Here is a 113728-nt window from a genome sequence, read left to right as displayed (position 1 = left end):
GCCGCCTTCGCCGGATCCCGCAATCCGGTGAAGGCGGCTGCCCGGCCGTCCCAGCATCCACCCCCGGGGGGATGGCCGGGCAACTTCAGCTGAGAACAAGGACGTTGGAAGGAAAGTGGTCGTCATGAGTGCCTGGGCCGCGCCGTATCTGCCGGGCAGGTACTGGCTCGCGGGCGTGAGCAGCAACCCGCAGACGATCGCCGACGAGTGGCGGGGCACCGGTCTCGCGAAGGTGCAGCTGTCCTGCCGCTTCGACGCGATCCAGGTGGCCGGAGCCGCCCGGACCAGCGCGGTGGTCGCGGAACTGCACACCAGCGGGGTGCCGCTCGGACCGGTGCTGTACGACCACGGCGAACAGGTCAGTTTCTGGCTGGTGCCGGTGCGGCCGGGCCTGACCTGGCAGATGAACGACACGGCGCTGCTCATCGAACCTGCCGACGATGGCGAGCCGCCCTCGCTGCTGATGCCGCCGCCGGGCCCACGGCGAATGGGACAGCGGCAGTGGCTGGTTTCCCCCGACGGCAGCGGCAGGCTCACCCGCCACGAGGACCTGGCCGTCGCCCTGCGCAGGGTGCGTCGTGGTCACCCGAATCCCGTGGCCGGCTGACGGACCAGCCTGTGAACCTCCCGCCGCCGACCGCTGCACGGTCGCGTGGCCGGCGGCGGGACACCACCGGGGCCGGCCATCGAGCCACCGATCCCCTTCCCCTCACTGACCCTGGGAGAGCACCAACGATGACCGACGGTCCGTGCTTCGAGGTCCTTCGGCTGTGGGCCGGACCGAAGTTGCGAGGCGTCCCGTTCGCGGACGGTGTGCCGCTTCTGCCCCTGGACGATGCGCTCGACCGCATCGCGGCCGAACTGCCGCGCCTGGGCGGTCCGTGCCCGGGAGACCCGTCGGTGGAACGGCTGGTGGAGGTCATGGAGAACACCGCGCGCCGGCTGCGCCGTACGGACGGCAACGGACCGCGCCCGGTGCTGCTGGCCGTACTGGCCGGCAAGCTTGAGGAAGCCGACCACGCACTGGGGCGCGGTCAACACCGCGCGGCGCTCGACCTCGTGCGCCGGGTGTGCGTGATGATCGTGTGCCTGGACGAGATCGCCACCCACACCGCAGGGGTGGCCGACTGCGCCCCAGGCGGCGGTCGCCCCTGGGAGTCCTTGGGGTGATCAGCAACTCGATCGACGGAGGCACCGTACTCGGGGCGGCCGTGCAGGCCCACACCATCCACGGCGGCGTCACCCTGCACACTCCGCCTCCGCCTCCGCCTCCGGTGCCGCGCCAACTCCCGCGCCGGCGGCCCTTGGTCGACCGCCACGACCACACCGCCGCCCTCGCCAAGATCCTGGGCCGTGACGACCCGATCCCGGTCCTGCTGACCGGTCCGGCGGGCATCGGCAAAACCACCCTCGCTCTGCACGCCCTCCACGAACGCGGCCATCCGCCCGGCGGGCAGCTCTTCGCGGACCTGGGCGCCCACACCACCGCCAGCCCCGCGCATCCTGGTGACGTCACCGCCCGCTGGCTGCGAGCCCTGGGCATCACCCAGCCGCCCACCGACCCGGAGGAAGCCGCCGCTCTGCTGCGCACGCTCACCGCCTCCCGGCCGGTGGCGGTTCTGCTGGACAACGCGGCCGACGACGACCAGGTGCGGGCGCTGCTGCCCGCCGACGGGTCGCTCGTCGTCATCACCTCCCGCCGTCCGCTGGCCGGCCTGCTCGCCGACGGCGCCCTTCACCAAGCCCTCGGCCCGCTACCACCGGATGCCGCCCACCAGCTCCTCGCGGACACCGCCGGAGCAGCGGGTGCCACGTCCGACCTCGCGACCCTCGCCGACGCCTGCCGCGGTGTGCCGCTCGCGCTCGCCCTGACCGGCGCCCACCTTGCTGCCGGGCATCCCCTCACCCTCCGGACCACACCGGCCGCACCGTTGGAGACCATCGTGACCGCAGCCCTCGCCCAGACCTACCAGGCCCTTGCCCCGGAGACCAGCCGCGTCTACCGGGCCCTCGGGGCGTTGCCGCTGCCCGGCGCCCGGATCGACGGCGGCATGGCGGGCGCGGCCGCTGGCGTCGACCCGTCGGCCACCATCGGCCACCTGGCCTCCCTCACGGAGGCCGGGCTGATCCGCCCGTCCGACGACGGCGAGCACTACGCCTTCACCACCGCAGGCGGGCGCCGCCACGCCGCCGCCCTGGGCCGCCAGGTGGAGGGCGTCGACCAGGTCGGCACGATCCGTCGCCGCGCCCTGGACTGGCTGCTGGCCGAATCCCACGCGGCCTCCCGCTCCCTGCACCCCTTCCGCCGAGCCGTCGAGCCGCACCTGCGCCACCCGCCGGCCCATCGAGCTGCCCTTGCCGACAAGCAGGCGGCGCTGGCCTGGTTCTCGCGATGCGACTCCTACTTGCGCACTGCGTTGGAGACAGCCGACGCCCACGGGCTCGACGACGTCACCGCGCACCTTGCCCAAGCCTGGTGGCCCTGGCTGCTGCGCCAGCGCCCGTATGCGTTGTGGCTGTGGACGTACGAGATCGCAATCCCCGCCGCTCAGCGCGTCGTACAGGCCGCACCCAGCCCCGGCGACCGATTCGTGCTGCGTGAGCTCTTCGGTGCCCGCGCCACCGTGCGACGCTCCACGGGCGACTACGGCGGCGCCATCGAGGACTGTGGCGCAGCCTTCGCGCTCGCCGACGAGGACGAGGACGCAGTCGGCCTGGCGCAACACCTGCACGGCCTTGGCGTCGCGACCCACGATTCCGGCGACCCGGGAATCGCGCACGGCTACCTGACCGAGGCGTTGAACCGGCGCTCCCGGCTGGACAACGTTCGTGACACCGGCGTCACCAGGGTGGCCCTCGCAGTCTCCGTTCATGCGCTCGGCGATGATGACACCGCGCTCGGCCACCTGCGCGACGCCTACCAGGAACTGAGCGCCGCCGGTGACGGCCTGAACGCTGGCAGGGCCCGTGCGTGGGAGGGCCGCATCCTCGCCCTTCGGGGATCGTTCGGTCCCGCCGACACCGCGCTCGGCCAGGCGATGAACCACTTCGTCACCGAGAAGGCCCACCTGTGGCAGGGGCGAGTGCTGCTGTGGTCAGCCGAACTCGCCGGCGCACAGGGCCAGCTGGAGCAGGCCGCCGAGCTGCTGCGCTTCTCCCGTCGGATGTACGGGGGAAGCCCGTCCGATCTGAGTCACGTCGTCGACGTCGCCGAGCGGCTCGGAGTCACGCTCTGACCCCAGCAGTTCAGCCGGCGAAGACGCCGCCGACCCCCAACCACGAATTCGCCATCCACCCGTGTCAGAAGGTGCATGTTGACCCCCGCAGAAAGCTGTACTGCCGTCGTCACGACCGCTTGGCGTCAAGGCCTCGATCCGCGAGAAGCCGTTCTCCTCCAGGAGGGCCCGCACCATACCTGGCGCCTGCCCAAGAGCGGTGCCGTCGCGAAGGTCTGGCGTCCGGGTACCGAGTCCGCGACGGCCTTCCGCGACGCGCGGATCGCGTTGTGGTTGCGGCGCAACGGCATCCTGGCCCCGCGGGCGGTCGGCAACTCGGCTTTCCCGGCCCCGTACTCCGGAGGCCGCTACTACCTCCACGTGACGTACACCGAGGACCTCGGCGACCGTCGGCCGAGCATGGCCGTCCTCGCTGACGTCATGAGGCGACTGCACCGCCTGGACGTGCCGCTCCGTCTGGGCCTTCCGAGGTTCGACCCGGTGACGAGGCTGGCCCGCCGCGTCATGGAGCTGCCGCCGAACACGCTGTCCCACGACCAGGAGGTCCACGTGCGGGGACTGCTGGCCGACGCCCGTGTGGCCTGGCGGTCCGTGCCCTGGCCCGACCCCAGCGTGATCCACGGCGACCCCGGGTTCACGAACTGCCTCTTGACCCAGCGCGGCCCCGCGTTGATCGACTTCGAGCTGACGGAGGTCGGACCCGCGCTGTGGGACCAGGCCGTGTTCGCCTGGAGGCGCGATGCCTTCGGCATGCCCGGCAGCGAGTTCGAGGAGTTCGTCGCCGGCTACGGTGCCGACGTCACCGAGCACGACGACGGCCGCACCTACCGCATACTCACGCCGATCTTCGCGATCAGCGCGTGGCTGTACTTGGCGGAGGCTGCTCGCTCCGAGCCCGAGCTCCAGTCCGAGGCCGATCGGCGGCTCGCCACCGTGCTCACCCTGCCGGCTTTCCCGTGGGGCTGGGAGTCCGCGACCGACGTCAAGGCGGCTGCACGATGACCACCGAACCCTTGGCGGCCGTGGGCGATCTCGCCTGGACCCTGGTGACCCGTACCGGGCTCCCCGTGCTCTTGCTGGCCGACCTCGCGGACCGGCCGACCCTGACCGCCGAAACCGGCGGCGACCCGCGGTGCTACGTCTCCACCACCGCGCTGTACGAGGGAGGCTGGCGCACGGAGGTGCACGCTCCAGGCGGCCCGAACCCGGCCCAGCTCGTGCGTGCCGCCTTGCCCGGTGGATCGAAGCTCACCACCGCCTATTTGGCCACCCCCTGGGAGATGGCGAACGCGGTGGAGCTGGGGCACAACGGTCTGCTCGCCCGCGCCGCTGTCTGGCGTGAGTGGACCCTCCTCCAGCTCACCGAAGCGGGCGGGCGCCGGCTCCCGGCCCTGCGGCTGATCGGGGTCGACTCGCTGCCCACCGGCCGCCCCGGGCGCCCTGCCGACCCGGCCCCCGGCCGAGAGGTTGATCACGAAGGCCGACGTCCGGCTTCGTAGCGGAGTGCACCGCCTGCCGACTGATTTCGACCGGTACGCCAGCGTGGCTCGAGGGGGCCGTCCCGCATGTGGCGGCCCCCTCCGGCTTCGCCCTGCACAGCCGGGTCGTCGTCTGCTGTCCGCGCCGGTCAGGTGCAGCATGCTGGACGGCCCGAACTGCTCCCGCTATGTCAGGCGGCCCGGGCGGCGTTCACATCCGACAGGAGTTCCTCGACGCCGTTCACGGCCAGGTGGCCGCGCAGCCTGTCGCTGATCTGGGCGACTTGGTCGATGCACCTCGTCGCGCCGATCTGTCGTGCTGTCCCGAGCGCGCTGGACAGCACAGCTGCGGCTTCCTCTACCTGGCCTTCGTGTACCAGGGCTTCGGCCCGGTAGGTCTGGAAGATGGCGTACGTCTTCGAGCGCGGCTTGGTGAGCAGAGACAGGCCGCGGTCGATGCGTTTCATGCCCGGTGCCTGCTCGCCGAGGTCGATCAGGCACCGGCCGCCGTCGATCTCGACGTCCGCTTCGCTCATCCACGCTGCCCAGTTCGGAGGCTCCCCGACGCTGGTGCGGGCGAGTTCGGTTTCGGACTTGGCCAGGTGGTGCCGGCTGGAAGCGGCTTCGCCGAGGGCTGCGTGGGCCCGGGCCTTGCGCAGGTGCAGGAGGGAGCGCACCGTCGCGTGCAGGGGCCGGGCGAGCGCACCTTCGAGCAGGCGCACGGATTCCCCGGCGTTGTCGGTCCAGAGCCCCTGGTAGGCGAAGTCGGCGATGACGCTGCTGATCATGTCGCGGTCACCGGCAGCCTTGGCGTGGGCGAGTGCCTGGTTCCACAGAGCGCCGGCCTGCTCCTGCTGCCCGATGTCGAAGCGAGTCCAGCCGCATGTCTGCGCCAGCTGTGCGGCGAGCTGGTTCAGCCTCACGCCGGTACGGGTGTCGTAGCGGGCGTTCTGCAGCAGACCGGTGACGGTGGCGAGGCTGGAGTCGAGCAGCGGAACCACGTGCTGACGTTCGACGGTCGGCATGGTGGTCAGAGGCAGTACAGCGGTCTGCAGGTATTGCACGGTCTCAGTGCCGACCAGCGCGGGGCGTCCGGTGGCGGAGGCCGGAGTGGCAGCTAGCGCCGGCAGGGCGGCGGCCATCCCGGTGACAATGAAGTTCCGTCGGTTGAGTGACACGCTCGCCTCTTCCGCATCGGGGTCGGGCAGCCAGGTCGGCCATGGGTGCGTCACCAACATAGCCTCGGGGACGTCGAACGCATCCGCCAGCAGGATCTGGGACTCCCAATTGGGTCGCTTCTTGTCCAATTCCCAGTCAGATATGAGCTGTCGAGTGGTTCCTGACCTCCGATCATGTCGGATGGCTGCTTCTCTCATCCGGCTCGCCAGGTCCGCACCGCTCCAGCTGTACATCTCTCGGGCCGCCCGCAGGCGTTCCCCTCCTGGATCAGCCATCCGACCATGAGAGCACTTCACCGAACGACATCACAACCAGTAGACCGTATGACAGCAGAGTGACACCAAACGTCTTTTCGATGAGGGAAGTTGACGGCAATCTCGTTCTCAGCCGGCCACCGAGCCGGACACGGCAATCCCCTGGAGGCAGAGATGGACATCGTGATCGAGAACGCTGTCGAGTACGTCGCCCCGGCCCTGGACGAGCTGGGCACCGTCGTCGAGGTCACCCTCGGCTCGGCCAGCTTCAACCAGGCCGACGACACCCAGTACTTCCAGTAACACCTGCGGCGGGGGCCCGCACCTGCCGCGCGCTATGCGGCGGGTGCGGGCCCCCGCTCGTTTCATACCCACCAAGCCGAGGGAGGGCACGGCATGGCCGTGATGCGCTACGTGACGGGGGCCTTCGACACCGGGCAACAGGACCCCGCGCAGGTTGGCTGGAAGCCGCGCGGCAGCCTCCAGCTCCCCGTTACCCGTGCACTGGGGGCGGTGTGGGCGGTGGGCTACGAGGGGTGGGAGACCTCCGCCGATACCGCCCCGGACGGTCGGGTCGAGCTGGTGACCGCCGGCTGCTGCCTGGCCACCGACGCCGAGCGCAGCGAGGCCCTGGAGCAGGCCGCTGCCGGCCGCTGGCACCGCGCGGCCTGCCTGCCCGGCAGCTACCTGACCGTGGTCCGCGACGGTGAGCGGGTCCACATCGCCGGCGACCGGGCCGCCACGGTGGTGGTGCACTGGGTGCTGGACGGCGGCACCGTGCTGTGGTCCACCTCGGCGCTCGCGCTGGCGGCCTACCGGCAGGCCGAACCGGACTTCGCGCGGCTGCTGGCCGCATTCACCGTCCGCGGCGCCGACCTGCTCGGCGAGCACTCCTGCTTCACCGGTGTGCACCGGGTGCCGCCAGGCCGGGCGCTCGTCCTGGAGCCCGGCCGGGCGCCGCGCACCGAGCCGCTGCCCGCCCCGGGGCCGCTGGACTTCCCCGCCGGCGCCGGGCTTCTGGAGGAGCGCCTGACTGCGGCGGTCGAGCGCCGTGCCGCGCTGCCCGGCCGGCTGACGGCCGACCTGTCGGGAGGGATCGACTCCTCGACCTTGACGGCGCTGGCCGCGCAGTTCACCGACCTGCTCGCCGTCACCTACACCGACCGGCACATGCAGGACGAGGACGACGGCGTGTACGCCCGCCGACTCGCCGCCGAATACCCCTCGATCACCCACCGGATCGTCCACGGCGACACCGCGCGGGTCCGCCAGTTCGACGGCCTGGCCGGACCGCTGCCGGTCACCGACAGCCCGTCGCTGACGCTGGGCCTGCTGGCCGTCAAGGGCGCCCAGCTCGCCCCGGTCCGCGCCTGGGAGAGCGGCACGCACCTGACCGGCCGCGGCGGGGACGACGTTCTGGACGCCGTCCCCGCCTCCCTGCTCGATCTCTACCGCACCGGCCACCGCGTCGAGGCCGGCCGCCGCCTCGCCGACTTCGCCCGAGACCGCCGCTGCTCCCTCGCCCCTGTGCTGCGCCAGGCCCGCACCACGCTGCGCACCCCGTACGGCCGGGCGCTCGACCAACTCGCCACGACGATCGCCGGTCGGGAACCGCTGGACCGCAGTCAGCTCCTGGCGCCGTGGGAGTCGCTGTCCTGGTGCGGCACACTGCCGGCCGCCGGGTGGCTGACCCGCGAGGGCCGCGCCCAGGTCGCCGGACTGCTCACCGTGCCCACCGGCACCAGCCCGACCCCGGCGCAGCTGCACGAGCGGCTGTTCCTGGAGCGGATGGGCGAGGAGCACGCCACCTACGACCAGATCGCCCGCCAGCTGTGGCAGGTGCCCATCCACGCCCCCTTCCTCGACACCCTGGTGGTGGATGCCTGCCACGGCGTGCCCGGCTGGCAGCGGCGCATCCCGCGCGACTTCAAGCCGCTCGCGCGGGCCGCGTTCACCGGCCGCGTCCCCGGCTACCTGCTGGGACGCCGCACCAAGACCGCGATGACCCGCACGGTGGCCACCGGGATGCGCGCCAACGCCCCGGTCATTCGTGCGCTGGTGGGCACCTCGCTGCTGGCCGGGGCCGGGCTGATCGACCCGCGCCAGGCTCGCACCGCGTTGGAGGCCGCGCTGCGCGGGGAGCCGGCCGCGCTGGCTTGCCTGCACTACCTCATCGCCACAGAGCTGTGGCTCGCCACCGTCCCGACTTCCCGCGACACCTGGTGGGAGCCGAACGAGGAGTACGAGGAGATCACGTCATGGTGACACCGGCCGGCGCGGTCCACGCCTGCACCAGCGCCTGGGGCGTCGCGCTGATGGACACCCGCCGCGGCGCCGGCCGTTGGCGCTTCCTCGATCCGATCGGCGCCGAGCTGTGGCGGGCCGTCACCGATGGGGTGCCAGCCGAGCAGGCTATCGACCAGCTCACCGACCACTGGCAGCGGCGCGGCGCGGACCCCGAGCAGGTGCGGGCCGACCTCTCGGCAGTGCTGGCAGCCCTCGGGCAGGCGGACCTCCTCGGCCCGGCGCAGCGCCCCACCGAGGCGGGCGACGCCGTGCCGACGGTGCACTTCGCTTCCCCGACCCGCACCGGTGCGGGCCTGCGCCTGGCCGCGCCGCTCGCGCTGGCGGCCGCGCTGGTGCTGCTGCGTCTGCCGATCCGCTACAGCGTCGCCGCCGCCCGGTGTGCCTCCGCACTGCCCGCCCGGCCGGCCACCGTCGCCCAGGCGCAGGCCGCGCACCACGCGGTGCGTCGGGCGGCCCGCTGGTGGCCGGGCCGGGTGGCCTGTCTGGAGGAGTCGCTGGCTGCGTTCCTGACCGGGGCGCTCACCGGCCGCCGGGTGCGCTGGGTCCTCGGCGCCACCGGCTTGCCTCGCGGTGCCCACGCCTGGACCGAAGCGCATGGCGAGATCATCGGCCAGGACCCGGCCGACCGCGTCTGGCGCTACCTGCCGGTCCTCCAAGTCGGTCCGGCGACCTGAGGAGGATTCGCCACCCCAGAGACCCGTTACACCCGTTCGGGTGAATCGTTGGCCTCGGCGTGACGACAACTCAGCAGCCCTCGGCCGCCGCTGGCCACCGGCGTTCCCTGTTCCGTGCCCGCCGCCCCGATCCCGCCGACGGGGTGCTCCCGCAGTACACCGTCAGCGCCGAGCGGCACGACAGCGCCGGCTCCGACACCTTCGCCACCGTCCTGCGGCGCCTGCCCCACCTGTGCGCCATCGTGATCCGGCTCGCCTGGCAGGCCGACCGCCGCGCGGTCAAGGTGCTGGCTGCCCTGCTGGTCCTCGGCGGGATCCTCACCGCCACCACCCTCTACGCCACCCGCGGTGCCCTCGGCCCGCTGTTCACCAGCGGCGCGCTGGACGAGCGGCTGCGCAACGCGGCCCCGGCCCTCGCACTGATCGCCGTTGTCGGCATCACCCGCTCAGTGGCCGCCGCAGGCACCACCGCCGTCACCGCCCGGATTGGGCCGCGCGTCGACGGCTTGGCCGAGGTGCAATATCTGGACGCGGCGACCCGCGTCCCGCTGGCCAGCTACGACGACCCGCAGTGGTGCAACCACTCCGAGGCCGCCAACCGCGCCAGCAAGGACACCCGGCTGATGGTCGACTCGATCGCCGCCACCGCCACCGGCCTGCTCGGGCTGCTGGCCGCCGTCGGGATCCTCGCCGCCCTCCACCCGCTGCTCGTCCCGCTGCTGCTCCTCGCGGTCCTGCCGCGCGGCGCAGCCGCGATCCGGGCCGCCCGCGCCGAGCACCTGGCCGAGCGGCACACGCTGGCCGACCGGCGCCTGCGGCACACGCTGATGTACCACACCGCCGGGCGGCCGACCGCGCTGGACGTGCGCGCCAGCACTATGCGCCCGTGGCTGCTGCGCGAGTTCTCCACCCTCGTGGACCGGCTGGACCAGCACGCCCGCCGCGTCGGCACCACCACCGCCCGCTACCAGCTCGCCGGGGACGCGCTCGCCGGCGGCGCGATGCTCCTGGTGTACGGGGCGCTGCTGTGGCTGGTCGTCGAAGGGCAGGTCCCGCTCGCGGCCGCCGGGACGGCGGTGGTGGCCGTCCAGACCAGTCGCGTGCTGCTGGCCAATCTCGTCACCGGTCTCAACACCACCTACAAGGTCGGCCTGTACGTGGGCGACTGGGAGAGCTTCATCGCCGACGCCGAGCATCGGGGGCGCCCCTTGCTGGAGCCGGTCGACGTCCCGGCGAACCCGCGCGTGATTCGCGCCGAAGGCGTGACCTTCTCCTACAACGGTGCCGCCAACCCGGCGCTGCGCAACGTCAACGTGACGGTCCGCCAGGGCGAGGTGCTGGCGGTCGTCGGCACCAACGGCTCCGGGAAGTCCACGCTCGCCAAGATCCTGGTCGGTCTCTACCACCCTGCTGAGGGCACTGTGACCTGGGACGGTGTCGATCTGGCCGCCGCGCCGCCCGAGCAGATCTGGGACCGGCTGGCGATCCTGCCGCAGGACATCGCACGGTGGCAGACCGATGCCCGGCAGAACATCACGCTCGGTGCCGACCACACCGACGACGTGATCATGGCCGCCGCGGCGCAGGCCGGCGCGGACGACGTTCTCGCCGGCCTGCCGGACGGTCTGGACACCAACCTGGCCCCGTCGTTCTGGGGCGGCCGGGACCTGTCCGGCGGCCAGTGGCAGCGGCTGGCCGCCGCGCGCGCGTTCCTGCGCGCCGACGCCCCGGTGCTGGTCTGCGACGAGCCGACCTCAGCCCTCGACCCGATCGCCGAGGAGGCGATGTACGAGCGGATCCGGCGCCTGGCCCGAGGCCGAACCGTCATCCTGATCACTCACCGGCTCGGCTCCACCCGCTCGGCCGACCGGATCATCGTTATGGACAGGGGCACCGTCGCCGAGGAAGGAACGCACGAGTCGCTGATCGCGGCCGACGGCGGCTACGCGGCGATGTGGCGCACCCAAGCACAGACGTACGGCAACCGCTGATCTGCGCTGCCCTTGTAGCGAAGCGGGGGTGTCTGCCAGCCGCTCTAGGGTCGATTCATGAGCACACCGCCGCCCCCGGGCCTTCTCCCAGCCGGCCTGCCCGCGCGCGTCGAACGCCTGATTCTGCAGGACGAGGTGGTGCGGATCAGTGAGCCTGGCCCCCAGGTTCTCGATCCCGCCACCGGCCAGTACGTGCCCGGTGCGGACGTCGTGCGCTACGAGGGCCCTGGCCTTCATCGCGCGTCCGACGGCCCGGGGGTGGTGGTTCGACCGGAGGGCCTGCCGTACGTGAGGGTCGGCGACGGGCGCTACCTGCTGCTCACGCCCCTGAGCGCGCCGGTGGCGGTTGAGGGCAACCGCGTCACCGTCGTGAAGAGCCGGGACCCTGCGGCGGTCGGCCGCACGTTCCGGGTCCTCGACCCGGGCGAGACCGGCGCCATGTCGGTGGTGCGGACGACGTGGATGCAGATCGAGTAGACGCCCGAGACGACGCCCGGACACCGGGCCCCGAAGCCCGGCGTCGCCCCTCCCGGATCGCCGAAGGTGCGCTGACCTGCTGTCTTGCCCACCTCCTAGGGTCGGAGCATGGACCACACCAGCACGAGCCGCGTTCGAATCCGCCCGGAGGGCGTGGTCGCCCGAATCGAGGTCGACGGCGTCGACGTCAGCCGCGACGTCCGGGCCTACAGCCTCCAGCAGCAGGCCGGCGAGCTGCCCGAGCTCGCGCTCCTGATCGCGCCGCACCGCATCGACGACTGGGAGGGTGCCGCGAGGGTCGTGATCGGCGAGGAACCCGATCCGGGTCCGGCGGCTGCCGCCTTCCTCGCGGCTCTGGACGCGGGCGAGCTGGAGCGCGCGGTCCTGAACCGCCACGACCTGATGACGGGGGGCGAGCACGAGTTCACTGCGGCGCTCCTGATTCAGCTCACCGAGTGGGCGTTCGGGAAGCGGAACGCGAGCGAGGTGACGGACTGATGGTGCCGCCGCTCAACCCGCACCCGAACGCCCACCCGAGCGCCGGCGCGTACAGCAACGGTGCGCAGATCGCGGCCGAGCTGGATGCCCGAGCCCTGGCCCTGCTGCCGAGGGCGACGGCCGTGGTCCGCCATCACGCCATGCTGCTGGAGACGGCGATCAAGGCGAACGCCTCGGGCCGTCCAGGTCCGAACGCTCCGACCGGCGACTACCGCCGCTCCTGGACGCACGAGGTGCAGCAGACGGCGGCCGGGGTGGAGGCGGTGGTGGGCACCAACAAGCCGCAGGGCCGCAGGTTGGAGTTCGGCTTCGTCGGCCGGGACATCCTCGGCCGGGTGTTCAACCAGCGGCCGTACCCGCACGTCGGCCCGGCGGTCGAGCGCATCCGGCCGGCCTTCCTGGCAGCGATGGGCGACCTCGCGGACGGTGCCCAGTGAGCGGATCCCGCAGCCAGTTCGTCGCGGACCTCCACGAGGCGGTGGCCGGGGTCCTGCGCGTGCACGGCGCCGGGCTGCTCTCGCGCGCGGTGCTGCTGGTTGAGGTCTTCGACGAAGCCACCGGCGAGATCGGCCTGTTCGTGGAGACGTCGCCGTCGGACATGTCCGCCTGGGACCGGGAGGGCATGGTGCGCTACGCGGCGCTGGACCTCGCCGGAGCGATCACCGCTTCCCGGGTCGCCGACGTGCAGCAGGACGAGGAGGAGTAGTGGCTGTCGCCGGGCGGGTGGTGTCGCTCGCCGTCCAGGCCGCGCTGGTGACCGGGACCGGGCGCAGCTGCGGGTACGGAGTCGTACCCGCCGCGGGTGCGCTGCCGACCGGGGCGGCGTTCCCTTACTGCGTGCTCTACCCGCTCGGCGGCACGAGCGACGGGCCCCCCTTCGGAGACGCTGACGCGGACGCGAGGCTGCTGTACCAGGTGACCAGCATCGGCCAGAGCGCGGAGCAGGCCGAGTGGATGGGCGACAAGGTGCGATCGACGCTGCTCGGGAGGGCCGGCGCGGGCGCCTTCGCCGTGCCGATCACTGCTGTCGGCCACATAGTGATCGGCCGGTCCCTCGACAACGCGGAAGGGGTCACCGCCGAGGCAGGTGTATACAGTTACGTGGAACGGTTCGTGCTGCACGTCACCACACCAGGCAGCTGACCGGCATCACCTCACCGTGGAGACCTGCACGGACGCCCGACCGACGGTACGGGCTGACTCCCACACCACCCTTTGCTGGGTGGCTGGTTGGGGCAGGTCTCCGGTGCCCGGGGCTGTCCCCGGAAGGCGAGAGTCGTGTCCTCCACGCAGCAGCGGTTCATGCGCCGCGGAACCACCCGGATTCTGTTCCTGAAGGCCATCGCGGCCCCCACCAACATCCCGATCCGCGCGGAGCTGAGCGGCGCGGGCGCCACCGACCTGTCGAAGATCGTGAGTGACGTCGAAGGCTGGGCGTTGGAGAACTCGCCGATCGAGACGCCCGATCTCGGGAACGCGTTCGTGTCGACCATCCCGGGCGAGGACAAGCCAGCGACCTCCAGCCTGACGTTCTACGAGGACTTGGAGAGCGAGGTCGTGGAGACCCTGCTCGCCAAGGGGATCACCGGCTTTGTCGTGATCCAGAGGAAGGGCGACGTGCCGACGTCGCGGTCCATGGACATCTTCCCGGTGCGCGTGGCCTCCCGTGCGGCCAGCTATTCGACGGGAACGGAGCCGGCGAAGTTCAGGGTCGTGTTCGCGATCACCGACGTGCCGACCCTGGACGCGGCGATCCCGGCCGCCGGTGGCGCGTGATGGCGGGCCAGCAGCAGCCTCCCGTCGACGCGGTGGCGAAGGATCCGCACTGGGCACGGAAGATGGAGCGGCTGCGCGCGCGCCGACTCGCGGAGCGCCCCGTGGTGTTCTGCGACGACGACGACGCGAAGGCCCGGGTCACGGCCGCGACGATCGAGCTGGTGACCGCCCGTGCTGCCGCCCGGACGGCAGCGGACGACCAGCAGGTTCCGGACGACGACCGGGACCGGTGGGTCGAGGAGCACGCCCTGGTGGTCATCGCGAAGTCGGCCCTTGCCGCGGCCACGGCCGCACTTGAGGTCGTGACGATCAGCCTCGTGTTCCGTGCTTTGCCGAGGCCGGCGTGGGCGGCGCTGCTCGAAGCGCACGCTCCGTCCGAGGAGCAGGCCGGGCTGGGGATGGAGTACGACGTCGACAGCTTCCCTGCCGCACTCGTGGCCGCCTGCCACGTCGAGCGGGACGAACACGGCGTCGAGGTGGACGGCATGAGCGTGGAGGACGCGCAGAGTCTCCTGGACGAGTGGTCCGAGGCTGATGCCCGGTTGCTGTTCACCGCCGCCCTCACCGTGAACCAGACGCTCCGGGGCGACCTGGGAAAAGGCTGAGGACGGACCGGCGACTGCGGCTGGAGCTGGAGCTGTGCGCGTCGTACGGCATTCCGCACAGCCAGTTCCTCGGCGTCGGCCACGGCCGGTGGACGTCCTTGGACCGGGAGAAGGCTTTGGCCTACCTGGAGTTGAGCCGGGCCGTCTGCGACGGGTGCGGCACGCGGGCCGATGAGTGGGACGAGCAGCACGGCGACCGGTTCGCCTACGTCGCTGAGACGTACCGCTGCCCGGGGTGCGAGCTGATCGCGATGGAGCAGGACCAGGTCCCCGAGGGACCGGACGGACGCGGGGTCAAGATCGGGCTTCGGCCCAGACAGGGATGATCGGTCGTGGGCGGCGCCTACAACCTCTACGTGGCGCTCCAGGCGTCGCTCGGTGGCCTGGTCACCGGGCTTCGAGGTGGAGCGCAGGAGCTCCGCGCCTTCGACGGCCAGCTGAGCGGCACCCGTGCTGCCCTGGAGCGGGTCGAGGCTGCGGCGCAGGCACTCGGCCGGGCCCAGGTCGCCGCCGCAGCGGAGGCCACCCGTGCGCAGACGGTGGTCCGCGAGTCCGTCGAGCGGTCGGCGGCGGCCCAGAACGCCGCTGCGGTTGCCGCCGAGCGGGCCGGCCGCGCGCAAGCGGTCGCCGCCCAGAGTGCGGCGCGCGCCCAGGCGGAGCAGACGGCGGCGGTCGAGGCGACGGCCCGGGCCTCACGGGCGCAGGAGATCGCGCAGACGATGGCCGCTCGCGCGCAGGCGACGACCGGAGCCGGCGCAGCGGCGGCACAGAACACGGCAGCTGCGGCTACGGCGGCCGCGACCCGGGCCCTGGAAGCGCAGACCGTTCAGGCGGCCCGTGCCGCTGCCGCGCAGGAGGCGGCGGGCCGTGCGGCTGTCGTTGCCCAGAGGTTCAGCGCCGCCGCGGCCGAGGCCGAGACGGCCGCCGCTGCCGCAGTTGCCAGCCGGGCAGCGGCCGAGGAAGCGGCAGCGCGGCGTACGGCGGCGTCGCTGGCGGCTGTCGGCCGGGCCGAGGCGGAGGTCGCGGCGGCCGGCGCGGCTGCGGCCAGCGCGCGCGCCGAACGGCTGGCGAAGGGGGCTCTGCTTCTCACCGCGATCCTGGCGGCGGGCAGCGGAGCGGCGATCGAGCTCGAACGGCACATGGCGAATGTGCTGACGATCTCGCAGCAGATCGACAGCAGTAACGTTTCTGCCTTTACCGACCAGATCGTCAGGCTCTCCACCCGCCTGCCGCAGACCGCTTCTCAGCTCGCCGAGGGCCTGTACCAGGTGGTGAGTACCGGGTACGACGGGGCTCAGGCCATGTCGATCCTGGAGGTCGCCGCCACCGGCGCGTCCGCGGGCATGACGACGACAGAGGTGGCTGCCCGGGCGCTGCTCGGTGTGATGAAGGCCTACGGCCTGCCGGTGTCGAAGGCGTCGGACGTCATGGACGTCATGTTCAAAACGGTGGACCTGGGCGTGATCTCCTTTGAGGAGCTGGCCCAGCAGCTCGGTGATGTGGTGCCGATGGCGGCGGCGGCCGACGTTGAGTTCGACGACCTCAGCTCGGCACTCGCCGCGATCACCCTGGCGGGCATCCCGGCTGCTGAGTCCGCGACGGCGCTGAACATGCTCATGACCAGAATGATGAAGCCCACGAATGAGCTGCGGGACGCCATTCGCGGACTCGGGTACGAGACGACAGCAAACGCCATCCAGCAGGACGGTCTGTTCGTCGTTCTCAACCGCCTCAACGGCGTCACCAAGGGCAACGCCGAGGCGATCACCGTCATGTTCAAGGACATCCGGGCCGTACGGGCGTTCCTCGCTCTGGCGGCGGCCGATGGAGAGAACTACGCACAAACGTACTCGGCCATCTCGAACGAGGTCGAGCGGGCCGGGGCAACCCAGCGTGCCTACGCCATCCAGACCCAGACCGTCTCCGGGCAGTGGGCCCTTTTCCGCAACGAGTCGGTCGCGCTCGGGATGGACCTGTCGCAGGCCCTCCTGCCGACCCTGCAAGCTCTGGGCAGCATCCTGCACGTGGTGGTCGGGTCGGTCAACGACCTGCCGGGGCCCGTGAAGGCTCTCGCCGAGGTCCTCATCGGCCTGTCCGCCGCCGGTCTCCTCGCACGGGCCGCCTTCCTCAAGGCGGCCCCGGCCGTCACGGCCTTCCGCATCGCATTGGCCGAAGCCCGAGCGGGCGGCGCGGTCTTCCCCGCCGTGCTCCGCGGCGCCGGCCTCGCCGTCGGTGGTCTCACCGCCCTCCTGGCGGTGGGCATCGGCGTGTACGCGGCTTACAGCGCCAGCAAGCAGAAGGCGAAGGATGCGACGGAGGAACTGGTCGCCGCCCTCAAGGCGGAACGCTCCGAGGGCGAGAAGGGCAGCGGCATCCGGCGGCTGGCCGAGCAGCTGACGAAGGGCGACGACGCGGCGAAGCTCAAGCGCGCCGGGCTCGACCTCGCGGAGGCCGTCGATGCCGTGGCGTCCGGCGGCGCGAAGCTGGAGGCGCTGAAGAAGCAGCTCGAACAGAGCGAGACGGCCCTGTCGAAGGACATCCTCGATCGCAAGGCCGGGGGCAACGAGGCGGGCAAGTACGACACCGCGAAGAAGGTCCTGACCGAGAAGCGGAAGGTCTGGGAGGACGCCGTCCAGAAGGAGGCCGAGCTGGCCGAGACGATGAACATCGTCAACAGCAAGATCAGCAAGGCGGTCCAGGGCAACGCGAAGGCGTGGTCACTGGAGGACATGGCCCCGCTCGACAAGAACGGCGTGCCCACCTACACCGACCAGATGAAGGCGCTCGCAAAGGCTGTCGGTGAGGTGGTCGAGCCGACGGAGGCGTGGAAGGCCGCGCAGGAGCGGGCAGGGGCGGCCGCGAAGTTGAGCGGCCAGCAGATCGACCTCACCAAGGCGTCCGTCAGCGACTACACCACCGCGCTCGGCAAGCAGGTGAAGACGTACCAGGAGTTCCAGGGCGACCTGGACGAGCTCGCGCGCCGCGGCTACGGTCCGCTCGCCGACCACCTGCGGGGACTCGGCGATGCCTCCGCCGGCATGACCCACTCCCTGGTGGAGAACCTGAGGGCCGGGAAGCAGGGCGCCGCCGACCAGCTGACCGGCCTCGTGCAGGTGACGAAGGCGAAGCTGGACGACTACATGGCGGAGTTGCGCCGCCAGCTGGAGGCGCAACGCAGCTTCCAGGCGAACCTGTCCGAGCTGGCTCTGTCCGGGTACGGCGACCTCACCAGCCACTTCGCCGAACTCGGTGTCAGCGCGGCGCCCATGCTCGACGAGCTGGTGAAGCAGCTCAAGGAGGGGAAGACCAAGGTCGCCGATGAGCTCCAGGCGATCCTGGTGGAGGACGCCGCCCGGTCGCAGGCCACGTTCCAGTCCGGTCTGGAGCAGCTGCCGGCCATCGCCGCGCGCTACGGCCAGGACGTCGCGCGCGCCTGGGCGAAGGCCTCGGAGACCAACGACGTCGTCGCATTCGGCAAGGTCATGCAGACCATGGCAGTGCAGGACATGACGAAGGCGGTGAAGGACGCCACGGCGGCGGGCGCCGAGCAGATGACGATCGGCCTCGACCTCGTCACCAAGATCGCGCAGCTCAAGGGCACCGACGCGGCCGGAGCGTTCGCCAACGCGCTGCTGGCCGGCGACATTGACCGGGCCATGAACAGCTTGAAGGCCACCTGGGGAGCCAACCAGCCGATCTCCCCGCCCGACCTGACCGCCGTCGTCGGCGCGTTCAAGAGCGCAGGCCAGCAGGCGAACGGCGAGTGGACGAGCATGCTGGACCTGATCGCCCAGGTCTCCAAGACCAAGGGGACCGCCGCCGCCCAGGCGCTGACGCAGGCGCTGATGAGCGGCGACATGACCAAGGTCCAGGCGGCCCTCGACTCGATCGGGGCGTCGGTGCGCGCCATCCCGGGCTCCAAGACGATCAGCATCGACGTCAACAAGCCGGCGAGCGTCAACATCCCGGTGAAGTTCAGCTACGACGGCTACAACAGCGACGGCAGCCCGCACATCCCCGGCATGGGCCGGTGGGCGAACGGCGGAGTCGTCGACTACTTCGCGAACGGGGCGCTGCGCCCCGCGAGCGGGGAGCGGCACATCGCGCACATCGCTCCGGCGGGGTCGTGGAGGGTCTTCGGCGAGCCGGAGACCGGCGGGGAGGCGTACCTGCCGCTCAGCCCCGCCAAGCGGGAACGCTCGAAGCTCATCCTGAACGAGGTCGCGGGGCGCTTCGGGGCCACCGTGCTGTACGGCGCTGGGCGACTGAGCCCCGGCGGCTACGGGGGCGACACCGCCTGGAGCGGCCGGTCGTCCGGGCCGACGGCGGTCAAACTCGTTCCGGCCCGTCCGGAGACCACGAACGTCGTCGTGCGCGACAACGCCTCGGGACCGCTGGTCGGTTCGATATCGGTCACCGTCACCGGCGGCAGCAACCTCAGTGGTGAGCAGGTCGCCGAAGCCGTGATGCGCAAGGTCCGCCACCTCCAGAGGGGAGGGCGTGTCTGATGACCGGAGACACCGGGCACCTGGCCGACTGGCAGATCGACCTCGGCGGCATCCTGATCGGACGCGGCACCAACGTGCCCCTGCGGGACATCGAGGGCCTCGGCACGCCGGACCGGCGCTCCGGGGACCGGCCCATCCCCGGCGAGGACGGCAACTACCCCGGGAAGGACACCTACGCGCCGCGCGTCCTGCGGATCTCGGCCGGCATCCGCACGCCCGGCGATCCTGCGGCGGCGCTCGACCAGTTCGCCGCGCTGGAGCAGGCCGCCGACACCGAGGTGCGTCTCACCCCGGGCGCCGTGGACGTGCTGCGCATCCGCAGGCCCGGCGGGCCGGTGCGCCGCCTCTACGGAAGGCTGGCCGGCGTCGAGGCGGTCAGCCTCGCCGACGCCCCGTTCGGCTGGATCCCCATCCAGATCAGCTTCCTGGGCCTCGACCCGGCCTGGTGCGCGGACACCCTCTCGGGGCTCAACCTGCCGCTGGACATCTCCAACCAGGACAAGCAGGGCTTCACCGCACCGTTGCGCGCGCCGATCACGACCGGTACCGCCGACCCGGCTTCCCGGCCCGGGTGGGCTCTCAACTCGGGCAACCGGCCGGCGTGGCCGACGGTTCGCATCGTTGGCCCGGTGGTCAACCCGCGGGTGTGGATCGCCGGACTTCCGGACGCCGTCCTGGCCTTCTCGGTCGTCCTCGGCGACGGCGAGTCGCTCGACGTCGAGACGCGCCCCGGGACCCGCACTGTGATGCGCAACGGTCAGGGTTCCGCAGCGGGAACCCTTGTCCGGCCCTCCCGACTGGACCGGTTCTTCGTCCCGCCCGGCCGCTCCGAGGTCCGGTGGAGCGCGCAGGACGCCACCGGGACCTCCCGCCTGGTGCTCACGTGGCGTGACGCCGCCTCCTCCATCTGAACCCGCCTCCCACACGGAAGAAGCCCACGATGCTGATCCAGCCGCCCTTGATGGTCACCGGTGGCACGCACCCCGCCCGCGCGCTGCGCATGATGATCAGGGACCTGTCCCGCGGTTCCCAGGGGGTCACTGAGGGAGGCGACCTGCGGGTCCGCTCCACTGCCACCCCCGGTCCCGGGGTGCGGGTCGGCAACGGCTCCGCGATCGTGCGGGGCTGGACGTGGGGCCAGGGCTCCTACACGCAGTACAACAGCGGCGACCAGGTGGTGCCGATCGCCCCGACCGGCGGGACGGGCCGGACCGACCTGCTGTGCCTACGGGTTGAGGATCCCGAGTACGAGGGTTCGCGCAACCCAGCCTCCGAGGATATCGGGTACTTCCACGTCCTCCCGGGCGTGTCCGCCAACGCCTCGTCGCCGCCGCCGGGGATGACCGCGATCGCGCTGGCCCGGATCACCCAGCCGCCGAACTGCGCCACCATCACCGGCGCGATGATCACCGACCTGCGCCAGGTCGCCAACCCGCGCAGGGAACGCCGCGTTCGCACCATCGGGGGGTTCGGCTACTCGTCGATCCCCGAGGGGGCGACGTGGCAGGACTGGCCGGCGTCCGTCGGCGCGCAGGTCGGCATCGACATCCCCGACTGGGCCACGGAGGCAGACGTCGTCACCGCCCTCCACGGCCTGCGGGTGAGCGCCTCGGTCAACGTGGCCTTCCGGAACGTGCTCGGCGGAGGCCCGGGCAACGACGCCTACCTGGACACCGACGCGATGACGTTCATGTCCCGGGCGGACATCACCATCGTGGACCACTACCCGTTCCGCCCTGAGCAGCGCGGCACCACCCAGACTCTCGCGGTACAGAGCATCCGGCTCGACCCGGACGGCAACGTCGACGTCAACGGCTCAACGAGCATGCACGTGGACGTCGACTTCGTGGAGGGCACGTTCTGATGCCCGCCGCTGCCTACCGCTACTTCACGACGGACGCGCTCACCGGGGAGATCCTGGCCCACGACCTTCCGCTCTCCGGAGTCGAGTTCGGGCCCGAGCTCAACGGGCCGGGCGCGATGCGCGGGCTGCTCGCCCCGCGGTACGCCCACCTCGGACCGTCCCAGGCCGAGGCCGGCACGGTGCTGCTGTGGGCCGAGCGGGACCAGCGCCTTTCGTGGGGCGGCCTGATCTGGCGCGCGAAGCCGGAGGGCGACGAACTTCCCCTGGAGGCAGCCGGGTTCAGTTCCTACCCGGGCAGCCGACACGACCTGCACGGCAACCTCAACGGCCGCGGGCCCTACGCGGGTGTCGACCCGTGCCGCATCATCGCTGACACCTGGGCCTACCTCCAGGAGCAGCCGGACGGTGACCTCGGAGTGAGCGTCGACCTGCCGCCGGACGGTTGCCCGGCGCGGCTGGGCGACGCCGAGCACCCCTACGCCATCAAGGAGTGGGAGACGACGCCGTTGTCAGGACCGATCCGGGACGCGACCGCGCTGGAAAACGGCCCGGAGTGGACGGAGACCGTCGCCTGGGTCGGCCAGCGGCCCGACCGGCGTATCACCGTGGCCTGGCCGCGTCTGGGGACCCGCCGTGAGGACCTCCTGTTCGCCTCCGGCATCAACATCGCCAGGACCACGCCGATCACCAGCAGCGCCGACGACTACGCGCAGGTGATTCTCGCTCTCGGGGCCGGCGAGGGCTCCGCGCGGGTGCGCAGCGTCGACGCGGTCCGCAACGGTCGGCTGCGTCTGGAGCACGTCCTCGACCGGCCCTCCGTCACCGACCCCACGACTCTCGCCCAGCTGGCTCGCGCGGAGCGGGCCAGCCGCCAACAGATCAGCCAGGTCGACGAGATCACCGTCGTCGACCACCCGGCCGCGCCCATCGGCTCCTGGGCCGTCGGCGACGACGTGCAGGTGTCCGTCCACGACCAGTGGACCTCCTTCGACGGTTGGTGCCGTGTCGTTGGCTGGACTCTGCGCCCGGCCGAGGGGGACCGACCCGAGACCGCGACCCTGCGCCTCACCCGCGCCTACACCACAGGAGCCTGACCATGCCCAACGCCCTGGACGAACTCGCCGCCCGCATCGCGGCGCTGGAAGAGGCCGCGCGCGAGCAGCGCCGATCCTCCACCCTGGCCTACAGCTCCATCGACGACGGCGCGCTCACCGTCACCTCCGCGGGGAAGTTGCGTGCGGTGATCGGACAGCAGCCGGACGGTACGACCGGCGTGAACCTCGTCAACGGGCCCGTGCCGGCCATCCCGTCCAAGCCGACCGCAGCACCGACCCTCGGCGGCGTCCGCGTCACCTGGGACGGCAAGTTCGCCGACGGCTCGCCCGGCCCGATGGACCTGGTCCGGGTCGAGGTCCACGCCGCCCGGGCGCCGGGCACCGGGCCCTCGCCCGCCACCTTGATCACGACCATCGACACTCCGCAGGGCGGCACCGTCACCGTCCCGGCCAACGCCCCGGTGTGGGTCGCCCTTGTGGCGCGCACCACCTCAGGTCGGGCCTCGGCGCCGTCGGCGACTGCGACCGCCGGGCCCGCCGTGGTTGTCGCCCAGGAAGTCATGGCGGGCATTATCGGCGACCTCCAGCTCGCCGCCGGCTCGGTGACCGCCGCGAAGGTTGCCGCCGGGGCCATCGACGACCGCGCCATCGCCGAAGCCGCCGTGACCGCCGCCAAGATCGGCTTGGCCGCCGTCACCGCGGGGAAGATCGCGCAGAACGCAGTCACGGCCGGCGCTGTTGCGGCGGATGCCATCACCGCGCGAGAGATCGTTGCCGGTGCGATCACTGCGGCGGAACTCGCCGCCGGAGCGGTGACCACCGCGAGCCTGGCGGCCGGGTCCGTCACGGCCTCGCAGATCGCCGCCAACTCCGTCACCGCCTCGAAGCTGGCCGCGAACGCCGTCACGGCTTCCTCCATCGCGGCGGACGCCGTGGCCGCCGGCGCCATCGCCGCCGCGTCGGTCACTGGCCGAGAGATTCGCGCCCAGTCCATCACCACGGACAAGCTCGCCGTGAACTCGGTCACGGCCTCGCAGATCGCCGCCGGAGCCGTCACCGCCGCCGCGCTGACCGCCGACGCGATCGACGGCCGGACGATCCGGGGCGTCACCATCACGGGCGGCACCGTGACCGGCGGGACTGTCCAGACCGGTGCGTCCGGCGCCCGGGTCGTGATCCTGCCGGACATCAGCTGGCTTCCCAACGTGAAGATGCCTGCGATCCAGCTCTCCACCGGTCTCGGTACCGAGACCCAGCCGGCGATGCTCCGGGCCGACCCCCTCGCCGGCCGCCTGCTGATGAGCAGCCCCGAGTTCTCCGACGGCGGATGGGCCTACGTGGACCTCAACTCCGCGACCGCACCGGATGAACAGGGCCACATCGAGATGGGCGTAGGCAGCCCCCGGGGCCCACGGATCTGGATCGGCGGCGACAAGCGCGATGTCCAGATCCGGGTGTACTCGGCGGAGGGGGCTCAGCTCGCCTACTTCCTCACCGATCAGGGCCTCGAAGTCCAGGAGGACGACCTCGTACGGGGATGGCGGCCTGTGACCTTCGCCAACGGATGCACTCAGCTGGAGAGTTGGCGAACGGTCGGCTACCGGATGCGGCCGGACGGCCGGGTGGCTCTCCGCGGAATCGTGGCCGTGCCGGACGGGATGGCCGACGGTCTGATCGGAACCATCGACACGGCGCAGCACCGTCCCCGGGAGGGAGAAGTGTTCGCGGCCGCCACAGCCGCCGACGTGGGGGCCAAGATCTACATCCAGCCGAGCGGGGCGATCGAGGTCTGGGGCGGGAGCGGCCCGATCGGCGGATGGCTCTCTTTCGGGAACATCGAGTGGTCGGTCGACTGACCGTCTGCCGACCGTGCCATAGGATGATCGGCGGCGCGGGGGCGTCACCATGTTGGAGCATGCCGTGAGTGTTCCGCCGGCCGCAGAGCCCACGCTGTGGGAACTCCAACGCGCGTTGACGCAACTCCGTGAGGATCAGCGCGACGGAATCGCGGGGCTCCGGGATGACCTGAGGGCCGACCTCCAGGTGCTGGTGACCCGGATCGACCAAGCCGTTACCAAGGACGTCTACGCGGCGGACCAGCGTGCCCTGAACCAGCGGGTCGAAGTCACCGAGCGGGATCTTCGGGCGGAGGCGAGGGCGCGCGAGGAGACAGAGGCGCGGGCGGTCGCGACCAGGCGCTGGCTGGTCGGTGCCTTCGTCGCACCGGTCGTCGTCGCGATCATCGAGTTCTACCTGCTGTCCAAGGGCGGCGGCCCGTAGGGCACCGTGGCGTCGGCAACTCGGCCGGCGCCGACAGCAGCACAAGTCACCTGGTGCGCGGGGGAGAAGCGGACCATGACATGGCAACACCCCTCAGTGCGCAGCAGTTTCTCGACTCGCTGCGCGCCGAAGGCGTCACCGTCACCGAGGTCGGTGCCTGGCGCAACCACAACCGTGATCACAAGGGCGCGTGGGGCCCGGTCCACGGCGTGATGATCCACCACACGGCCACCCGGGGCACCGACGCGTCGGTGCAGATCTGCCGGGATGGCTACACGAGCCTGCCCGGTCCGCTCTGCCACGGCGTGATCTCGCAGGACGGCGGAGTCCACCTGGTGGGCTACGGCCGGTGCAACCACGCCGGGCTCGGCGACGGCACCGTGCTCAAGGCGGTGATCGCCGAGGGCCCGCTGCCTCCGGACCGCGTCGCGGACACCGACGGCAACGCCAGGTTCTACGGCTTCGAGTGCGTCAACGACGGGCACAACGAGCCGTGGCCGGAGGTCCAGGTCGAGGCCATGGTCCGGGCCGCCGCGGCGATCTGCCGGGCGCACGGCTGGAGCGCACGATCCGTCATCGCCCACCGCGAGTGGCAGCCGGGCAAGCCCGACCCGGCCGGCATCGACATGGACCAGTTCCGGGCCCGCGTCGCGGCCGTTCTGGGAGGCGGCCCGAAGCCGGCCCCCACGGCGCCTCCGTTCCCGGGCCGGGGCGCCTTCGGGCCCGGGCAGGTGAACGACTCGGTGCTCGCCCTCGGTGAGCAGCTGGTCCGCCGTGGCTTCGGCGGCGCCTACAGGGTCGGGCCGTCCCGCGACTGGGGCGAGGCCGACCGCCGGAACGTGGAGGCCTTCCAGAGGTCCCAGGGCTGGTCCGGTGCCGACGCGGACGGCCTCCCCGGGCCCGAGACCTGGAAGCGCCTGTGGTCCTGACGGCATTCACCACGAAGGAGGCAACACCGTGAACGTGTACCTGTCGCTGGTGCGAACCGGCGTGCCCGCGCTGGTGGGCTGGCTCGTGGCGCTCGCCGGCCGCTACGGTCTCGACCTTGACCCGGGCGCCGTGGCCGACGTCCTCGCCCCGGTCGCGGGCTTCCTGTACTACGCGCTCTTCCGCTTCGCGGAGGAACGCATCAGCCCGAAGTTCGGCTGGCTCCTCGGGTATGCCCGCCCCCCGCAGTACGAAGCGGGGAAGGCGACGCTGCCCGGCGTCCACTGAGATGGCGTGAAAGTGTGAGGCCCCCGTCCCTGCACAGGATGGGGGCCTCACGGGCCTCTTGGAAGACCGGTGATCACGATAGCAGCGGGTGCTCGGCTGTCAGACGCCTAAAGTGGTCCTCTCGGCAGGAGACTCGGAGGGCAACGGTGGTGGGACGCGGCAAGCCGTACCTGGTGGGAACCCAGGAGTTCGCGGCGCTGTACGGCGTGAAGGAGCAGATGCCCCGCCAGTGGGTGCACCGCGGCTCGCTCGCCCCGGAGACGGCGGTCGTGGTCTCGGGCCAGATGTACTGGCCGCTCGGGTTCGCCGTCGAGTTCGGCAAGACCGGGCGGGGGAAGACGCTCGACGAGGAGGTCCTGGTCCGACTGGAGCGGGAGCAGGGCCCGGGCTGGATGCCGGCGGCGCGGGAGGAGTTGCCGCCGATCCTCGGCCAGCAGGAGATCGTGGAACTCTTCCACCTGCCGTCGCAGCCGACGTTGGTCGCAGCGATCGAGAGCGGCCGGTTCGCCGCGCCGGACTGGCGTCTGGGTGGGTCCGGTGGGCTGTGGCTGCTGGACACCGTCCTCGGCGCCGTCGCCGAGCTGCAGGAGAAGGCGCGGACACTGCCGTGGGAGCCGGACCCCGAGGTGGTGACGGCCCTGCGCGAGGGCCGGTACGCCGGCCCCGGAGCCGTAGTCCTCCCTCGGGGGCGGGCCGCGAATAAATAGGGACATTAGTGTACTTAGAGGCCATTTGCGACTAAGATATAAGTACCCCACAAGGGGGATTTGCATCTGAGTCGAGAGGAATGCCCGAATGGCGCACTTTCAGATCGAAGGCAACGAAGCGGTCCTGAGGCTGGACCGCTGGGAGCTCGCAGCCGTCGGCGACGCGGTCCAGGTGGCCACCGAGGACCCCCGGAAGGGCGAGTTCGTCCACCGGCTGTCGGAGTGCCTGGACGTCGCCGCCCGCGCGCTCCCGCTGGAGCCCTGCACCTGCGGCACCGTGCACCACCCGGACGATGCCTGTGAGTGATTGGGATTGATCTTCGCGCACTCCACCCCCAAGATAGGTTGCACGACTGATGTCGATGACAACCTAGGGGGTGGGGTATGCGCGTCGACCAGGACGAGATCCCCGGGCTGTGGATCGTGGAGATCCAGCAGCCCGAGGACCTGTCCGACGCCTCGATCCAGCAGAAGTTCGAAAGCTTCCACGAGCTCAACCCGTGGGTGCTCGACGCCCTTGAGCAGCTGACGACTGACTGCGTGAGCGGGGGCTTCGGCAACGTCGGCATCGGGATGCTGTTCGAAATCCTGCGATGGCGCTACGGGCTGCACACCCGTGGCGACGTCTTCCGCCTCAACAACAACTTCCGCTCCAGGTACGCGCGTTTGCTCATCGAGCGCCACCCGGAGTGGGCCTCCGTGTTCGAAGTCCGTGCCCTGCGCGCGGCCTGAACCACACCTCTTGGAGACCACCGTGAGCGCACCAGCGCCCAACGCGCCGGCACCGTCCGGCCCGAAGCTCAAGACACGACGTCCCACCGGCATCGTCCCGTGGCCGCTGATCCTCATCGAAGGTGAGGAAAAGGCGGGCAAGACCTACTCGGCCGCCGAGTTCAGCGGGTCCGACAAGATCGGCCAGATGTACTGGATCGACCTCGATGAGGGCTCGGCCGACGAGTACGCCGCCATCCCGGGCAGCCACTACCTGATCATCGAGCACGACGGCACCTACCGGGACATCCTGGAGCAGATAGAAGCCGTTCACGCCGAGGCCCGCCGCGCGGCTCTGGCCGGGGAGCCGCCGGTCGTCCTGACCATCGACAGCGGCTCCGCGCTGTGGCGGATGCTCACCAACTGGACCCACGAACGGGCCCGGCGCACGAAGAAGAACAAGGCCTTGTTGGAGGCGGACCCCGACGCGGCGATCGACATCAGCATGAACCTGTGGAACGACAGCGTCGAACGCTGGGCCCGGGTCATGTGGCTGCTGCGTACCTTGCCCGGAATCAGCATCATCCTCGCCCGCGGGAAGCAGATCAGTGCCGTGGACGACAACGGCACCCCGATAAAGAACAAGACCGAGTGGAGGGTTCAGGCCCAGAAAGACCTTGGCTTCGACTCCACGGTCTGGGTCCGTCTGCGCCGAGACGAGGACCCGCAGATCATCGCGGCCCGCTCACTGCGCCTGCGGGTCGAGAGGAAGAAGCCGCGCCAGTTGCGCGAGTTCTCCATCGAGACGTTGGTCTTCGACATGCTCGGCTGCTCCCAGGACTCCCAGCCGAGGGTGCTGCCCGCGCTCGCCGGCGACCGCGTTCAGCCGTGGCTGGAACGGATCGCCACCGTCACCAAGCGCGATGAGCTGGCCGGCATGTGGAAGTACGTCGGCGGAGGCGACGTCGGGCTGTCGCGCCACGAGGTGCTGACGGTGCGGGCGGAGATCGAGCGCCGCGCGGCCGAGATCGACAACCCGCAGGAGGAGATGCCCGGGCTGCCGGGCAGCGACGCGGAGAAGCTGCGCGCGGCGGCCGAGCGCAAGGCCGCCGCCGGGGCCGGGGCCTCTGCGGAGGTGGGCGCGTGAGCACCAGGCCGATCAGTGAGGATCGCCTCGCGTCGATCCGGTCCATGGACCTGGCCGTGCTGTTCCCCCAGTCCGGGGCGTGGGACACGGAGACGGCGTCGGTGGTCGCCGGTCTCGTCCCGGACCTGGAGCTTGTCCTGCGTGAGCTCCTGGACGAGATCGACGCGCTGGACGACGAGCTGCTGGAGGTCGACGCCGAGAACGACCGGCTCACCAGGACCCTCAAGCGGCTGCGCCGGAAGACCGCCGAGGCCGGCGTGCGCGTACGCCCGGCCTCCGGCGGCCGGTGGAAGGTGATCTGGCGTGAGGACGGCAAGCGCCGGTCCCGGATGATGGGCGACCGCCGGCGCGAGGCGGAGGCCTTCGCCGAGTACGTGCGGAGCCGTCTGGGGGCCACGCGATGACCGCCCTGACGGCTACCCGCGACGGTGTAGCTCCCGGTGCCCCGTCCATCTGGACGGCCGCGCACAACGCCGACCGGCGCCGCCCCCGGTCCCGACAGACCGAACTCGGCGCCTCCGACACCGTCTGCTCCCGCCGTGCGGCGTACATCGTCACCGGCGCCGCGCGCACCGACGTCCATGAGGGCAGGGCCGCGATCCTCGGCACTTACCTCCACGCCGGCATGCTGGAGGACGCGCGCAAGGAGTTCGGCTGGCAGGTCGAACGGACGGTCGTGGGCGACGGCGTACGAGGCCACGTCGATGCCGTCCAGCTGGACCAGGCCACGGCGGCCCGGCTGCCGAAGGCGATGCGCCCCCTGGTCCCGGCGGACGTCGTCACCGTGGAGGACGTGAAGACGAAGTCCCTGCGCAAGTGGGACTACGTGCTGCGGTACGGGGCGACCAAGGCCGAACTGCGGCAGGTCTACCTCTATGCCGCGATTCTGCGCAAGCACGGCTTCGCGGATCTGCGAGGCCAGAAGGCGCTGGCCCGGCTCGGCCCGATCGACGTCCAGCGCATCCGCTTCCGGTTCGTGTGCCGTGACAACGGTGCAGAGCACGTCCAGGAGTTCGCCTTCGACGAGCTGGAGGCGAGCGCGGCGCTGTTCTGGGTCGACCGCGTACTCGAGGTCGAGGACCCCGAGGAGCTGCCGCGCGACCACGACGGGCCCGGGTTGGCAGCGGTGTGCGACTACTGCCCCTGGCTCACGGCGTGCTGGGGGCAGGCCGGCCCGGGTATCCCGGTCCAGACGCTGCTGGTCAAGGACGACGACGACCGGGCGCAGGCTCTGGCCGACTACGTCCGTGGGCATGAGCAGGAGACCGCAGGCAAGGCGGTGAAGAAGCTGGCTCGCGCCAAGATCGACCAGACCAAGGCCGGCACCTACGGGCCCAACTCCCTGTCCTGGAGCGGCGGGAATCCGGTCAAGCGCCCCGACGAGCAAGCCATGGTCGACCTGTACGAGGACGCCGGCGTGCTGGTGCCGATGGCGCCGGACGTGAACGCCATGGTCGCCTTCCTCAAGGGGGAGGGCATCGCCGTCCCGATGAGGGACACCGGCGCGAAGACCGCCAGGTCCATCAACGTCAGTCCGGCCCGTACCTGATCCCAGTGCACCGCCCCGGGGTCTGTGCGCGGGCCCCGGGGCTGCTCTGGCCACCCGAGGGGACCTGTGAGCATCCACCTGTTTGTCGTTGCCGGATACCTGGAGAAGGAGGTGGTGGGCGGGAGCACCCACAAGCTGGTGCTCCAGAAACTCGCCGACTCGGCGGACGACCAGACCCGCCTCTCGGCGCCCGGTCTCACCCGCCTGATCGAGTGGTCCATGGTGGAGAAGCCGACGGTGCTGACGATCATCACCGATCTGATCGGCCGTGGCCTCGTCGAGCGGGTGACGGTCGGCCGGTCGGGGCAGCGCGCCGTGTACCGGGTCTTCCCCGAAGGGGTGCCCCCGATTCCGAGCACGGAGGAGTTGGAGGCCCGCCGTACGAGGAGGGAGAGCGCCCCGAAGAACCCTCGGCTGGCGCGGAAGCCCGAGTCGAAGAAGAAGCCGGACGCCCCCGCTCGGACGCGCGCCGACGTCCAGGCGCGGGCGCAGAGTCCGCACGCGTCGGCCCCCGCGCCCGACCCGGAGGCCGCAGGGTCACCGATCGGCAACCTCAAGGCCGGCGGTTCTCGGCGCCGGAAGGGTCGAGCGCCGGGGTTGCCGGAGGGAAACCCTGATGGGGCCGGGTTGCCGATCGGGAACCCTGACACCGGGGAGCCGGGGGTTTCCCATCGGCAACCCCCGGGGTTTCCGCCGGGTGACCCCGGGGGTTTCCCCACGGAAACCCCTGTTCTTCCTGTTCCTTCCTCTTCCCTTCCTTTCCCCCCTACCCCCGCAGCTGGCGCCGCAGGGGAGTCCGCTGCGCAACCTCGCCGAGGGCAAGCCTCGGGGTGCCCGAAGCACACCCAACCGGCGGCGAACTGCCGGGGCTGTGGAACGAGCCCCCGGGCGCAGCGCGAGGCGCAGCGCAAGGCGCTGGCCGATGCCGACAGGCGCAACGACGAGGACTGGCTCCGGGCGTTCACCGAGGAGCAGCGCGAGCGGCGGCAGCGGATCGACTCCGAACCGGTCGCCGTGGCGGAGGCGTTCCAGGCGGCAAGGGACATCGCCCGGGCGGCCCGTACCCGCGCGAAACCTTGATCCAAAACCATTGACCCAGGTAGGTATGCGACTAAGATATAAGTAACGGATTCAATGGAATCCCAATCGATCGGAGGGTCGAGTGAGCACCATTCAGATTCCCCGCCGCTACCTGGTGGAGATCGCAGCCGTCAACCACAACTGCGGCGAACGCTTTCAGGAGACTGTCTCCGAGGGGCCGCTGTCGCTGCCCGAGGCGGCCGCCGAGCTCACCCGCACTGCGTATGAACTGGCCGCTCCCGCCGAAGGCGCGGTCTCCCTGGAGGTGCGCGACGGCCTGCCTGTCGCCACCTGCTCGCTCTATGACGGAGACATCGTCTTCGAGATCTCGCTGCGACTGACCTTCGGTCCGGCCGTGATCGTGCTCCTGTCACTCTAGAGATAGGTGGCACGACTCAAGTGGGGCCTTCCTGGCGATGGCAGCATCGCCGGGAAGGTCCCCTGAAGCCCGCTATCCAGACGAATCAGTTTCGTGCCTCGTCCCTAGAAATAGGTGGCACGACTTGACTGGTCTGGCCTCTTGGAGACCTGATGTCGTACAACCCGAAACTCGCACCCCGGCCCGACCACTACCGAGTGCACGACGCGCTCTGGCAGTCCCTGTACGCCAACTACGCCCACCTGATCACCCCGCTGCGCCAGAACGGCTGGGTGACCGACGTGGAGCTGTCCGAGGGCGCCTACTTCATCCGCGCCACCCTCGGCGACGGCACCGAGCTGCACATCGGTACCGCCGAGGGCCTGCCCCACGACCCGCGTGAGGTGAGGGGCTGGCTGATCAGCCGCCAGCCCGAGGGCACGAACGGGCCGGCCACCGTGCTCTACAACTCGACCGCCGACGGCGCGCACCGCAGCAACGGTGGCGAGGTCGACCCGGTGCTCGCCCGGATCGAGCGGCTGCGCTCCGCCCTCCGGCCCAGTCGCACCTACCAGGTGCTCAGCACGATCTACACCCCGTTCGGCTCGCAGACGGACGCGCACCCATGCGCGAACGCCACCGAGGCGGGCGAGGTGTTCGAGGCCCACAGCCAGAAGCTCACGGCCGAGCTGTGGACGCGCCTCTACGCGCCGGCCTGGCCGTCGGTCGAGGGCCCGGAGCCCCAGCCCGCCCTCCGCCTGTCCGTCTGGGCCCTCGGCCCCGACATCTCCGTCCTGCGGATCACCGCCGTCTGACCCCCCGGCGCCGGGCCGCCCGGCGGCCCGGCGCCCCTCTTGGAGACCCAATGAACCTCGCACCCTGGCCCCCCGGCCGCTCCTCCGACCCCACCTGGTGGCTCGTCCACGAGAAGTACAAGCACCTGATCACGCCGCTGCGCGCTCGTGGCTTCGTGGTGGACATCAAGAACGCCGCCAAGAAGAACCGGCGCATCGTCGCCGCCCTCCCCGACGGCAGCCGACTGACCATCACCACCGAGACCGGCCTCCCGCTCCTCCCCGAGAACGTCCTGAACTGGATCGTCCAACACGAGCCGAAGGGCGAGCGGGCGAGCGTCCTCGTCTACGACTCGACCCCGAGCGGGCCCGCCGCACCGGCCAGCACCATCGTGTCCCCGCTGCTGGTCGCGACGGACCAGTACCTGGCCCGAGCCGGCATCGTCGAACCGCAGTGCGACGCGCACCCTGTTGCGGTCCTCTCCAACGAGCGCGAGGGCAACGCGTTCGACGGGGCGGCGCTCATCGGCCGGTACCCCGACCAGACCAAAGCCGCAGCGTCCTACGAGTTCTACCTCGACGACCTCCGGCGAGCTGGGTTCCACAAGCTGTGGAGCCACCCGTGCCCGGACTGGCCCCGCAGCCTGTGGAACCGCGGCATAACGCTCCTCCACGCCTGGGTCGACCTGGCCGAACTCCACCCGGACGCGTACCCGGCGAACCGGGAGGCCCCGTGATCCCCCTCGGCCTGCTCGCCGCCGGCCTCCTGGCGCTCGGCCTGCTCACCGCCACCGCGATCGAACAACTCGCCTGGGAACGCCGCAGCGCATCGCGCCGCACCGCGCCCCGCAGCGCCCACCGTCGCACCTCCCGCTGATGCACCGCCCGGCCCGCCCCTCGGCGGGCCGGGCCTACCCGGAGACCTCTCATGGACGACATCAAGCAGTCCGACGGCGACGCCGTCGCTCACACCCCTAGCCACCGGCACCCCGCCCTGCGCAGCCTGCCCAGCGACATCTTCTGGGCCGTGCCCGAACTCGGCCCCAATTGGTCGACGGCCGGACTGCGCGCGCGGCGGCGCGCGCTGCCCGCACCGCTGACCCGCGCCATGGCCTACGCCCAGCAGTCGCTCGCCCGCGCGATCGGCCGTGACCGCCGGAGCGACGGGAAGCCGGCCGCCTGCCCCTGCCTGTTCGAGCACCCGGCCACCCGGGCGGCCGTCGACGAGCTGACCGCCCGCGCCGAGGCCGCCCGCCGGTCCGGCGAGGAGCACGGACAGCAGATGCGCCTGCTCCTTCTCGCCCGCGCCGCGAACTGCCCGTCCCTGCGCTGACCCACTGCTGGCTCGCCCGCCCGGGCGGGCGAGCCAGCCCATGCCTCTTGGAACCCCATGTCTCTCACCTTCACCGACCTGTTCTGCGGGGCCGGCGGGAGCAGTACCGGCCTCGTCGAGGCCGGCTTCTCGCTCGTCCTGGCCATCAACCACTGGCGCACCGCGCTGGAAACCCACGCGGCGAACCACCGCCTCGCCGATCACCTGCTCGCCGACACCAGCGGCCTCGACATGCGGCGCCTGCCGAAGACCGACGTGCTCTGGGCGAGCCCCATCTGCACCGAGATATCGCCCGCCGGCGGGCGCCGCCGCATACCCGAAGGGCAGCTCTTCCTCCTGGAGGACGGCCCCGTCGACGCGGAAGCGTTCGTCCGGACCAGGGTCACCGCCACCGATGTCATCCGCGCGGCGGAGGTCCACCGCTACTCGGCCATCGTGGTCGAGAACGTCACCGAATTCGCCACCGACTGGCCGTTGTTCAGGTGGTGGCTGGACGGCATGACCCTGCTCGGCTACAACCACCAGATCGTCTCGGCCAGTTCGGCGCACCTCGGAGGGCCCGGCAACCTTCCCGCGCCGCAGTGGCGCGACAGGCTGTACATCGTCTTCACCCGCAAGGGCGTCCGCCTGCCGGATCTCACGGTCAGCCCGCGGGCGCACTGCTTCGGGTGCGGGACCGACGTGGACGCCGTCCAGACCTGGCGCAACGGCCGCACGATCGGCAAGTACCGCTCCCAGTACGACTTCCGCTGCCCGAACACCACATGCCGGCGCGCGATCGTCGAACCGTATGTGCGCCCGGCGGCCGACGTCATCGACTGGTCCAACCTCGGCGGGCGGATCGGGGACCGGTCCAGGCCGCTCGCCGCGAAGACCATCGAACGCATCCGCCGGGGACTGGAGCTGTTCCCGGACCGGGCCTCGGTGCTCACCCTCAACCACGGCGGCCACGACGGCCGGGCCACAGCCGCAGGGGAGATGCCGCTGCCCGTGCGCTGCGCCAAGCAGGGGGAAGGCCTGCTCGTGCCGGTGGGCGGCACCTGGGCGGACAGCCCCGAGAGCACGGCCGAGCCGATGCGCACCCGCATGACGCGCGAGACCGAGGCGCTGGTGACCGTGCCGCCCTTCGTCGTGGACATGCGGCGCAACGGCACGGCGCGGTCCCTGGACGAGCCGCTGTCCACGATCGCCACCGCCCGCCACCACGGCCTGACCGTGCCCGGCGCGACCCGGCGGATCGCTCAGGACCGGGCCCGCAACACCCTGGTCATCCCGTACCGCCGCGCTGCGGTGAAGACGGCGGCCGAGCCGGTGCACACCCTCTCCACCCGCGACTCCGCCGGCCTCGCCTCGCTCGCCGAGGCGGTCGAGGACTGCCACTTCCGCATGCTCCAGCCCGAGGAACAGCTGGGGGCGCAGCGGTTCCCCGGCGAGTACATCGTCAAGGGCACCAAGGGGGAGCGGACCAAGCAGGCCGGGAACGCGGTGTCGGTCAACGCCGCCTCGTTCCTCGGCAGCCGCCTGATGGAGGTCCTGAGCTGACCTCCGTGACCGCCGCCGGAACGAGCTGGACGGACCGCGCACCGTGCCGGGGGGACCTGCGATTCGCCCCCGCCGACGGGCCGGCCGCCAGCCGCTTCGCCATGCTCGCCGACGCGTTCGAGCTCCTGGCCCTGTGCCGGGACTGCCCGGTCCGCGCCGAGTGCATCGCCCGCGTCGCGCCGAGCCAGAGCGGCTTCGACGGGGTGTGCGGCGGTCACCTCTGGCTCGACGGGCGGGCGATCGCCTCCGCGTACGGAGTCGGTCCCACGCCCGAGGAGCCCCCGCTCCAGGCTGCCTGCGGCACCCCGGCCGGAGCCCGCGCGCACTCCCGGCGTGGTGAACGGGCCTGCTCGGCGTGCCGCCAGGCGCAGCGCGACTACCAGCGCGAACGCCGCCGCCGCAAGGCGCAGAAAGCGGCGGAATTTACGGCAACTGAAATGTCGAATTAATTATTGAATTCCCCTTCGCCAGCTATTGAATAGGCGGCTATTGCGACTAAGATATAAGTATGGAATTCGGGAAGAGCCCGAACCGGAGAAAGGAAGCGGAAATGGCCTGCCCGTGCGAATGCAACCGAGGCGGATTCTGCGGCGGCTGCGGCCACGCCGGCTGCGGCGGACGTCGCCCCCGCCCCAAGCGCCGTTGACCGGCGGGCGCCCCGGCGAACGCCGGGGCGCCACCCCACCCCACCCAGCCCCTCCGCCCCGGCCCAACGGCCGGGGCGGACCTGTAAGCGAAGGACGAACACCATGAACACCCGCCCCAGCGCGGTCGAAAGACTGGCCGACCAGCTCAACCTGCCCGCCGAAGTCGTAGGACTCGGCTACCGGACGATCCGCGAAGCCCTCAAGGCCCACCGGAACAAGTACCACCCCAGCCTCAGCTCCGAGGCGTACGTGCGGATGGCGTTCGCCGACGGATACGCCGTCAGCCTGATCGCCGCCGCCTCCTTCCGGCTCCTCCGCCGGGAGGCCGACGCCGAACTCGTGGAAGCCGTCTACGGGGCCGCGCACCCCAGTGCGCCGCACCCCGCGCCGACCGCAGGGTGCGCCCCGGGGGACGCAGGCCACCCCCGGGTCCGGGCGGCCGTCGCGATCCTCATCGCCGCAGGCCTGCCCCCGATCGACTCCCCGCGCGGGAGCGGCTTCCAGGTCCTCCCCGCGGATGCCGAACTTCCCGGATGGGTGTTCATCGCCCCCGACCGCGACGCCCCGAGGCGCCCCGGCTTCGCAGGCGGAGCCGGCGGCTACGAGAACGTCCTGCGCCTCGCCGGCTGGCTCACCCGCGCCGACACCGGGACGGACCTCCTCGGAGCATGCCCGCCCGAACACGTCCAAGCCGCACTGGCCGCCCGTGACAAGGACGAACACCACCCCGCGTGATCCACCGCACCACCGCCTCGGAGGCCGGGGGCTGCCCGCGCGCAGCCCCCGGCGCCCGAGAGATAGGTGGCACGACTCAAGGCACCAGAAAGGATGAACATGGCCCTCTTGCCCGGCGCCGCCCCGCTCGTCGTACCCCGCCCCCTGCCCGCCTGGGTCCAGGCGGCACAGCAGGCCGCCGCTGAACCCCCCAAGCCCAAGACCCGCACCGGCCAGCACCGGCGCGCACCCTTCGCCAGCCACCGCGAGATCGCCAACCGCCTCGCGGAGGACGTCACCGACGCCTGGTTCAGGGCGCGAGGCGGCTCCCAGCACGCCGTACCCATCGGCGTCGTCGCCGCGCTCGCCCTGGTCGCCCCGGTCGATGAGGGCGGACCCGACCTCGGAGACCAGATCCTCGCGCTCAGCCCCGACGAACTCACGGCGATGCTGCGCGAGATCTGGGGCATCCGCTGGTGGCAGGAGCCCTTCCTGATCGAGCGCGCCCGCCCGCTCCACGACTGGCTCAACGAGGAAGAGCCCGACGCCGATCTCGCCTACGCGGCCCACAAGGTCGCCCACGCCGCGATCAAGAGCGGACTGCTCGACGTCACCGGCCACAAGGACCCCGGCCGCCGCTCGGACACCGACGTCCTCTCACGCCTCATCATGGACATGCGAAGCAAGGCCAAGCGCCTCGCGGACGGTGAGTTCCACACACCCGACCCGGTGTGCGACCTCCTGGCCAGCGTGCTCCTCGGCGGCACCCCGGTCGCTCCCGGCATGAGCCTCCACGACCCGGCCGCCGGCAGCGGCGGCATGCTCCGAGCCGCAGCCAACCACATCCGCGACCGTGGACAGAACCCGGCGGACCTCCATTGGTACGCCAACGACATCGACGAACTGGCCGTCGCCTGCTGCGCGGTCAACTCCATGGTCTGGGGACTCGGGCCCAACGTCGTCGTCGCCAAGGCCGACTCGCTCGCCGAGCCCGACTGGCCCACCCGGGCCCGTGCCGAGCGCGCCGCGATCATCGCCCACCGCAACCGCGTCTTCCAGCAGGCCGCCACCGAAGCCGCGCACCGCAAGGCGCTGCGCCTCCTCACCAACCTCACCCAACCCCAAGAAGAGGCCGCATGACCACGCCCGAACCGCCCGACGCCTACGCCAGGCAACTCGCCGCCGAACTGGCCGGCTGGGCCATCGACACCTCGATCCCCGGAACACCCGGCGCCATCTACCTCACCCACCCCGACGGCCACCGCCTCGGCCTGCGCCTCCAGCCGCACGGCCACGGCATTCAGACCTGGATCACCGCAGGACCGCTGCCCGAACTGCCGGCCGCCACCACGCCGTCCGAAGCCGCCAAGGCCCAGACCGCCCTGGACGCGCGCCTGCAGCCCGGCCGTACCTGGCACGCCGTCCTCAACCTCAGCACCAGCACGAACCCCTACAAGGCCCTGCTCACCCTCGCCACCAAGCACCTGATCCGCGCGCTCACCGTCAAGCCCAAGCACGCCGCCACCGCCCCCAAGTGGCGCGAGAAGCAGCCGCTTCCCCGAGCGCGACTGACCCGCCTGCCCAAGCCCACCACCCGAAAGGACAACACCACGTGACCAGCCCCATGACCCCGCAACTCCGTGGACCAGACGACCTCGCCGAGTACATCCCCTACGAACTCGGATACCAGCCCGAGAACAGCATCGTCCTCGCTGGAATCGCCACCGACGGCCGCATGCAAGGCATCATCAGGGTGTCCCTCCCCGACTTCAGCGAAGTCGAGCACGCCGCAACCGCAGCTCTGGCGGCGATCACGGAGGTCTACGCCGGCCACCGCGTCAAGCTGTCCGACCTCGTGATCGCGATCTACCGAGACACGGACGCGAACGCCGATCGACCGACCGTCGTTGACGCCCTTGCGCCCATCGCCAAGTTCCTGATCGAAGCCGCCAAGGAAGCCTCAATCGAGGTCCTGGAAGCCATGTTCGTGGTCGACGGCATGTGGAGCTCGTACGACTGCACCAAGCCGGCCTGCTGCCCGCCGGAAGGACGTCCGGTGCGCGGCATGGACAACCCTGGGCCGGTCGGCACCGCGATGATCGTCGCAGGCCGCACCGTTGCCTCCAGCCGTTCCGTCCTCGAAGCGAAGATCCGCCCGGCCGCCGACGCCGACACCGAAAGCTTCAACGCGGCGCTGAGCGCCGCCGCCGCCAACCCCCTCCCCGAGAGGGCACGGTACGACCTCCTGCGCGCATGCCTCGCCGGTGCCGCATCCGGGGACAGCCCCAGCGACGAACAGGCGGCCCAGCTCCTCATCGCCTTGGAAGACGGGGAGTTCCGAGACCTGGCGATGACGTACTGCGAAGCCGCCGAACGCCCTGCCGCCAGCCATCTGTGGCAAGGCCTCGCCGCACGAACCGGCGCGCGACGCCGATACCTCGCCGCCATCCCCCTGACCCTCTTGAGCTGGAACTGCTGGCTTGACAAGTCCACCACCATGGCGGTGGTCGCCCTGCGCGAGGCGCAGGCCGTGAGGCCGGGGTACCGGCTGGCCCAACTGCTGGACAAGCTGTTCATCACCGAGGGCAACCTGGCGGGGACGCTGGACGAGCTGCGGAGGGTTCGGGCGGAGTACGAGCTTGAGCAGATGGTGGATGGTCCTGGCCAAGCGAACAGCTGATCTAGGATGATCGAAGACCTTGACCCGCAGTAGCGGTCACCAACGGCTCCGCCCCCGAGCACCGGGGGCGGAGCCGTTTTGCTCCGGAACGGTGAAGCCCTGGTCCCGGGTTCGTACTCCGAAGCTGACCTGTGGGGGAGTGCCGCAGAGGTTGGCCAGTGTCTCCAGACGCGTCCCCATGGGGACGTGGTGGGGACACAAGGATCGTGAAGCCCCGTGATAGGCAGTGGTCCGAGGAGTAGTCACATGCCTGCTGACCTGCGACGGAGGGGAAGAGCGGGGACATCGGAGGATGAACCGTGAGACCTTCGGAGGCTCTTGTAAAGCGGGGGTCGTCGGTTCGAACCCGACAGGGGGCTCAGCCTCCGGTCCAGGTCAACGGGCCGGAAAACACAGAACGCCCCGGGCCACTACTGGCCCGGGGCGTTCTGACATCTCCGGGTGACAACGACCCTTCCCGCGGCGGCCGTTCAGGGCTCCGCCAGCACTGCCCGACCGGCTGCCTGCGGCGGGGTCAGTGGTGTGCCGGGCGGAGGCGGGCGAGGGTCAGGCCGGGGTGGTGGGTGGTGAAGAGTTCGGCGGCGCGGCGGTAGGAGAGGCGGGCGCGGCCGGTGTGGGGGCAGCGGTCGGCGGCCGGGGTGGTGGCGGGGGCTCGGCGGTCGGTGAGGAAGAGCGGGCCGGTGGTGCGGCCCGCGAGGAGGAGCGGGAGCAGGCGGGCGGTGCCGGCCCGCCAGTGGACCGGCGGGGCCGAGGGGTGGGTGCGGCGGCCCGGGAGGTCGAGGTCGTCGGTGTCGAGGGCCAGGGCGGTCTCGATGGTGGCGCCGCTCTCGTGGAGCAGGTGCCAGAGCGCCTGTTCGCGCAGCGGTGCGCGGCGGGTGAGGACGGTGTGCAGCTCGTCGGGGGTCAGCGGGGTGGTACCGCCGGTTTCGGGGAGGGGGAGCGGGCGGAGCCCGGCGGTGGGGTCGGTGCGGATCCAGCCCTGGGTGCGCCACCAGGCGATGGCGGCGCGCAGGGTGGAGAGTTCGCGGTTGAGCGTGCGCGGGTCGGTGACGGCGGTGCGGTGGGTGACGGCGGACCGGAGGCGGGTGGCGGCGTCGGGGTGGTCCAGCAGGGCGAGTGGGAGGACGGGCGGCCGGGCGCGGCGGCGTTCGGGGCCGGCGGGGGCGGGGCGGTCGGCCAGTGCCCAGGCCCAGGTGTCGAGGGCGATCCGGTAGATCCGCCGGGAGGCGGTGCCGAGCGCGGCGGCGGTCAGGTAGCGGTCGACGGCGACGGCGTACTCGACCGGTGGGCGGGTGGTCATCGAGGTCTCGCCTTCCCGCAGTAAATGAGCCTCTCAAGCTTTCTCGAACAGGTGAAGGGTAGCGCTTCCGATCGCAGTAAACAGCAGGTGGAAGCCGTTAGTTGGGGGTATTTACTGCGGCTGTCGAGAGATCGGAAAGAATTGATGGCTCAAGGCTCAAGTTTTCGCCGAAAAGCCTTGAGCGGGGCTTCGGGGCGAGGGCAGACTTGCGGCCCATGGCAGTGGAAACGGAACGGATTCCGGCCCGCCGGCAGCGGCTGGGCAATCGGCTCGCCGTGTTGCGCGAGCGTGATGTCAGGTGGTTCTTCCTCGGGTACGCGACGTCCTTGCTCGGTTCCTCGATGGCGCCGGTGGCGGTCGCCTTCGCGGTGCTCGGTGCCGGCGGCGGCGGAAGCGGGCTCGGCTGGGTGATGGCGGCCCGGATCCTGCCGATCGTGCTGGTCATGGCGGCCGGCGGGGTGGCCGCCGACCGGCTCGGCAGCAGGCGGGTGATGCTGGTCGCGGACGTGCTCCGCTGCGGGGTGCAGGGGCTGTTCGCGGTGGCCCTGGCGACCGGGCACGCGTCGGTCGGGGTGATGGTGGTGCTGGTCGCGCTCTGGGGGTTCGGCGAAGGCGTCTTCCTCCCCGCGCTGGGGGCCCTGGTGCCGGCGCTGGTGCGGGACCGGGCCCGCCTGGCGGACGCCAACACCCTGCTGGGGCTGGCGCGTTCGGTGGCCACGGTGGCCGGTCCGGCGGCTGCGGGGGTGCTGGTGGCGGTGTCCGGTCCGGCGGCGGTGCTGCTGGTCGACGCGGTCACGTACGGGGTCGGCGCGCTGGCGCTGGTCCGGCTCCGGGTGGCCGCACCGGCGGAGCCGGGGGCGGGGGGCTCGCTCCTGACGGATCTGCGCGAGGGGTGGTCGGAGTTCCGGTCGCGGCCCTGGCTCTGGATCACCACGCTGCAGATGGGGTTCTTCAACCTGCTGGTCTGGGCGCCGTTCCTGGTGCTCGGACCACTGACCGCGCAGCGCTCCCTCGGGGGTGCGCGCGGCTGGGGCCTGGTGATGGGGGTGTACGGGGCCGGCGCGGTGCTGGGCGGCCTGCTGATGCTGGGCCGCCGGCCGGCCCGGCCGCTCGCGGTGGCGACCGTGGCGACCTTCGGCTGGGCGCTGCCCTCGGCGGCGCTCGCGGTGGGTGCGCCGCTGCCCTGGACGGCGGCCGCGGCGCTGGTGGCGGGGGTCGGGTCGGCGGTCTGCGGCGCGCTCTACGCGGCCACCATGCAGGCCTGGGTGCCGGCCGAGGTCCTGGCCCGGGTCACCGCGTTCGGCGGGCTGGGGGCGTTCGTGCTCGGGCCGGCCGGTCTGGCGGCGGCCGGCCCACTGGCGGACCGGGTGGGTACGGCGACCGTGCTCGGCTTCGGCGCACTGTGGCAACTCGCCGCCGGGGCAGTGGTGTTGGCCGTCCCGGCGGTGGGCCGACGGCGCTGGGAGCAGCTGCCGGGGCCGGCCCGGGGCGGTGCGGCCGCTGCGGACCGCGTCCGGCCGGACCACCCCGGTGACCGGGCGCCCCGGTGACCGCCGCCGCGGGTGCCGGGCCGTTGCCCCGCCGCGGGCGCACGGTGGCCGGGGCGGTCGTACGGTGGAGGGAGTGCGGGGGCGAACGGAGGAGGTTGGCCATGCCCGGTTCTTCAACCATCAGCCATCACGACGCGGCGGTCGCCCTGGACCACGCGGACGCCAAGCGGCTCGCCACGGTGCTGGAGGAGCTCGCCTATCTGCTGGAGATCCCCGGACCGAACCGGATCAACGACGCCCAGCTCGGCGCCCTCTGCGAGGGGCGGGCACCGGACCGCGCGGAGCTGTCGCGCTGGTCGCGGGGGCTCGCCGCGGAGCTGAAGGGGCGGCGCTGACCGAGGCGTGCGGGAGCGGCCGGAGTCGTACGATGGCGCGCGGGGCGGGTGGTCCTCGCGCGCCTTCCGGGCGCCGGCTCGGCCGGCGGCCGGCCCGGAGGAGGAGGGTGGGGACCCGCAGATGCCGCAGTCCGGACCGCAGTCCGCAAGCAAGCCCGTCCCGATGTCCTGGCTGACGGTGGAGACGCCGCTGCCGAGCGGGCCGATGCACATCGCGGTGACACCGCTGGGCGTGGCGGCCGCGGGGTACCTCGGTCAGGCGGGCGGCGAGCTGCCGCAGTGCACGGACGAGTCGAGGATCACCGCCGTGAACGGCCGGATCGGTGACTACCTGGCCGGGCGGAGCCGCGAGTTGGGACTTCCGATCGACTGGAGCCTGAGCGCCGGGCCGCACCGCGCGGTGCTGCAGACGCTGCTGCGCGACGTGCCGTTCGGGCGGACCATCACGTACGGCGAGCTGGCCTCCCGCAGTGGCGTGTTCGAGGGTGTGACGGAGCCCGGGCTGGCGGCCCGGACGGTCGGGCAGATGATGGCCGCCAATCCCGTCGCGCTGCTGGTGCCGTGCCACCGGGTGGTGGCGGCGGACGGGATCGGCGGCTTCGGCGGCGGCCGGGTCGGGATCGACGTGAAGCGCTGGCTGCTCACCCTGGAGGGCGTACTGGAGCCGACCCTGGACTGGACCGGCCCGCTCTGACCGGGTGGCCGACCGGCCCCCCGTCCGTCCTGACCGGCCCGCCCGGCCGGGCCTGCCCCGACCGCCCGGCCGGGCCTGCCCCGACCCGCTCCGACCGCCCCGGCCCGTCCCGACCGCCCCGGGGCTCAGTGCACGAGCTCGCCCGGGGCGAAGCCCCGGGCGAACTGCGCCTGGCGCGGCAGTACCGGCTGGACGCCGGAGACCAGCGTGTACGCGATCCCGGCCAGCTCCCCGGCCCGGTCCGTGTCGGGCCGCTCGCCGAGCGCCAACTGCACCGCGTTCCAAGGCAGGTTGAGGCCGCACAGCCGCAGCTGGTGGAGGCCGCCGGAGGGTCGGGTGTTCACGTCGATGACCACCGGCTCGCCGGCCAGGTGGCGGAACTGCACGTTGGACAGGTAGGCCATCCCGGTGGACTCGACCACCCGCCGTGCGGGCTCCAGGTACGCCGGTGCGGTGGTGAAGCTGCGGCGGCGGCGGTGCTTGCTGCGGCCGACGGCGGCGAGCAGGGTGCCGTCGCGGTCGGCGAGGCAGTCCACCGAGATCTCGGGGCCCTCCAGGTAGGGCATCACGAGCAGGTCGACCGGTTCGTCCGTCCCGCCCGCCGCCGCGGCGGCCGCGGCGGCCTCCAGGGCGGTGGCCACCTGGTCGACCTGGACCGTGCTGTCCCAGCCGGCCAGCCGGTGCAGGCCGAAGGGTTCGCGGGTGAGTACCCGGAAGCCCTCGCCGCCGGCGCCGGAGACGGGCTTGAGGCAGGCGGTGAGCCCGGCGGCCTCGATCCGGTCGACGGCGGAGTGCAGGTCGGCGGCGGTGCGGACCTGCCACCAGGGCGGGGTGGGCAGGCCGGCCGCGGCGATCGCCGCGTAGCCGTCCGCCTTGCTGTCGAAGGCGGCTATCGCAGTGGCGGGCGGGCAGATCAGCGCGGTGCCGATGGCCTCGAACTCCTGGTGGTGCAGGGATATCGCGAGCTGGTTGAGCCGGGGAAGGAAGACGTCGATGGCGTGCCGGGCGCAGAAGTCGAGGGCGTAGGCGACGTAGGCGTCGGGGGTGAGGCCGCCGGGTTCCAGGGCGGCGTGGTCGGCGGCGGCGAGCACGGGGGAGTCCGGGTCGACGTGGGTGGCGTGGATCTCCACCGGCCGCGGGGCATCGCGCAGCTGTTCGATGAAGAAGATGTTCTCGGCGTAGGTGCGGTTGAGCCAGACACGTACGGGGGCGCTCATGACGGCCTCCCAGGGCAGGGGTGAACGAGGGGGAGGGCATCCGGTGCGGCCGCACTCGCCTACTGGCCCCGTGGCCCTTTGAGGTGGCACCTTAGCGGCCCCTTGCGCGAGCGTGAACGCGGGGTGGGTGCGGGGCGGCCGGCGTGCGGGCGGCCGTCCGCGGGCCCGGCCGGGGCCCGCGCGCGGTCCCGTCCCGGTCCGGTCGGGATCCGGCCGGCGCTCGACCGGGATCCGGCCGGGGCCCGACGGGCGGGGGAGTTTTCGGGGGCGGCATTCTCAAGAATTCGAACAATGATCGAATGATTATCGATCAAATGATCTAGTCATCCTCTTTGTTCGGTTATCCCGACCACTCGAAAGAGTGATTGTGGAGCCCCCTGAATGGCCTCATCATGAGTGTTGCAAGGCGACACCTCATCGGGTATGCGAAGGGCTTCGTATGTCGACCGAAACCAACGTCGGTATTCCTGCACCGGGCGGCGAGCCGCTGTCCCGGCAGCAGCAGAGTCTCGACACGGCCGGTGCGCGGAATCTCGCGACCACCACCAAGTCCGCGCCGCAGATGCAGGGCATCAGCCCGCGCTGGCTGCTCAGGATGCTTCCGTGGGTCCAGGTGTCCGGTGGTACCTACCGGGTCAACCGGCGCCTGCGCTACTCGGTCGGCCGTGGGCGGGTGAGCTTCGCGCAGACCGGCTCCGAGGTGCGGATCGTCCCGCCGTCGCTGCGCGAGGTGCCGGTGCTGCGCGGATTCCCGGACGACGCCGTCCTGGAGGAGCTGGCCGGTCGCTTCGTCCAACGCGAGTTCTCCGCCGGTGAGGTGCTGGTCGCGGCCGGGGCGCCGATCGACGAGGTCTTCATCATCGCGCACGGCAAGCTCGACCGGTTGGGAACGGGAAAGTACGGGGAGCCGACGGTGGTCGGCACCCTGGCCGACGGCGACCACCTCGGCGACGAGGCGCTCCAGCAGGAGGAGGGCGCCTGGCCGTACACGGTGAAGGCCGCCACCGCCGGTACGGTGCTGACGCTCTCCTGGGCCGCGTTCCAGGAGCTCGCGGACCGCTCCGACGCACTCCAGCTGCAGATCATGGAGTACCTGGAGGGCTTCCAGCAGGCACAGAACAAGCACGGTGAGGCGGCGATCGACCTCTCCGCCGGCCACCGGGGCGAGTTCGAACTGCCCGGTGCCTTCGTGGACTACGAGCTGAAGCCGCGCGAGTACGAGCTGAGCGTCGCGCAGACGGTGCTCAAGGTGCACAGCCGGGTCGCCGACCTCTACAACCAGCCGATGAACCAGACCGAGCACCAGCTCCGGCTGACCATCGAGGCGCTGCGCGAGCGCCAGGAGGACGAGCTGGTCAACAACCCGGAGTTCGGGCTGCTGCGGAACGCCGCCTACGACCAGCGGATCCAGACCCATTCGGGCCCGCCCACCCCGGACGACATGGACGAGCTGCTGAGCCGGCGGCGCTCCACCAAGATGTTCCTCGCCCACCCCCGGACGATCGCCGCCCTCGGGCGGGAGTGCAGCCGTCGCGGCCTCTACCCGGACACCGTCGAGGTGCAGGGCAAGCAGGTCTTCGGCTGGCGCGGGGTGCCGGTGTTCCCGTGCAACAAGATCCCGATCGTCGGCGGTCACACCAGCTCGATCCTCGCGCTGCGCACCGGGGAGGAGAACCAGGGCGTCATCGGGCTGCACCAGACCGGAATTCCCGATGAATACCAGCCGAGCCTTTCGGTCCGGTTCATGGGAATCAGCGAGAAGGCCATCATTTCCTACCTGGTGAGCGCCTACTACTCCGCCGCCATTCTGGTGCCCGACGCGGTCGGCGTCCTGGAGAACGTCGACATCGCGCACCACCACGACTGACCGGGGCCGATCCGGCTCGCGCCGCCCGGCCGGGGCCCACCCGGCCGGGCGGCGCCCATCGCCACATCAGGGGGGAAAACCCATGGGAATCTTCACGCTGGAACGGGACCACCGTGAGGGGCACGAGGCGGAGGACGTCCTCGCTCGCGCCCGCGGTCTGGTGGACCCGGTGCTGCGCGCCGCCGTCGACTCGCTGCCCGGCTCGATGCGCAAGGTGGCCGGCTACCACTTCGGCTGGTGGGAGGCGGACGGCACACCGGTCGCCGCACCCTCCGGCAAGGCCATCAGGCCGGCACTCGTCCTGGCCGCCGGCCAGGCCCTCGGCGGCGGCCCGGCCCCGGCCACCGCGGCGGCGGCCGCCGTCGAGCTGGTGCACAACTTCACCCTGCTCCACGACGACGTCATCGACCGCGACGAGACCAGGCGCCACCGCCCGACCGCCTGGCGGGTGTTCGGCACCACCGAGGCGATCCTCGCGGGGGACGCCATGCACTCGCTGGCGCTGCGGCTGCTCGCCGAGGACACCCACCCGGCCGCCCAGGGCGCCGTCCGGCGGCTGACCGACTGCGTGGTCGAGCTCTGCGAGGGGCAGCAGATCGACTGCGCCTTCGAGCAGCGCAGTGACGTTTCGCTCGCCGAGTGCCTGGCGATGGCGGAGGCCAAGACGGGCGCACTGCTCGGCGCCGCCTGCGCGATCGGCGCGCGGTACGCGGGCGCCTCGGAGGAGGCGGCGCAGGCGATGGACGGCTTCGGCCGCGAGATCGGCCTGGCGTTCCAGCTGATCGACGACCTGATCGGGATCTGGGGCGATCCGGCGGTCACCGGCAAGCCGGTCGGGGCGGACCTGGTCGCGCGGAAGAAGTCGCTGCCGGTGGTGGCGGCGCTCGGTTCGGGGACGGCCGAGGGGAGCGTCCTGGCCGAGCTGTACGCGCTGGAACGCCCGCTCAGCCCGGCGGAGTTGATCCGCTGTGCGGCCGCCGTCGACGGGGCGGGCGGGCGCAGCTGGGCCCAGGGGGAGTCCTGCGAGCGGATGGCCGCGGCGCTCGGCCAGCTGGCCACGGCGGTGCCCGAGCCGTCCGCCGCCGACGAACTGCTCGCCCTCGCCGAGTTGGTCACCCGCCGCACCCACTGACGGCGGGGCCGGCGTACGGGACGTCGGCCGGTCCGACGTCCCGCTCCGGCGCCTGTACCGACCCGGCAGGCAACGGTCGGGCGGCTGTCAGGCTCCGTCCGCCGTTCCGCGTGCCGACAACGCCGCGAGGATCCGCCGCTCCTTCTCCGGGGCGATCCCCTGCCGGTGTTCGGCCCCCTTGCGGCCCTTGCGGCCGTCGGCGTCGGTGTCCTCCGCGGGCCCGCGCTCCCCGAGCCAGGCCCAGGTGTCCCGGGCGGTCTCGGCGAACGGTCGGCAGTGCAGGCCGGCTGCCTGCGCCCGGGAGGTGTCGGCGAGCCAGACGGCCGACATCTCCGGTGCGTCGGGCGACCAGAGCGGGAGCTCCAGCCATGGCAGGACGCTGTCCGGGCCCTCGGCGAGCAGCGCGCCGTCCCCGGCCCAGACCAGCTCGGCGGGCGCGCTGCCGTCGGCCGGTGCGCCGACCACCTCGCGGCAGGTGGCGAGGAACTCCCCGAAGGTGACGTTCCCGGGCGGGGCGGTGGTGAGGTAGCGACCGGTGTGTCCGGCGGTCAGCAGGTCGAGGCCGAAGGCGGCGAAGTCGCGAACGTCGATCAGCTGCATGGCCCGGTCCGGGTCGCCGGGCGCCAGCACCGGCCCGCCGCGGGCCATCCGCTCCAGCCACCAGGGCAGCCGGCCCCCGTTCTCGTACGGGCCGATCAGCAGCCCGCTGTTGAGCACGAGCGTCCGCCCGGCACCGAAGTGCTCCAGCACCGCGCGCTCGCAGCCCGCCTTCAGCGCATTGCCGGCGGGCTGCCCGGGCGGGGTGTCGGCCGGGCAGGGGTGCAGCGGGGAGCCCTCGTCCACCACCTCGGCCGGCCAGCCGGCGAAGGCGTGCACCGAGGAGACGAAGGTGTAGTGGTCGGCGTGCCCGTGCAGCAGGCGGGCGGAGATCGCGGCCTGGGCGGGCTGCTGGGCCGAGGTGTCCACGACGGCGTCCCAGTGCCGGCCATCGGCGAGGCGGGCCAGGTCGTCGGCCGAGTCGCGGTCGCCCCGGACGGTCTCGACACCCGGCAGGTCACCGTGCGACCGGCCGCGGTTGAAGGTGGTCACCTCGTGGCCCCGGTCGAGGGCTTCGGAGGCGAAGGCGCGTCCGAGGAAGGACGAACCGCCGAGCAGGAGGATCTTCATACCGATCAGAGTGCCCAATCGGCTGCTCCGCGTGCGCACGTTCGCTCTCGGCGGAGGGTCCGGGAGCGCCGGTGCGGCCCGGTGGCCGCCTGCGGGAGCCTGCCCGCGACGGTGCTGCGGTCCCGGAGCGATCCCCGCCCGGCCGAGGTGCTGATCCCCCGGGGGCCGCATAGCATCCCGGTGTACCGATATGTCCGACCTGCGGGCATCCGTTCCGGCGGGCCGCGCTCGACGGGACCTGCTCCGACGGTGACGCCCCGGCGACGGGCGACGTCCACCGGCGGTGACGCCCCGGCAGGACGGCGTTCCGGCGGCACGGCGTTCCGGCAGGACGGCGTTCCGACGCGCAGGCAAGCTCCGGCACTGGGGAGAGCGACAGCATGGTCAACCCGGCACTCGTGGACCCGGCCACCATCCGTGCGACCGCCGCCGAGGCCTGGGTCCGCGGCTATCCGATCCTTCAGAACTACCGCACCATGTACGCGCAGGCGGTGGACGACGCCGACCCGAAGTACGTCGGCGGCTTCGGTGTCTTCCGGCACTACTCACAGCCGTTCACCCCGGCCAACACCGACGTCGTCACCCCCAACAACGACACGCCCTACTCCTGGGCCTGGCTCGACCTGCGGGCCGAGCCCTGGGTGCTCTCCGTCCCCGCCGAGGAGCGCTACTACGTCCTGCCGCTGCACGAACTCGACACCGTGTACGCCGGGTTCGTCGGCGCCCGGGCCACCGGCCCGGAGCCGGGCGACCACCTGGTGGCCGGGCCCGGCTGGCAGGGGGAGGTGCCGCCGGGCATCAGGAGCGTCGTCCGCACCGCGACCCGGCTGATCGGCATCGTCGGCCGCACCTACCTCGCCGACCCCTCACCCGAGGCGGTCGAGGAACTGCAGGGGATCCAGCAGCAGTACCGGCTGCGCCCGCTGCACGAGTACGCCGGCACCCCGGCGCCCCGGCCGGTCCCGTACCCGGTCTGGCCGGTCTGGCGCGAGGAGGTGATGGACACCGTCGAGTACTTCAGCTTCCTCGACTTCCTGCTCGGCTTCTTCCCGGTGCTCCCCGCCGAGGCGGACCTGCGCGGCCGGCTGACCGACCTCGGCATCGACGGGCGCGGCGAGTTCGAGCCGGCCACGCTGCCGCTCGCGGTCCGCGCCGAGATCGAGCGCGGCATCGCCGACGGCCGGGCCGAGCTGGAGCGTGAGGCCGCCCGCACCACCGGCTCGTCCGGGCTCTTCGGCACCCGCGAGCAGCTCGGCACCGCGTACCTGCGGCAGGCCGTCGGCGCGAAGATGGGCCTGTACGGGCTGCCGGCGGAGGAGGCCTGGTACGCCGGCTGGCTCGCCGACAGCGCGGGCAACCGGCCGCCGGACGCGAGCGACCACGACTACGTGCTGCGCTTCGAGCCGGACCGGCTGCCGCCCGCGCGGTTCTTCTGGTCGGCCACCATGTACACGCTCCCGGACCGCCAGCTGGTCGACAACCCCCTGGACCGCTACTCGATCGGCGACCGCACCCCGGGGCTGGTCCGCGACCGGGACGGCGGCCTGACCCTCTACGTCCAGCACAAGCGGCCCGCCGACGCCCAGCACTCGGCCAACTGGCTGCCCGCGCCGGACGGCCCGTTCACCGTGGTCATCCGGCTCTACGGCCCGGACGCGTCGGCCCTCGACGGCCGCTGGACGCTCCCACCGCTCACCCCGCGCTGACCCGGCCCGCCGTACCCCTGCCGGCCTCGCCGCACCCCGCGCCGGCCCTCGCCGCACCCCCGCCACAGCCCCGCCACAGCCCCCCGCCGGGACCCGGGAAGGACGACTCCGATGACCCAGCCCGAGCTGGAGGCGCTGGCCGCGGACGCCTACGTCTACGGCTATCCGCTGGTCTCCGGTCTCACCATGGTCGAGTGCTTCACCGGGGGCGGCACGGGTGTCCTGCCGGCGGCTCCGTTCAACCGGATCAGCCACGCCACCCGGCTGGCGGGCCCGGAGGACCCGTTCGCCGCCGTCAACATCGACACCGTTTACTCGATCGCGCAGCTCGACCTCTCCGAGGGGCCGCAGGTGCTGCACGTGCCGGACACCGCAGGCGCGTACTACGTCCTGCAGTTCGTCGACGCGTGGACCGACAACTTCGCCTACGTCGGCCGGCGGGCCGGCGGCACCGCGGCGCAGACGTGGCTGATCGTTCCGCCGGAGTGGCACGGCAGCGCCGCCGGCCACGAGCACGTGATCGTCGCGCCGACCGTCGTGGCCACCGTCGTCGGCCGCTTCGCCTGCACCGGGCCGGACGACCTGCCGCGAGTCCGGGCCCTCCAGGACGGGCTGAGGCTGGAGCCGCTGGAGCCGGGCGGGCCGGCCGCCGGGCTGCCCGAGCCGGACCCGGAGGTGCCCGAGCGGCTGGCGTTCTTCGAACGGCTCCGGGTCTGGATGGCGGCCTTCCCGCCCGCCGCGGCGGACGTCGACTACCAGTACCGGTTCGCCCCGCTGGGCCTGCTGGACGCCGGCCCGTCGCCGTACCGGGCCGCCGCACCCGAGTGGACACTCGCGCTGCTCAAGGGCCTGGCGGCCGGTCGCGAACGGGTCGAGGACGCCGTCCGGCCGCCGGAGGACCACCCGCCCGGCGCGTGGCACTCCACGCTGCACCTGTTCGACTACAACGTCGACTTCCTCGGCCCCGGCACGCTCGACGACCCCGAGTGGCGCATCCCCGACCGCCGGGCCGCGTACCTCAGCCGGGCCGCCGCCGCCCGGTCCGGGCTCTGGGGCAGCCACGCGTACGAGGCGGTGCACGCGACCACCCACGACGACGCCGACGGCCGCCCGCTGAGCGGCGCCCACTGCTACACGCTGCGCTTCGACCGGCCGCCGCCGGCCGGGGCGTTCTGGTCCGTCACCCTGTACGGCCTGCCGGACCAGCGCCTGGTGGCGAACCCGATCGCCCGCCACTCGATCGGCGACCGGACCCCCGGCCTGCGGTACGCCGCGGACGGCTCGCTGACGCTCCGGCTCCAGCACGAACGGCCGGCCGATCCGGAGGGGGCGGCGAACTGGCTGCCCACCCCGGAGGGCGGGTTCCGCCCGATCATCCGGCTCTACCAGCCGACGCCGGAGGCCCTGGACGGCAGTTACCGGGTGCCGCCGATCCGGCGGGTCTGAGCCGCCCGCCCCGGGCCGGGGCCTCCTGCGGGCGGGTCCGGAGGAGGGGCTCGGGGGCGAGCGGCTCAGGACGGCGCCCGAGGGACCCCCGGAACAGCTCAGTGCGGCGATGCGGCCCCGGTACCGGCCGGGGCGGAGGCGCCCCCCGAGGCCGGTGACGACGAGGGCGGGGCGGTGGCCGGCGCGCTCGGGGACGGCGAGCCGGACGGGTGCGGTGCGGCCGTACCGGTGGGGGAGGACGGCGGTGCGGACGGCCCGGCCGTCGGGCCCGGCCCGGTCGGTGCGGCGGTCGCTCCGCCGGACGGCGTGCCGCCCGGTGCGGGTGTCCCCGGTCCGGTCGGCCCGGCCGTCGGGCCTGCCGTCGGCCCCGCGGTCGGAGGCGCCGTCGGAGGCGCTGTCGGGTCCGCCGTCGGATCGGCCGGGGCCGAGGTGGAGCCGCCCCGGTGGTGCGGGCCGCCGTCCAGGGTGACCACGGCCTGGGAGGGCGGCAGCGCGATCCGCGCGGTCCAGTGCGTGGCCGGGGCGAGGTCCTCGTCGACGGTGACGATCACGGTGATCCGCTGGCCGGGGGCGAGCGTCCCGGCGTCCCGGCTGAGCCGGAGCCAGCCCGCATCCACCTCGGCATGCCAGCGGATCTCGGTGGTGCCGGAGTTGGTGAGGGTGAGCACCGTCCGGCTGCCGTACTCGCCGGCCTCGACGGTCAGCAGGCCGGCCGGTGCGGGCGCCGTCCCGGGGCCGGCGGCGGGCGCCGGTGCGGCGACCAGGGTCGGGCTGCCCAGCGGGGTCGCACCGTGTGCGGGCACCGGCACGGCCGGGCCCTGGAGCGCGGGGCCACCCGGGACCCCCCGAAGCAACGTTTCTGCACTCACGGGGCCGGCCCCGGCCAACTCCAGGCCCGCCACCAGCGGGACCGCCCCGACGGCGCCCACGGCCCCGCCGACCTGCCCGGCCCGCCCCTCCTGCCCGGGCCCGACCGCCCCGGTGCCGTCCGGCCGGAGCCCGGCCCGCCGGTCGTCCTCCACCCGGACGGAGGAGACGGCCGCCGCCGCACCGGCCCCGCCGCCGCCCCGGTGACCGGCCCAGAGCGCGACCACCGGGGCGGCCAGCACCGCGGCCAGCACCCCGGTGGTCACCACCCGACGGCGCACCGCGAGCGCCCGGCCCGCGTCCGGCGCGCGGTGGCGCGGGAACCCGCCCTGGTCGAACCGCAGGCCCGGCTCGACCACCGGCGCCGGGAGCGCCGACCGCCGTCCGGGCAGAGGGCCGGCCGTACCCGGCAGGAACAGCACCCCGCTCGCCGTCGCGGTCCCGCCGTCCGGTCCGGCCCGGTCGGCCACGGCCACCGGCCCGGCCGGTGCCGCCGGTGCCGCGAGCACCGGCAGGCCCGAGAGGCCCGCCGTCCCCTCCGTCACCTCGCCGGCCACCCGCTCGGCCGTGCCCCGGCAGGTCGGGCAGTCCACCACGTGCTGCACCAGCTCCCGGCGCAGCGCCGGGCCGAGCACCCAGTCCCGCCAGCTCTCGGCCCCGGCCCCGCCGAGCCGGTCCAGCTCGGGGCAGCTGCCGACGCCGAGCACCAGCAGTGCCGCCCTCGTCCGGCCGACCTCGGCCTCGGCCGAGGTGAGCAGTGCGCGGGCGGTGTCGAACGGGACGCCCAGGACGGCCGCCACCTCGATCGGGCTGAGCCGGTGGCGGACGGACAGCTCCAGCGCCTCGCGCTGCTCGGGATCGGTGCCGGCCGCCTCCGGCCAGGCCAGTGAGGACAGCTCGCGCCGCCGCCGGGCCGCCTCCGCGGCCGGGAGCGCGGCCGTGCCGGGCGCCCCGGCCGCGTGCCGACCCGGCCCCCCGGCCGCGTGGCGGTCCGGCCCTTCCGCTGCGTGCCGACCCGGTCCCGCCACGGAGAGGCCCGGCCGTTCGGCCCCGGAGACCGGGGCGCCGCCGGATCCGGCCCCCTCGCCCAGCCGTCGCAGGCAGCAGTACCGGGCGAGCGAGTACAGCCAGGGCCGCACCAGCCCGGGCTCCGCCAGCCGCGCGCCGTGCCGCAGGGCCAGCTCGCGCACCTCGCACAGGGCGGCGGCGGCCGCGTCGTGCTCGCACAGCACCGAGAGGCAGTAGGTGAACAGGCCGTCCACCTGCCGCTCGTACGCCGCGAGCACGGGGTCGCGCGGCCCTTCAGTACGCGTTGTCACCCGTCCGACGGTAGAGAGCCGGAGCCCGCCACCCCGGCCATTCCCTGCTGTTGTACTTCTTTCGGGTAACAACATCGCCCGTTCGTGGACCTTGTGCGAGCCCCGTACCGCCGCCCGAGCCCCCGCACCGCGCCCCGCGCCGCCGTCCGCGCCCTCGCGCGAGCCCCGTCCGCGGCCCGTTGTCGGAGCCAGGCGCTACGGTGACCGCATGGCTGCCCGTACCAAGACCACCGCCAAGCCGCGCCCGGCCTACCGCTGCACCGAGTGCGGCAACCAGCTGCCGAAGTGGGTCGGCCGCTGCCCGGAGTGCAACGCCTGGGGGACGGTCGAGGAGTACGGCGCGGTGCCGGTCCGGACGACGGCCGCCGGCCCGGTCAGCGCGCCCGCCCGCCCGATCGCCCAGGTGGACGGCCAGGTGGCGACGGCCCGCTCCACCGGCGTGCCCGAGCTGGACCGGGTGCTCGGTGGCGGCCTCGTCCCCGGCGCCGTGGTGCTGCTGGCCGGCGAGCCCGGCGTGGGCAAGTCCACCCTGCTGCTGGACGTCGCGGCGAAGGCGGCGAGCGCGCAGCACCGCACGCTCTACGTCACGGGCGAGGAGTCGGCCGGCCAGGTCCGGCTGCGCGCGGACCGGATCAACGCCCTCTCCGACCACCTCTACCTGGCCGCCGAGTCCGATCTCGGCGCCGTCCTCGGGCACATCGAGACGGTCGGCCCCGGCCTGCTGATCCTGGACTCGGTGCAGACCATCGCCTCCGCCGAGCTGGACGGCGCCCCCGGCGGCCCGGCCCAGGTCCGTGAGGTGGCGGGCGCGCTGATCCGGGCGTCCAAGGACCGCGGCATGGCCACCCTGCTGGTCGGCCACGTCACCAAGGACGGCCAGATCGCCGGCCCCCGCCTGCTGGAGCACCTGGTGGACGTCGTGCTGAGCTTCGAGGGGGACCGGCACGCCCGGCTACGGCTGATCCGCGGCGTGAAGAACCGGTACGGGGCCACCGACGAGGTGGGCTGCTTCGAGCTGCACGACGAGGGCATCGCCGGTCTGGCCGACCCGTCGGGCCTCTTCCTGACCAGGCGTGACAAGCCCGTGCCCGGTACCTGCCTGACCGTCACCCTGGAGGGCAAGCGGCCGCTGGTCGCGGAGGTGCAGGCGCTGATGGTGGACTCGCAGATCCCGTCCCCGCGCCGGACCACCTCGGGCCTGGAGTCGCCCCGGATCGCGATGATCCTGGCCGTGGTGGAGCGCCACGGCGGGGTCAAGCTCGGCAAGCAGGACATCTACACCGCGACGGTCGGCGGGGTGAAGCTGAGCGAGCCGTCGGCCGACCTCGCGATCGCGCTCGCGGTGGCCAGTTCCTCCTCCGACACCCCGCTCCCGAGCAACCTGGTGGCGATCGGCGAGGTCGGCCTGGCGGGCGAGGTCCGGCGGGTGACGGGCGTGCAGCGGCGGCTGGCCGAGGCCCACCGGCTGGGCTTCACCCACGCCCTCGTCCCGCCGGACCCGGGCAAGGTCCCGCCCGGCATGAAGGTGGTCGAGGTGGCCGACATCGGCGAGGCGCTGCGGGCGATCCCGGGCCGCCGCCGGGCCGCTGCCAAGCCGCGTGGTGAGGCACCGTCGGCGCCGCCCACCCCGCGCCGGGCCGCCGCCGCACCGCCCGTCACGGCCTACCCGGAGGAGCTGATGGAGGGGTGGGAGCCGGTCGACTCCGACGAACTGCGCTGACCCAAGCCCTGCCGAAGCCGCACGCAGTTAGACTTTCCCCTGTCTATTGGCGAAAAGGCAGTACTAAGCGACAGAGCGACAGACCGTAGGCCGGCGCACGGCGCGAGGCGCGCGGTACGGGGTCGACCGGAGGAGTCACGTGGCAGCCAGCGACCGGGCGGACAAGTCCTCCCGCGAGGAGGCCCTGCTGCGGGCCTCCCTCACCGCCATCGCGCCCGGAACGGGGCTGCGTGACGGCCTGGAACGGGTGCTGCGGGCCAACACCGGTGGGCTGATCGTGCTCGGCTTCGACAAGACGGTCGAGTCGATCTGCACGGGTGGCTTCGTCCTGGACGTCGAGTTCACCGCGACCAGGCTGCGCGAGCTGTGCAAGCTCGACGGCGCCGTGGTGCTGGACAAGGACATCACCAAGATCGTCCGGGCCGGGGTGCACCTGATGCCGGACTCCACCATCCCCACCGACGAGACCGGTACCCGGCACCGCACCGCGGAGCGGGTCAACCGGCAGACCGGGTTCCCGGTGGTCGCGGTCTCGCACTCGATGCGGCTGATCGCGATGTACGTCAACGGCACCCGCCGGGTGCTGGAGGACTCCACCACCGTGCTGTCCCGGGCCAACCAGGCGCTGGCCACCCTGGAGCGCTACAAGCTCCGGCTGGACGAGGTGGCCGGCACGCTCTCCGCCCTGGAGATCGAGGACCTGGTGACGGTCCGGGACGTCACCGCCGTCGCCCAGCGGCTGGAGATGGTCCGGCTGATCGCGACCGAGATCGCCGGCTACGTGCTGGAGCTCGGCATCGACGGCCGGCTGCTCTCGCTCCAGCTGGACGAGCTGATCGCCGGAGTGGAGCCGGAGCGCGAGCTGGTCGCCCGGGACTACTTCCCGGAGCGGGCCGCCAAGAAGGGCCGGACGGTCACCGAGGTGCTGGCCGACCTGGAGGCGCTCACCCACGCCGAGCTGCTCGACCTGCAGACGGTGGCCAAGGCGCTCGGCTACTCGGGCACGCCGGAGTCGCTGGACTCGGCGGTCTCGCCGCGCGGCTACCGGCTGCTGGCCAAGATCCCGCGGCTGCCTAACACGGTGATAGAGCGGCTGGTCGAGCACTTCGGCGGGCTGCAGAAGCTGCTGGCGGCCAGCATCGACGATCTGCAGACGGTCGAGGGCGTCGGCGAGACCCGGGCCCGTTCGGTCCGCGAGGGCCTGTCCCGCCTTGCCGAATCGTCCATCCTGGAGCGCTACGTCTGACGGCGGCCACGTCCGGCGGTGCCGGGCGACCGGCCCGCGAACGGGCACCTGCACGGCCCCTGGGGAGCACACCCCGGGGGCCGTCCCCGTGCGGGCGCTCCCCGGCGGTCACCGGGTGACGCGCAGTCCGTCCTCGTCGGTGTGCGGGGCGGGATCCGTGCGGTCGCGGCCCGGGGCGACGTGCCGAAGCCCCGGCGCGGGGCCGGGGCTTCGGGGCGGATTCCCGGGGCGGGGTGGTTCCCGGGGCAAGCTGGTTCTCGGGCGGCGCGGGGCTCCCGGGCGGGGCTCCCGGGCGGGCCGGAGCGGTGGCCCGTCAGTTCTCCAGGCGGATCGAGGACCGCGCCGACACCTGGCCGCCGGAGAGACCGGTGAGGTCGGCGACCACCAGGTAGGTGCCGGCCGGCGCGGCCGCCTGGTCGGCGGTGGCGCACTGCTGCCTGCTCCGGCTGCGGTCCCAGGTGAACGTCTCGGTCAGGCCGCCGTTCGCCGGGATCTGCACCCAGCTGCTGCCGCGGTCGGACGGGCAGTCGCCGGAGGACCAGATCCGCTCGCCGTTGCTGGCCGTCACGGTGATCGCGGAGGCGGTCCGGCCGAGGTCGACCCGGCAGTTGGCGCCGGCCGAGTTGTGGACGGTCAGGGCCAGCTTCGGCCGGTCCTTCGGCTGGTAGGAGTTCTGGGCACTGGCCAGCTCCAGCGTCACCTGCGAGGAGGCGCAGACGGGCAGCGCCATCACGTCGGCGGTGTTCACCGCGGGGGTCCCGCCGCCGCCGGCCGCGCCGCCCGAACCGCCGCCGGCCGCCGCACCGGCCGCACTGCCGCCGGCCGCCGCACCTGCCGCGCCGCCGCCCGCCGCGCCGCCCGTGGCGGGGGCCGGGTTGGGCGCACCGCCCGTGCCGCCGGTGCTGAGGCTGACGTCGCCGCCGCCGGAGCCCGAGACCGCGCCGCCGCCGGGGTTGGCGCCGCCCGTCCCTCCGCTGCCGGGGCGCGAGTTGTTCGCGGGGCCGCTCGGGGACGCGCCGGGTGTGATCGCCTGGGCGGGGCCCTGGGACTGGGTCGGCACCGCCTGGGCGGCCTTGCCGCCCGATCCGTCGTCACCACCGCCCTGATCGGACATCAGCCAGACGATCAGGGCGACGACCGCGGCGACGGCGACGAGCATGACGAGGCGCCGTCGCCAGTAGATCGAGGCCGGCAGCGGTCCCACGGGTTGACGCAGAGAGGGCACGCCCAAACTCTACGAGACACTGTGTGCCTGTTGACTCACCAACACCGCACAGTCGCCCCTTCCTTCACATGATCCGCCATTTGCGCCGTTCGGGCGAGCCTGTTCGGGGGTTTTCCGTGGCCTTCCGGAACCACTGACTCCGCTTCGGTCGGCGTGCCGGTCGTGGGAGGATCGAAGGGCCATGGCTGCCATCACCACCACCCCCGCCCCCCGTCCCGTCACCGCTGCGCTGCCGCTGCCACTGCCGGCGCTGCACTCGACCGTCCTCGGCTGGTACGAGGCCCACGCGCGGGAGCTGCCCTGGCGGACCCCCGAGGCCTCGCCCTGGGCGGTCATGGTGAGCGAGTTCATGCTCCAGCAGACCCCGGTCAAGCGGGTGCTCCCGGTCTGGACGGCCTGGCTGGAGCGCTGGCCGACGCCGGCGGCGCTCGCCGCCGAGGCGCCCGGCGAGGCCGTCCGGATGTGGGGCCGGCTCGGCTACCCGCGTCGGGCACTGCGCCTGCACGGGGCCGCGGTGGCGATCACCGAGGAGCACGGCGGTGACGTTCCGGACGACCACGCGACGCTGCTCTCGCTGCCCGGCGTGGGCGAGTACACGGCGGCCGCGGTGGCCTCGTTCGCGTTCGCCCAGCGCCACGTGGTGCTGGACACCAACGTCCGCCGGGTATTCGCCCGCGCGGTGACGGGGGTGGAGTACCCGGCGCAGGCCACCACGGCCGCCGAGCGGCGGACCGCCACCGCGCTGCTGCCCGAGGACCGGGAGACGGCGGCGACCTGGGCGGTCGCCGTGATGGAGCTGGGCGCCCTGGTCTGCACGGCGCGCGGCCCGGAGTGCGGCGGCTGCCCGCTGTTCACCGCCTGCGCCTGGCAGCGGGCCGGCTGCCCGCCGTACGAGGGCCCGGCCCGGCGCGGCCAGACGTACGAGGGGACGGACCGGCAGGTCCGCGGGAAGCTCCTGGCGGTGCTGCGGGCCGAGCACGGCACGGTCGAGCAGGCCCGGCTGGACGCCGTCTGGCCGGACGACGTGCAGCGGGCCCGGGCGCTGGACGGCCTGGTGGCCGACGGCCTGGTGGAGCCGGCCGGGCCGGGCCTCTACCGGCTGCCGCAGTAACCCTGCCGCAGTAACCCCGGGGCCTTACCGGGGTCCGGCGGCCCGCAGCACAGCAGCCCGGCCGGGAACGGCGGAGTCCCCCCTCCCGGGGCCGGGAGGGGGGACTTCGCCGAGCGGGTCGCGAGGTCAGATCGCGACGGCCTCGACGCTGGACTCGGCACCCTTGCCGCCGTCCTCGGCCGGCGCACCGGCGCCGCGCAGCGGGACCTCGCGCATGAAGACCGCGGCGGCGACCGCGACCACGGCGACGGCCGCGCCCCAGAGGAAGACGGTGTGCATGCCGTTGGCCACCGCGTGGTGGTAGGCGTCCTGGACCGGGGCGGGCAGCGCCTTGAGCGCGGCCGGGCTCAGCTGGCTCGGGTCGCCCTTGCCGCCGCCGTTGGCGGCCGCGTCGCCGAGCCGCTCCTTCATGGTCGCGCTCACCCGGTTGTTGAACAGCGCGCCGAAGAGCGCGACACCGAAGGAGCCGCCGATGGTGCGGAACAGGGTGGCCGTGGAGCTGGCCACGCCCATGTCCTTGAGCTCGACGCTGTTCTGCGCGACCAGCATGGTGATCTGCATCAGGAAGCCCATGCCGGCGCCGAGCACGACCATCCAGCAGGCCGAGGTGAAGCTGCTGGTCCCGGTGCCCATGGTGGAGAGCAGCACCATGCCGGCGGTCATCACGATCGTGCCGATGATCGGGTAGATCCGGTACTTGCCGGTCTTGGTGACCGCCTGGCCGACGACCAGGGAGACGACCAGCATGCCGAACATCATCGGCATCAGCAGCAGGCCCGAGTTGGTCGCCGAGGCGCCCTGCACGGTCTGCTGGTAGAGCGGCAGGAAGACGGTGGCGCCGAACATCACGAAGCCGACGACGAAGCCGATCAGCGAGACCAGGGTGAAGTTGAGGTTCTTGAACAGGTCGAGCGGGAGCATCGGCTCCTGCACCCGCTGCTCGACGTAGCAGAACGCGATCAGGGTGGCGGCGGCCAGCGCGCCCAGGCCCAGGATCTGCTTGGAGCCCCAGGCGTACTCCTGCCCGCCCCAGGTGGTGATCAGGGTGAGCGAGGTGATGCCGGTGGTGAGCAGCAGCGCGCCGAGGTAGTCGATGCGGGCCTTGTTGCGGACCTTCGGCAGCTTCAGGGTGACGACGACGACGGCCAGCGCGACCACGCCGAGCGGCAGGTTGATGTAGAAGGTCCAGTGCCAGCTCAGGTGGTCGGTGATGAAGCCGCCGGCCAGCGGGCCGCCGATGGTGGCGAGCGCCATCACCGCGGCGAACATGCCCTGGTACTTGCCGCGGTCGCGCGGCGGGACGAGCGCGCCCATGATCGACATCACGCCGACCATCAGACCGCCGGCGCCGAGGCCCTGGAGGGCGCGGAAGCCGATCAGCTCGTTCATGTTCTGCGACAGGCCGGACAGCGCGGAGCCGACCAGGAAGATCACGATGGAGGTGAGGAAGACGCCCTTGCGGCCGTAGAGGTCGCCGAGCTTGCCCCAGATCGGGGTGGAGGCGGCGGTGGCCAGGGTGTAGGCGGTGACCACCCAGGACAGGTGCTCCGCACCGCCGAGGTCGCCGACGATGGTCGGCATCGCGGTGCCGACGATGAGGTTGTCGAGCATGGCCAGCAGCATGGTGACGACCAGGCCGGTCATGACCAGGCGGATCTCACGGGGGGAGCGCGGCTGCTCCTCCTCCTCGACCGTCTTCTTCTCCGGTGCCGGGTTGGCGGCCTTCGGTTGTGACATGGGTGGTGTCTCCCGGACAGGATCGGACGACCGTCGGGCCTTCGCGGCTCACTTACTTGTCGCCCGGCTAGTTTGTTGACCGTCGGCACGGTAGGTTGTGCACTAGCCGGTCGTCAAGCCAGTTTCTCGGCCGGCGGCCTGGGCAGGGAGAATGGGCCCGGGGGGCGGGCGCCGGGAGGTGCCCGGCGAACGAGCAGCAGTCCACCGACCCAGTCAATGAGGCAGGCCATGGGTACTCCGCACAGCCCTCGCAGTGACACCCGGGCCCGCATCATCGCGGTCGCACTGGAGCTCTTCTCCGAGCAGGGGTACGAGCAGACCGCGCTGCGCGAGATCGCCGACCGGCTGGGCGTCACCAAGGCCGCGCTCTACTACCACTTCAAGACCAAGGACGACATCGTCCACGGCATCGTGCAGGGCATGGCCGCACCCATCGACGACATCATCGCCTGGGGCCGCGAGCAGCCCTGGACGCCGGAGGTCCGGGACGAGCTGATCCGCCGGTTCGCGGCGGGCGGGTCGGAGCGGGCGCCGCTGCTGCGCTTCTTCCACGAGAACCAGCCCGCGCTGCGCGACTCGCCGGCCGGGCTGGAGTTCAAGGAGCGGGTGATCGCGATCATCCGGCTGGTGCACGGCCCGGACGCCACCTTCGAGGACCGGCTGCGCGCCACCATGGCGCTGTTCACCATCAACTCGGCGATGTTCATCCTCAAGCAGGACGCCGCCGAGTGCGCGGGGCCCGAGCACGTCGGGGGCGGTCCGGCGACGGCCGGCAGCCCGGAGGAGGCGATGGCGGCGGCGCAGCTGGTCGCGTTGGAGATCGGCGGGCTGATCGACCACTCGGCGGCGCGGGTCTGAGCCGCGGCGGACGGCCGGCGTACGCCACGAGGGCCGGGGGCGGCCGGACACCCGGCCGCCCCCGGCCCTCGCCGTGTGCGCGCGCTCAGAACCCGGTGACGCCGTGCCCGGAGAGGTACGCGATCGGGTTGACCACCTTGCCGTAGTGGTTGCTGGAGCGGATCTCGAAGTGCAGGTGCGGGCCGGTCGAGTTGCCGGTGTTCCCGGAGCGGCCGATCTGCTCGGCCGCGGACACCCGGTCGCCCGCCGAGACCGAGATCGAGGACATGTGCGCGTACTGCGCGTACCGGCCGTCGGCGAGCCGCAGCACGACCTCCTTGCCGTACGCGCCGTCCCAGCCGGCCGACACCACGGTGGCGTTGCCGACCGCGAGCAGCGGGGTCCCGGGGTTGACCGCGAAGTCCACGCCGGTGTGGTACCCGGCCGCGTACTCGGGGTTGGCCACGCCGTACGGGTTGCTGGTCGGCGCGCCCGGGACGGGGGCGGACCACTCGGGCGCCGGAGCGGGGGCGGGGGCCGGGGCCGGGGCCGGGGCGGGCTCGGGTGCGGGCGCGGCGGCAGGCGCCTGGTCCGCGGAGGGGGCCGGCGGGGCGGGCGGCTCGGGCGCCTGGAGGTTGGCGGCGACCGCCACGGACTCCTGCGCCGACCCCTGTTCGTGCGCCAGCTTGTACGCACTCGGGCCCGCCACCTGGACGAGGGCCGGGGTGGGCGCCGTGCCCTGCGGGACGGTGAACGCCGAGCTGCCCGGGGTGGTGGGTATGACCGTCCGGGCGGAGGCACTGCCGGGGGCGGCGACCAGCAGGGCGCCGGACAGTATCACCACGCTGGCGCCGACCGCGGTGGCGGTGCGGTGCCGGTCGGCCCGGAGCGGGCCGCCGGGCAGGGTGTGCCGCGGCGCGGTGAGCGCGCGCAGCGGTGCGGCGTGGGTGCGGACGGCCTGGCCGAGCCGGGGCTGCCAGGCCGCCGCCTGGGTTGCCGCGCGGGCGGCGAGGCGGCGGAGGGCCGGCCCCATGGGCGGGACGGAAGACATCGGGAAGCTCAACCTCACGGACGTACGGGGGCGGCACAACGAGCCCGTTCGGGCGTGCTGAGCGGGGGACCACTCAGGTGTAACCGTCACCGAGCCGACTCCCAAAAGGTGTGACGTACTACGGCGTGTAGTCAGCGTGGCGCCGGAGATTCAAGCTGACGGAGTAACGATCATGTGATCGGATCGTCCGTTCACGGCCCGCGGCCCGGGCGGCACCGTCCGGGTGGCCTACTACCGCCGCTCGTACTGCCGCCGGCCGCTGTGACCAGAGCCACCCGGCCCCGGGGTTTCGGGGCGGTGCGGGGCACATCGGCCGGGCCCGGTCCACCCCGCTGACCGGACGCCCGCACTGCGGGACCATCGACACATGTATCCCAACAGGAGCGAATCCACCGAAGGCGGCCACGGCCCGGGCCTTCAGGAGCGCCGCTTCGCCGCCCGGCGCGGCTGTGAGCGGCTGCTCTCCGGCTCCCGGCCGCGGAGCCTGCGCGAGCAGCTGGCCGCGCTGGCCGAGGACGCCGAGCACGTGTACGACCTGGACCGGCAGCCCGACATGTACGGCGACGGCGTGGTCCGCGCCCTGGAGCAGAGGGTCGCGGCCCTGCTCGGCACCGAGGACGCGGCGTTCTTCCCGACCGGCACCATGGCGCAGCAGGTCGCGCTGCGGATCCACGCCGAGGCAGCGGGCCTGCGGACGGTCGCGACGCACCCGCTCGGCCACACCGAGCGGCACGAGCGGCACGCGCTGACCGTGCTGAGCGGCCTGCGCAGCGTCTGGCCCACCGAGGCGCCGCGGCTGCCCACGGTGGCCGAGCTGGACGCCTTCGACGAGCCGTACGCCGCCATGATCCTGGAGCTGCCGCTGCGCGAGGCCGGCTTCGTGCTGCCGTCCTGGGGCGAGCTGGTGGCCGTGTCCGAGGCGGTCCGGGGGCGGCACGGCGCCGCGCTGCACCTGGACGGGGCCCGGCTCTGGGAGTCCGCCGTCCGGCTCGGACGGTCGCTGCCGGAGATCACCGCGCTGGCCGACTCGGTCTACGTCTCCTTCTACAAGACGCTCGGCGGGATCAGCGGCGCGGCACTGGCCGGTGACGCGGGCTTCGTCCGGACCGCCGGGGCCTGGCGGCACCGCTACGGCGGCCAGCTCTTCCAGCAGTGGCCGGCGGCGCTGGCCGCCCTGGCCGGGCTGGACCGGGAGCTGCCGCGGCTGGGCGGGTACGTGGCGCACGCCCGGACGGTCGCGGCGGCGCTCGCCGAGGCGTTCGCGGTCGTCCCGGGGGCGAGGGTCCACCCGGATCCGCCGCACACCCACCAGTTCCAGCTCTGGCTGCCGATCGCCGCGGAGGACCTGGAGACGGCGGGGCTGCGGCTGGCCGAGCAGGAGGGGACGGCGCTGTTCGGGGCCTGGCGCGGGTCGGGCCTGCCGGGCCTGTCGATGACGGAGGTCACGGTGGCGGCCGATGCGCTGGAGTGGACCGAGAAGGACGTCGCCGCGGCGGTGGAGGGCTTCCTCGCGGCGCTGCCCGGCAAGCCGTTCTGAACGGACGTCCGGCCCGCCCCCGCAGTTGCGGGGACGGGCCGGACGGATGAATCAGTGCCACTCGGTCAGCGGCTGATCGTCACTGCTCGGTCCGATCAGTTGTCGACCGGGCGGACCCGGATCCAGGTCTCCAGGTAGTTCGAGGACTCGTTCTCGACCTCGATGCTGGTGCCCGTCTTCGGGACGATGACGCTGCTGTACGGGTTGTCCTTCGACCAGTACGACTTCAGGTCGCTGAACTCGTCGACGCCCTTGGCCTTCGGGACGACCGTCTCGACGCCGTTCTTGTGCAGGGTCAGCGCGTCGGTCTTGCGCGAGCCGAAGGTCGAGTCGTAGCCCTGGATGCGCGGGCGCATCAGGGTGCCGTCGGCCCACTTGGTGGGCGTCGGGTGCGAGTCGATCGGGAGGATCAGGCCCTGGCCCGGGTGGTTGGTGACGTTGTTGTCGCTCTGCGACTCGTCCCACAGCCAGATCAGCAGACCGGCCTGGTAGGGGTAGTGCTCCACCCAGTTCGGCTTGGCAGCGCCGGAGCCGAAGTTGTACGGGCCGGTCTTGAGGGTCCGGTCGTACGAGACGTACTGGCGGTTCTCGGCGATGTAGTACTGGGCGTACTCGTTCGCGAACTTGCCGGAGATCCGGGAGAAGCCCTTGGCGGCCCAGCCGTTGTCACCGTTCTCGGCGCCGTCGGTGAAGACGGTGGTGCCGTCGGTGCTGATGGCGATGTCGTCCAGGGCCAGGCCCTTGAGGTGCAGACCGCCGTCGGTGGTGTAGTGGAAGCGGACCTTGACGGCCTTGCCGGCGTAGGCGTCCAGCGGGAAGGACAGGTCGCCCCACTTGCCGCCCGAGTTACCGGTCAGACCGGCCTTGTCGGCGGCGTTCTTCGGGATGGCCACACCGTTGTAGGTGCCGTCGAGGGCGGTCCAGTTGGCGCCGCCGTCGGTGGAGACCTCGGCGTAGCCGTAGTCGAAGTCCTGCTCGATGTCGTACCAGGCCTTGGCGGTCAGCGCGCCCTTGGCCTTGCCGGTCAGGTCGACGTCACGGGTCAGCGAGACGTTCAGGTCGTCCGCGCTGCCGCTCCACCACTCGTTGGCACCCGCGAACGGGGTGTTGATCTCGGTGGTGACGGTCTTCTTCGGCAGGTCGACGACCAGCGCCTGCGGCAGCGCGCTGTTGTACTCGACCGGGCCGATGTGGTGGGTCGACTCGGTGCCGGCCTTGGCCTTGTCGAACTTCAGCCAGCCGAGCTTGAGCTTGCTCCAGGCGTCGAGGTCGTTCGGCATGTCGCCGATCGAGTTCTTGCCCTCGCCGAGCCACGAGCCGGAGGACATCAGCGACCAGAAGCCGACCGAGTTGTCGATCCCGCTGCCCGAGGTGTCGTACAGGTCCGGCAGACCGAGGTCGTGGCCGTACTCGTGGGCGAAGACACCGAGGCCGCCGTTCTCGGGCTGCATGGTGTAGTCGCCGATCCAGATGCCGGTGCCGCCGACGGGGGTGCCGCCGAGCAGGTTGCCGGACGGACCGGTGGAACCGGCCTGGGTGCCGTAGACGTACGAGCGGTGGGCCCACAGCGCGTTGTCGCCCTGCTTGCCGCCGCCCGCCGACTGGTCCTCACCGGCGTGCACGATCTGGAAGTGGTCGATGTAACCGTCCGGCTCGTTGAAGTTGCCGTTGTGGTTGTAGTCGTACCGGTCCCACTGGTCGTACTGCGCGATGGTGGCCTTGATCTGAGCGTCCGTCTGGCCCTTGGCCTTCTGGTCGGCGACCCAGGCGTTGATGCCGTCGCGGATCAGGTCCTGCGCGTTGTTGCAGACGTGCTGGCCGCAGTAGTCCGAGCCGTAACGGGCCTCGTTCCACGGCACCTTGACCCAGTCGGTGACCTGACCGTCGACGGTGTAGCGGCCCGAGGACTGCTTCTCGTAGAAGGTCTTCAGCGAGTCCTGCGTCTTGCTGAAGTACAGGTCCTGGTAGTGCTGCTGGTTGTAGTCGGCCTGCCAGAGCGTCGAGTTGTTCGTCGCCGCGTCGGGCTTCTCGATCTGGTTGTGCGTCGGGCCCGGGTCACCGCCGAACTTGATCTTGCCGTCCGGCGTCTTCGTGGTGTTGTCCACCTGGTCGCTGAAGTCGACCAGGATGGTGAAGATCTTGTCCGTGCGCTCACGGGCCAGCTCGACGTACTTGTCCTTGCCGAGCTTGATGCTGGAGCCACCGCCGTGCTGCTCGATCTTGGCGGTGCCGGCGAGCAGCTGCTCGGTGGCGGCCTTCTGCTCGGCCTCGACCTTCTCGGTCAGCGGGCCCGGCAGGTTGTGTTCAGTGCTGACCTGAACGGCGTCGGCCGGGTCGCGCGGGACCGGGGCGGAATCGGCGGCAACGGCCGTCCCCGGGAGCAGACCCGCGCCGAGCGCGGCTATGACCGCGGCGGCTGAAACGCCCGCAGCGGCTTTCCTGGTCATCTTCAACGTTGTGACGTCCTCCCCAAACCGGTCCGGCTCTTGGCCTTCCGGTAAACCAATGAAAGACAGGTGGACGACATTTGACCGAAGCGTGGACGGAAAAGATAGACCTTGACCGTGACATGGCTACACCGCTATGCTCCGCGACTCGCTATCAGCTGACAGTCGGTCAACAGCATTGGCATTAAAGACGACCGTTGATTCGATCGCGGGCGCACCACCCCCCGACTGGGCCTCCCACCTGCGGCATCGTGGGCCGGATCACAGGTTTTGCGACGCCACGTAAAACGGTCTGAGCCCCCGACGCGAACGCCGGGGGCTCAGACCGTGTGCTGTTGTCTGTTAAATGTTGCTACTTCGTCAGGTCCGGACCGGGCGAGGCAACGGCGGCCGGAGTGTCCGCGACCGCGGACTTCTCCTCGCCGCGGAAGGTGAACTTGGCTTCCTTGCCCTCACCCTCGACCCCGACGACCACGATGTGGCCGGCCCGCAGCTCGCCGAAGAGGATCTTCTCGGAGAGGTGGTCCTCGATCTCGCGCTGGATGGTCCGGCGCAGCGGACGGGCACCCAGGAGCGGGTCGTAGCCGCGCTTGGCGAGCAGCTTCTTGGCCTCGATGCTGAGCTCCAGGCCCATGTCGCGGTCCTTGAGGCGGCCGTCCACCTTGTCGATCATGAGGTCGACGATCTGGATGATGTCTTCCTCGGACAGCTGGTGGAAGACCACGATGTCGTCGACGCGGTTCAGGAACTCGGGGCGGAAGTGCTGCTTGAGCTCCTCGCCGACCTTCGCCTTCATCCGCTCGTACCCGGTGGTGCTGTCGCCCTGGGCCGCGAAGCCCAGGTTGAAGCCCTTGGAGATGTCCCGGGTGCCGAGGTTGGTCGTCATGATGATGACGGTGTTCTTGAAGTCGACCACGCGGCCCTGGGAGTCGGTCAGGCGACCGTCCTCCAGGATCTGCAGCAGCGAGTTGAAGATGTCCGGGTGGGCCTTCTCGACCTCGTCGAAGAGCACGACGGAGAACGGCTTGCGGCGCACCTTCTCGGTGAGCTGGCCGCCCTCCTCGTAGCCCACGTAGCCGGGGGGCGAACCGAAGAGCCGCGAGACGGTGTGCTTCTCGGAGAACTCCGACATGTCGAGCGAGATCAGCGCGTCCTCGTCGCCGAAGAGGAACTCGGCGAGGGTCTTGGAGAGCTCGGTCTTACCGACGCCGGACGGGCCGGCGAAGATGAACGAGCCGCCGGGGCGCTTCGGGTCCTTGAGGCCCGCACGGGTGCGCCGGATGGCCTGGGAGAGCGCCTTGATGGCGTCCTTCTGGCCGATGACGCGCTTGTGCAGCTCGTCCTCCATGCGCAGCAGCCGGGAGGACTCCTCCTCGGTGAGCTTGAAGACCGGGATGCCGGTGGCGGTGGCCAGGACCTCGGCGATGAGCTCCTCGTCCACCTCCGCGACGACGTCCATGTCGCCGGCCTTCCACTCCTTCTCCCGCTTGGCCTTGGCCTGCAGGAGCTGCTTCTCGTCGTCGCGCAGGGACGCGGCCTTCTCGAAGTCCTGCGCGTCGATCGCGCTCTCCTTCTCGCGGCGCACGTCGGCGATCTTCTCGTCGAACTCGCGCAGGTCCGGCGGCGCGGTCATCCGGCGGATGCGCATCCGGGAGCCGGCCTCGTCGATCAGGTCGATGGCCTTGTCCGGCAGGAAGCGGTCCGAGATGTACCGGTCGGCCAGGGTGGCGGCGGCGACCAGGGCGGCGTCCGTGATCGAGACCCGGTGGTGGGCCTCGTAGCGGTCGCGCAGGCCCTTGAGGATCTCGATGGTGTGCGGCAGCGACGGCTCCGCGACCTGGATCGGCTGGAAGCGGCGCTCCAGCGCGGCGTCCTTCTCCAGGTGCTTGCGGTACTCGTCCAGCGTGGTGGCACCGATGGTCTGCAGCTCGCCACGGGCCAGCATCGGCTTGAGGATGCTCGCGGCGTCGATGGCGCCCTCGGCGGCGCCCGCGCCGACCAGGGTGTGCAGCTCGTCGATGAACAGGATGATGTCGCCGCGGGTGCGGATCTCCTTGAGCACCTTCTTCAGGCGCTCCTCGAAGTCACCGCGGTAGCGCGAGCCGGCCACCAGGGCGCCCAGGTCCAGCGTGTAGAGCTGCTTGTCCTTGAGCGTCTCCGGGACCTCGCCCTTGACGATGGCCTGCGCGAGGCCCTCGACCACGGCGGTCTTGCCGACACCCGGCTCACCGATCAGCACCGGGTTGTTCTTGGTGCGGCGGGACAGCACCTGCATGACCCGCTCGATCTCCTTCTCGCGCCCGATCACCGGGTCGAGCTTGGCCTCGCGGGCGGCCTGGGTGAGGTTGCGGCCGAACTGGTCCAGGACCAGCGAGGTCGACGGGGTGCCCTCGGCGGGGCCGCCGGCCGTGGCCGACTCCTTGCCGCCGCTGGTCTGGTAACCGGAGAGCAGCTGGATGACCTGCTGGCGCACCCGGTTGAGGTCGGCACCCAGCTTCACCAGGACCTGGGCGGCGACGCCCTCGCCCTCGCGGATGAGGCCGAGCAGGATGTGCTCGGTGCCGATGTAGTTGTGGCCGAGCTGCAGGGCCTCGCGGAGCGACAGCTCCAGGACCTTCTTGGCCCGGGGGGTGAAGGGAATGTGACCGGACGGGGCCTGCTGGCCCTGGCCGATGATCTCCTCGACCTGCTGGCGAACGGCCTCAAGAGAAATCCCGAGGCTCTCCAGGGCCTTAGCGGCGACACCCTCACCCTCGTGGATCAGACCCAGGAGGATGTGCTCGGTGCCGATGTAGTTGTGGTTGAGCATCCGGGCTTCTTCCTGAGCCAGGACGACAACCCGCCGCGCGCGGTCGGTGAACCTCTCGAACATCGTTTATCGCTCCTCAGAGCGGTCGGGCAGTTCGGGGTCGGTCCCCGCCCTGTCCTTCCGCATGCTAGTCCCGCTCAGCGGCGCGGCCCACGGATTCACTCCCCGGTACGGGAGCGACATGCTGCGCGACCAGCCGACACCAATCCCAACCTGATGCTGGGAGACGGTGTTCCCACAGGTGGGCCGGATGCACCGGATACCGCTACGCCATCGGCGAACAACGCCGGGCTCGACGGATCCGGACGGCCCCCGGCCGGTCGCACGTACTGCCCCGGTCGGGACCGAGACCCCGACCTCCTGCATTCATACCCGGTATCGGGGCGGTTCTCGCGCAGTTTCCGCGGTGGCGGTGTTCGCCTGGCGAGAAGTCGGCCGGCGTGACGGCGGTTCAGCTGCGGCCGCTGCGGGCGCAGCGTCCGGTAGGCCGTCCCGGTGGTGCCGGCGTTACCGCTCCGCCCCTACAGCGTTGCACAGCCTGTGATTGTTCCGCCGTCCCGGCCGGCGCCCCGCCGGGTGCCCGGAAGGGCATTCCCGCCGCGGCCCGCGGCCGGTGCCGCCGGCGTGCCCCGCCCCCCGGCGGCCGGAGGGTGCGCCGCGGGGCGCGGAGAAGGTTCCTCCGCGCCCCGCGCGTGTGCCAGGAGGCCCGTCGGCCCGCGCCGGGGCCCCGCACCCGCTCCGGCGCTCCGGTCGTGCCGGGATCAGGCCACGTTGGCCTTGTCGTAGGCCTCGCGGACGATGCTGGGCACCCGTCCGCGGTCGTTGACGTCCAGGCCCTGCTCCTTGGCCCACGCGCGGATCTTGGCGGTGTCCGGAGCGCTGCCGGACGGGCGCGGAGCCGTGCCGCGGCCCGGGCGGCGGGGGCCGGCGAGCCGGCCGCTCTGCTTGCGACCCTTCTCCACGTACGGCGCCAGCAGACCGCGCAGCTTGTCCGCGTTGGCGCTCTTCAGGTCGATCTCGTAGGCAACGCCGTCGAGCGCGAACGTCACCGTCTCGTCCGCCGAACCACCGTCGAGATCGTCTTCAAGAATGACCTGCACCCTCTGTGCCACGGGCTTCCCTTTCCGCTAAACGACCCATTGCCTAAGGAAAGGAAAGCGCCTTTCTGCGGAAAACACAAACCCCTACGGGGGTCGGGAGCCGCTCACAGGTGCAGCAGCATGCGCGAGTTGCCCAGCGTGTTGGGCTTCACCCGCTCCAGGTCGAGGAACTCGGCGACACCTTCATCGTACGAGCGGAGAAGTTCTTCATAGACATCCGTAGCGATCGCCGCCGGGTCTGTCGTACCATCATCGGTTTCCTGGACCTCGCCGATCTCGACGAAACCGTGTTTCGCGAAGAAGGGCACCTCGAACGTCAAGCAGAAAATCCGACGGACGCCCAGCCAGCGCGCGGTCTCCAGCAGCTTCTCCAGCAGGAGGCGGCCGACGCCGTGACCACGGCAGGACGGGTCGACGGCGAGCGTACGAACCTCCGCGAGGTCCTCCCACATGACGTGCAGCGCGCCGCACGCCACCACCGACCCGTTGTCGTCGCGTTCCGCGACCCAGAACTCCTGGACGGATTCGAACAGGGTGACGGTGGGCTTGTCGAGCAGAATGCCGCTGCGCGAGTAGGCGTCGATGAGCCGGCGAACGGCCCGGACGTCCGTGGTCCGCGCCCGGCGGATGGTGACCTCCATGGCGGGACGTTATCGTGCCGGACCCGCCGCGGTCTCCCCGGTATCCGGGCCGGATTCCGGTGGCGCCGGATCGGCCGGGAAGAGAGCGGCCACCCGCAACGCGTCCCGCAGCGCCTCGCGTTGCTCGGGGGACATCAGGCCGAAGAAGTGCACCAGCGCCGCCGCGGGATTGTCACTGGTGGCCCATGCGTCGTTCATCAGGGCCGCGGTGTACGCCTCGCGGGACGAGACCGGTTCATATCGATAGGCCCGTCCGGCACGCTCCCGGCGCAGCCAGCCCTTTCGGTGCAGCTTGTCCAGGACGGTCATCACCGTGGTGTACGCGATTTCGCGTTCCGACTGCAGATCCAGCAGAACCTCGCGAACCGTCACCGGTCGGTTCCACTGCCACACCCGGGTCATGATGGCGTTCTCAAGTTCGCCGAGTTGCCGGACCATAGTGCGGCCAGGATAGGGAGTGAAAGGGGCAAATCTTGTGAAGTGCCACCAAACCGGCGCGCCGCCACCCCCGGGAATCGGGAATGGCGGCGCACCGGTGCAGGAGCGGCCGACGGGTCAGTCGGCCAGGTCCTCCTTGGACTTCTGGGCCCCGCCCTGGCTGCGGATGATGGCCCGCACCAGGAAGCCGAAGCCGATCGCCATGACCAGCGGCGGGACGATCGCGCTGACGTAGTCCATCAGGTCACTCCTCCTCGGTCTTCTCCGCCGCGGTGGCGGCGGACGCCTTGGGCTCCGGCTTGACCAGCGGGAAGAGCACGGTCTCCCGGATGTTCTTGCCGGTGAGCAGCATGATCAGGCGGTCCACCCCGAGGCCGAGGCCGCCGGTGGGCGGCATCGCGTACTCCAGGGCCCGCAGGAAGTCCTCGTCCACCTGCATCGCCTCGACGTCGCCGCCGGCCGCGAGCAGGGACTGCGCGGTCAGCCGGGCGCGCTGCTCGACCGGGTCGACCAGCTCGGAGTAGGCGGTGCCGATCTCGGTGCCGAAGATCACCAGGTCCCACTTCTCGGCCACGCCCGCGATCGAGCGGTGCTGCCGGGTGAGCGGCGAGACCTCGGTCGGGTAGTCCTTGATGAAGGTCGGCCGGACGGCGTTCTCCTCCAGCAGGCGCTCGACCATCTCCAGCACGATCTGGCCGTGGCCCCAGTCCTTCTCGAACGGGATGCCGTGCTCGGTGGCCAGCCGGCGCAGCTCGTCGACGCCGGTCTCCGGGGTGACGTCGGTGCCCAGGTGCTTCGAGATGCCCGGGTAGACGCCGACCTCCTCCCACGGCTCGGCCAGGTCGATCTCGTGCTCGACGCCGTGCGGGTCCAGGCCCTTGATCACCGTGGTGCCCAGGGCGTCCCGGGCGGCGTTGACGATGGTGGCCCGGATCAGCTCGGCCTGGGTGTCGTAGTCGCCGTAGGCCTCGTACGACTCCAGCGAGGTGAACTCCGGGTTGTGGGTGGAGTCCGCGCCCTCGTTGCGGAAGTTGCGGTTGATCTCGAAGACCTTCTCCGCGCCGCCGACCACCAGCCGCTTGAGGTACAGCTCGGGGGCGATCCGCATGAAGAGGTCGATGTCGTACGCGTTGATGTGCGTCTTGAACGGGCGGGCGTTGGCGCCGCCGTGCACCGGCTGCAGCATCGGGGTCTCGACCTCGATGTAGCCGCGCTCCTCGTAGGTGCGGCGGATCGAGCGGACCACCTTGGAGCGCAGGTGCAGGATCTCGCGGGCCTCGGGGTTGACGATCAGGTCGACGTACCGCTGGCGGACCCGGGCCTCCGGGTCGGTCAGGCCCTTGTGCTTGTCCGGCAGCGGGCGCAGGCACTTGGCGGTGAGGGCCCAGCTGTCCACCATCACCGACAGCTCGCCGCGGCGGGAGGTGATCACCTCGCCCTCGACGCCGACCTGGTCGCCGAGGTCGATGTCGGCCTTCCAGGCCGCCAGCCGCTCCTCGCCCAGCTTGTCCAGGGAAAGCATCACCTGGAGGTCGCCGCTGCCGTCGCGCAGGGTGGCGAAGCAGAGCTTGCCGCCGGTCCGGGACAGGATGACCCGGCCGGTGATGCCGGCCCGCTCCCCGGTCGCGGTGTCCGGAGCGAGGTCCGGGTGCTTGGCACGGAGGTCCGCGATGGTGCTGGTCCGGGGGAAGCCGACCGGGTACGGGTCGACGCCGGCCGCCCGGAGCCGGTCCAGCTTCTCGCGCCGGACGCGCATCTGCTCGGGAAGGTCGTCGGTCGCGGGGAGGGGGCTCTGATCGCTCACCCCACCAGGGTAGCCAGCCCCCGGCCGGTGCTCCGCCACGGGATGTCCGCGGCGCACGCCGAAGGGGGGAGACCGCGGGTGCGGTCTCCCCCTTCCGGTCGCGGGCGCGGTCAGCCGGTGCCGGTCGCCAGCTCCAGTTCCTCCGGGGCGGCGGGGGCGGCCGGGCGGGCCGGCGGCTTGGGGCGGCGGCCGAAGAGCTCGGCCGGGGTGGGCATCCGGTGCGGCCGCGGCGGGGTCTGGGGAACGGCGGGCTTCTCGGCGCCGGCGTCGGTGCTGCTCATCGGGATCCGTCCTCCAACAGGGGTGGGGAGACTGCTCGGGGGTGCGGCGGGGCTCGGTACGGCGACGAGGTGGCGCAGGCCGGTGGTGAGGGCGAGCCGTTCCCGGACGGCGGCCTCGGCGAGGGCGTGGCAGCGGCCGGCCAGCCGGGATCGGCGGGAGCGTTCGCCCTGGCCGCAGGGTTGGCGGGTCAGCCCGCGCAGCGCGGTGAGGTCCTCGGGCCCGGGGAGGTAGCCGTCGGTGACGGCCTCCTCCAGGCGTTCCAGGTAGCCGCCGGCGCTGCCGGGCAGGGCCGCCCGGTAGCGGCCCAGATCGGCCAGCAGGAAGGCGCGCAGCCGGCCGCCCTCCTGGACGGCCTCGTCGATCGCCTCGGTCAGGCGAAGGGCGTCCTGGACGTCCTCGGCCCACAGGTCGGCGCCGGCGCCGGCGAACGGCAGCCGGTCGTGGCTCTGGAGGTGGACGGGGACGGCGGGGTGCAGGGCTTGGGCGAGGGCGCGGCGCAGCACGCGGACTTCGTCGGCGCTGAAGGCCATGCCGCCGCGCGATCCGTGTGGCGTAGGCATGGGTTGACACTACGTGAGGAATATCCGATTTGTCGGTAACGTCGCGCCGACGTCCCGCGTTCGGCCCGCCGACTGCCCCGCTGACTGGCCCGCCGGATGCAGTGTTGCCTGCCCGGTGGGATCCGGCGTGGGGAGGGCGGCCCGGTACCTGCCGGGCCGCCCTCCCGGCGGCTCAGCGCCGCAGCGCCTCCGCGGGCTGGATCCGGGCCGCGCGCCACGCCGGGTAGACGCCGGCCAGCAGGCCGGTGGCCAGGCCGATCACCGGGGCGGCGGCCACCGTCGCCGGGTTCACCACCGGGGTCCAGTCGCGGGCCAGCGCCACGCCGAGCACCGTGAGCACCCCCAGTGAGGTGCCGATCAGGCCGCCGACCAGGCCCAGCGAGGCCGATTCGGAGAGGAACTGGCCGGTGATGTGCCGCCCCCTGGCGCCCAGCGCCCGGCGCAGGCCGATCTCGCCGGTCCGCTCCAGGACGGCCACCAGGGTGGTGTTGGCGATCCCGACCGCGCCGATCACCAGGCAGATCCCGGCGAGCAGCAGGAAGAGCTGGTTGAGGTCGGAGGTGACGTTGGAGCGCAGGGTGCGCGGGTCCGGCGGGGGCACCGGCTTGAAGTTCTCCGGGTGGGCCGGGTCCAGGGCGAGCGGCGCCTCGGCGGCGACCTGCTGGGCCGCGCCGATCCGGGTGGCGACGATCATCTTCGCCCGGTCCTGCCGGGGCGGGCCCCAGAGCTTCTCGGCGGCTCCGCGCGGGACGGTGACGGAGAGCAGCAGGTCGGCCTTGCGCCGGACGTCCCCGACGATGCCGATCACGGTGAACGGCTTGCCGTCCAGGAAGACCGCCGGCTGGGTGTCCAACGTGGTGATGCCCAGCCGGGAGGCCATCGCGGAGCCGATCACGGCGACCTGCTGGCCGGTGGTGTCGTGCCAGGAGTCGAAGGCCCGGCCCTGGATCAGCTGCGGCCCGGCCGCGGCGAGGGCACCGGCCGAGGCGGCCACCACCGCCACCTGGTCGCCGCCGGACTGCCGGCCGACCGGGGCGGCCCGGACGCTGCCGGTGGCCTGCTGCACCGGCCAGTAGACGCCGGCCGCCTCGACCCCGTTCAGGCGCTGGATCCGGGCGTCGGCGTCGGCGGGGAAGGAGAGCCCGGTCAGCTCCGGGCGCGGGCCGCCGGTGTCCTCGACGCTCACCTCGGTCGCGGTCAGCACGCTGAAGCGGGAGTCGATCTGGGAGGAGGTGGTGGCGGTCAGCCCGAGGATGGCCACGAAGGTGCCCACCCCCAGGACGGTGCCCAGACCGGTCAGCGCCGAGCGGGCGGGCCGCTGGAGCACCCCGGCCAGGGCTTCGGAGAGCAGGTCGCGCAGCGGCAGCCGGGACGGCTCGACCACGCGGGTGCGGCGGCGCAGCCTCATACCGCGGCCACCTCCCGCAGCACGCCGTCGCGGATCGCCACCGTGCGCCGGCCGCGGTCGGCCACCTGCGGGTCGTGGGTGATCAGCAGGATGGTCAGGCCCTGGGCGTGCAGGTCGTCGAGCAGCGCGAGGATGGACTCGGCGGTGGCGGTGTCCAGGTTGCCGGTCGGCTCGTCGCAGAGCAGCAGCGAGGGCTCCCCGACGAGGGCCCGGGCGATCGCGACCCGCTGCCGCTCGCCGCCGGAGAGCCGGGTCGGCACGGCGTCCAGCCGGTGGCCGAGGCCCACCTGGACGAGGGCCGCGCGGGCCCGTTCGCGGCGCCGGGCCGCGCCCCGGCGGCCGTGGGCGGCCGTGTACAGCATGGCGAGGGCGACGTTCTCGGCCGCCGAGCGGTGCGGCAGCAGGTGGAAGGACTGGAAGACGAAGCCGATCCGCCGCCCGCGCAGGGCGGTGCGGTCGCCGTCCGGGAGCCCGCCGGTGTCGATGCCGTCCAGCAGGTACCGGCCGGTGGTCGGGGTGTCCAGCAGGCCGGCGAGGTTGAGGAAGGTGGACTTGCCGGAGCCGGACGGGCCGATCACCGTGACGTACTCGCCCGGGTCGACGGACAGGTCGCAGGGCTTGAGCGCGGTGACCGGGGGCGGCCCGGGGTAGGTCAGGCCGACCTGGCGGAACTCGATGACGGGGGTGCTCACCGGGCGCCCGCCTGGGTGGAGGCGTCCTTCACGCCGACGATCACCTGGTCGCCGGTCCGCAGCGCGCCCTCGGTCAGCGGCCGCACCTCCGCGCTGCCGCCGCCGACCGTGCCCGGGGTCACCTCGACCCGGCGGCGCCGGCCGTTCTCGTACACCGTCACCACGGTCTTGCCGTCCGCCGTCGCGGAGACCGCCGACAGCGGGACGACCAGCACCGGGCCGGCCGAGGAGGCGGCCTGGACGGTGAGCCGGACGTCCTGGCCGGCCAGCTTCGGGTCGAGCGGCGCGTCCGGCTGGACCACCAGCTGGTAGCCGGCCGGGTTGCCGCCGGCCTGGCCGGTCCCGCCGCCCTGCTGGCCGGTGCCGCCCTGGGCGCTGCCGGCGGTGCCGGCCTGCTGGCCGTCACCGGGGGTGTCCGCGACGGCCGACACCTTGGCGGCGGCCTTCGTCCCGGCCACCTCGGAGAGGATCTCCACCTGCTGGCCCGGGTGGACCAGGCCCTTGTCGGAGACGGTCAGGGTGCCCTTGACCACCAGCGCCCCGGCCGAGACGGTCAGCACCTTGCCGCTGACCTCGCCGCCGATCCGCCCGGTGACGGCGTCCACCCGGGCCGGGAAGCCGGAGAGGAAGAGCAGCTCGCCGGCGGGGACCATCGGGCCCACGGCGGCCTTGACGTCGGTGGCCTTCTTCCGGAGCTTGGCGAGGTCCTCGCCGGCCCGGGTGACCAGCTTCTGGGCGGTGTCGACGGCGGTGCGGGCGGCGTCCACCGGGCTCTCCCCGGCCCCGGCTCCGGCCGCGGCTCCGGCCCCGCTGCCTGCACCCGCGCCTGCACCCGCGCCGCCCGCCGTGCTGCCGGCGGACCCGGCGGCCTGCGGGGTGGCCGAGGCGGCGGCCTGGGCGCTCTGCTGGGCCCGCTGCGCGGCCTGCGCGTCGTCGTAGCGCTTCTGGGCGGCCTTCAGCGCGTCCTTGGCGTCAGCCAGGGCCCGTTCGCCGCCGGTCACCGCGTCCTGGGCCGCCGACACCTGGGCGTCGCCGTCCGGGGAGGCGGGCAGCGGGTCGTAGCCGCGGGCCGCGTAGAACGCCTTCACCGCGGCCTTGGTGGCCGTCCCGTAGGTGCCCTCGGTGTCGCCGTCGGAGCCGAAGCCGAGCCCCTTCAGGGCCTGCTGGAGCTGCCGGACGTCCTGCCCGGTGGCTCCCGGCTTGAGGTCCCGGTACACCGGGAGGTCGCCCTTGAGCGCGAACACCGGCCGTCCGGCCACCTCCAGCACCGACTGCCCGGACTGCACCTGGTCGCCGACCTTCACCGGCAGCTTGGTCACCACGGGCTTGGCCCCGCCCGCGCCGCCGCCGGCCGGCGCGACGTCCACCGACTGGCCGGCGGTGACCTGCCCGCGGATCACCACCGAGTCGGTCAGCACCCGGTTCTCCACCGGGGCGGTCAGGACGTCGGCCGGCGGTGGCTTGCTCTCCGCGGCGGCCTGCGCGGGGGACTTGATCACCAGCGACGCGGCCAGTCCGCCGCCGGAGAGGACCACCGCGGACGCCACCACGACCAGCAGCAGCCGCCTGCGCCGGCGCAGTCCACGCTGCCCGGACCCGTCGTCCGGCGGTTCGGCCCCGCCGGCCAGGTCGCCCTCGGCCGTCACGTCCGGTCCTTCGTACTCGGCCACGCCCCACCCTCGATCCGGCCGCCCGGGCCCTCAGCTGTCGATTGGGTCAACCAGGCTTGTATACAACATTATTGATGAACAATCAGATACGTCTCAGCCCTGGCTCAGGGCCTGGGCGGCGAGCTTCATCCGGTTCTCGACGTCCTGCGCGACCGCGCGCATGGCCTCGGCGTTCCGCTCGATCAGCGCCGTCTCGTACGCGGACTCGACGGTGAACCAGATGCCGACCACGTTCTGCTCCGCCTTGCAGTTCGCGTCGGCGGTCGCGGTCGCCCGGGCCTTGTCCGAAGCGGCGCCGATCCGCTGCCACTGAGGGTCGTCGGTGGCCGCCATCGGGGTCGGGTAGTCGTAGCCCCGGGCCTTCATGCAGGTGGACCAGGCGGCGAAGGCGGCGAGCAGCCGCGGGTCGGCCTGCGACTGCTTCCAGCCGGAGTCCTTGATGTCCGAGGCGAGCTGGGCGTCACCGCCGTTGCCGTTGGCCTCCGTCGCGCCGAGCTTGCCGTTCGCCTCCCCGACGCAGCCGCCCGGCGGCACCGGCTGGCCGTTCACGTCCTGGCCGCCCGGTGCGGTGCGGCCCGGGGCGACCCCGCCGTCCGGGCTCCCGGTGAGGGCCAGCAGTTCGGCGGCCGGCAGCGGCGGCTGCGAGGGCTTCACCCCCGCTTGGAATCCCTTGACCGTGTAGCCGTACTGGGCGGCGTCGGCCGGGTCGGTGACGAAGTACCGCCACTGGGTCAGGCTGGTCGGCCGCGTCCCCGGCCGGTCCGGCGGCGGTGCGGCCGCGTAGGCGAAGCCGAAGCGGGTCATGCACCTGGTCACCAGCGCGTTCCGGGCCTCCGTGAGCCGCTTCTGCTGCACCTCGGTGAGCAGGTAGGCCTCGATCGGCAGTGCCTTGTCGTCCGCCCCGGCGAGCGTCGGGACGGCGGAGACCGACGGCGGCGTCACCTTGAGGCCCTCGCCCGACGGCGCGGCGGCCGGGGTGGCGGCCGAGGTGCAGGCGGCGGTCAGGAGCAGCAGGACGCCCCCGGCGAGCAGCGGCTTCCGGGCGGGGCGGGGATCGGTGGTGGCCATCTGGTGGGCGCTCTCCGTGGCTCGTCGGGCGGTCGAGGGGGCGCGGGCCCGTGGACGGTGGCCGTCGGGGCCCGCGCCGGTCGAGCGGCGGGGCTAGCCCACGTACTGCCAGGTGCCGGCGGCGTTGTCGTTCTGGACCACGGTCAGGTCCCGGAAGCCGTAGGGGCGGATCGACTCGTGGTTGCCCCACGGGGTGTCCCCGCTGCGCTCCCAGATGGTGATCTGCCAGTGCGGGTCGCCGTTGGCGACGGAGGCGGCGTGGTTCTTGACCTCCAGGCCGGCGCCGTTGCTGCCGTAGGGACCGGCGCTGAAGTACGACCCGGCGTAGTTGTTGACGGGCCCGGCGTGCGCGAACTGCGCGCCCAGTCCGTGGCCGGACGAGTTGTAGAACAGGCAGGCGTTGGTGTACGAGCAGCTGCCGGTGGTGGCCGAGGCCGCCGGGGCGGTCGCCACGGCGAGGCCGAGGCCGGTGGTGACCGCGGCGGCGACGGTCGCGATGCGCTTGATGTTCACGATGGATCCTTCGAACGGCCCGCCCCTGGAGGGGGAGGGGTGCGAAGGAGAGAAGCGTGGACTTCCCCCCATTGGAAGCGCCGGACGGCCGAAGCGGTGGCTCCGCCCGCCCGTGTGGCTCCGAACCTAAGGCACCGTGCGGCTCAACACCATTGGTCGCAGGTACAGTTGGACATCCGGTGGAAGAGCGCGACGAGTGCCAGCCGGAGCCGCGAGTCGACGCCCAGGCGTTCCATCAGCGCGGCCACATGGGCCTTGACGGTGCGTTCGGTGATGCCGAGCCGGTCGGCGACCTCCCGGTTGGAGAGGTCCAGGACGAGCAGCCGCAGGACCTCCTCCTGCCGGTCGCTGAGCTCCGCGATCCTGGCCGCGGGCCTGCGGAGTTCGTCCAGAGCAGGGTCGACGACTGTGCCGGATCCGTTCATGTACCCCCCAGTACGTGATGGCCCCCCGGCCGTGGGCCCGGTCGTGCAGGGGCCACGGGCGCGAAACTAGCACAGCGCGGCCGCGGATGGTGCGGGCCGGAAGCGACCTTCTGTCACGCCGACCGAACCGTGGGTGATTGTCCCGTTCGTACCCGGCGGGCCCGCCCCGCCCGGCGCCCGCCGAGTGCCAGGAGCCGCTTCCCGGTACGGAGTTCGGCACCGCGTTCGGCACCGCGTTCGGCACCGTTTCCGGTGTCGGGGCCGGGGCCGGGGCCGGCCCCGGCCCGGGGAGCGGTGCCCGTGGCACCCGCCGCCGGGGGAACCCGCGGAACGCCTGTAACGTCCCCGGCCGCCGGCGGGTCATCCAGGTGTAGGCGACAACGAGGCAGGGGAGCCCGGCAGATGGCACGAGAAGGTCAGTTTCGGACGGCGGGGGGCCGGGACGAGGACTTCCGGGCCTTCGCGGCGGCCCGCACCCCGCACCTGTACCGCACCGCCTGCCTGCTCGCCGGCGGCGACACCCACCTGGCGGAGGACCTCGTCCAGGAGGCGCTCGGGCGGATCTACGCCCAGTGGCACCGCACCTCCTGGTTCACCCCGCGCGCCCGGATCGACAACCCGGCCGGGTACGCGCACACCGTGCTGGTGCGTGCCTTCCTCTCGCACCGCAGCCGGCGCAGCAGCGGCGAGCGGCCCGTCGACACCGTCCCGGACGCCGCCGTCCGGGAGGGCGATCCGGCGCTGCGGCTCACCCTGGTCGACGCACTGGCCCGGCTCGCGCCGCGCGACCGGGCGGTGCTCGTCCTGCGCTACTGGGAGGACCGCAGCGTGGCGGAGACCGCCGAGACCCTGCGCAGCAGCCCGGGCGCCGTCCGGACGCAGACCGTCCGGGCGCTCGGCCGGATCCGCGGCGTCCTCGGCGACAGCCTCGGTGAACTCGCCGACCGCTGAGCCGGCCCCGCCCCGACCCGCCCGCACACCCGAACGACCCGACCCGACCCGACCCGAAACGGTGGTTCAGCATGTCCGCAGACCGGGACCTTCCCGACAGCCAGTACGAGCAGGACTTCTCCGCGGCACTCTCCCGCGCGGGGGAGGCCTTCCACACCGAGACCCTCCCGCTGGTCGACAGCGGCTGGTCCTACGGCCGCCGGCTGCGCCGCCGCCGGCGGGCGTCCGCCCTGGCCGGCGCCGCCGCGCTGGCGCTCATCGGCGTCGGCGGGGTGGCCGTCGCCGACCTGTCCGGTGGCGGAGGCGGCGGTCTCGGCCCGGCCGCCGGCTCCGCCGCACCGGTCTCCGGGCAGGAGTTCCTCGGCATGCTGACCGGCCTGCTGCCGGCCGGCCACGTCGTCGAGGTCGGCGAGGCCCGGGGGACGGAGAGCGACACCCCGCAGCTGCGGCTGACGTACGACGACGGGAACGGCGCGGTGCAGTACCTGTTCTGGATCACCCGCGCCGTGCCCGGCCTGGACGCCGACTGCGCGACCGCGACCGCGCCCGACGTCTGTGCCGAGTCCACCACGGCGAACGGGTCACGCGTCAGGACGTACCAGGCCGGGACGCGGTCCGGCGAGCCGGCCGGCTCGAAGACCTGGTCCGCCTCGCTGCACTCGAAGAACGGCTACCACCTGATGCTCCAGGAGTGGAACCGCGAGCCGCTGGAGAAGGGGGCGCCCGTCACCAGGACCGATCCGCCGCTGACCGTCGACCGGATGACCGAGGTCGTGTCGGACAAGCGCTGGGACCGGGTGTTCGCCGCGATCCCGGCGACGGGGACGGCCGGGAAGGCGGCCACCTTCCCGGCGCCGGGGGGCGGGGCCACCACGCTGCTGCCCTCCGACGTCGCCGCCTTGCTCGCCGAGGAGGCGGCGAAGGCGGGCGGGACGGTGGTCCTGCCCGTCCCGGCGACGCCGGGACCGGACCGGGTGCCGGACCCGGGGGCGACGACTCTCCTGCCCGTTCCGGCGACGCCGGTGCCGCCGGGCGCCGGCACCGCGCCGGCGGGGCCGGTCTCCCCGTCCGCCGGCCACTGAGGCCGGACGGCCCGGGGCCGACCGCGGCCGCGCGCACCGGTCCGGAGAGGCCGGGGCCGGAGAGGCCGGGCCCGGTCGCTGAGGCGCGGCCTCAGCTCGGGCGGTTGCGCTCGTACACCAGCCGCAGGCCGATCAGCGTCAGCCACGGCTCGTGCACGTCGATGGTGCCGGCCTCGCCGAGGACCAGCGGGGCCAGCCCGCCGGTGGCGATGACCTGGACGTCGTCCGGGTCCTTGGCGAGCTCCCGGGCCATCCGGTCGACCAGGCCGTCGACCTGGCCGGCGAAGCCGTAGAGGATGCCCGACTGCATGCCCTCGACGGTGTTCTTGCCGATCACGTTGCGCGGCCGGGCCAGCTCGATCTTGCGCAGCTGGGCGCCGCGCGCACCGAGCGCCTCCACCGAGATCTCGATGCCGGGAGCGATCGCCCCGCCGACGTAGTCGCCGCGGGCGTTGATCGCGTCGAAGGTGGTGGCGGTGCCGAAGTCGACCACGATGCACGGGCCGCCGTACAAGTGGTTGGCGGCCAGCGCGTTGACGATGCGGTCGGCGCCGACCTCCTTGGGGTGGTCCATCAGCACGTGCACGCCCGTCTTCACCCCGGGCTCCACGATCACCGCGGGGACGTCGCCGTAGTAACGGCGGGTCACCTCGCGGAACTCGTGGAGCACCGAGGGGACGGACGAGCAGATCGCCAGGCCCTCCACCGCGGCCTCCTTGACCGCGGTGTGCGAGCCCATCAGCCCCTGCAGGAGGACCGCCAGCTCGTCGGCCGTGCGGCGCGGATCGGTCGAGATCCGCCAGTGCTCGGCCACTTCCTCGCCGTCGAACAGGCCGAGTGTGGTCTGGGTGTTGCCGACGTCGATGGTGAGCAGCATGGGTGCCTTCTGCGTGAGGGGTGATCAGGTGATCAGGCGCGCAGGTCCAGGCCGATGTCCAGGATCGGCGAGGAGTGCGTGAGCGCGCCCACGGCCAGGTAGTCGACACCAGTCTGGGCGACCTCGCGCGCGGTGGCCAGGGTCAGTCCGCCGGAAGCCTCCAACCGGGCACGGCCGGCCACCAGCTCGACGGCCTCCTTGAGCTGCGCGACGGTGAAGTTGTCCAGCAGGATGAGGTCGGCGCCGGCCTCCAGCACCGGGGCGATCTGCTCCAGGGTGTCCACCTCGACCTCGACCGGCAGCTCGGGGTAGGCGGCCTTGACGGCCCGGAACGCCTCGGCGACGCCGCCGGCCGCGATCACGTGGTTGTCCTTGACCAGGGCCGCGTCGGAGAGCGCCATCCGGTGGTTGGCGCCGCCGCCGCAGCGGACCGCGAACTTCTGCAGCGCGCGCAGGCCCGGGGTGGTCTTGCGGGTGTCGCGGACCACCGCGCCGGTGCCCTCCAGGGCGTCCGACCAGGCGCGGGTGGCGGTGGCGATGCCGGACAGGTGGCAGAGCAGGTTGAGCGCGCTGCGCTCGGCGGTGAGCAGGTCGCGGGTGCGGCTGCGGACCGAGAGCAGCACCTGGCCGGCCTCGACCAGGTCGCCGTCCTGGACATGCCGCTCGACCTCGAACTCCTCCTCGCAGACCAGCGAGACGACGGCCTCGGCGATCCGCAGGCCGGCCACCACGCCCGCCTCACGGGCAGTGAAGTCGGCGGTGGCGACGGCGTCGGCCGGCACGGTGGCGACGGAGGTGACGTCCTCGCCGCCGGCGAGGTCCTCGGCCAGCGCCAGGGTGGCGATGTCCTCGACCTCGACCGGGTCCAGGCCGGCCTCCTCCAGCAGCTCGGCGAGCTGCGGGTCCAGGCCGGTCTCGTAGCCCTCGCCGTCCCCGCAGGCGCAGCCGTCGCCGCAGCCGCCCAGGTCGGCCAGGGGAAGGTCCTCGTGGGAGTGGGTCATGGTTCTACTGCTCCTCAGGGGTGCTGACAAGGTCGCCGGAGGCGGTGAGGGTGGTGATGAGGTGGCGCTGCCAGACGGCGTCGTCCCGCTCGGGGAAGTCCTCGCGCCAGTGGCAGCCGCGGGTTTCGGCGCGCTGCGCGGCGGCCTCCACCAGGGCGGTGGCGACCAGCAGCAGGTTGGCGGCCTCCCAGGTCTCCACCCGGGGGTCGGCCGGCTTCTCCTCGGCGACGTGCGCGTACGCCTGCTCGGCGAGCAGGGCGAGCCCGGCGGCGGCGCCGGTCATCGACGCGGCCGAACGCAGGACCCCGGCCCCGCGCGACATCAGCCGCTGGATCTCGGCGCGCGCCTCCGGCGCCGGCAGCGGCACCGGGTGGGCGGCCCGGGCGGCCGCGACGTCCACCGACCGCTCGGGCAGCTCGTCCGCGCGGTGCCGGCCGGTCAGGTCGGCGGCGATCCGCTCGGCGAAGACCAGGCCCTCCAGCAGCGAGTTGGACGCCAGCCGGTTGGCGCCGTGCACCCCGGTGCAGGCCACCTCGCCGCAGGCGTACAGCCCGGGGACGGTGGTGCGGCCGGACAGGTCGGTGCGGATGCCGCCGGAGGCGTAGTGCGCGGCCGGGGCGACCGGGATCGGCTCGGTGACCGGGTCGATGCCGTGCGCACGGCAGGAGGCGAGGATGGTCGGGAACCGCTGCTCCCACATCTCGGCGCCGAAGTGCCGACCGTCCAGGTACATGTGATCGGTGCCGTGCAGCTGCATCTGCCGGGTGATCGCCTTGGCGACGATGTCGCGCGGGGCGAGCTCGGCCAGCTCGTGCTGCCCGACCATGAAGCGGACGCCGTCCGCGTCGACCAGGTGCGCGCCCTCGCCGCGGACGGCCTCGGAGACCAGCGGCTGCTGGCCCGCGGCCTCCGCGCCGAGCCAGAGCACCGTCGGGTGGAACTGGACGAACTCCAGGTCGGTGACCTCGGCGCCGGCCCGCAGGGCGAGCGCCACACCGTCGCCGGTGGAGACCGGCGGGTTGGTGGTGGCCGAGAAGACCTGGCCCATGCCGCCGGTGGCGAGCACCACGGCGCGGGCCCGGATCGCCCCGACGCCGTCCCGCTGGCCCTCGCCCATCACGTGCAGGGTGAGGCCGGCGGCGTGTCCGGCGGCGTCGGTGAGCAGGTCGAGGACGAGGGCGTGCTCGATCAGCTCCAGGCCGGGGTCGCTGCGGACGGCGGTGACCAGCGCGCGCGATATCTCGGCGCCGGTGGCGTCCCCGCCCGCGTGCGCGATCCGGCGCCGGTGGTGGCCGCCCTCGCGGGTGAGCAGGATCTTGCCGTCCTCGCCGCGGTCGAAGGCCGCGCCGGTGGCGATCAGGTGGCGGACGGCCTCCGGGCCCTCGGTGACGAGGGTGCGCACCGCCGCCTCGTCGCAGATCCCGGCGCCGGCCACCAGGGTGTCGTGCAGGTGCTGCTCGGGGGTGTCGCCCTCGCCCAGGGCGGCCGCGATGCCGCCCTGCGCCCAGCGGGTGGAGCCGTCGTCGAGCATCGCCTTGGTGACCACCACGGCGCGCAGGCCGGCCTTGCGGACGTTGAGGGCGACGGTGAGACCGGCCACGCCGGAGCCGACCACCACGACGTCGGTGGTGGCCGTCCAGCCGGGGGCGGGTGCGGTGAGGCGGTGCGTGACGGGCATGACGTTCAGTTGCTCCTTCGGCGCGCGGCGGTCGTGGCCGCGTCGTTGCCGTCACCGTACGCTTCGTCGCCGCGGAGCAGCCCGGTGCCCTCCCCGGCCTCGGCCGGGTCGCCGCCCATGCCGGTGATCCGGTTGTCGGCGTCGACGAAGACGACCTTGGGCTCGTAGCCCTTGGCCTCGGCGGTGTCCATCTGCCCGTAGGCGATGAGTATGACGAGGTCGCCGGGGTGGACCAGACGGGCGGCGGCGCCGTTGATGCCGATCACGCCGGTGCCGCGCGGGCCGGCGATGGTGTAGGTCTCCAGCCGGGCACCGTTGTTGATGTCGACGATGTGGACGAGCTCGCCGGGGAGCAGGTCGGCGGCGTCCAGCAGGTCCTCGTCCACCGTGACGGAGCCGACGTAGTGGAGGTCGGCCTGGGTCACGGTGGCCCGGTGGATCTTGGACTTGAGCATGGTGCGGAGCATGGGGTCACGCCTCCTGTGAGTGCATGCCTGAAAAAGGGGGACTGCTACCGGTTACCGAACGATTCTGCGCCCGGTGCCCGTCCGGCCCGGGGCAGAATCCGCGCTTGGTGCACGTCCTCCGCCTGGCGGCAGATTCTGTGCCTGCTGTCCTCTGCCTGGCGGCAGATTCTGTGCTTGTTGTCCTCTGCCTGGCGGCAGATTCTGTGCCTGCTGTCCTCTGCCTAGCGGCAGATTCTGTGCCTGCTGTCCTCTGCCTAGCGGCAGATGACGTGGACGTTGTCGATCAGGCGGGTCGTCCCCACCTTCGCGGCCACGGCCAGCACCGCCCCGCCCTGGAAGTCGTCCGCGACCTCGGTGAAGTCGTGCGGGTCGATCAGGGCGAGGTAGTCGAGGGCGACACCCTCGGCGCCGTCGAGGGCGGCCGCGGCCGCCTCGCGGACGGCCTTCGGGCCCTGGGCGGCGACGTCGCGGCCGGCGAACAGGGCCTTGGAGAGGGCGAGCGCGTGCGCCCGGTCCTCCGCCGAGAGGTAGCGGTTGCGGGAGGACAGCGCGAGGCCGTCCTCCTCGCGGACGGTGGGCACGCCGATGATCTCGACGTCGAAGTCCAGGTCGGCGACCATCCGCTGGATGACGGCCAGCTGCTGGGCGTCCTTCTCGCCGAAGAGGGCGAAGTCCGGGTCGGTGATGTGCAGCAGCTTGGCGACCACCGTCAGCACGCCGTCGAAGTGACCGGGCCGGGTCGTGCCCTCGAAGCGGTCGCCCATCGGGCCGGCCGTCAGGCGCACCTGCGGCTCGCCGTTCGGGTAGACCTCGTCGACGGACGGTGCGAAGACCACGTCGGCGCCGTTCTCCTCGGCCAGCCGGACGTCCGCGTCGAGGTCGCGGGGGTAGCGTTCCAGGTCCTCGTCGGCGCCGAACTGCAGCGGGTTGACGAAGACGGTGACGGCGACCCGGCCGTCCCGGCCGACCTGCTTGCGGGCGGCCCGGACCAGTGCGGCGTGGCCCTCGTGCAGCGCGCCCATCGTCATCACGACCGCGTTGTCGACCGGCTGTTCGTCCGGCCAGAAGGCCGCCTCGAAGTCGCCGACGGTGTGGGTCACGACGGCCCGGTGGACCTTCGGGGCCCGCTGGACCTTGCCCGGCTGCTTGCCGCGTGCCATCAGTCAGTTCTCCTCGTTCAGTACGTCCAGCAGCGCCGCCGCCGACGCTTCGTCGATCGTCCCGTTGGCGAGTGCCCGCTGGGCGGTGGCCCGGGCCATCGCCCGGTAGGCGGCCGGGATGTCCGGGGACACCGTACTGAGCTGCGCCAGGTGGCGCCGCACGGTGCCCGCGTCGCCCCGGGCGACCGGGCCGGTGAGGGCCGCGTCGCCGGAGCGCAGGCTGTTGTCCAGGGCGGCGCCGAGCAGCGGGCCGAGCAGCCGGCCGGGCTCGGCGACCCCGGCGGTGCGCAGCAGCTCCAGCGCCTGCGCGACCAGGGTGACGAGGTGGTTCGCGCCGTGGGCGAGGGCCGTGTGGTAGAGCGGGCGGACGTGCTCCGGCACCCATTCGGGCTCGCCGCCCATCTCGACCACCAGCGCCTCGGCGACCGGCCGCAGCTCCTCGGGCGCCGTCACCCCGAACGGGCAGCCGGCCAGCCGGGCCAGGTCGACCGAGGTGCCGGTGAAGGTCATCGCGGGGTGCAGTGCCAGCGGCAGCGCCCCGGCCCGGGTGGCGGGCTCCAGGACGGCGACGCCGTGCGCGCCGGAGGTGTGCACGACCAGCTGGCCGGGGCGGACGGCGCCGGTCGCGGCGAGGCCGGCGACCAGGTCGGCCAGCGCGTCGTCGGGCACGGTGAGCAGGACGAGGTCGGCGGCGGCGAGCACCTGCGGCGGGGTGACGACCCGCACGCCCGGCAGCAGCGCCTCGGCGCGGCGGCGGGAGGTGGCGGAGACCCCGGAGGCGGCGACCACCTTGTGCCCGGCGAGCTGGAGGGCGGCGCCGAGCGCGGGGCCGACCCGGCCGGTGCCGACCACGCCCACGGCGAGCCGGGCCGGGCGGTTGCCGGGATCCGCGGGGTCGCCGAAGCCGTCGGCGAGCGGGGTGAGGTCGGCGCCGTCGGACGTACTCACGCGCCCACCCCCCACCGCTCGGCAGGGGCATTCGCCATTGCGCACCTCTCGACGGTGAGCTCGCTCCGCTCGCTCACGGCTCGGCCCTGGTCCTCACTCTCCGTTCCGGTCCCGTGTCGGGTACCGGACGTACCGGGCCATTCTACGGCCGGGCGGGGGCGGCCCGCCGACGCGAGGTCAGTCCGTGGCCCCGGCCCGGATCAGCCCCGCCTCGTAGGCCAGTACGACGGCCTGGACGCGGTCGCGCAGGCCGAGCTTGGCCAGGATCCGGCCGACGTGCGTCTTCACGGTGGCCTCGGAGAGCACCAGCCGGGCGGCGATCTCGCCGTTCGACAGGCCCTGCGCGACGAGCAGGAAGACCTCGCGCTCGCGCTCGGTGAGCGGGGCGAGGGTGTCCGGGCCGGCGGCGCTCGCCGGGGTGGGCAGCACCTCGGCGAAACGGTCGATCATGCGGCGGGTGGTGGTCGGGGCGACCACCGCGTCCCCGCCGTGCACGGCGCGGATCGCGGCCACCAGCTCGGTGGGCGGCACGTCCTTGAGCAGGAAGCCGCTGGCGCCGGCCTTGAGCGCGGCGAAGGCGTACTCGTCGAGGTCGAAGGTGGTGAGGATGAGCACGTGCGGGGCGTCCGGCAGCGGGCTGCCGTCCTCGGCGAGGCAGATCCGGCGGGTGGCCTGCACGCCGTCCAGCCGGGGCATCCGGACGTCCATCAGGATCACGTCCACCGAGGTGTGCCTGAGCCGCTCCAGGGCCTGGGCGCCGTCACCGGCCTCGGCGACGATCTCGATGTCGCCCTGCGACTGCAGGATCATCCGGAAGCCGGTGCGGAGCAGCTCCTGGTCGTCGACGAGCATCACGCGGATGGTCAAGGTGGCTCCTGGGGGGTTCGTGGGCGGCGACGCGGTGGGGTGGGGTCAGTGTGCTGCCTTGAGCGGCAGGACGGCGCGGATCCGGAAGCCCCCGCCGGGGCGCGGCCCCACGTCCAGGCTGCCGCTGACCATGCCGACCCGCTCGCGCATGCCGATCAGCCCGTGGCCCTGGCCGTCGGTGCCGCCGCCGGTCAGCTGCTCGTCGGTGGAGCCGCGGCCGTCGTCCTCGATCAGGACGGCCAGCTCGCGCTCGCCGAAGTCGACCGCGACCCGGGCGTGGACGTCGGGGCCGCCGTGCTTGCGGACGTTGGTCAGGGCTTCCTGGACGATCCGGTAGACCGTGAGCTCGACGCCGCGCGGCAGTTCGCGCGGGTCGCCGGAGGTGGCGAAGTCCACCTGGAGGCCGGCCGTGCGGACCTGCTCCAGCAGCTCGGGCAGCTCCTCCACGCCCGGCTGCGGCACGTACTCCTCGGCGGTGCCGGCGGTGCGCAGCACGCCCAGCAGCCGGCGCATCTCGACCAGCGCCTGGCGCCCGGTGGAGGCGATCGTGCCGAGCGCCTCCTTGGCCTGCTGCGGCGAGTTGTCCAGGACGTACGCGGCGCCGTCGGCCTGGACGATCATGACCGAGACGTTGTGCGCGACCACGTCGTGCAGCTCGCGGGCGATCCGTGCCCGCTCGGCGGCGACCGCCACCTTGGCCTGGGCGTCCCGCTCGCGCTCCAGCCGGGCGGCCCGGTCCTCCAGCTCGACCAGGTACGCGCGGCGCACCCGGGTGAGCCGGCCCCAGGCCCAGCAGAGGATGAAGGGGCTGGTCATCAGCCCCATGATCAGGAGCATCTCGCCGATGCCGTAGGGGTGGAACGTGGTGGTCTGGGTCTCGCGGTGGTACTCGCTCTTGAGCAGCCCCTGCTCCCAGAAGACCAGCGGCCCGGCGGCCAGGCCGGCGGCGAGCGCCAGCCGGGAGATCCAGCGCGAGCCGAAGGCGGCGCCGGTGTAGGCGAAGACCAGGTAGGCGATGCTGGCGGCGCCCGGGTCGACGTTCAGCGCGATCTGGGTGACACCGATCACCGCGGCGGCGGCCACCGTGAGGTCGGGCCGGCGCCGCCGGAAGACCATCAGCAGCGGCAGGACGATCGCGATGGCGAGCTGGACGCCCGCGCGCCACCCCTCCTCGCCCGCGTCGCTGGGCAGCACCCCGAAGAACAGCACGATCGCCGCCCAGGCGGAGTCGACCACCATGGGGTGACGGCGGAGCCAGGCGTTGAGTCGATGCACGTTTCAAGCCTAGGCAGTCGCGGGGTGTGCCCAGGTCCGCCGGGAGGGCGATCCGTCCTACTCCCTAGGTCGGAGAAGCCCGGACTCCGGTTGGGAGGGCCGCCCCCGGTCCCGGTAGCGTCCCGGGGCATGAGCTGGATGCGCTGGCGGCCCGCCATGGAACAGGCCCTGTACGCCCCGGACGGCGGCTTCTACCGCAGGCCGGAGGGCCCGGCCGGGCACTTCCGGACCTCCGTGCACGCCTCCCCGCTGTTCGCCCGGGCGGTGGCCCGGCTGCTGCTGGAGGTGGACGAGGCCCTCGGCCGTCCGGAGGAGCTGGCCTTCGTGGACGTCGGGGCCGGCCGCGGCGAGCTGCTGGCCGGGGTGCTGGGCGAGCTGCCGGGCGCGGTGCGGGCCCGGGTGCGGCCGTACGGGGTGGAGGTCGCGGCCCGGCCGGGCGGACTGCCGTCCACAGCCCTGTGGACGGACGAGGTGCCGCGCGGCGTCACGGGGCTGCTGTTCGCCAACGAGTGGCTGGACAACGTGCCGCTGGACTTCGCCGAGGTGGACGAGGACGGGGCGCTGCGCTACGTCGAGGTGGACGTGGCGACCGGCGAGGAGCGGGCCGGGGAGCCGGTGACGGAGACCGACGCCGCCTGGGCCGCCCGCTGGTGGCCGGCCGGTGGCCCCGGCGACCGTGCGGACCTCGGCGCCCCCCGGGACGCGGCCTGGGCCTCGGCGGTCGGCGCGCTGGAGCGGGGCCTGGCGGTCGCGGTGGACTACGGGCACACCCGGGCGACCCGCCCGCCCTTCAGCACCCTGACCGGGTTCCGGGCGGGCCGCGAGGTGGCGCCGGTGCCGGACGGCTCCTGCGACCTCACCGCCCACGTGGCGATGGACGCCGTCGCGGTGCCCGGTCTCCACAGCCTGTGGACAACCCAGCGCGAGGCGCTGCGGGCGCTCGGCGTCGCCGGGGCCCGCCCGCCGCTGGCCCTGGCCTCCACCGACCCGGCCGGCTACCTGCGGGCGCTCGGCGGCGCCGGGGAGGCCGCCGAGCTGACCGACCGGTCGGGGCTGGGCGCCTTCCACTGGCTGGCGCAGAGCGTCCGTATGCCGGTACCAGCGAGCCTGGGAGGCCTGGGAGGCCTGCCGGGATGGCAGACTCTGGGGTCATGAGGGAGACCACGGTCGGCATCGGGGCGGGAGCCGAGAACTTCACGGGCGGGGCGGGCAGCACCGACATGGTGCTCAACATCGGCCCGCAGCACCCCGCGACGCACGGCGTGCTGCGCCTGAAGCTGGCGCTGGACGGCGAGCGGATCGTCACCGCCGAGCCGGTGATCGGGTACATGCACCGCGGCGCGGAGAAGCTCTTCGAGGCCCGGGACTACCGGCAGATCATCATGCTGGCGAACCGGCACGACTGGCTCTCCGCCTTCGCCAACGAGCTGGGCGTGGTGCTGGGCGTCGAGCGGATGCTCGGCATGGAGGTGCCCGAGCGCGCGGTCTGGATCCGCACTCTGCTGGCCGAGCTGAACCGGGTGCTCAACCACCTGATGTTCCTCGGCTCCTACCCGCTGGAGCTGGGCGGGATCACCCCGATCTTCCACGCCTTCACCGGCCGCGAGGACCTCCAGCACGTGCTGGAGGAGGCCTCCGGCGGCCGGATGCACTACATGTTCAACCGGGTCGGCGGCCTCAAGGAGGACCTGCCGGCCGGCTGGCTCGGCCGGGTCCGCGCGGCGGTCGCCGTCGTCCGCTCCCAGCTGCCGGTCTTCGAGGAGCTCGTCCTCGGCAACGAGATCTTCCGCGCCCGCACCGCCGGCGTCGGCGTGCTCACCCGGGCGCAGGCCGAGGCGTACGGGGTCAGCGGACCGATCGCGCGCGCCAGCGGGCTCGACCTCGACCTGCGCCGCGACGAGCCGTACCTGGCGTACGGCTCGGACGAGCTGCGCGCGGTGCTGACGGTGGTCACCCGCGAGGAGGGCGACTGCCTGGCCCGGTTCGAGTGCCTGCTGGAGCAGACCGTCAACGCGCTGGACCTCGCCGACGCCTGCCTGGACAAGCTGGCCACGCTGGCGCCCGGCCCGGTGAACCTGCGGCTGCCCAAGGTGCTCAAGGCGCCCGAGGGCAGCACCTACGCCTGGACCGAGAACCCGCTCGGCGTGAACGGCTACTACCTGGTGTCGCGCGGCGACAAGACGCCGTGGCGGCTCAAGCTCCGCTCGGCGTCCTTCAACAACATCCAGGCGCTGACCGAACTGCTCCCCGGCACCCTCGTCGCCGACATGGTGGCGATCCTGGGCTCGATGTTCTTCGTCGTCGGGGACATCGACAAGTAGCCGGCCGGCCCCCGGAGCGGCCGGCCGGGAGCGGCTACTTCCGGGCCTTCTTCGGCGGGTCGGCCGGGTGCGGGGCCAGCTTGCGGTCGCCCTTGGTGGCGATCCGCTGCTCGCACAGCCCGGCCAGCACCTCGTACGCGGCCCGGCCCATCAGCTCGGTGAGCTCGGGGCGGTAGCTGACGTACACCGGGTCGGGGCCCTGGTGGGCCTCCGGGCTGCCGGTGCACCACCAGTGCAGGTCGTGGCCGCCCGGGCCCCAGCCGCGGCGGTCGTACTCGCCGATGGTGACCTGGAGGTAGCGGGTGTCGTCCGGGCGGTCGATCCAGTCGTAGGTGCGGCGCACCGGGAGCTGCCAGCAGACGTCCGGCTTGGTCTCCAGCGGCTCCCGGCCCTCCTTGAGGGCGAGCGCGTGCAGTGCGCAGCCGGCGCCGCCCGCGAAGCCGGGGCTGTTCACGAAGATGCAGGCGCCGTTGACCCGGCGGGTCTGCCGGTCGCCGTCCTCGTCCAGCATGGTGATGCCGCCGTCGGCCCTGATCCGGCCCTTGGCGTCGGTGCCGTGCGCGAAGTTCTCCCAGAGCTCGGGCGTCAGCCGGGTCGCGTGGTCCGCCACCCGCTTCTCGTCGTCCTCGTCCGAGTAGTGCGCGCCGAGCGTGCAGCAGCCGTCGGACTCGCCGCGGCCCTCGCGGATGCCGTGGCAGCCCTGGCCGAAGATGCACCCCCAGCGGGAGGTGAGCCAGGTGAGGTCGCAGCGGAAGACCTGCTCCTCGTCGTCGGGGTCGGCGAACTCGGCCCAGGCACGTGCGAAGTCGAGCGGGACCTCGGGACGCAGGGTGGGCATGGCGAGGTCGACCGCGGTGGTGCCGGTCTTGGACTTCTTCTTGGACGTGTCTGCTGCTGCCACCCGGCAAGGGTAGAGCCTCGGCGACGGTGCGAACCGCCCGTGGCTTGGGCATTTACGGCGATTTCACCGGGCGGTGGCGTGCGTGCGGCCCGCGCGGACGGGTCCGTGGCGTCGTGAAGGCAGAGTGAAGAGGTCCCCGGCGCGCTGCGGACGGCCCCGGGAGCACCCCTAGGATGGCGGCCGGTCCGCTACGGGGAGGTACGGGGATGGCCAGCGGCAGCAGCACCGGCGGGGCAGGGAACGGCAATTTCGTCATCAAGCCGTGGGAACTGCACGGCGAGGGCCGGGAGTTCGAAAAGATCTCGGCGGACTTCGGGAAGGCCGTCGGCACCCTGGAGCAGGCCCTCACCGCGCTCGGCAGCCCGTGGGGGCTGGACAAGCCGGGCAGCGGCTTCGCCGCCGTCTACCAGGAAGCGCACGGCGGGCTGCTCGGCGGCCTGCGGGGGCTCGCCGGGCAGCTCGGCCAGGTCGGCTCCGGACTGCACACCATGGCCGAGCGGACGGCGGACGCCGACACCTCGGCCGCCGCGGGCTTCGGCGGCCGGCCCGCGGGGCCGGGCGGCCCGGTGCGGCCGGGTGCAACCCCGGTGGCCGGGACGGCCGTCCCCAAGGACATGTCGGCCTGACGCCCGGCCCGGTCGTGCCGCCCGGTGGCGGGCCCGGCCGGGGCCCCGTGGCCCGGTGCCGGCCGCCTGCCTCCGGTCGGACGGGGTGGGGCGGCACCCCGGTGCCCGGGCCGGAGTCGCACGTCGAGAGTCCGCCGTCGAAAGTCCGCACGTCGAAAGTCCGCACGTCGAAAGTCCGCACGTCGAAAGTCCGCACGTCGAAAGTCCGCACGTCGAAAGTCCGCACGTCGAAGGGGGAATCGCGTGTCCCGGAAACTGCCCGAGGAGCTCGCACCGGTACTGGCCAGGACCGGCCACCAGTGGCCGCAGGCCGACGAGGACGGGCTGCGCAGGGCAGCCGGGCTCTGGCGCGAGTTCGGCGTCGAGGCCGAGCGCCTCGGCAAGCGCGGCGGGGACTCCGCCAAGCGCGTCGCGGGGGACAACTCCGGCCGTGCGGTGGACGCCTTCGAGGCGTACTGGCAGGGGTTCAGCGGGAGCGGCCGCGGGCACCTGGACGACGCCCACTCCGCCACCGGCCTGATCGCGGGGGCCTTCGACAAGGCGGCCAGGGCCGCCGACAGCTGCAAGGCCGACATCGTCGCCACCCTCACCGAACTGGCCGCCGAGCTGAAGCAGGCGCAGGAGCAGGCGGCGAAGGCCAAGGCCGCCGCCGCGGACCTCGCCGCCACCACCCGCAGCGGGGACGCCGCCCCCGGCGGGGTCTTCGGCGGGCTGCGGCAGGGCGTCAACGCCGTGGCGGCCGGGGTGCAGAACGCCGCCACCGCGCAGGTCGCCGAGGCGGTCGAGGCGGTCGCCGTCGAGACGGCCAAGCTGAAGATCGGCGGCCTGCTGGACGAGCTCGGCCGCGCCATGAAGGACGGCCTCGGCGGCACGCTCAAGGAGCCCGCCGTCCTCGCCCTGCTGCGGCTCGGGCCGGGCGGCGGCACCCCCGGCGTCCGCCCCGCCTGGCTCACCAGCGGCCCCGGCGGCACCTTCGACGCCGTGGCCGCCGGGCTGCCCGCGGCGCTCGGCGAACCGGGCGTGCTGGGCGCGGGCGGGGCCGGCCTGGCGGTGGTGGTCGGCACCGACGGCAAGCCGCTGGTCGGCGAGGACGGCAAGCCGGTGGTCGGCGTGCCCGGGCTCGCCGTCAAGCTGGACGAGGCCGGCAAGCCGGTGCTGGACGAGCAGGGCAACCCGGTGATCGTCCGGGCCGACGGCACGCCGGTCGCCGATCGGAGCGGGCTGCTCGTCGTCCGGGGCGCCGACGGCCGGCCGGTGGTCGGCGTGGAGGAGCTGACCGTCAAGGTCGACGAGCACGGGCAGCCGCTGCTCGGCAAGGACGGCCGGCCGGTGCTGACCGACAAGGACGGCAAGGAAGTCCCGGCGGCGCTCGCCGACCTCGCGGCGGGCGGCGGCCGGAACGGCCACGGGCTGGACGGCAGGCCGGGCGGGCCGCTCGCGGCCGGGCCGGGCGCCGTGCTGCCCGGTACGCCCGGCGGGCCGGTGGCACCCGGGGCGGGGGTGCCGGGGGTCGGGCCGGACGGCGTGGTGATCATGGCCGGTGCGGACGGCGACGGCCCGGGCGGCGGCAACGCCAACGGCACCGGCGGCAACGGGCACGGCCGCGGCGCTCCCGGCGCGGCGGACGGCCCCGGCGGCCCGGGCGGCCAGGGCCCGGACGCCTCCGCCGGCGGCGGCCCCGGGCCGGTGCGCACCGGCCCGGTGAACGGCGGCGGCGACTGGTCGCCGCCCGCCCACCCGGAGGCCCCGGGCCGGCCGGCGGCAGCGGCGGCCACCGGTGGTGGCGGCGGTGGTGGTGGCGGTGGTGCCCCGGCCGGGCGGCCCGGCCCGGCGGACGGGGACTACCCCCTGGCCCCGGCCACGCACCCCGGCGGCGGCGCCCCGGTCACCGTGCGGACGGACTCGGTGCTCGCCCCGCCCGCCCCCTCGGCGCCCGCCCCCGCCGCCACCCCGCACTACCAGCCGGGGCCGGACGTGCCCACGGGCACCGGCCCGTCCTACGGCACCGCCTACGGCGGGACGTTCACCCTCCCGCCCGCCGGCGGACCGGTCCCGGCGGGCCCGGTCGGCCCCGGGCCGCTCGCCGCCGGCCCGGTCGGCCACGCCGCCCCCGCCTACGGCGCCCCCGCCGCCGCCGGGCACGGCCCGGCGCCGTTCGGCAGCGGCATCGGTGCGGGCACGCCGGCCACCGGTGCGCCCGGGGTGCCCGGTGCGCCAGGGGTGCCCGGAGTGCCCGGCGTCATGGGTACGCCCGGCGGCACCGGGACCGGCTCCGGCACCGGCTCCGGCACCGCGGCGCCCGGGGCGCACACCCCGACCGAGGCCAGGCCGGGCGCGGGCCAGGCCGGCCAGCGCCAGGCCACCGGGGCCCCGCACCCCGTCACCGCCCCCGGACCGCTGCTCGTCCCGCCCACCCCGGGGGCCCCGGCCGCCGGCCCCGCCCGCCCCGAGTTCCACCCGGCCGACCAGCGGCGCCGACCCGACGGCTCCCCGGCCGAGGACGGGACCGGGCTCGCCTGGGCCGCCGTACCGGTGGCCACCGCCCACGCGACGGCCCTCCACCTCGCGCTGCGCGGGGCGTTCGGCAGCGCGCCCGAGGAGCAGCTGCTCCGGCTGCGGACCATCGCCGACAGCCGCCCGTACGGCCTGCCCGGCGGCCTCGCCCCGGTCGACCCCGAACACCAGCGCGAGATCGAACGCCGTGCGCCCCAGGACGCCGACGGCCTCCCGCTGCGCCACCCCGACCCGGCGGCCGGCGGCTGGGCCGAGGTCGTCAACGACGGCGGCCACCGCGGGCCGGGGCGGGCCAACAACAGCCTGGAGATCGCGCTCTCCGCGGTCGACACCTTCACCGGCCGCCCGACCTGCGCCGCCCCGCGGATCCCCACCGAGGGCGACGCGGGCGAACGCGGCGGCCGCGACCGCGCCGAGCGCGAACTCGGCGCGCCGTTCCGCGACCTCGGCGACGGCGGGACGGCCTTCGGCCGGCTGGCCGGCGAACTGCGGCGGGCCGGCCACGGCTCGCAGGCCGTGCTGCTCACGCTGGACGGCTTCGGCCGCCCGCACGCCTGGAACGCCGTCAACCACCGGGACGCCGTGACCTACCTCGACCACCAGGTCGGCCGGCAGGGCGCCGCCCCGTTGCACGAGGCCGCCCACGGGCTCTGGGCCATCGCGCTCGATCCCGACGGCCGCCCGCTCGACCTCACCGCCCGCCGCCCCGAGTTCGCCACGGGCCCCGCCGCGTGACGCCCGGTCCGGGCGCCCGCCGGGGGGCCGGCGGCCGGCGCGTGCGATCCTGGCGGCCGGCCGGTGGGGGACCGGGCAGTGGGCCGGTGCCGGGGTGCCCGTCGGCCGGTTCGTCCGTTCGTGCTCGTGCCGATGCAAGGAGCTCCACCCCGTGACCACCCGCGCAGCGGCGATCGAGGCCGCCCACCGCTGGATCAACGGTGACCTGCCGCGGGCCTCGGCCGACGGCTCGACCGGGAGCCGGCGGGTGCACTCGCACGAGTTCGAGCTCGGCTGGGTGGTCTGGGCGGAGCCGCCGCCGGTGCAGGTCGACCCGCTGACCGGCGAACGGCGCGCGCCCGAGGAGGTCGGCGCGGCCTGCGCGGTGGTCGACCGGGAGACCGGCCGGTTCACCGTCTGGCCGTCGGTGCCGGTGGGCGAGGTCGTCCTGCTGTACCGGGACTTCCTCGGCGCGGGCGCCCACGACCCGACCCGCCCGCCGGCCACCGGCCGCGGCACCCGGGCCGAGCTGACCTACCGGGACGACCGCGGCGAGGTGTGCGCACTGGCCGTGCGCTCGGCGCCGGGCCTGCCGCATCCGGCGCTGCGTGCCTGGTGGTGGCTGCGCGAGCAGGGCGTGCAGGCGAAGGACGTGCTGACCGTCCGCACCGACCTGCGGCTGAGCGCGCTGCCCGGCGGCTACTGGGCGTACGCGCTGGCGGCCGAACTGCCGGACACCGCCGTGGGATTCGACCTGCCGTACGGGCCGCGCTTCGACCACCGCGCGGCCGCCGTGCGGGCCCTGCCCGCCGAGCCGGGCGGACCGGTCCGCAACCGGGTGCCGTTCCCGCGCGGCACACCGCCGCTGCCGGCCGAGCCCGACCGCGAGCTGGCGGCCCGGCTGGTGGAACGCTTCGGGGCCGGCGGCGTCCAGCGTTTCGACCCGGCGGACGCCGCCCGGGCGGACCTGCCCGAGCCGACCGCGCGCGTGCTGCTCACGGTCGGCGTGCCGGTGGCCGTCGAGGGCTTCTTCGCCGTGCACCACCCCCGGCCGGACGCGATCGCGGACGGCAGCCGGCCGGGCGCGGTGCTGCCGCCGCTGGCCGGGTACCTGGCCGAGGCGGGCCGCGGCACCCGGGTGGCCGAGCGCGAGCGTCTCGCGCTGGCCCCGCAGCTGCTGCTCGGCACCGACGGCTGGGCGCTGATCACCGTGGACACCGCCTGCGGCGCCGTCCGGGCGGTCGACCCGGACTACGCGACCGCCCGGCACTGCAACGACGGGCCGGCGGCGTTCGTCCGCTGCCTGGCGCTCTTCGCCGAGCGCCTGCCCGGTCTGCGCGGGGCCGACCCGACGGCCGCCGGTGCCGCCGTCGACGCCCTGCAGCGGGGCCTGGCGGCGATCGACCCGACCGTCTTCGACGATCCGGAGAACTGGTGGGCCGTCATCGTCGAGCAGCTCTGGGACGGCCTGCTGTGAGCCGCCGCGCCGCGGTGCGGCCTGCCGCGGACGCGCGCCCGCGGCGGGGATGTCCGGGTGACCTGCGGTGCGCCGCGGCGGGGACGCGCCGGGAGACGGGCGCAGGCTGAGGGAATCGACCGTACTGTCGGGTTGTCAGATCATTCTGAGGACCCGTGGTGACGGCACCCCTCCCGGACCGCCCGCGCCTCCCCGCCCACGACCGCCGCCCGACCCCGAGCAGGCCGCGCCCGCCGCGGCGCCCGCACCAGAGCTGGAGCCCCCACCGCCGTGACCGCCTCGCCCCGTGCCGCCCGTGCGGCCGTGCTCACCGCCCTCGCGGTGCTGGCCGCGGGCTGCGCCGCCACCCCCGGACTGCGCGCCGGACCGGCCGCCGCCGCCCCGCAGATCTGCGCGGGGCCGGTGGTGATCGGCCACCGGGGCTCCCCGCTCGGCGCGCCCGAGAACACCATGGCCTCCTTCGAGCAGGCCCTCGCCCAGGGCGCCGACTGGCTGGAGACCGACGTCCAGACCACCCGGGACGGCGTCCCGGTGCTCATGCACGACGCCACGGTGGACCGCACCACCGACGGCAAGGGCGCCGTCGCCGATCTCACCGCCGAGCAGCTCGCCGGCCTGCGGGTGACGATCGGCCCCGGCGCGCCCGAACCGGTGCCGACCCTGGAGCAGCTGCTGAAGCGGCTCTCCGGCACCGGCGTCACGCTGCTGATGGAGCTCAAGTGGCAGCGCGCCGAGGACGTCGCCCGGATCGCCCGGGCGGCGGCCGGCAGCGGTGCCCGGGTGTTCCTGTACTCGTTCTCCGCCGACCACCTGCGCCAGGCCCACGCCGCCGCGCCCGCCCTGCCGGTGGTGCTGATCCAGGGCGGCTCCTTCGCCGAGGACCCCGGTGACCTGCCGCTGCACGGCATCGCCCTGGAGGCCACGCTCGCCACCGCGTCCCGGATTGCCGCCGAGCGCAGGGCCGGCCACGAGGTCTACGTCTGGACGCTGGACGACGAGGAGTCCTGGCAGCTGATGACCGAACGGGACGCCGACGGCCTGATCACCGACACCCCGGGCCGGGCCCGCCGTTGGGCCGACGCCAACTGCCGCACCGACCGGTCGGCCGTCCCGCACGGCGCCCGCGTGCACTGACCGGCGCCCCGGCCCCGCGGGGCCGGTCCGGACCCCCGGCCCGGACCAGCACGCATACCGCCGGGAGGGGTCTGTCGGAGGGTCGGATCGCGTAGCGTGGAGAGCTATGCGACTCGGTGTGCTCGACGTAGGTTCCAACACGGTCCACTTCCTCGTGGTGGACGCCCACCCCGGGGCCGCCCCGCTGCCCGCCTACTCCCACAAGGCCGAGCTGCGGCTGGCCGAACTCCTCGACGACCGGGGCGCGATAAGCGGACCCGGGGTGGACAAGCTGATCGGCATGGTGGCCTCCTCGCTGCGGGTCGCCGAGGACAAGGGCGTCGTCGACATCCTGCCGTTCGCCACCTCCGCCGTCCGGGAGGCCGCCAACGGCGAGGAGGTGCTCCGCCGGGTCGCCGCGGAGACCGGCGTCGAGCTGCGGGTGCTCTCCGGACAGGACGAGGCGCGGCTCACCTTCCTGGCCGTCCGGCGCTGGTTCGGCTGGTCCTCCGGCCGGCTGCTCAACCTCGACATCGGCGGCGGCTCGCTGGAGATCGCCTGCGGCCTGGACGAGCAGCCCGACGTGGCCTGCTCGCTGCCGCTCGGAGCCGGGCGGCTCACCGCCCGCTGGCTGCCCGGGGACGTCGCCGACCCGGAGGACCTGCGCGTCCTCAGACGCCACATCCGGGCCGAGCTGGCCACCGTCGTCGGCGAGGTGGCCCGGCTCGGGGCCACCGACCACGCCGTCGCCACCTCCAAGACCTTCAAGCAGCTCGCCCGGATGACCGGCGCCGCCCCCGCCGACGCCGGCCCGTACGCGGACCGCCGGCTCACCCGCAGCGGCCTCTCCGCCTGGCTGCCCCGGCTCTCCGCGATGACCGTCGCCGAACGGGCGCAGATCCCCGGCGTCTCCGAGGGCCGCGCCAAGCAGCTGCTGGCCGGCGCGCTGGTCGCCGACGCCGCGATGGACCTGCTCGGCCTGGACGAGCTCGACGTCTGCCCCTGGGCGCTGCGCGAGGGCATCATCCTGCGCCGCCTGGACACCATGGACGGGCCGGTCGACCGCCGCCGCCCGGCCCTCACCACCTGAGGCCGCTCCCCGTTCGGGGCGCGGTCCGCTTACGCTGTCTCCCGTGGTGCAACCAGCGGGCGAGGACGGGACGCAGGAGGGCCGCGCGCCCGGGGACGGGCAGTCGCGGCCGGACGCACCGCGCCGCACGCGCCCACCCGGCGAGGAGGCCCCGGCCCCCGCGGGGGCGGGCCGCGCCCGCCCGCTCGGCAAGGCCGTGCAGGGCGTCCGGGCGGCCAGGGCGGCGACCGCGGCGAAGACCGCGGCGGCCCGGAAGGCCACCGGCGGTGCCGCGAAGAAGCCCGCCCGGCAGCCCGCCCGGGGCGCCTCCCCGGAGACCGCCCGGAAGGCCGGCCGGAAGGCGGCGTCGAAGGCCGCCCCGAACCCGCCCGCACCGAAGACCGCACCGAAGACCGCGCAGAAGGCCGGACCCAAGGCCGGACCCAAGGCCGCCCGGCGGACCGCGCCGCAGCCCGCGCGGGGCACCCCGGAGCAGCCGGCCGCCGAGGCCCCCGCCACCAGGGCCCCCCGCACCACCCGGACGGCACGGGCCGCCGGTGCCGCCAAGGCCGCCGTCCAGTCGGTCAAGTCCGTCAAGGCCGCCCGGCAGGCCGCCGGCCGCGCCCCGCTGCTGCGCACCACCGACCGCCTGGTGCTGCCCCCGCATCCGACCCTGCACATCCCCGACACCAAGGTCGCGCTCTCCACCGCCTCGGTCTACCCGGCCGGCACCGCCGTCGGTTTCGAACTGGCCGCCAGGCTCGGCTACGACGGCGTGGAGGTGATGGTCTGGAACGACCCGGTCAGCCAGGACATCGAGGCGCTGCGCCGGCTCTCCGACGCCCACGGCATGCCGATCCTGGCCGTGCACGCGCCGTGCCTGCTGATCACCCAGCGGGTCTGGACCACCGACCCGTGGACCAAGCTGGTCCGGGCCCGGGCCGCGGCCGAGAAGCTCGGCGCGAGCGCCGTCGTCGTCCACCCGCCGTTCCGCTGGCAGCGGCAGTACGCGCGCGAGTTCGTCGAGGGCATCGACCGGATGGCGGGCGAGACCGACGTCCGCTTCGCCGTCGAGAACATGTACCCGTGGCGCTACCGCGACCGCGAGATGCTCGCGTACGCCCCCGGCTGGGACGTCACCGAGGAGGAGTACCGGCACTTCACCATCGACCTCTCGCACGCCGCCACCTCCCGGATCGACGCGCTCGGCATGGTCGAGCGGATGGGCGACCGGCTCGCCCACATCCACCTGGCCGACGGCAGCGGCTCCGGCAAGGACGAGCACCTCATCCCCGGCCGCGGCAAGCAGCCCTGTGCGGAGCTGCTGGAGCACCTCGCGCGGACCGGGTTCGACGGGCACGTGGTGCTGGAGGTCAACACCCGGCGCTCCGTCTCGCCCGCCGAACGCGAGGCCGATCTCGCCGAGGCGCTCGCCTTCACCCGCTTGCACCTGGCCACTCCCGCGCGCCTAAGGTGAGTACGAACTGCCGTGCGGAGGGGGAGCCATGACGGAGAGTCCGGACTACCGGGAGGCGGCCGTCTCGTTCGGCGCGGTCGCCGCCGAGTACGAGCAGGGACGCCCCGGCTACCCCGACGCCCTGTTCGACGAGCTGGAGCGGCTGGCCGGGCGGAGCCTCAAGGGCGCCCGGGTGCTGGACGTCGGCGCCGGTACCGGCATCGCCACCCGACTGCTGGCCGCCCGCGGCGCCGAGGTGGTGGCCGTCGAGCCGAGCCCCGGCATGGGCGCGCAGTTCCTGGCCTCCTCGCCGGGGATCCCCCTGGTCCGCGGCACCGGTGACGAACTGCCCTTCCACGACCGCAGCGCCGACCTCGTCACCTACGCCCAGGCCTTCCACTGGACCCACCCCGAGCGCGCGATCCCGGAGGCGGTCCGGGTGCTCCGGCCCGGCGGCGCCGTCGCCACCTGGTGGAACGTGAAGGACGAGACCGTCCCGTGGGTCCGCGCCCTCGGCGAGCGGATGGCCGCCGCGCTGCCCGGCCGCTACCACGGCTACGGCCGGATCGACCGGCACACCGGCCACTTCGCCCCGGCCGGCCTGGAGGTCTCCTCCGCCCTGCTGCGCTGGGAGCGCGAGATCACCGTCGACCTGCTGATCAAGGACCTCACCTCCCGCTCCTACCTGGCCTCCCTCGATCCCGGTCCGCGGGCGGCCCTGCTCGCCGACGAGCGGGCCGCCCTGCTCGCGGAGTTCCCCGACGGCCGGCTGACCGAGCCCTACGTCCTGAGCCTCACGGTGGCCCGCACCCCGGCCTGACCGGCACCGCGCGGGCCCGGCCGCCACGGCCTGACCGCATCGCGGACGCGGTGTCCGCCGGGCGGACCGCGGGCGTAGTCTCGATAGACACAGCGGCCGCCGCACCCTCCCGTCCGGCGGCGCCGCCAGCAGCCTCCGAAGGAGTGGAGCACAGTGCCCGAGCTGAAGTCCCGTACGGTCACCCACGGTCGCAACATGGCAGGCGCCCGGGCGCTTCTCCGGGCCGCCGGTGTAGCCCGGGAGGACTTCGGCAAGCCGATCATCGCGGTCGCCAACTCCTTCACCGAGTTCGTCCCCGGCCACACCCACCTGCAGCCGGTCGGCCGGATCGTCTCCGAGGCGATCAAGCAGGCGGGCGGCATCCCGCGCGAGTTCAACACCATCGCGGTCGACGACGGCATCGCGATGGGCCACAGCGGCATGCTCTACTCGCTGCCCTCGCGGGACCTGATCGCCGACTCCGTGGAGTACATGGTCAACGCGCACTGCGCCGACGCCCTGATCTGCATCTCCAACTGCGACAAGATCACCCCCGGCATGCTGATGGCCGCGCTGCGCCTCAACATCCCGACGGTCTTCGTCTCCGGCGGCCCGATGGAGGCCGGCAAGGCCACCCTGGTCGACGGCACCGTGCGCAAGCTCGACCTGGTCGACGCGATCTCCCAGGCGGTGAACGAGAACGTCTCCGACGAGGACATCGCGATCATCGAGGAGAACGCCTGTCCGACCTGCGGATCGTGCTCCGGCATGTTCACCGCCAACTCGATGAACTGCCTCACCGAGGCGATCGGCCTCTCGCTGCCCGGCAACGGCTCGGTGCTCGCCACCCACACCGCCCGCAAGGCGCTGTACGAGCGGGCCGGCCACAACGTCGTCGAGATCGCCAACCGGCACTACGGCCAGGACGACTACTCCGTCCTGCCGCGCTCCATCGCCACCCGGGCCGCCTTCGAGAACGCGATGGCGCTCGACATCGCCATGGGCGGCTCCACCAACACCATCCTGCACCTGCTCGCCGCCGCCCAGGAGGCCGAGCTCGACTTCGACATGCGGGCCATCGACGCCATCTCCCGCAAGGTGCCCTGCCTCTCCAAGGTCGCGCCCAACGGCTCGTACTACATGGAGGACGTGCACCGGGCCGGCGGCATCCCCGCCATCCTCGGCGAGCTGTACCGCGGCGGGCTGCTCAACGAGGACGTGCACACCGTGCACTCCGACTCGATCGCCGAGTGGCTGAAGACCTGGGACGTCCGCGGCGGCTCGCCGTCCGCCGAGGCCGTCGAGCTGTGGCACGCGGCCCCCGGCTGCGTCCGCTCCGCCGAGGCGTTCTCGCAGTCCGAGCGCTGGGACACCCTGGACACCGACGCCGCCAAGGGCTGCATCCGCAGCGTCGAGCACGCCTACTCGGTCGAGGGCGGCCTCGCCGTGCTGTACGGCAACCTCGCCGAGGACGGCTGCATCGTGAAGACCGCCGGTGTGGACGAGTCGATCTGGACCTTCAGCGGCCCGGCCGTCGTGGTGGAGTCCCAGGACGACGCCGTCGACGCGATCCTCACCAAGCGGGTCAAGGAGGGCGACGTCGTCGTCATCCGCTACGAGGGCCCCCGGGGCGGCCCCGGCATGCAGGAGATGCTCTACCCGACCTCGTTCCTCAAGGGCCGCGGCCTCGGCAAGGCCTGCGCCCTGGTCACCGACGGCCGGTTCTCCGGCGGCACCTCGGGCCTCTCGATCGGCCACGCCTCCCCGGAGGCCGCGTCCGGCGGCACCATCGCGCTGGTCGAGGACGGCGACATCATCGCCATCGACATCCCGGGCCGGACGATCTCGCTGGAGGTCTCCTTCGAGGAGCTGCACGAGCGCCGGCTGAAGCTGGAGGCCGAGGGCGGCTACCGGCCGAAGAACCGCGAGCGCCAGGTCAGCCAGGCGCTGCGCGCGTACGCCGCGATGACCACCTCCGCGGACAAGGGCGCCGTGCGCGACGTCAGCAAGCTCGGCTGACCCGGGGACCACAGTGGTGGAGGAGCCGTCCCGCCTGGCGGGACGGCTCCTCCGCGTTGTCCCGGCACCGGGTGATAATCGGCCGTGTGACCGACCACCCCGCCCCCGCCCCCGCCCCCGAGCCCGCCGGTGCCCCCGAGCCGGAGCCGATCCGCTGGTTCGGCACCAGCTGGGTCGCCCGCGGCGGCGACTACTGGACGCGCCGGATCCTCGTGCCGATCGGCGCCCTGATCGCGACCGCCGCCGGAGCCTTCCTCGTCCGGCTCGCCGTCGACGGCGTGCGGCTCTCCGACAACGGCGGCTTCGTCAACGGCCTGCTGCTCGCCGCCATCGCGATCTGCTCCTGCCTCTCCGGCCTGCGCAACTGGAAGCTGCTCACCGAGGGCCGGGACGAGCTGACCGGCTGGATGGCCGAGGACAAGTCGCTCGGCGTGGTCTGGATCGTCGGCGGGGTCGGCGCGCTGTTCGCCTACTTCCTCCGCAGCCTCACCGAGGCCCCCGGCGAGGCCGTCAAGCGTGCCGGGTACGAGCGGGCGGCGGCGGCGTACGGCCGCCGCCGGGCCGTCCGCAGCGGCCGGCCCGACACCAGGGCGCCGGGCCGGGGCAGGCGCAAGCGCTGAGCGCGGTCAGTTGCGGCTGATCGTGCCGCACTCCTGGTTGCCGTCCGTGAGGTCCTTGGTGCGGTCGTACGGGTCGGTGGCCGGGCCGGTCGGCTGCGGCTCCGCCGGCGCCCCGGGCAGGCGCGTCGCGAACTGGTCGAACTGCGGGTGGTAGAAGCCGTCGCTGCTCGCGCAGGCCGAGTTGCCGACGTCCGACTGGGACTTGCCGAAGACCAGCTTCTTCGGGCTGACCCGGTAGCGCGCCGGGTCGTAGAACCGGAAGGTGTCCACGCGCCGCACGATGGTGCGGGTGGTCCAGGTGTCACCCGCGACGTCCGCGGCCGGCACCGTCCAGCCCACCGGCCTGGGACCGCCGCCGTCACCGGCCGGCGGCGGCGTGGCCGTCGGCCGGGGCGTGGCCGGCTGCGGCGTGGCCGCCCGCTTGCCGGCCTCCGGGCCCGGCCGCAGCGCGTACACGTACGTGAAGTCGGTGTGCACCAGCACGCCCTTGTCGCCGTCGCCCTCGACGGTGATCAGGCCCTGCATCCTGACGGTGTCGGAGACCGGGATCGCGTCGCGCGGGTCGAACCGGCTGAACCAGGCCGTCGGGTCGTTCTCCGTGGACGGCTTGGTGAGGGCGGCCCGGGCGTTGTCCTGCTCCTCGCGGTCCAGCAGGGCCAGCGCCGCCTCGGGCGTACCGCCGGCGACCGCCTTCGGGTCGAGGTTGGCGGCCGCCAGGTACTCCTTCACCAGCTTGACCTGCGCCGCCACCTGCTCGGCGGTGAACACCCCGATGGCGCCGGCGGGCGCGGTCAGGTCGAAGGCGTCCATCGTGGTCGGCCAGCCCTCGGCGGGGGAGCCGGCCCACGGGTGGTCGACGGTCGGCTGCTGCGGGTCGACCCGCGGCGGCGCGGTGGTCGGCCGGGCGGTCTCCGGGGCCACCGTCGGCACCGGGGCGGTCGCGGCGGCCGGTCCGCCGGAGTCGCTGCCGAAGTGCGTCGAGTACCAGGACTTCAGGCTGCCCACGTTCAGGGCCGCGAGCAGTACCGCGACGGTCAGCGCCACGTACAGCGGCGCGCGCCACTCCAGCCGCCGCCGGCGGCGCGGGCGCGGGTTGCCCCAGGGGTCGAGCTCGACCGGCTTCGGCGTGCGGCCGAACCGTTTCGGCGGGCCGTCGTTCACCGAGCGGCGGCCGCCCGGGTCGACCGGCGGGGTGTGCTTCCACTGGGCGGCGAGCATCCGGGTGCGGCCCGCCTGTTCCTTGACGGCGGCGCCCCTGACGAACTCCTCGTCCAGGACGAGCTCGTCGAACGGGTCCTTCCCGCCCGTACCGGACGGGTCCACCCCGTCCGGGTCCCGGCCCTCGGCGGGGCGCGGTTCTGGATCTTCGGCTATCGGCATCGCGCCAGTATGCCGACGGGGTGTGACGAATCCCTGATCGGGGGCACACCTTGTGGTGAACTCGTGTGCGGTGTGCGGCGATCACCCCTTTTGTCCGGTCCCGGACGGGCCGTCACGGCCCGGCTCCGGACGGGCCGTCACCCCTTGCGGCGGGCCTGCTTCACCGAGCCGACCACGCCCGCGACCGCCAGCAGGATGCCGGCGGGCAGCAGCGAGAGGAAGAACGCGCCGAACAGGCCCGCGTCACCGAGGACCGTCTGCGCCAGCATGTTCAGCACCAGCAGCGCGCCGGCCGCCGGCAGCGCCGACTGCCACGGGTGCTCGGCGGCCCACCGGCGCAGCCGCCGGTCGCCGGTGTCCCGCCGCAGCGAGCCGCCCACCGTGCCGACCAGGAAGAAGAAGAACAGCGCCCAGCCGGCCGGGCCGGCCAGCATGCTCAGCGACCAGTCCTCGACGACCGCATCGATCGCCAGGGACGTCGCCCCCACCACCGCACCGACCCCCGCGGCCGTCCGCCACGGGCCCGTCGTCGCGGCGGCGACGGCGGCTTGCCGGTTCTCACGTCGGGACATCTCTCCGTGTGCCATGCCTCCACGGTGCGCCTCCGGAACAGCCCCGGGCCATAGGGGAGAACCCCGAGTTTCTCCCTAGGGAGGCGGGCCGGCGGCCGGCCGGTTCCCGCAGGGTGGACGCTGCCGCTGCGGGCGGCCGGGCGGTGCGAGGATGGCGGCAGGAACGGACGCGAGGAGCGGGCATGGGCAGCGCAGCGGCACACGGACAGAAGATCGCCTTCCTCGGCACCGGCAAGATCGGGGAGGCCCTGCTCTCCGGCCTGCTGCGGGCCGGGAAGGACCCGGCGGACGTCCTGGTGACCCCCCGCCGGCCGGAGCGGGCGACGGAGCTGGCCGCCGCGTACGGCGTCACCGTGGTCGGCAACGGCGAGGCCGCCAAGCTCGCCGACACCCTGATCCTGGCGGTGAAGCCGCAGGACATGGGCACCCTGCTGGACGAGCTGGCGCCGCACGTCGGCCCGGACCGGCTGGTGATCTCGGCGGCGGCCGGCATCCCCACCGCCTGGTTCGAGGCCCGGCTGGCGCCCGGCACCCCGGTGGTCCGGGTGATGCCCAACACGCCCGTCCTGGTGGACGAGGGGATGAGCGTGATCTCCGGCGGCTCGCACGCCACCGAGGCGCACCTGGAGCGCGCCGAGGAGATCTTCCGCTCGGTCGGCAAGGCGCTGCGGCTGCCGGAGTCCCAGCAGGACGCGGCCACCGCGCTGTCCGGCTCCGGCCCGGCGTACTTCTACTTCCTGGTCGAGGCGATGACCGACGCGGGCATCCTGCTCGGCCTGCCCCGGCACGTGGCGCACGACCTGATCGTGCAGTCGGCGATCGGCGCCTCGGTCATGCTGCGGGACTCCGGCGAGCACCCGGTGAAGCTCCGGGAGGCGGTCACCTCGCCGGCCGGCACCACCATCGCGGCCATCCGCGAGCTGGAGAACCACGGGGTCCGGGCCGCGCTGCTCGGCGCCCTGGAGGCGGCCCGGGACCGCTCCCGCGAGCTGGCCTCCGGCGGCAAGTAGCCGCCGGGAGGCCGCCCAGTAGGCTCGAACGCATGGCCTACGACTTGGTGATCTTCGACAACGACGGTGTCCTGGTGGACAGCGAGCCGCTCTCCAACCGGCTGCTGGCCGAGTACCTGACCGAACTCGGCTACCCGACCACGATCGAGGACTCCTACCGGGACTTCATGGGCACCGCCGCGCACCGGGTGCACGACGTGATCGCCGAGCGGTACGACGGCGCGCAGCTGCCGGACGGCTTCGACGAGCTGTTCCACGCCCGGGTGTTCGCCGGGTTCGGCACCGAGCTCAGCGCCGTCGCGGGTGCGGAGGCGCTGCTGGCGGAGCTCCGGCGGCGCTCCGTGCCGTACTGCCTGGCCTCCTCGGCGCACCACCGGTGGATCCGGACCGCGCTGGACGTCACCGGCCTGCGCGGCCACCACCCCGAGGAGCGGATCTTCAGCGCCCAGGACGTCGGCGTCGGCAAGCCCGCGCCGGACCTCTTCCTGCACGCCGCCCGCACCCTCGGGGTCGACCCGGCCCGCTGCCTGGTGCTGGAGGACAGCGTCAACGGGGTGCTCGCGGCCCGGGCGGCCGGCATGGACGTCTACGGCTACACCGCCCTCACCGACCCGGCGAAACTGACCGCCGCCGGCGCCACCGGCCTGATCGCCGACCTCGCCGAGGTGCCCGCCCTGCTCGAACTGCCGTAGCGCACCCCCTCCCCAAAAGCCGCGCGGACCCCTACGCTCTCGCCAACATCGGCGTACCGGCCAGTAGCGAGGTGTCAGTGACGACCACGAGTACCGTGATCCCGCCCCGGCTCCGGGCGGGCCGGGCCGCGCTGGCCGCGAGCTTCCTGCTCCAGGGCGTCACCTTCGCGCTGCTGGTCACCTGCATCCCCGAGATCCAGGACCGGTACGGGCTGAGCGACGCGCTGCTGCCGGTTTTCCTGGCGGCGGTGCCGGTACTGGCCGGGGTGGGGTCGATCACCTCCGAGCAGCTGGTGCGTCGGGCGGGCGCGCGGGCCGTGCTGCGGGTCGTCCAGCCCGCCGTCTGCCTGAGCCTGGCGGCCGTCGGCCTCGGTCGCACGCTCTGGCAACTCGCTCTCGCACTGGGGGTGTTCGGCCTGCTGGTCGGTGCGCTGGACGCCAGTATGAACATGCTCGGCGTCGGCCTGCAGCACCGCTACGGGCGCTCGATCATGATCGGCTTCCATGCCGCGTTCAGCCTCGGCGGGATCATCGGCGCGGCGGTGGCGGGCCTCGGCTCGCACGACGACCTGGGCCTGCCCGTGCTGTTCGGCACGGCCGCCGCGGTGGTCGCCCCGCTCGCCCTGCTGGCCGGCGCCCGGTTCGCCGGGCCCGCCGAGCTCGGCGACGCCGTCCGGCAGGCCGCCGAGGCCGCCGCCCGGTCCGTCCCGTGGCGGCCGCTGCTGCCGCTCTGCCTGGCGATGGCCTTCGCCTACATCGCCGACGCCTCGGTCTCCAACTACAGCGTCAAGTACCTCACCGACGGCCTGGGCAGCCCCGAGGACGTCGCCAAGCTCTCCTACCTCGGTTACATGGTGGCGATGCTGCTCGGCCGGGCGGTCGGCGACCGCGCCGTGCAGCACTGGGGGGCCGTCCCGGTGGTCCGCGGCGGCGCCGCGCTGGCCGCGCTGGGCTTCGCGGTCGCGGCCGCGGCGCCCGGGCCCTGGGCCGGGATCGCCGGCTTCACCGTGCTCGGTTTCGGGATCTGCGCGATCATCCCGCAGGTCTTCGCGGCCGGCGGGCGGCTCCTCCCCGCCGACTCGGACGCCGCGGTGGCCCGGCTCAACCTCTTCAACTACGTGGGTTTCCTGATCGGCTCGCCGCTGGTCGGGGCGATCGCGGCCGGCAGCTCGTACCGCTGGGCGCTGCTCGCCCCGATGCTGCTGGTGCTGGCCGTCCTGCCGCTCGCCACCCGCTTCGCCCCGGCCGCCGCGCCCCTGCCGGCCCCGGCACCGGCCTGACGCCGGCCTGACACCGGCCTGACACCGCTGTGAGGCGGCGCGGGGCTCAGCGGAGCTCGTCCAGCGACTCCTGCATCAGCGCCCGGGCCCGGGTGAACCAGTCGGCGAGGACGGCGACCTCGTCCGGCGTGTAGTCGGCGAACAGTGCGCCGAGCCGTTCGTAGAAGGGCCCGTAGACCGTCAGGATGCGCTCCTGGGCGGTCTGCGCCATCACCACCCGGACCCGGCGGCGGTCGGCGGGGTCGGCCTCGCGGTGGGCGTATCCGGCCTTCTCCAGCCGGTTGAGCACGCCCGTCACCGCGCCGGTGGTCAGGTGCGCCCGTTCGGCGAGGTCGCCGGCCGCCAGCGGCTCCCCGGTCTGCGCCGCCTCGATGACGAAGCCGAGGCAGGTCAGGTCGGTGACGTTGAGCCCGAGTCGCGCGGCGATGTCCTGCTGTCCGAACTGGGCGAGCGCGATCATCCGGTCCATCGCGTACTGCGCCTGTTCGGCCGTCGCCTGCCGGCGCGGCTTGCCCTCCACGGGGAATCTCCTTAGCATCTAAGTTACTTAGCTCGCGAGATAAAACGTCTGCTCGGGCCGCCCCGTCCTGCGGTCCGGCCGATCGCGACCCCATCACACCAAAAGAGGAGACATGGGCGCACACGACCAGCACGACATGGGCCACACCGTCGCCGGCTGGGCGGGCGCCGCCGTCGCCGTCGCCGGCAGCGCCGCCACCGGACTCGCCCTGGTGGCCGGCTCGGTGCCCGGGCTCTGGCTCGGCGCGGTGGTCACCGCCCTCGGCGCACCCACCGCCTGGCTGCTCCACCTCGCCGGCCGGGGCAAGCCCACCGGACCGCGCCCGCCCGGTCGGCGGCACTGGCGCACCCGCGACACCGCCGCCCGGCACGGCCACCCCGGCTGCCTCGGCTGCCGGCTCGCGGGCCGCACGGGGGCCGCGCCCGCCCGGGCCGCCGCGGCCCCCGCCGCCGGGCCCCGGCCGGCCCGCCGCCCCGCCGGCCGGTAGGCCCCGGCCGGCCGGCGCGGCGCGTTGCCCGGGCCTGCCCCTGGCGGCCGTCGGGCCGCCGCGACGCACTACCGTGGAGGCCATGCCCGAAGCCGAGCGTGACACCCCCTGCGGCCTGCACCTCTACTGGGACGAGGCGGTCACCGCCTACGACTTCGGTCCCGGCCACCCGATGGATCCGGACCGGCTGGCGCTCACCATGCGCCTGGTGGAGTCGCTCGGGCTGGACGCCGGCCCCGGGGTGACCGTCCGCTCCGCGCCGCCGGCCGGGGACTCCACGCTCCGACTGGTGCACACCCGGGAGTACGTCGAGGCGGTCAAGCACGCCGCCGCCCACCCCGACGAGCAGGACCGGCGGCACGGGCTCGGCACCGACGACAACTGGGCGTTCCCCGCCCTGCACTCCGCCTCCGCCCTGATCGCCGGGCAGTCGGTGGCCGCCGCCGAGGCGGTCTGGCGCGGCGAGACCCCGCACGCCGTGAACTTCGCCGGCGGCCTGCACCACGCCATGCCCGGCAAGGCGTCCGGCTTCTGCATCTACAACGACCCGGCGCTCGCCATCGCCCGGCTGCTCGAACTCGGCGCGGAGCGGGTCGCCTACGTCGACGTGGACGTCCACCACGGCGACGGCGTCCAGCAGGCGTTCTGGGACGACCCCCGGGTGCTCACGGTCTCCCTGCACGAGCACCCCGCCACGCTCTTCCCGCAGACCGGCTGGGCCACCGAGACCGGCGGCCCGGCGGCGCCCGGCTCGGCCGCCAACCTGCCGCTGCCGGCCGGTACCGGCGACGCCGGCTGGCTGCGCGCCTTCCACGCCCTGGTGCCCGAGCTGCTGGCCGCCTTCCGCCCGCAGGTCCTGGTCACCCAGCACGGCGCGGACACCCACCTGGAGGACCCGCTCGCCCACCTCGCCGTCACCGTGGACGCGCAGCGGCTGATCGCCGAGGAGTTGCACGCGCTGGCCCACGAGCACGCCGGGGGCCGCTGGATCGCCCTCGGCGGGGGCGGGTACGCCGTCGTGGACGTCGTCCCGCGGACGTGGACCCACCTGGTCGCCACCGCCGCCGGCCGGCCGGTCGACCCGGCCACCGAGACCCCGGAGGTCTGGCGGGCCGAGGTCTACCGGCGCACCCGCCGCCCGGCCCCGCAGCGGATGACCGACGGCGCCCGGCCGTCCTGGCGGGACTTCGACGCGGGATACGATCCCGCCGACCGGCTCGACCAGGCGATCCTGGCCGCCCGCCGCGCCGTCCTGCCGCACCACGGACTGCTGCCCTGACCAGCGGTCCACCGGGCGCCCGGTGGACCGCGCCCGGCCGGTGCCCGAACCGCGGCCCCCGGTTGTGAAGGGGCAGGGCGGTGCGCACGCCCCCTAGTGCAGACCGCCGAGCGACTACGTAATGCAACGGTCCTATCTCTCACCGTACGACAACCCGGCTTCTCCCTCTTCCCACTGGTACCACCCATAACTACTCTGGGGATACACGTGTGCCGGTGGAGTCACCGGAGGGGAAGCCGGTGCCTTGCACACGGGTAAGGGTCGGGTGATGGTCATGAGTTCCGGCGAACGCCCCCTGCAGGAAGTCGTCTTCCTGACCGTGGCCGAAGTGGCTGCGGTCATGCGGGTGTCGAAGATGACGGTGTACCGGCTGGTGCACAGCGGAGAACTGCCGGCCATCCGGGTCGGGCGGTCCTTCCGGGTGCCCCAGCAGGCGGTGCACGAGTACCTGAAGGAGTCCTACGTGCGGCTCGAAAGCGCGTAGGACAGGCAGCGGGCCGGGGTCCACAGCCGGTGGGCCCCGGGCTCGTTCGCCGCAGATTTCCCCCGAGTTTCCCGGTCGGCGGGTGCACGATTACAGCCCTGGGCAAGTGGACGGTAGGCTAGGCCCTCCGTCAGTCGTATGGACTCCGTCTCTCACGGACGGAAGTCTCAGTGAGCGAGGGTTGTTCCGTGGGCTCTGTCATCAAGAAGCGTCGCAAGCGTATGGCCAAGAAGAAGCACCGCAAGCTTCTGAAGCGCACCCGCGTGCAGCGTCGCAACAAGAAGTAAGCGCCCCGGCCGCGCAATGCGCGCCCGGCGCTTCCTCCGCCCGTCCAGGCCCTCGTGGTCTGGGCGGGCGGTGTCGTTTCACGGCCCGTGGCGGCGGCGCGGTACGGTGCACGCAGGTCGCCGAGGCCGAGGAATGGGGTGCAGCACCGTGGGGCAGGTCGTGCTCGTCACCGGTGTGGCCCGCCGGCTCGGGGCCCGTTTCGCCGCCGAACTCCGCCGCCG

At 73.3% G+C, this 113728-nt stretch carries 110 protein-coding genes and 1 pseudogene (1 of these 111 only partly in view); 76 read left to right on the top strand and 35 right to left on the bottom strand.

The window, feature by feature from the left end:
* Window positions 1-124: 124 nt before the first annotated feature.
* The 5 genes from OH807_RS18595 to OH807_RS18575 all read left to right on the top strand — a co-directional run bounded on the left by OH807_RS18595 (window position 125) and on the right by OH807_RS18575 (window position 4735).
* Entirely contained in the window at window positions 125-607 is a 483-nt protein-coding gene (locus OH807_RS18595) for a hypothetical protein (protein WP_406200084.1), read from the top strand.
* Window positions 608-735: 128 nt separating this feature from the next.
* Window positions 736-1170, top strand: a complete 435-nt coding sequence (locus OH807_RS18590; RefSeq protein WP_406200081.1) for a hypothetical protein — start codon at window positions 736-738, stop codon at window positions 1168-1170.
* Window positions 1167-3236, top strand: a complete 2070-nt coding sequence (locus tag OH807_RS18585; protein WP_406200079.1) for an NB-ARC domain-containing protein — start codon at window positions 1167-1169, stop codon at window positions 3234-3236. The genes OH807_RS18590 and OH807_RS18585 overlap by 4 nt, the downstream gene beginning before the upstream one ends.
* A 75-nt stretch (window positions 3237-3311) precedes the next feature.
* Window positions 3312-4238, top strand: coding sequence for a phosphotransferase family protein (locus OH807_RS18580; protein ID WP_406200077.1), 927 nt, complete (start codon window positions 3312-3314; stop codon window positions 4236-4238).
* Window positions 4235-4735 (top strand): hypothetical protein, encoded by a 501-nt coding sequence (locus OH807_RS18575; protein ID WP_406200074.1) that lies wholly within the window; start codon window positions 4235-4237, stop codon window positions 4733-4735. Before OH807_RS18580 ends, OH807_RS18575 begins: the two co-directional genes overlap by 4 nt.
* Before the next feature lie 170 nt (window positions 4736-4905).
* Here the strand turns inward: OH807_RS18575 and OH807_RS18570 are convergent, their stop codons facing one another.
* Complete coding sequence (locus OH807_RS18570) at window positions 4906-6021, bottom strand: XRE family transcriptional regulator (RefSeq protein ID WP_406200072.1); 1116 nt, start codon at window positions 6019-6021, stop codon at window positions 4906-4908.
* 300 nt (window positions 6022-6321) lie between these two features.
* Here OH807_RS18570 and OH807_RS18565 point away from each other — a divergent pair, with 300 nt between their 5' ends.
* The 38 genes from OH807_RS18565 (at window position 6322) to OH807_RS18380 (ending at window position 38659) form a co-directional block, all read left to right on the top strand.
* Window positions 6322-6450, top strand: coding sequence for a lasso RiPP family leader peptide-containing protein (locus OH807_RS18565; protein ID WP_406200070.1), 129 nt, complete (start codon window positions 6322-6324; stop codon window positions 6448-6450).
* 93 nt (window positions 6451-6543) lie between these two features.
* Window positions 6544-8412 carry an asparagine synthase-related protein gene (locus OH807_RS18560; RefSeq protein WP_406200068.1) on the top strand — a complete coding sequence of 623 codons (1869 nt, stop codon included), beginning with the start codon at window positions 6544-6546 and terminating at the stop codon, window positions 8410-8412.
* The gene (locus tag OH807_RS18555) at window positions 8406-9128 is read left to right on the top strand and encodes a lasso peptide biosynthesis B2 protein (protein WP_406200066.1); all 723 of its coding nucleotides are present in this window, start codon (window positions 8406-8408) and stop codon (window positions 9126-9128) included. The genes OH807_RS18560 and OH807_RS18555 overlap by 7 nt, the downstream gene beginning before the upstream one ends.
* Before the next feature lie 59 nt (window positions 9129-9187).
* Entirely contained in the window at window positions 9188-11119 is a 1932-nt protein-coding gene (locus OH807_RS18550) for an ATP-binding cassette domain-containing protein (protein WP_406200064.1), read from the top strand.
* Between the two features lie 57 nt (window positions 11120-11176).
* Window positions 11177-11596, top strand: coding sequence for a DUF6093 family protein (locus tag OH807_RS18545; RefSeq protein WP_406200061.1), 420 nt, complete (start codon window positions 11177-11179; stop codon window positions 11594-11596).
* Between the two features lie 108 nt (window positions 11597-11704).
* Complete coding sequence (locus OH807_RS18540) at window positions 11705-12094, top strand: hypothetical protein (protein WP_406200059.1); 390 nt, start codon at window positions 11705-11707, stop codon at window positions 12092-12094.
* A complete protein-coding gene (locus tag OH807_RS18535) occupies window positions 12094-12531 on the top strand; it encodes an HK97 gp10 family phage protein (protein ID WP_406200056.1) in 438 nt (145 codons plus the stop codon). The genes OH807_RS18540 and OH807_RS18535 overlap by 1 nt, the downstream gene beginning before the upstream one ends.
* The gene (locus OH807_RS18530; RefSeq protein ID WP_406200054.1) at window positions 12528-12800 is read left to right on the top strand and encodes a hypothetical protein; all 273 of its coding nucleotides are present in this window, start codon (window positions 12528-12530) and stop codon (window positions 12798-12800) included. The genes OH807_RS18535 and OH807_RS18530 overlap by 4 nt, the downstream gene beginning before the upstream one ends.
* Window positions 12800-13237, top strand: coding sequence for a hypothetical protein (locus OH807_RS18525; protein ID WP_406200052.1), 438 nt, complete (start codon window positions 12800-12802; stop codon window positions 13235-13237). The genes OH807_RS18530 and OH807_RS18525 overlap by 1 nt, the downstream gene beginning before the upstream one ends.
* 135 nt (window positions 13238-13372) lie before the next feature.
* Window positions 13373-13870 carry a hypothetical protein gene (locus OH807_RS18520; protein WP_406200050.1) on the top strand — a complete coding sequence of 166 codons (498 nt, stop codon included), beginning with the start codon at window positions 13373-13375 and terminating at the stop codon, window positions 13868-13870.
* The gene (locus OH807_RS18515; RefSeq protein ID WP_406200048.1) at window positions 13870-14475 is read left to right on the top strand and encodes a hypothetical protein; all 606 of its coding nucleotides are present in this window, start codon (window positions 13870-13872) and stop codon (window positions 14473-14475) included. Before OH807_RS18520 ends, OH807_RS18515 begins: the two co-directional genes overlap by 1 nt.
* A 98-nt stretch (window positions 14476-14573) precedes the next feature.
* Window positions 14574-14801: a hypothetical protein gene (locus OH807_RS18510; protein WP_406200046.1), complete on the top strand. Its 228-nt coding sequence runs from the start codon at window positions 14574-14576 to the stop codon at window positions 14799-14801.
* A gap of 6 nt (window positions 14802-14807) precedes the next feature.
* Window positions 14808-18983, top strand: coding sequence for a phage tail tape measure protein (locus OH807_RS18505; RefSeq protein WP_406200043.1), 4176 nt, complete (start codon window positions 14808-14810; stop codon window positions 18981-18983).
* A complete protein-coding gene (locus OH807_RS18500) occupies window positions 18983-19894 on the top strand; it encodes a hypothetical protein (RefSeq protein WP_406200041.1) in 912 nt (303 codons plus the stop codon). The genes OH807_RS18505 and OH807_RS18500 overlap by 1 nt, the downstream gene beginning before the upstream one ends.
* Window positions 19895-19923: 29 nt before the next feature.
* A complete protein-coding gene (locus tag OH807_RS18495) occupies window positions 19924-20847 on the top strand; it encodes a hypothetical protein (RefSeq protein ID WP_406200039.1) in 924 nt (307 codons plus the stop codon).
* On the top strand, window positions 20847-21941 hold the full coding sequence (locus tag OH807_RS18490) for a hypothetical protein (protein ID WP_406200036.1): 1095 nt from the start codon (window positions 20847-20849) through the stop codon (window positions 21939-21941). Before OH807_RS18495 ends, OH807_RS18490 begins: the two co-directional genes overlap by 1 nt.
* A 2-nt stretch (window positions 21942-21943) precedes the next feature.
* Window positions 21944-23758 (top strand): hypothetical protein, encoded by a 1815-nt coding sequence (locus OH807_RS18485; RefSeq protein WP_406200033.1) that lies wholly within the window; start codon window positions 21944-21946, stop codon window positions 23756-23758.
* Window positions 23759-23873: 115 nt separating this feature from the next.
* Window positions 23874-24182, top strand: a complete 309-nt coding sequence (locus OH807_RS18480; protein WP_406200030.1) for a hypothetical protein — start codon at window positions 23874-23876, stop codon at window positions 24180-24182.
* 80 nt (window positions 24183-24262) lie between these two features.
* Window positions 24263-25111, top strand: a complete 849-nt coding sequence (locus tag OH807_RS18475) for a peptidoglycan-binding protein (protein WP_406200027.1) — start codon at window positions 24263-24265, stop codon at window positions 25109-25111.
* A gap of 28 nt (window positions 25112-25139) precedes the next feature.
* Window positions 25140-25397 (top strand): hypothetical protein, encoded by a 258-nt coding sequence (locus tag OH807_RS18470; RefSeq protein WP_406200025.1) that lies wholly within the window; start codon window positions 25140-25142, stop codon window positions 25395-25397.
* Between the two features lie 146 nt (window positions 25398-25543).
* A complete protein-coding gene (locus tag OH807_RS18465) occupies window positions 25544-26104 on the top strand; it encodes a hypothetical protein (RefSeq protein WP_406200023.1) in 561 nt (186 codons plus the stop codon).
* Window positions 26105-26192: 88 nt separating this feature from the next.
* Entirely contained in the window at window positions 26193-26411 is a 219-nt protein-coding gene (locus OH807_RS18460; protein ID WP_406200021.1) for a hypothetical protein, read from the top strand.
* A 77-nt stretch (window positions 26412-26488) separates the two neighbouring features.
* Entirely contained in the window at window positions 26489-26836 is a 348-nt protein-coding gene (locus OH807_RS18455; protein ID WP_406200019.1) for a hypothetical protein, read from the top strand.
* Between the two features lie 22 nt (window positions 26837-26858).
* On the top strand, window positions 26859-27962 hold the full coding sequence (locus OH807_RS18450) for an AAA family ATPase (protein ID WP_406200017.1): 1104 nt from the start codon (window positions 26859-26861) through the stop codon (window positions 27960-27962).
* Window positions 27959-28366, top strand: coding sequence for a hypothetical protein (locus tag OH807_RS18445; RefSeq protein ID WP_406200015.1), 408 nt, complete (start codon window positions 27959-27961; stop codon window positions 28364-28366). Before OH807_RS18450 ends, OH807_RS18445 begins: the two co-directional genes overlap by 4 nt.
* Window positions 28363-29511 carry a hypothetical protein gene (locus tag OH807_RS18440; protein WP_406200012.1) on the top strand — a complete coding sequence of 383 codons (1149 nt, stop codon included), beginning with the start codon at window positions 28363-28365 and terminating at the stop codon, window positions 29509-29511. Before OH807_RS18445 ends, OH807_RS18440 begins: the two co-directional genes overlap by 4 nt.
* A gap of 66 nt (window positions 29512-29577) precedes the next feature.
* Window positions 29578-30591 carry a hypothetical protein gene (locus OH807_RS18435; RefSeq protein WP_406200009.1) on the top strand — a complete coding sequence of 338 codons (1014 nt, stop codon included), beginning with the start codon at window positions 29578-29580 and terminating at the stop codon, window positions 30589-30591.
* 82 nt (window positions 30592-30673) lie between these two features.
* Window positions 30674-30970, top strand: coding sequence for a hypothetical protein (locus OH807_RS18430; protein ID WP_406200007.1), 297 nt, complete (start codon window positions 30674-30676; stop codon window positions 30968-30970).
* A gap of 152 nt (window positions 30971-31122) precedes the next feature.
* Window positions 31123-31764: a hypothetical protein gene (locus OH807_RS18425; protein ID WP_406200006.1), complete on the top strand. Its 642-nt coding sequence runs from the start codon at window positions 31123-31125 to the stop codon at window positions 31762-31764.
* 50 nt (window positions 31765-31814) lie between these two features.
* Window positions 31815-32480, top strand: coding sequence for a hypothetical protein (locus OH807_RS18420; RefSeq protein ID WP_406200004.1), 666 nt, complete (start codon window positions 31815-31817; stop codon window positions 32478-32480).
* Window positions 32477-32620, top strand: a complete 144-nt coding sequence (locus tag OH807_RS18415; RefSeq protein ID WP_406200001.1) for a hypothetical protein — start codon at window positions 32477-32479, stop codon at window positions 32618-32620. The genes OH807_RS18420 and OH807_RS18415 overlap by 4 nt, the downstream gene beginning before the upstream one ends.
* A gap of 51 nt (window positions 32621-32671) precedes the next feature.
* Window positions 32672-33076, top strand: coding sequence for a hypothetical protein (locus OH807_RS18410; protein WP_406199999.1), 405 nt, complete (start codon window positions 32672-32674; stop codon window positions 33074-33076).
* Window positions 33077-33133: 57 nt separating this feature from the next.
* Window positions 33134-34618 carry a DNA cytosine methyltransferase gene (locus OH807_RS18405; protein WP_406199997.1) on the top strand — a complete coding sequence of 495 codons (1485 nt, stop codon included), beginning with the start codon at window positions 33134-33136 and terminating at the stop codon, window positions 34616-34618.
* Window positions 34619-34623: 5 nt separating this feature from the next.
* Window positions 34624-35067, top strand: a complete 444-nt coding sequence (locus OH807_RS18400; protein WP_406199994.1) for a hypothetical protein — start codon at window positions 34624-34626, stop codon at window positions 35065-35067.
* A gap of 300 nt (window positions 35068-35367) precedes the next feature.
* Window positions 35368-36000 carry a hypothetical protein gene (locus OH807_RS18395; RefSeq protein WP_406199992.1) on the top strand — a complete coding sequence of 211 codons (633 nt, stop codon included), beginning with the start codon at window positions 35368-35370 and terminating at the stop codon, window positions 35998-36000.
* A 99-nt stretch (window positions 36001-36099) separates the two neighbouring features.
* On the top strand, window positions 36100-37119 hold the full coding sequence (locus OH807_RS18390; RefSeq protein WP_406199990.1) for an N-6 DNA methylase: 1020 nt from the start codon (window positions 36100-36102) through the stop codon (window positions 37117-37119).
* A complete protein-coding gene (locus OH807_RS18385; protein ID WP_406199987.1) occupies window positions 37116-37595 on the top strand; it encodes a hypothetical protein in 480 nt (159 codons plus the stop codon). The genes OH807_RS18390 and OH807_RS18385 overlap by 4 nt, the downstream gene beginning before the upstream one ends.
* Window positions 37592-38659 carry a DUF4192 domain-containing protein gene (locus OH807_RS18380; protein ID WP_406199985.1) on the top strand — a complete coding sequence of 356 codons (1068 nt, stop codon included), beginning with the start codon at window positions 37592-37594 and terminating at the stop codon, window positions 38657-38659. Before OH807_RS18385 ends, OH807_RS18380 begins: the two co-directional genes overlap by 4 nt.
* A gap of 514 nt (window positions 38660-39173) precedes the next feature.
* On the opposite strand, the gene OH807_RS18375 is transcribed toward OH807_RS18380, so the two are convergent.
* On the bottom strand, window positions 39174-39959 hold the full coding sequence (locus OH807_RS18375) for a hypothetical protein (RefSeq protein WP_406199983.1): 786 nt from the start codon (window positions 39957-39959) through the stop codon (window positions 39174-39176).
* Window positions 39960-40174: 215 nt separating this feature from the next.
* On the opposite strand from OH807_RS18375, the gene OH807_RS18370 reads away from it, so the two are divergent.
* From OH807_RS18370 to OH807_RS18360, 3 genes are all read left to right on the top strand, one after another.
* The gene (locus OH807_RS18370) at window positions 40175-41509 is read left to right on the top strand and encodes an MFS transporter (RefSeq protein ID WP_406199980.1); all 1335 of its coding nucleotides are present in this window, start codon (window positions 40175-40177) and stop codon (window positions 41507-41509) included.
* A 101-nt stretch (window positions 41510-41610) separates the two neighbouring features.
* Window positions 41611-41844 (top strand): hypothetical protein, encoded by a 234-nt coding sequence (locus OH807_RS18365; protein ID WP_406199978.1) that lies wholly within the window; start codon window positions 41611-41613, stop codon window positions 41842-41844.
* A gap of 121 nt (window positions 41845-41965) precedes the next feature.
* A complete protein-coding gene (locus OH807_RS18360) occupies window positions 41966-42538 on the top strand; it encodes a methylated-DNA--[protein]-cysteine S-methyltransferase (RefSeq protein ID WP_406199976.1) in 573 nt (190 codons plus the stop codon).
* A gap of 125 nt (window positions 42539-42663) precedes the next feature.
* Here the strand turns inward: OH807_RS18360 and OH807_RS18355 are convergent, their stop codons facing one another.
* Window positions 42664-43755, bottom strand: coding sequence for an ATP-grasp domain-containing protein (locus OH807_RS18355; protein ID WP_406199974.1), 1092 nt, complete (start codon window positions 43753-43755; stop codon window positions 42664-42666).
* A gap of 439 nt (window positions 43756-44194) precedes the next feature.
* On the opposite strand from OH807_RS18355, the gene OH807_RS18350 reads away from it, so the two are divergent.
* Window positions 44195-45622, top strand: a complete 1428-nt coding sequence (locus tag OH807_RS18350; protein WP_406199971.1) for a family 2B encapsulin nanocompartment shell protein — start codon at window positions 44195-44197, stop codon at window positions 45620-45622.
* Between the two features lie 82 nt (window positions 45623-45704).
* On the top strand, window positions 45705-46754 hold the full coding sequence (locus OH807_RS18345; protein ID WP_406199968.1) for a family 2 encapsulin nanocompartment cargo protein polyprenyl transferase: 1050 nt from the start codon (window positions 45705-45707) through the stop codon (window positions 46752-46754).
* An 87-nt stretch (window positions 46755-46841) separates the two neighbouring features.
* Here the strand turns inward: OH807_RS18345 and OH807_RS18340 are convergent, their stop codons facing one another.
* Window positions 46842-47921: an NAD-dependent epimerase/dehydratase family protein gene (locus OH807_RS18340; protein ID WP_406199965.1), complete on the bottom strand. Its 1080-nt coding sequence runs from the start codon at window positions 47919-47921 to the stop codon at window positions 46842-46844.
* A gap of 380 nt (window positions 47922-48301) precedes the next feature.
* Between OH807_RS18340 and OH807_RS18335 the strand changes: the two genes are divergently transcribed.
* Window positions 48302-49627 (top strand): DUF1254 domain-containing protein, encoded by a 1326-nt coding sequence (locus OH807_RS18335; RefSeq protein WP_406199963.1) that lies wholly within the window; start codon window positions 48302-48304, stop codon window positions 49625-49627.
* A gap of 111 nt (window positions 49628-49738) precedes the next feature.
* Window positions 49739-51073 carry a DUF1254 domain-containing protein gene (locus OH807_RS18330; RefSeq protein ID WP_406199961.1) on the top strand — a complete coding sequence of 445 codons (1335 nt, stop codon included), beginning with the start codon at window positions 49739-49741 and terminating at the stop codon, window positions 51071-51073.
* A gap of 98 nt (window positions 51074-51171) precedes the next feature.
* Here OH807_RS18330 and OH807_RS18325 read toward each other — a convergent pair whose 3' ends face one another.
* Window positions 51172-53259, bottom strand: a complete 2088-nt coding sequence (locus tag OH807_RS18325; protein WP_406199959.1) for a BACON domain-containing protein — start codon at window positions 53257-53259, stop codon at window positions 51172-51174.
* 208 nt (window positions 53260-53467) lie between these two features.
* Here OH807_RS18325 and radA point away from each other — a divergent pair, with 208 nt between their 5' ends.
* Together radA and disA are read left to right on the top strand one after the other, a co-directional pair.
* Entirely contained in the window at window positions 53468-54979 is a 1512-nt protein-coding gene (gene radA, locus OH807_RS18320; protein WP_406199957.1) for a DNA repair protein RadA, read from the top strand.
* Between the two features lie 187 nt (window positions 54980-55166).
* Complete coding sequence (disA, locus tag OH807_RS18315) at window positions 55167-56225, top strand: DNA integrity scanning diadenylate cyclase DisA (RefSeq protein ID WP_238863804.1); 1059 nt, start codon at window positions 55167-55169, stop codon at window positions 56223-56225.
* Between the two features lie 313 nt (window positions 56226-56538).
* Here the strand turns inward: disA and OH807_RS18310 are convergent, their stop codons facing one another.
* A complete protein-coding gene (locus tag OH807_RS18310; protein ID WP_406199955.1) occupies window positions 56539-57450 on the bottom strand; it encodes a hypothetical protein in 912 nt (303 codons plus the stop codon).
* A 181-nt stretch (window positions 57451-57631) separates the two neighbouring features.
* On the opposite strand from OH807_RS18310, the gene OH807_RS18305 reads away from it, so the two are divergent.
* A complete protein-coding gene (locus tag OH807_RS18305) occupies window positions 57632-58561 on the top strand; it encodes an A/G-specific adenine glycosylase (RefSeq protein ID WP_406199953.1) in 930 nt (309 codons plus the stop codon).
* 126 nt (window positions 58562-58687) lie between these two features.
* Here the strand turns inward: OH807_RS18305 and OH807_RS18300 are convergent, their stop codons facing one another.
* A complete protein-coding gene (locus OH807_RS18300) occupies window positions 58688-60298 on the bottom strand; it encodes an MDR family MFS transporter (protein ID WP_406199950.1) in 1611 nt (536 codons plus the stop codon).
* A gap of 228 nt (window positions 60299-60526) precedes the next feature.
* Between OH807_RS18300 and OH807_RS18295 the strand changes: the two genes are divergently transcribed.
* On the top strand, window positions 60527-61156 hold the full coding sequence (locus OH807_RS18295) for a TetR/AcrR family transcriptional regulator (protein WP_406199948.1): 630 nt from the start codon (window positions 60527-60529) through the stop codon (window positions 61154-61156).
* Window positions 61157-61241: 85 nt separating this feature from the next.
* On the opposite strand, the gene OH807_RS18290 is transcribed toward OH807_RS18295, so the two are convergent.
* Complete coding sequence (locus OH807_RS18290) at window positions 61242-62168, bottom strand: peptidoglycan DD-metalloendopeptidase family protein (RefSeq protein ID WP_406199946.1); 927 nt, start codon at window positions 62166-62168, stop codon at window positions 61242-61244.
* Window positions 62169-62553: 385 nt separating this feature from the next.
* On the opposite strand from OH807_RS18290, the gene OH807_RS18285 reads away from it, so the two are divergent.
* On the top strand, window positions 62554-63723 hold the full coding sequence (locus OH807_RS18285; protein ID WP_406199943.1) for a threonine aldolase family protein: 1170 nt from the start codon (window positions 62554-62556) through the stop codon (window positions 63721-63723).
* 95 nt (window positions 63724-63818) lie between these two features.
* Here OH807_RS18285 and OH807_RS18280 read toward each other — a convergent pair whose 3' ends face one another.
* The 14 genes from OH807_RS18280 to OH807_RS18215 form a co-directional block, all read right to left on the bottom strand.
* Window positions 63819-66170, bottom strand: coding sequence for an immune inhibitor A domain-containing protein (locus tag OH807_RS18280; RefSeq protein WP_406199940.1), 2352 nt, complete (start codon window positions 66168-66170; stop codon window positions 63819-63821).
* Between the two features lie 352 nt (window positions 66171-66522).
* Window positions 66523-69042, bottom strand: a complete 2520-nt coding sequence (locus OH807_RS18275) for an ATP-dependent Clp protease ATP-binding subunit (RefSeq protein WP_406199937.1) — start codon at window positions 69040-69042, stop codon at window positions 66523-66525.
* A gap of 698 nt (window positions 69043-69740) precedes the next feature.
* Window positions 69741-70091 carry an Lsr2 family protein gene (locus OH807_RS18270; protein ID WP_406199935.1) on the bottom strand — a complete coding sequence of 117 codons (351 nt, stop codon included), beginning with the start codon at window positions 70089-70091 and terminating at the stop codon, window positions 69741-69743.
* Window positions 70092-70183: 92 nt separating this feature from the next.
* Window positions 70184-70720 (bottom strand): amino-acid N-acetyltransferase, encoded by a 537-nt coding sequence (locus OH807_RS18265; RefSeq protein WP_406199933.1) that lies wholly within the window; start codon window positions 70718-70720, stop codon window positions 70184-70186.
* A gap of 9 nt (window positions 70721-70729) precedes the next feature.
* A complete protein-coding gene (locus tag OH807_RS18260; RefSeq protein WP_406199930.1) occupies window positions 70730-71158 on the bottom strand; it encodes a BlaI/MecI/CopY family transcriptional regulator in 429 nt (142 codons plus the stop codon).
* Between the two features lie 117 nt (window positions 71159-71275).
* Window positions 71276-71398: a hypothetical protein gene (locus OH807_RS18255; protein WP_380620611.1), complete on the bottom strand. Its 123-nt coding sequence runs from the start codon at window positions 71396-71398 to the stop codon at window positions 71276-71278.
* Window positions 71399-71402: 4 nt separating this feature from the next.
* On the bottom strand, window positions 71403-72962 hold the full coding sequence (gene lysX / locus OH807_RS18250) for a bifunctional lysylphosphatidylglycerol synthetase/lysine--tRNA ligase LysX (protein ID WP_406199927.1): 1560 nt from the start codon (window positions 72960-72962) through the stop codon (window positions 71403-71405).
* Window positions 72963-73072: 110 nt separating this feature from the next.
* On the bottom strand, window positions 73073-73804 hold the full coding sequence (locus tag OH807_RS18245) for a hypothetical protein (protein ID WP_406199925.1): 732 nt from the start codon (window positions 73802-73804) through the stop codon (window positions 73073-73075).
* 172 nt (window positions 73805-73976) lie between these two features.
* The gene (locus OH807_RS18240) at window positions 73977-75212 is read right to left on the bottom strand and encodes an ABC transporter permease (RefSeq protein WP_406199923.1); all 1236 of its coding nucleotides are present in this window, start codon (window positions 75210-75212) and stop codon (window positions 73977-73979) included.
* Window positions 75209-75904, bottom strand: coding sequence for an ABC transporter ATP-binding protein (locus tag OH807_RS18235; protein ID WP_406199921.1), 696 nt, complete (start codon window positions 75902-75904; stop codon window positions 75209-75211). Before OH807_RS18235 ends, OH807_RS18240 begins: the two co-directional genes overlap by 4 nt.
* The gene (locus OH807_RS18230) at window positions 75901-77574 is read right to left on the bottom strand and encodes a peptidoglycan-binding protein (protein WP_406199919.1); all 1674 of its coding nucleotides are present in this window, start codon (window positions 77572-77574) and stop codon (window positions 75901-75903) included. Before OH807_RS18230 ends, OH807_RS18235 begins: the two co-directional genes overlap by 4 nt.
* A gap of 93 nt (window positions 77575-77667) precedes the next feature.
* On the bottom strand, window positions 77668-78642 hold the full coding sequence (locus OH807_RS18225; RefSeq protein WP_406199916.1) for a hypothetical protein: 975 nt from the start codon (window positions 78640-78642) through the stop codon (window positions 77668-77670).
* Window positions 78643-78735: 93 nt separating this feature from the next.
* Window positions 78736-79155 (bottom strand): hypothetical protein, encoded by a 420-nt coding sequence (locus OH807_RS18220; RefSeq protein WP_406199913.1) that lies wholly within the window; start codon window positions 79153-79155, stop codon window positions 78736-78738.
* Between the two features lie 143 nt (window positions 79156-79298).
* On the bottom strand, window positions 79299-79580 hold the full coding sequence (locus OH807_RS18215) for a response regulator transcription factor (RefSeq protein WP_406199911.1): 282 nt from the start codon (window positions 79578-79580) through the stop codon (window positions 79299-79301).
* A gap of 402 nt (window positions 79581-79982) precedes the next feature.
* Between OH807_RS18215 and OH807_RS18210 the strand changes: the two genes are divergently transcribed.
* Both OH807_RS18210 and OH807_RS18205 read left to right on the top strand, forming a co-directional pair.
* Entirely contained in the window at window positions 79983-80531 is a 549-nt protein-coding gene (locus OH807_RS18210) for a SigE family RNA polymerase sigma factor (protein WP_406199908.1), read from the top strand.
* Window positions 80532-80602: 71 nt separating this feature from the next.
* A complete protein-coding gene (locus OH807_RS18205) occupies window positions 80603-81613 on the top strand; it encodes a hypothetical protein (RefSeq protein ID WP_406199906.1) in 1011 nt (336 codons plus the stop codon).
* 91 nt (window positions 81614-81704) lie between these two features.
* Here OH807_RS18205 and OH807_RS18200 read toward each other — a convergent pair whose 3' ends face one another.
* The 8 genes from OH807_RS18200 to OH807_RS18165 all read right to left on the bottom strand — a co-directional run bounded on the left by OH807_RS18200 (window position 81705) and on the right by OH807_RS18165 (window position 89850).
* The gene (locus tag OH807_RS18200; RefSeq protein ID WP_406199904.1) at window positions 81705-82490 is read right to left on the bottom strand and encodes a type III pantothenate kinase; all 786 of its coding nucleotides are present in this window, start codon (window positions 82488-82490) and stop codon (window positions 81705-81707) included.
* A 32-nt stretch (window positions 82491-82522) separates the two neighbouring features.
* Window positions 82523-83491 carry a carboxylating nicotinate-nucleotide diphosphorylase gene (gene nadC, locus OH807_RS18195; RefSeq protein WP_406199902.1) on the bottom strand — a complete coding sequence of 323 codons (969 nt, stop codon included), beginning with the start codon at window positions 83489-83491 and terminating at the stop codon, window positions 82523-82525.
* A 4-nt stretch (window positions 83492-83495) separates the two neighbouring features.
* Window positions 83496-85169 (bottom strand): L-aspartate oxidase, encoded by a 1674-nt coding sequence (locus tag OH807_RS18190; protein ID WP_406199899.1) that lies wholly within the window; start codon window positions 85167-85169, stop codon window positions 83496-83498.
* Window positions 85170-85174: 5 nt separating this feature from the next.
* The gene (gene panD, locus OH807_RS18185; protein ID WP_406199897.1) at window positions 85175-85636 is read right to left on the bottom strand and encodes an aspartate 1-decarboxylase; all 462 of its coding nucleotides are present in this window, start codon (window positions 85634-85636) and stop codon (window positions 85175-85177) included.
* A gap of 254 nt (window positions 85637-85890) precedes the next feature.
* Complete coding sequence (gene panC / locus OH807_RS18180) at window positions 85891-86796, bottom strand: pantoate--beta-alanine ligase (RefSeq protein WP_406199895.1); 906 nt, start codon at window positions 86794-86796, stop codon at window positions 85891-85893.
* A gap of 3 nt (window positions 86797-86799) precedes the next feature.
* The gene (locus OH807_RS18175) at window positions 86800-87744 is read right to left on the bottom strand and encodes a Rossmann-like and DUF2520 domain-containing protein (protein ID WP_406199892.1); all 945 of its coding nucleotides are present in this window, start codon (window positions 87742-87744) and stop codon (window positions 86800-86802) included.
* Between the two features lie 177 nt (window positions 87745-87921).
* Window positions 87922-88611: a response regulator gene (locus OH807_RS18170; RefSeq protein ID WP_406199890.1), complete on the bottom strand. Its 690-nt coding sequence runs from the start codon at window positions 88609-88611 to the stop codon at window positions 87922-87924.
* Window positions 88612-88656: 45 nt separating this feature from the next.
* Window positions 88657-89850 carry a sensor histidine kinase gene (locus tag OH807_RS18165; RefSeq protein ID WP_406211069.1) on the bottom strand — a complete coding sequence of 398 codons (1194 nt, stop codon included), beginning with the start codon at window positions 89848-89850 and terminating at the stop codon, window positions 88657-88659.
* 165 nt (window positions 89851-90015) lie between these two features.
* On the opposite strand from OH807_RS18165, the gene OH807_RS18160 reads away from it, so the two are divergent.
* Together OH807_RS18160 and OH807_RS18155 are read left to right on the top strand one after the other, a co-directional pair.
* Window positions 90016-91041 (top strand): SAM-dependent methyltransferase, encoded by a 1026-nt coding sequence (locus OH807_RS18160; RefSeq protein ID WP_406199887.1) that lies wholly within the window; start codon window positions 90016-90018, stop codon window positions 91039-91041.
* Window positions 91038-92207 (top strand): NADH-quinone oxidoreductase subunit D, encoded by a 1170-nt coding sequence (locus OH807_RS18155; RefSeq protein WP_406199886.1) that lies wholly within the window; start codon window positions 91038-91040, stop codon window positions 92205-92207. The genes OH807_RS18160 and OH807_RS18155 overlap by 4 nt, the downstream gene beginning before the upstream one ends.
* 34 nt (window positions 92208-92241) lie before the next feature.
* On the opposite strand, the gene OH807_RS18150 is transcribed toward OH807_RS18155, so the two are convergent.
* Window positions 92242-93045 carry a hypothetical protein gene (locus OH807_RS18150; protein ID WP_406211067.1) on the bottom strand — a complete coding sequence of 268 codons (804 nt, stop codon included), beginning with the start codon at window positions 93043-93045 and terminating at the stop codon, window positions 92242-92244.
* A 269-nt stretch (window positions 93046-93314) separates the two neighbouring features.
* On the opposite strand from OH807_RS18150, the gene OH807_RS18145 reads away from it, so the two are divergent.
* The gene (locus OH807_RS18145; RefSeq protein ID WP_406199883.1) at window positions 93315-93734 is read left to right on the top strand and encodes a hypothetical protein; all 420 of its coding nucleotides are present in this window, start codon (window positions 93315-93317) and stop codon (window positions 93732-93734) included.
* 149 nt (window positions 93735-93883) lie between these two features.
* Here the strand turns inward: OH807_RS18145 and OH807_RS18140 are convergent.
* Window positions 93884-94021: pseudogene (locus OH807_RS18140) on the bottom strand (pentapeptide repeat-containing protein); the annotation flags it as partial.
* Here OH807_RS18140 and OH807_RS18135 point away from each other — a divergent pair.
* The 8 genes from OH807_RS18135 (at window position 93978) to OH807_RS18100 (ending at window position 105515) form a co-directional block, all read left to right on the top strand.
* Window positions 93978-96983, top strand: a complete 3006-nt coding sequence (locus tag OH807_RS18135; protein ID WP_406199881.1) for a toxin glutamine deamidase domain-containing protein — start codon at window positions 93978-93980, stop codon at window positions 96981-96983. The pseudogene OH807_RS18140 and the gene OH807_RS18135 overlap by 44 nt on opposite strands.
* Before the next feature lie 151 nt (window positions 96984-97134).
* On the top strand, window positions 97135-98439 hold the full coding sequence (locus OH807_RS18130) for an SUKH-4 family immunity protein (protein WP_406199879.1): 1305 nt from the start codon (window positions 97135-97137) through the stop codon (window positions 98437-98439).
* 270 nt (window positions 98440-98709) lie between these two features.
* On the top strand, window positions 98710-99573 hold the full coding sequence (locus OH807_RS18125) for a glycerophosphodiester phosphodiesterase (RefSeq protein ID WP_406199878.1): 864 nt from the start codon (window positions 98710-98712) through the stop codon (window positions 99571-99573).
* Between the two features lie 106 nt (window positions 99574-99679).
* Window positions 99680-100642, top strand: coding sequence for a Ppx/GppA family phosphatase (locus OH807_RS18120; protein WP_406199875.1), 963 nt, complete (start codon window positions 99680-99682; stop codon window positions 100640-100642).
* A 628-nt stretch (window positions 100643-101270) separates the two neighbouring features.
* Window positions 101271-102098, top strand: a complete 828-nt coding sequence (locus tag OH807_RS18115; RefSeq protein ID WP_406211065.1) for a sugar phosphate isomerase/epimerase family protein — start codon at window positions 101271-101273, stop codon at window positions 102096-102098.
* A 28-nt stretch (window positions 102099-102126) separates the two neighbouring features.
* Complete coding sequence (locus OH807_RS18110) at window positions 102127-102897, top strand: class I SAM-dependent methyltransferase (RefSeq protein ID WP_406199873.1); 771 nt, start codon at window positions 102127-102129, stop codon at window positions 102895-102897.
* Window positions 102898-103050: 153 nt separating this feature from the next.
* Entirely contained in the window at window positions 103051-104895 is a 1845-nt protein-coding gene (gene ilvD / locus OH807_RS18105; protein WP_406199871.1) for a dihydroxy-acid dehydratase, read from the top strand.
* A gap of 86 nt (window positions 104896-104981) precedes the next feature.
* The gene (locus OH807_RS18100) at window positions 104982-105515 is read left to right on the top strand and encodes a hypothetical protein (protein ID WP_406199869.1); all 534 of its coding nucleotides are present in this window, start codon (window positions 104982-104984) and stop codon (window positions 105513-105515) included.
* 6 nt (window positions 105516-105521) lie between these two features.
* Here OH807_RS18100 and OH807_RS18095 read toward each other — a convergent pair whose 3' ends face one another.
* Both OH807_RS18095 and OH807_RS18090 read right to left on the bottom strand, forming a co-directional pair.
* Window positions 105522-106895, bottom strand: coding sequence for a hypothetical protein (locus OH807_RS18095; RefSeq protein WP_406199866.1), 1374 nt, complete (start codon window positions 106893-106895; stop codon window positions 105522-105524).
* 137 nt (window positions 106896-107032) lie between these two features.
* Window positions 107033-107482 (bottom strand): hypothetical protein, encoded by a 450-nt coding sequence (locus OH807_RS18090; protein ID WP_406199864.1) that lies wholly within the window; start codon window positions 107480-107482, stop codon window positions 107033-107035.
* 167 nt (window positions 107483-107649) lie between these two features.
* On the opposite strand from OH807_RS18090, the gene proC reads away from it, so the two are divergent.
* From proC to OH807_RS18075, 3 genes are all read left to right on the top strand, one after another.
* Complete coding sequence (gene proC, locus OH807_RS18085; protein ID WP_406199862.1) at window positions 107650-108477, top strand: pyrroline-5-carboxylate reductase; 828 nt, start codon at window positions 107650-107652, stop codon at window positions 108475-108477.
* A gap of 32 nt (window positions 108478-108509) precedes the next feature.
* Window positions 108510-109169, top strand: a complete 660-nt coding sequence (locus OH807_RS18080) for an HAD family hydrolase (protein WP_406199859.1) — start codon at window positions 108510-108512, stop codon at window positions 109167-109169.
* A gap of 77 nt (window positions 109170-109246) precedes the next feature.
* Window positions 109247-110449: an MFS transporter gene (locus OH807_RS18075; protein ID WP_406199857.1), complete on the top strand. Its 1203-nt coding sequence runs from the start codon at window positions 109247-109249 to the stop codon at window positions 110447-110449.
* Window positions 110450-110495: 46 nt separating this feature from the next.
* On the opposite strand, the gene OH807_RS18070 is transcribed toward OH807_RS18075, so the two are convergent.
* Entirely contained in the window at window positions 110496-110969 is a 474-nt protein-coding gene (locus OH807_RS18070; protein WP_406199854.1) for a MarR family transcriptional regulator, read from the bottom strand.
* 112 nt (window positions 110970-111081) lie between these two features.
* Between OH807_RS18070 and OH807_RS18065 the strand changes: the two genes are divergently transcribed.
* The 5 genes from OH807_RS18065 to OH807_RS18045 all read left to right on the top strand — a co-directional run.
* The gene (locus tag OH807_RS18065) at window positions 111082-111456 is read left to right on the top strand and encodes an HGxxPAAW family protein (RefSeq protein ID WP_406199851.1); all 375 of its coding nucleotides are present in this window, start codon (window positions 111082-111084) and stop codon (window positions 111454-111456) included.
* An 82-nt stretch (window positions 111457-111538) separates the two neighbouring features.
* Entirely contained in the window at window positions 111539-112735 is a 1197-nt protein-coding gene (locus tag OH807_RS18060) for an acetoin utilization protein AcuC (protein ID WP_406199849.1), read from the top strand.
* Between the two features lie 274 nt (window positions 112736-113009).
* Window positions 113010-113219 carry a helix-turn-helix domain-containing protein gene (locus tag OH807_RS18055; protein ID WP_148644250.1) on the top strand — a complete coding sequence of 70 codons (210 nt, stop codon included), beginning with the start codon at window positions 113010-113012 and terminating at the stop codon, window positions 113217-113219.
* 188 nt (window positions 113220-113407) lie between these two features.
* On the top strand, window positions 113408-113506 hold the full coding sequence (locus OH807_RS18050) for a 30S ribosomal protein bS22 (protein ID WP_003948845.1): 99 nt from the start codon (window positions 113408-113410) through the stop codon (window positions 113504-113506).
* A gap of 148 nt (window positions 113507-113654) precedes the next feature.
* Window positions 113655-113728: the 5' end (the start) of an NAD-dependent epimerase/dehydratase family protein gene (locus OH807_RS18045; protein WP_406199847.1), read on the top strand. Its footprint extends 1072 nt past the window's final position; the window shows 74 of its 1146 coding nt (coding positions 1-74); the start codon lies at window positions 113655-113657; the stop codon falls past the right edge of the window.

Origin of the sequence: Kitasatospora sp. NBC_01560, assembly GCF_045208415.1 — a bacterium.
GTDB lineage: Bacteria > Actinomycetota > Actinomycetes > Streptomycetales > Streptomycetaceae > Kitasatospora.
Note: the sequence above shows the minus strand (reverse complement) of the source record. Positions and strands in the feature narration are given on the sequence as shown.

Excerpts from the sequence above, each read along its gene's own strand:
- OH807_RS18060 (WP_406199849.1), top strand. The coding sequence starts at position 111,539 with ATGCCCGAAGCCGAGCGTGACACCCCCTGCGGCCTGCACCTCTACTGG.
- OH807_RS18595 (WP_406200084.1), top strand. The coding sequence starts at position 125 with ATGAGTGCCTGGGCCGCGCCGTATCTGCCGGGCAGGTACTGGCTCGCG.
- OH807_RS18280 (WP_406199940.1), bottom strand. The coding sequence starts at position 66,170 with ATGACCAGGAAAGCCGCTGCGGGCGTTTCAGCCGCCGCGGTCATAGCC.
- OH807_RS18490 (WP_406200036.1), top strand. The coding sequence starts at position 20,847 with ATGCCCGCCGCTGCCTACCGCTACTTCACGACGGACGCGCTCACCGGG.
- OH807_RS18375 (WP_406199983.1), bottom strand. The coding sequence starts at position 39,959 with ATGACCACCCGCCCACCGGTCGAGTACGCCGTCGCCGTCGACCGCTAC.
- OH807_RS18540 (WP_406200059.1), top strand. The coding sequence starts at position 11,705 with ATGGACCACACCAGCACGAGCCGCGTTCGAATCCGCCCGGAGGGCGTG.
- OH807_RS18090 (WP_406199864.1), bottom strand. The coding sequence starts at position 107,482 with ATGGCACACGGAGAGATGTCCCGACGTGAGAACCGGCAAGCCGCCGTC.
- OH807_RS18580 (WP_406200077.1), top strand. The coding sequence starts at position 3,312 with ATGTTGACCCCCGCAGAAAGCTGTACTGCCGTCGTCACGACCGCTTGG.
- OH807_RS18390 (WP_406199990.1), top strand. The coding sequence starts at position 36,100 with ATGGCCCTCTTGCCCGGCGCCGCCCCGCTCGTCGTACCCCGCCCCCTG.
- proC (WP_406199862.1), top strand. The coding sequence starts at position 107,650 with ATGGGCAGCGCAGCGGCACACGGACAGAAGATCGCCTTCCTCGGCACC.
- OH807_RS18210 (WP_406199908.1), top strand. The coding sequence starts at position 79,983 with ATGGCACGAGAAGGTCAGTTTCGGACGGCGGGGGGCCGGGACGAGGAC.
- OH807_RS18265 (WP_406199933.1), bottom strand. The coding sequence starts at position 70,720 with ATGGAGGTCACCATCCGCCGGGCGCGGACCACGGACGTCCGGGCCGTT.
- OH807_RS18545 (WP_406200061.1), top strand. The coding sequence starts at position 11,177 with ATGAGCACACCGCCGCCCCCGGGCCTTCTCCCAGCCGGCCTGCCCGCG.
- OH807_RS18425 (WP_406200006.1), top strand. The coding sequence starts at position 31,123 with ATGTCGTACAACCCGAAACTCGCACCCCGGCCCGACCACTACCGAGTG.
- OH807_RS18485 (WP_406200033.1), top strand. The coding sequence starts at position 21,944 with ATGCCCAACGCCCTGGACGAACTCGCCGCCCGCATCGCGGCGCTGGAA.
- OH807_RS18255 (WP_380620611.1), bottom strand. The coding sequence starts at position 71,398 with ATGGACTACGTCAGCGCGATCGTCCCGCCGCTGGTCATGGCGATCGGC.
- OH807_RS18410 (WP_406199999.1), top strand. The coding sequence starts at position 32,672 with ATGGACGACATCAAGCAGTCCGACGGCGACGCCGTCGCTCACACCCCT.
- OH807_RS18190 (WP_406199899.1), bottom strand. The coding sequence starts at position 85,169 with ATGCCCGTCACGCACCGCCTCACCGCACCCGCCCCCGGCTGGACGGCC.
- radA (WP_406199957.1), top strand. The coding sequence starts at position 53,468 with ATGGCTGCCCGTACCAAGACCACCGCCAAGCCGCGCCCGGCCTACCGC.
- OH807_RS18065 (WP_406199851.1), top strand. The coding sequence starts at position 111,082 with ATGGGCGCACACGACCAGCACGACATGGGCCACACCGTCGCCGGCTGG.
- OH807_RS18290 (WP_406199946.1), bottom strand. The coding sequence starts at position 62,168 with ATGGGGCCGGCCCTCCGCCGCCTCGCCGCCCGCGCGGCAACCCAGGCG.
- OH807_RS18440 (WP_406200012.1), top strand. The coding sequence starts at position 28,363 with ATGACCGCCCTGACGGCTACCCGCGACGGTGTAGCTCCCGGTGCCCCG.
- OH807_RS18460 (WP_406200021.1), top strand. The coding sequence starts at position 26,193 with ATGGCGCACTTTCAGATCGAAGGCAACGAAGCGGTCCTGAGGCTGGAC.
- OH807_RS18225 (WP_406199916.1), bottom strand. The coding sequence starts at position 78,642 with ATGGCCACCACCGATCCCCGCCCCGCCCGGAAGCCGCTGCTCGCCGGG.
- OH807_RS18300 (WP_406199950.1), bottom strand. The coding sequence starts at position 60,298 with ATGTCACAACCGAAGGCCGCCAACCCGGCACCGGAGAAGAAGACGGTC.
- nadC (WP_406199902.1), bottom strand. The coding sequence starts at position 83,491 with ATGACCCACTCCCACGAGGACCTTCCCCTGGCCGACCTGGGCGGCTGC.
- OH807_RS18500 (WP_406200041.1), top strand. The coding sequence starts at position 18,983 with ATGACCGGAGACACCGGGCACCTGGCCGACTGGCAGATCGACCTCGGC.
- OH807_RS18160 (WP_406199887.1), top strand. The coding sequence starts at position 90,016 with ATGAGCTGGATGCGCTGGCGGCCCGCCATGGAACAGGCCCTGTACGCC.
- OH807_RS18385 (WP_406199987.1), top strand. The coding sequence starts at position 37,116 with ATGACCACGCCCGAACCGCCCGACGCCTACGCCAGGCAACTCGCCGCC.
- OH807_RS18200 (WP_406199904.1), bottom strand. The coding sequence starts at position 82,490 with ATGCTGCTCACCATCGACGTCGGCAACACCCAGACCACACTCGGCCTG.
- OH807_RS18420 (WP_406200004.1), top strand. The coding sequence starts at position 31,815 with ATGAACCTCGCACCCTGGCCCCCCGGCCGCTCCTCCGACCCCACCTGG.
- OH807_RS18565 (WP_406200070.1), top strand. The coding sequence starts at position 6,322 with ATGGACATCGTGATCGAGAACGCTGTCGAGTACGTCGCCCCGGCCCTG.
- OH807_RS18285 (WP_406199943.1), top strand. The coding sequence starts at position 62,554 with ATGTATCCCAACAGGAGCGAATCCACCGAAGGCGGCCACGGCCCGGGC.
- OH807_RS18345 (WP_406199968.1), top strand. The coding sequence starts at position 45,705 with ATGGGAATCTTCACGCTGGAACGGGACCACCGTGAGGGGCACGAGGCG.
- panD (WP_406199897.1), bottom strand. The coding sequence starts at position 85,636 with ATGCTCCGCACCATGCTCAAGTCCAAGATCCACCGGGCCACCGTGACC.
- OH807_RS18350 (WP_406199971.1), top strand. The coding sequence starts at position 44,195 with ATGTCGACCGAAACCAACGTCGGTATTCCTGCACCGGGCGGCGAGCCG.
- OH807_RS18295 (WP_406199948.1), top strand. The coding sequence starts at position 60,527 with ATGGGTACTCCGCACAGCCCTCGCAGTGACACCCGGGCCCGCATCATC.
- OH807_RS18080 (WP_406199859.1), top strand. The coding sequence starts at position 108,510 with ATGGCCTACGACTTGGTGATCTTCGACAACGACGGTGTCCTGGTGGAC.
- OH807_RS18555 (WP_406200066.1), top strand. The coding sequence starts at position 8,406 with ATGGTGACACCGGCCGGCGCGGTCCACGCCTGCACCAGCGCCTGGGGC.
- OH807_RS18150 (WP_406211067.1), bottom strand. The coding sequence starts at position 93,045 with ATGCCCACCCTGCGTCCCGAGGTCCCGCTCGACTTCGCACGTGCCTGG.
- OH807_RS18330 (WP_406199961.1), top strand. The coding sequence starts at position 49,739 with ATGACCCAGCCCGAGCTGGAGGCGCTGGCCGCGGACGCCTACGTCTAC.
- OH807_RS18560 (WP_406200068.1), top strand. The coding sequence starts at position 6,544 with ATGGCCGTGATGCGCTACGTGACGGGGGCCTTCGACACCGGGCAACAG.
- OH807_RS18110 (WP_406199873.1), top strand. The coding sequence starts at position 102,127 with ATGACGGAGAGTCCGGACTACCGGGAGGCGGCCGTCTCGTTCGGCGCG.
- OH807_RS18370 (WP_406199980.1), top strand. The coding sequence starts at position 40,175 with ATGGCAGTGGAAACGGAACGGATTCCGGCCCGCCGGCAGCGGCTGGGC.
- OH807_RS18275 (WP_406199937.1), bottom strand. The coding sequence starts at position 69,042 with ATGTTCGAGAGGTTCACCGACCGCGCGCGGCGGGTTGTCGTCCTGGCT.
- OH807_RS18515 (WP_406200048.1), top strand. The coding sequence starts at position 13,870 with ATGGCGGGCCAGCAGCAGCCTCCCGTCGACGCGGTGGCGAAGGATCCG.
- OH807_RS18155 (WP_406199886.1), top strand. The coding sequence starts at position 91,038 with ATGAGGGAGACCACGGTCGGCATCGGGGCGGGAGCCGAGAACTTCACG.
- OH807_RS18245 (WP_406199925.1), bottom strand. The coding sequence starts at position 73,804 with ATGCCTACGCCACACGGATCGCGCGGCGGCATGGCCTTCAGCGCCGAC.
- OH807_RS18455 (WP_406200019.1), top strand. The coding sequence starts at position 26,489 with ATGCGCGTCGACCAGGACGAGATCCCCGGGCTGTGGATCGTGGAGATC.
- OH807_RS18395 (WP_406199992.1), top strand. The coding sequence starts at position 35,368 with ATGAACACCCGCCCCAGCGCGGTCGAAAGACTGGCCGACCAGCTCAAC.
- OH807_RS18405 (WP_406199997.1), top strand. The coding sequence starts at position 33,134 with ATGTCTCTCACCTTCACCGACCTGTTCTGCGGGGCCGGCGGGAGCAGT.
- OH807_RS18575 (WP_406200074.1), top strand. The coding sequence starts at position 4,235 with ATGACCACCGAACCCTTGGCGGCCGTGGGCGATCTCGCCTGGACCCTG.
- OH807_RS18335 (WP_406199963.1), top strand. The coding sequence starts at position 48,302 with ATGGTCAACCCGGCACTCGTGGACCCGGCCACCATCCGTGCGACCGCC.
- OH807_RS18055 (WP_148644250.1), top strand. The coding sequence starts at position 113,010 with ATGAGTTCCGGCGAACGCCCCCTGCAGGAAGTCGTCTTCCTGACCGTG.
- OH807_RS18305 (WP_406199953.1), top strand. The coding sequence starts at position 57,632 with ATGGCTGCCATCACCACCACCCCCGCCCCCCGTCCCGTCACCGCTGCG.
- OH807_RS18165 (WP_406211069.1), bottom strand. The coding sequence starts at position 89,850 with ATGGTGGTCGACTCCGCCTGGGCGGCGATCGTGCTGTTCTTCGGGGTG.
- OH807_RS18240 (WP_406199923.1), bottom strand. The coding sequence starts at position 75,212 with ATGAGGCTGCGCCGCCGCACCCGCGTGGTCGAGCCGTCCCGGCTGCCG.
- OH807_RS18145 (WP_406199883.1), top strand. The coding sequence starts at position 93,315 with ATGGCCAGCGGCAGCAGCACCGGCGGGGCAGGGAACGGCAATTTCGTC.
- OH807_RS18095 (WP_406199866.1), bottom strand. The coding sequence starts at position 106,895 with ATGCCGATAGCCGAAGATCCAGAACCGCGCCCCGCCGAGGGCCGGGAC.
- OH807_RS18495 (WP_406200039.1), top strand. The coding sequence starts at position 19,924 with ATGCTGATCCAGCCGCCCTTGATGGTCACCGGTGGCACGCACCCCGCC.
- OH807_RS18340 (WP_406199965.1), bottom strand. The coding sequence starts at position 47,921 with ATGAAGATCCTCCTGCTCGGCGGTTCGTCCTTCCTCGGACGCGCCTTC.
- panC (WP_406199895.1), bottom strand. The coding sequence starts at position 86,796 with ATGGCACGCGGCAAGCAGCCGGGCAAGGTCCAGCGGGCCCCGAAGGTC.
- OH807_RS18535 (WP_406200056.1), top strand. The coding sequence starts at position 12,094 with ATGGTGCCGCCGCTCAACCCGCACCCGAACGCCCACCCGAGCGCCGGC.
- OH807_RS18215 (WP_406199911.1), bottom strand. The coding sequence starts at position 79,580 with ATGAACGGATCCGGCACAGTCGTCGACCCTGCTCTGGACGAACTCCGC.
- OH807_RS18590 (WP_406200081.1), top strand. The coding sequence starts at position 736 with ATGACCGACGGTCCGTGCTTCGAGGTCCTTCGGCTGTGGGCCGGACCG.
- OH807_RS18120 (WP_406199875.1), top strand. The coding sequence starts at position 99,680 with ATGCGACTCGGTGTGCTCGACGTAGGTTCCAACACGGTCCACTTCCTC.
- OH807_RS18260 (WP_406199930.1), bottom strand. The coding sequence starts at position 71,158 with ATGGTCCGGCAACTCGGCGAACTTGAGAACGCCATCATGACCCGGGTG.
- OH807_RS18360 (WP_406199976.1), top strand. The coding sequence starts at position 41,966 with ATGCCGCAGTCCGGACCGCAGTCCGCAAGCAAGCCCGTCCCGATGTCC.
- OH807_RS18365 (WP_406199978.1), top strand. The coding sequence starts at position 41,611 with ATGCCCGGTTCTTCAACCATCAGCCATCACGACGCGGCGGTCGCCCTG.
- OH807_RS18355 (WP_406199974.1), bottom strand. The coding sequence starts at position 43,755 with ATGAGCGCCCCCGTACGTGTCTGGCTCAACCGCACCTACGCCGAGAAC.
- OH807_RS18475 (WP_406200027.1), top strand. The coding sequence starts at position 24,263 with ATGGCAACACCCCTCAGTGCGCAGCAGTTTCTCGACTCGCTGCGCGCC.
- OH807_RS18205 (WP_406199906.1), top strand. The coding sequence starts at position 80,603 with ATGTCCGCAGACCGGGACCTTCCCGACAGCCAGTACGAGCAGGACTTC.